At 65.8% G+C, this 115,343-nt stretch carries 96 protein-coding genes (2 of these 96 cut by a window edge); 48 read left to right on the forward strand and 48 right to left on the reverse strand.

Annotation, left to right across the window (positions count from 1 at the left end):
• The 3 genes in view from KA712_10090 to KA712_10100 are tightly spaced (at most 44 nt apart) and all read right to left on the reverse strand, a layout consistent with a single transcriptional unit that may run on beyond the window.
• Positions 1–484, reverse strand: the 5' end (the start) of a protein-coding gene (locus KA712_10090; protein ID MCG5053295.1) for a serine hydrolase. Its footprint begins 557 nt before the window's first position; 484 of the gene's 1,041 nt are visible here — the first part of the coding sequence; it begins with the start codon at positions 482–484; its stop codon lies beyond the left edge, outside the window.
• A complete protein-coding gene (locus KA712_10095; GenBank protein ID MCG5053296.1) occupies positions 481–1,731 on the reverse strand; it encodes a DUF1552 domain-containing protein in 1,251 nt (416 codons plus the stop codon). The genes KA712_10090 and KA712_10095 overlap by 4 nt, the downstream gene beginning before the upstream one ends.
• A 44-nt stretch (positions 1,732–1,775) precedes the next feature.
• Entirely contained in the window at positions 1,776–3,920 is a 2,145-nt protein-coding gene (locus KA712_10100) for a DUF1592 domain-containing protein (GenBank protein ID MCG5053297.1), read from the reverse strand.
• Between the two features lie 258 nt (positions 3,921–4,178).
• Here KA712_10100 and KA712_10105 point away from each other — a divergent pair, with 258 nt between their 5' ends.
• Together KA712_10105 and fdhD are read left to right on the forward strand one after the other, a co-directional pair.
• The gene (locus tag KA712_10105; GenBank protein MCG5053298.1) at positions 4,179–6,419 is read left to right on the forward strand and encodes a molybdopterin-dependent oxidoreductase; all 2,241 of its coding nucleotides are present in this window, start codon (positions 4,179–4,181) and stop codon (positions 6,417–6,419) included.
• A gap of 7 nt (positions 6,420–6,426) precedes the next feature.
• Complete coding sequence (fdhD, locus tag KA712_10110; GenBank protein ID MCG5053299.1) at positions 6,427–7,248, forward strand: formate dehydrogenase accessory sulfurtransferase FdhD; 822 nt, start codon at positions 6,427–6,429, stop codon at positions 7,246–7,248.
• 20 nt (positions 7,249–7,268) lie between these two features.
• Here fdhD and KA712_10115 read toward each other — a convergent pair whose 3' ends face one another.
• The 6 genes from KA712_10115 to KA712_10140 form a co-directional block, all read right to left on the reverse strand.
• The gene (locus KA712_10115; protein ID MCG5053300.1) at positions 7,269–7,805 is read right to left on the reverse strand and encodes a hypothetical protein; all 537 of its coding nucleotides are present in this window, start codon (positions 7,803–7,805) and stop codon (positions 7,269–7,271) included.
• Positions 7,802–8,482: an oxidoreductase gene (locus KA712_10120; GenBank protein MCG5053301.1), complete on the reverse strand. Its 681-nt coding sequence runs from the start codon at positions 8,480–8,482 to the stop codon at positions 7,802–7,804. The genes KA712_10115 and KA712_10120 overlap by 4 nt, the downstream gene beginning before the upstream one ends.
• A gap of 65 nt (positions 8,483–8,547) precedes the next feature.
• Positions 8,548–9,651 (reverse strand): serine/threonine protein kinase, encoded by a 1,104-nt coding sequence (locus tag KA712_10125; GenBank protein ID MCG5053302.1) that lies wholly within the window; start codon positions 9,649–9,651, stop codon positions 8,548–8,550.
• 308 nt (positions 9,652–9,959) lie between these two features.
• Positions 9,960–12,080 (reverse strand): PAS domain-containing protein, encoded by a 2,121-nt coding sequence (locus KA712_10130; protein MCG5053303.1) that lies wholly within the window; start codon positions 12,078–12,080, stop codon positions 9,960–9,962.
• On the reverse strand, positions 12,070–14,379 hold the full coding sequence (locus KA712_10135; GenBank protein ID MCG5053304.1) for a PAS domain-containing protein: 2,310 nt from the start codon (positions 14,377–14,379) through the stop codon (positions 12,070–12,072). The genes KA712_10130 and KA712_10135 overlap by 11 nt, the downstream gene beginning before the upstream one ends.
• A gap of 549 nt (positions 14,380–14,928) precedes the next feature.
• On the reverse strand, positions 14,929–15,993 hold the full coding sequence (locus KA712_10140; GenBank protein MCG5053305.1) for a hypothetical protein: 1,065 nt from the start codon (positions 15,991–15,993) through the stop codon (positions 14,929–14,931).
• 188 nt (positions 15,994–16,181) lie between these two features.
• Here KA712_10140 and KA712_10145 point away from each other — a divergent pair, with 188 nt between their 5' ends.
• From KA712_10145 to KA712_10180, 8 genes are all read left to right on the forward strand, one after another.
• Positions 16,182–17,162, forward strand: coding sequence for a hypothetical protein (locus KA712_10145; protein MCG5053306.1), 981 nt, complete (start codon positions 16,182–16,184; stop codon positions 17,160–17,162).
• Positions 17,163–17,521: 359 nt separating this feature from the next.
• Positions 17,522–18,766 (forward strand): urea ABC transporter substrate-binding protein, encoded by a 1,245-nt coding sequence (gene urtA / locus KA712_10150; protein MCG5053307.1) that lies wholly within the window; start codon positions 17,522–17,524, stop codon positions 18,764–18,766.
• 71 nt (positions 18,767–18,837) lie between these two features.
• A complete protein-coding gene (urtB, locus tag KA712_10155) occupies positions 18,838–19,761 on the forward strand; it encodes an urea ABC transporter permease subunit UrtB (GenBank protein MCG5053308.1) in 924 nt (307 codons plus the stop codon).
• Positions 19,762–19,764: 3 nt separating this feature from the next.
• A complete protein-coding gene (gene urtC / locus KA712_10160; protein ID MCG5053309.1) occupies positions 19,765–20,976 on the forward strand; it encodes an urea ABC transporter permease subunit UrtC in 1,212 nt (403 codons plus the stop codon).
• A 15-nt stretch (positions 20,977–20,991) separates the two neighbouring features.
• The gene (urtD, locus tag KA712_10165; GenBank protein MCG5053310.1) at positions 20,992–21,738 is read left to right on the forward strand and encodes an urea ABC transporter ATP-binding protein UrtD; all 747 of its coding nucleotides are present in this window, start codon (positions 20,992–20,994) and stop codon (positions 21,736–21,738) included.
• A gap of 40 nt (positions 21,739–21,778) precedes the next feature.
• Positions 21,779–22,477, forward strand: a complete 699-nt coding sequence (gene urtE / locus KA712_10170; GenBank protein MCG5053311.1) for an urea ABC transporter ATP-binding subunit UrtE — start codon at positions 21,779–21,781, stop codon at positions 22,475–22,477.
• Between the two features lie 35 nt (positions 22,478–22,512).
• Positions 22,513–23,700: an acetamidase/formamidase family protein gene (locus KA712_10175; protein ID MCG5053312.1), complete on the forward strand. Its 1,188-nt coding sequence runs from the start codon at positions 22,513–22,515 to the stop codon at positions 23,698–23,700.
• A gap of 7 nt (positions 23,701–23,707) precedes the next feature.
• A complete protein-coding gene (locus KA712_10180) occupies positions 23,708–24,001 on the forward strand; it encodes a zinc ribbon domain-containing protein (protein MCG5053313.1) in 294 nt (97 codons plus the stop codon).
• Between the two features lie 324 nt (positions 24,002–24,325).
• On the opposite strand, the gene KA712_10185 is transcribed toward KA712_10180, so the two are convergent.
• Together KA712_10185 and KA712_10190 are read right to left on the reverse strand one after the other, a co-directional pair.
• Positions 24,326–25,915, reverse strand: coding sequence for a hypothetical protein (locus tag KA712_10185; protein ID MCG5053314.1), 1,590 nt, complete (start codon positions 25,913–25,915; stop codon positions 24,326–24,328).
• Positions 25,916–25,946: 31 nt separating this feature from the next.
• Positions 25,947–26,642: a cysteine hydrolase gene (locus KA712_10190; GenBank protein MCG5053315.1), complete on the reverse strand. Its 696-nt coding sequence runs from the start codon at positions 26,640–26,642 to the stop codon at positions 25,947–25,949.
• Between the two features lie 446 nt (positions 26,643–27,088).
• On the opposite strand from KA712_10190, the gene KA712_10195 reads away from it, so the two are divergent.
• Positions 27,089–28,309 (forward strand): hypothetical protein, encoded by a 1,221-nt coding sequence (locus KA712_10195; protein MCG5053316.1) that lies wholly within the window; start codon positions 27,089–27,091, stop codon positions 28,307–28,309.
• Here KA712_10195 and ureG read toward each other — a convergent pair.
• Genes ureG through KA712_10235 form a run of 8 tightly spaced genes read right to left on the reverse strand, consistent with a single transcriptional unit; the run spans position 28,299 to position 34,532 of the window.
• Positions 28,299–28,931, reverse strand: a complete 633-nt coding sequence (gene ureG, locus KA712_10200) for an urease accessory protein UreG (GenBank protein MCG5053317.1) — start codon at positions 28,929–28,931, stop codon at positions 28,299–28,301. The two genes, KA712_10195 and ureG, sit on opposite strands and share 11 nt — an antisense overlap.
• Positions 28,932–28,974: 43 nt before the next feature.
• Positions 28,975–29,709 carry a hypothetical protein gene (locus tag KA712_10205; protein MCG5053318.1) on the reverse strand — a complete coding sequence of 245 codons (735 nt, stop codon included), beginning with the start codon at positions 29,707–29,709 and terminating at the stop codon, positions 28,975–28,977.
• Positions 29,657–30,154, reverse strand: coding sequence for an urease accessory protein UreE (ureE, locus tag KA712_10210; GenBank protein ID MCG5053319.1), 498 nt, complete (start codon positions 30,152–30,154; stop codon positions 29,657–29,659). Before ureE ends, KA712_10205 begins: the two co-directional genes overlap by 53 nt.
• A gap of 41 nt (positions 30,155–30,195) precedes the next feature.
• Positions 30,196–31,899 carry an urease subunit alpha gene (gene ureC, locus KA712_10215; GenBank protein ID MCG5053320.1) on the reverse strand — a complete coding sequence of 568 codons (1,704 nt, stop codon included), beginning with the start codon at positions 31,897–31,899 and terminating at the stop codon, positions 30,196–30,198.
• Positions 31,896–32,543, reverse strand: coding sequence for an urease subunit gamma (gene ureA, locus KA712_10220; protein MCG5053321.1), 648 nt, complete (start codon positions 32,541–32,543; stop codon positions 31,896–31,898). Before ureA ends, ureC begins: the two co-directional genes overlap by 4 nt.
• Positions 32,544–32,565: 22 nt before the next feature.
• A complete protein-coding gene (locus tag KA712_10225) occupies positions 32,566–33,444 on the reverse strand; it encodes an urease accessory protein UreD (GenBank protein ID MCG5053322.1) in 879 nt (292 codons plus the stop codon).
• 1 nt (position 33,445) lies between these two features.
• Positions 33,446–33,787 (reverse strand): cupin domain-containing protein, encoded by a 342-nt coding sequence (locus tag KA712_10230; GenBank protein ID MCG5053323.1) that lies wholly within the window; start codon positions 33,785–33,787, stop codon positions 33,446–33,448.
• Between the two features lie 49 nt (positions 33,788–33,836).
• A complete protein-coding gene (locus KA712_10235) occupies positions 33,837–34,532 on the reverse strand; it encodes a cysteine hydrolase (GenBank protein ID MCG5053324.1) in 696 nt (231 codons plus the stop codon).
• A 150-nt stretch (positions 34,533–34,682) separates the two neighbouring features.
• Between KA712_10235 and atzF the strand changes: the two genes are divergently transcribed.
• The 7 genes from atzF (at position 34,683) to KA712_10270 (ending at position 43,925) form a co-directional block, all read left to right on the forward strand.
• The gene (atzF, locus tag KA712_10240) at positions 34,683–36,500 is read left to right on the forward strand and encodes an allophanate hydrolase (protein ID MCG5053325.1); all 1,818 of its coding nucleotides are present in this window, start codon (positions 34,683–34,685) and stop codon (positions 36,498–36,500) included.
• 224 nt (positions 36,501–36,724) lie between these two features.
• Positions 36,725–38,122 carry an urea ABC transporter substrate-binding protein gene (gene urtA, locus KA712_10245; GenBank protein MCG5053326.1) on the forward strand — a complete coding sequence of 466 codons (1,398 nt, stop codon included), beginning with the start codon at positions 36,725–36,727 and terminating at the stop codon, positions 38,120–38,122.
• A gap of 819 nt (positions 38,123–38,941) precedes the next feature.
• Positions 38,942–39,844 (forward strand): urea ABC transporter permease subunit UrtB, encoded by a 903-nt coding sequence (gene urtB / locus KA712_10250; GenBank protein ID MCG5053327.1) that lies wholly within the window; start codon positions 38,942–38,944, stop codon positions 39,842–39,844.
• A 2-nt stretch (positions 39,845–39,846) separates the two neighbouring features.
• Positions 39,847–41,001, forward strand: coding sequence for an urea ABC transporter permease subunit UrtC (gene urtC, locus KA712_10255; protein ID MCG5053328.1), 1,155 nt, complete (start codon positions 39,847–39,849; stop codon positions 40,999–41,001).
• Positions 40,998–41,819, forward strand: a complete 822-nt coding sequence (gene urtD, locus KA712_10260; protein MCG5053329.1) for an urea ABC transporter ATP-binding protein UrtD — start codon at positions 40,998–41,000, stop codon at positions 41,817–41,819. The genes urtC (KA712_10255) and urtD (KA712_10260) overlap by 4 nt, the downstream gene beginning before the upstream one ends.
• Before the next feature lie 8 nt (positions 41,820–41,827).
• Positions 41,828–42,523, forward strand: a complete 696-nt coding sequence (gene urtE / locus KA712_10265) for an urea ABC transporter ATP-binding subunit UrtE (protein ID MCG5053330.1) — start codon at positions 41,828–41,830, stop codon at positions 42,521–42,523.
• 118 nt (positions 42,524–42,641) lie between these two features.
• The gene (locus KA712_10270; protein MCG5053331.1) at positions 42,642–43,925 is read left to right on the forward strand and encodes an IS4 family transposase; all 1,284 of its coding nucleotides are present in this window, start codon (positions 42,642–42,644) and stop codon (positions 43,923–43,925) included.
• Between the two features lie 16 nt (positions 43,926–43,941).
• On the opposite strand, the gene KA712_10275 is transcribed toward KA712_10270, so the two are convergent.
• From KA712_10275 to KA712_10285, 3 genes are read right to left on the reverse strand one after another with little or no spacing between them, the layout of a single operon-like run.
• The gene (locus KA712_10275; GenBank protein ID MCG5053332.1) at positions 43,942–45,123 is read right to left on the reverse strand and encodes a DUF2236 domain-containing protein; all 1,182 of its coding nucleotides are present in this window, start codon (positions 45,121–45,123) and stop codon (positions 43,942–43,944) included.
• A 53-nt stretch (positions 45,124–45,176) separates the two neighbouring features.
• A complete protein-coding gene (locus tag KA712_10280; protein ID MCG5053333.1) occupies positions 45,177–47,630 on the reverse strand; it encodes a DUF2309 domain-containing protein in 2,454 nt (817 codons plus the stop codon).
• Positions 47,631–47,632: 2 nt separating this feature from the next.
• Positions 47,633–49,261, reverse strand: a complete 1,629-nt coding sequence (locus KA712_10285; protein ID MCG5053334.1) for an NADH-quinone oxidoreductase subunit L — start codon at positions 49,259–49,261, stop codon at positions 47,633–47,635.
• Positions 49,262–49,340: 79 nt separating this feature from the next.
• Between KA712_10285 and KA712_10290 the strand changes: the two genes are divergently transcribed.
• Positions 49,341–50,294, forward strand: coding sequence for a LysR family transcriptional regulator (locus tag KA712_10290; GenBank protein ID MCG5053335.1), 954 nt, complete (start codon positions 49,341–49,343; stop codon positions 50,292–50,294).
• On the opposite strand, the gene KA712_10295 is transcribed toward KA712_10290, so the two are convergent.
• From KA712_10295 to KA712_10305, 3 genes are all read right to left on the reverse strand, one after another.
• Positions 50,240–50,779, reverse strand: a complete 540-nt coding sequence (locus KA712_10295) for a TonB family protein (protein ID MCG5053336.1) — start codon at positions 50,777–50,779, stop codon at positions 50,240–50,242. The two genes, KA712_10290 and KA712_10295, sit on opposite strands and share 55 nt — an antisense overlap.
• 39 nt (positions 50,780–50,818) lie before the next feature.
• Positions 50,819–51,745 carry a transglutaminase family protein gene (locus KA712_10300; GenBank protein MCG5053337.1) on the reverse strand — a complete coding sequence of 309 codons (927 nt, stop codon included), beginning with the start codon at positions 51,743–51,745 and terminating at the stop codon, positions 50,819–50,821.
• A gap of 96 nt (positions 51,746–51,841) precedes the next feature.
• Complete coding sequence (locus KA712_10305; GenBank protein MCG5053338.1) at positions 51,842–52,315, reverse strand: SRPBCC family protein; 474 nt, start codon at positions 52,313–52,315, stop codon at positions 51,842–51,844.
• A 150-nt stretch (positions 52,316–52,465) separates the two neighbouring features.
• Between KA712_10305 and KA712_10310 the strand changes: the two genes are divergently transcribed.
• Both KA712_10310 and KA712_10315 read left to right on the forward strand, forming a co-directional pair.
• Complete coding sequence (locus KA712_10310) at positions 52,466–53,944, forward strand: HAMP domain-containing histidine kinase (GenBank protein MCG5053339.1); 1,479 nt, start codon at positions 52,466–52,468, stop codon at positions 53,942–53,944.
• Positions 53,941–55,341, forward strand: coding sequence for a sigma-54 dependent transcriptional regulator (locus KA712_10315; protein MCG5053340.1), 1,401 nt, complete (start codon positions 53,941–53,943; stop codon positions 55,339–55,341). Before KA712_10310 ends, KA712_10315 begins: the two co-directional genes overlap by 4 nt.
• A gap of 49 nt (positions 55,342–55,390) precedes the next feature.
• Here the strand turns inward: KA712_10315 and KA712_10320 are convergent, their stop codons facing one another.
• Positions 55,391–57,802, reverse strand: a complete 2,412-nt coding sequence (locus tag KA712_10320) for a protein kinase (GenBank protein ID MCG5053341.1) — start codon at positions 57,800–57,802, stop codon at positions 55,391–55,393.
• A 228-nt stretch (positions 57,803–58,030) separates the two neighbouring features.
• Between KA712_10320 and KA712_10325 the strand changes: the two genes are divergently transcribed.
• The 16 genes from KA712_10325 to KA712_10400 all read left to right on the forward strand — a co-directional run bounded on the left by KA712_10325 (position 58,031) and on the right by KA712_10400 (position 77,987).
• Positions 58,031–59,773, forward strand: coding sequence for a serine/threonine protein kinase (locus KA712_10325; GenBank protein ID MCG5053342.1), 1,743 nt, complete (start codon positions 58,031–58,033; stop codon positions 59,771–59,773).
• A 515-nt stretch (positions 59,774–60,288) separates the two neighbouring features.
• Positions 60,289–60,642 (forward strand): hypothetical protein, encoded by a 354-nt coding sequence (locus KA712_10330; protein ID MCG5053343.1) that lies wholly within the window; start codon positions 60,289–60,291, stop codon positions 60,640–60,642.
• Positions 60,643–61,177: 535 nt separating this feature from the next.
• Complete coding sequence (locus KA712_10335) at positions 61,178–61,990, forward strand: right-handed parallel beta-helix repeat-containing protein (protein MCG5053344.1); 813 nt, start codon at positions 61,178–61,180, stop codon at positions 61,988–61,990.
• An 18-nt stretch (positions 61,991–62,008) separates the two neighbouring features.
• Complete coding sequence (locus tag KA712_10340; GenBank protein ID MCG5053345.1) at positions 62,009–63,112, forward strand: DUF4150 domain-containing protein; 1,104 nt, start codon at positions 62,009–62,011, stop codon at positions 63,110–63,112.
• A 3-nt stretch (positions 63,113–63,115) separates the two neighbouring features.
• Positions 63,116–63,685 (forward strand): hypothetical protein, encoded by a 570-nt coding sequence (locus KA712_10345; protein ID MCG5053346.1) that lies wholly within the window; start codon positions 63,116–63,118, stop codon positions 63,683–63,685.
• A 375-nt stretch (positions 63,686–64,060) separates the two neighbouring features.
• A complete protein-coding gene (locus KA712_10350) occupies positions 64,061–65,455 on the forward strand; it encodes a TolC family protein (protein ID MCG5053347.1) in 1,395 nt (464 codons plus the stop codon).
• Between the two features lie 7 nt (positions 65,456–65,462).
• Entirely contained in the window at positions 65,463–66,932 is a 1,470-nt protein-coding gene (locus KA712_10355; protein MCG5053348.1) for an efflux RND transporter periplasmic adaptor subunit, read from the forward strand.
• Positions 66,933–66,934: 2 nt separating this feature from the next.
• The gene (locus KA712_10360) at positions 66,935–70,231 is read left to right on the forward strand and encodes an efflux RND transporter permease subunit (protein ID MCG5053349.1); all 3,297 of its coding nucleotides are present in this window, start codon (positions 66,935–66,937) and stop codon (positions 70,229–70,231) included.
• A 13-nt stretch (positions 70,232–70,244) separates the two neighbouring features.
• Positions 70,245–71,207: a calcium/sodium antiporter gene (locus KA712_10365; protein ID MCG5053350.1), complete on the forward strand. Its 963-nt coding sequence runs from the start codon at positions 70,245–70,247 to the stop codon at positions 71,205–71,207.
• A gap of 112 nt (positions 71,208–71,319) precedes the next feature.
• Positions 71,320–72,615: a hemolysin family protein gene (locus KA712_10370; protein ID MCG5053351.1), complete on the forward strand. Its 1,296-nt coding sequence runs from the start codon at positions 71,320–71,322 to the stop codon at positions 72,613–72,615.
• A 144-nt stretch (positions 72,616–72,759) separates the two neighbouring features.
• Entirely contained in the window at positions 72,760–74,868 is a 2,109-nt protein-coding gene (locus tag KA712_10375) for a molybdopterin oxidoreductase family protein (protein ID MCG5053352.1), read from the forward strand.
• Positions 74,869–75,204: 336 nt separating this feature from the next.
• On the forward strand, positions 75,205–75,429 hold the full coding sequence (locus KA712_10380) for a hypothetical protein (protein MCG5053353.1): 225 nt from the start codon (positions 75,205–75,207) through the stop codon (positions 75,427–75,429).
• Positions 75,430–75,568: 139 nt separating this feature from the next.
• Positions 75,569–75,838 (forward strand): nitrite reductase small subunit NirD, encoded by a 270-nt coding sequence (gene nirD, locus KA712_10385; GenBank protein MCG5053354.1) that lies wholly within the window; start codon positions 75,569–75,571, stop codon positions 75,836–75,838.
• Between the two features lie 117 nt (positions 75,839–75,955).
• Positions 75,956–76,618, forward strand: a complete 663-nt coding sequence (locus KA712_10390; GenBank protein ID MCG5053355.1) for a MotA/TolQ/ExbB proton channel family protein — start codon at positions 75,956–75,958, stop codon at positions 76,616–76,618.
• Positions 76,618–77,040 (forward strand): biopolymer transporter ExbD, encoded by a 423-nt coding sequence (locus KA712_10395; GenBank protein ID MCG5053356.1) that lies wholly within the window; start codon positions 76,618–76,620, stop codon positions 77,038–77,040. Before KA712_10390 ends, KA712_10395 begins: the two co-directional genes overlap by 1 nt.
• Positions 77,037–77,987 carry an energy transducer TonB gene (locus KA712_10400; protein ID MCG5053357.1) on the forward strand — a complete coding sequence of 317 codons (951 nt, stop codon included), beginning with the start codon at positions 77,037–77,039 and terminating at the stop codon, positions 77,985–77,987. Before KA712_10395 ends, KA712_10400 begins: the two co-directional genes overlap by 4 nt.
• Before the next feature lie 10 nt (positions 77,988–77,997).
• Here the strand turns inward: KA712_10400 and KA712_10405 are convergent, their stop codons facing one another.
• Genes KA712_10405 through KA712_10425 form a run of 5 tightly spaced genes read right to left on the reverse strand, consistent with a single transcriptional unit; the run spans position 77,998 to position 82,848 of the window.
• Positions 77,998–78,831, reverse strand: coding sequence for a hypothetical protein (locus KA712_10405; protein MCG5053358.1), 834 nt, complete (start codon positions 78,829–78,831; stop codon positions 77,998–78,000).
• Positions 78,828–80,990, reverse strand: a complete 2,163-nt coding sequence (locus KA712_10410) for a TonB-dependent receptor (GenBank protein MCG5053359.1) — start codon at positions 80,988–80,990, stop codon at positions 78,828–78,830. The genes KA712_10405 and KA712_10410 overlap by 4 nt, the downstream gene beginning before the upstream one ends.
• A 12-nt stretch (positions 80,991–81,002) precedes the next feature.
• Positions 81,003–81,896, reverse strand: coding sequence for a hypothetical protein (locus KA712_10415; GenBank protein ID MCG5053360.1), 894 nt, complete (start codon positions 81,894–81,896; stop codon positions 81,003–81,005).
• Complete coding sequence (locus tag KA712_10420) at positions 81,893–82,291, reverse strand: hypothetical protein (GenBank protein MCG5053361.1); 399 nt, start codon at positions 82,289–82,291, stop codon at positions 81,893–81,895. Before KA712_10420 ends, KA712_10415 begins: the two co-directional genes overlap by 4 nt.
• Complete coding sequence (locus tag KA712_10425; GenBank protein ID MCG5053362.1) at positions 82,285–82,848, reverse strand: hypothetical protein; 564 nt, start codon at positions 82,846–82,848, stop codon at positions 82,285–82,287. The genes KA712_10420 and KA712_10425 overlap by 7 nt, the downstream gene beginning before the upstream one ends.
• A 322-nt stretch (positions 82,849–83,170) precedes the next feature.
• Here KA712_10425 and KA712_10430 point away from each other — a divergent pair, with 322 nt between their 5' ends.
• Positions 83,171–83,692, forward strand: coding sequence for a hypothetical protein (locus KA712_10430; GenBank protein MCG5053363.1), 522 nt, complete (start codon positions 83,171–83,173; stop codon positions 83,690–83,692).
• Here KA712_10430 and KA712_10435 read toward each other — a convergent pair.
• The 3 genes from KA712_10435 to KA712_10445 are packed head-to-tail and all read right to left on the reverse strand — an operon-like array spanning position 83,619 to position 87,552.
• Entirely contained in the window at positions 83,619–86,102 is a 2,484-nt protein-coding gene (locus KA712_10435; protein MCG5053364.1) for a hypothetical protein, read from the reverse strand. The two genes, KA712_10430 and KA712_10435, sit on opposite strands and share 74 nt — an antisense overlap.
• A gap of 42 nt (positions 86,103–86,144) precedes the next feature.
• Complete coding sequence (locus KA712_10440) at positions 86,145–86,852, reverse strand: hypothetical protein (GenBank protein MCG5053365.1); 708 nt, start codon at positions 86,850–86,852, stop codon at positions 86,145–86,147.
• Positions 86,800–87,552, reverse strand: coding sequence for a hypothetical protein (locus KA712_10445; protein ID MCG5053366.1), 753 nt, complete (start codon positions 87,550–87,552; stop codon positions 86,800–86,802). Before KA712_10445 ends, KA712_10440 begins: the two co-directional genes overlap by 53 nt.
• 92 nt (positions 87,553–87,644) lie before the next feature.
• Between KA712_10445 and KA712_10450 the strand changes: the two genes are divergently transcribed.
• From KA712_10450 to zigA, 7 genes are all read left to right on the forward strand, one after another.
• Positions 87,645–89,099 (forward strand): protein kinase, encoded by a 1,455-nt coding sequence (locus KA712_10450; GenBank protein MCG5053367.1) that lies wholly within the window; start codon positions 87,645–87,647, stop codon positions 89,097–89,099.
• Positions 89,100–89,111: 12 nt separating this feature from the next.
• Positions 89,112–89,996, forward strand: a complete 885-nt coding sequence (locus KA712_10455) for a hypothetical protein (protein MCG5053368.1) — start codon at positions 89,112–89,114, stop codon at positions 89,994–89,996.
• Between the two features lie 62 nt (positions 89,997–90,058).
• Positions 90,059–90,541 carry a peptidylprolyl isomerase gene (locus KA712_10460; protein ID MCG5053369.1) on the forward strand — a complete coding sequence of 161 codons (483 nt, stop codon included), beginning with the start codon at positions 90,059–90,061 and terminating at the stop codon, positions 90,539–90,541.
• Between the two features lie 111 nt (positions 90,542–90,652).
• Positions 90,653–93,163 carry a PAS domain S-box protein gene (locus KA712_10465; GenBank protein ID MCG5053370.1) on the forward strand — a complete coding sequence of 837 codons (2,511 nt, stop codon included), beginning with the start codon at positions 90,653–90,655 and terminating at the stop codon, positions 93,161–93,163.
• Positions 93,164–93,441: 278 nt separating this feature from the next.
• A complete protein-coding gene (locus KA712_10470) occupies positions 93,442–94,830 on the forward strand; it encodes a hypothetical protein (GenBank protein ID MCG5053371.1) in 1,389 nt (462 codons plus the stop codon).
• Positions 94,831–94,896: 66 nt separating this feature from the next.
• Positions 94,897–95,682: a hypothetical protein gene (locus KA712_10475; protein MCG5053372.1), complete on the forward strand. Its 786-nt coding sequence runs from the start codon at positions 94,897–94,899 to the stop codon at positions 95,680–95,682.
• Positions 95,683–95,760: 78 nt separating this feature from the next.
• On the forward strand, positions 95,761–96,996 hold the full coding sequence (zigA, locus tag KA712_10480; GenBank protein ID MCG5053373.1) for a zinc metallochaperone GTPase ZigA: 1,236 nt from the start codon (positions 95,761–95,763) through the stop codon (positions 96,994–96,996).
• 55 nt (positions 96,997–97,051) lie between these two features.
• On the opposite strand, the gene KA712_10485 is transcribed toward zigA, so the two are convergent.
• From KA712_10485 to KA712_10505, 5 genes are read right to left on the reverse strand one after another with little or no spacing between them, the layout of a single operon-like run.
• Positions 97,052–97,636 carry a DUF1588 domain-containing protein gene (locus KA712_10485; GenBank protein MCG5053374.1) on the reverse strand — a complete coding sequence of 195 codons (585 nt, stop codon included), beginning with the start codon at positions 97,634–97,636 and terminating at the stop codon, positions 97,052–97,054.
• Positions 97,575–98,363 (reverse strand): DUF1592 domain-containing protein, encoded by a 789-nt coding sequence (locus tag KA712_10490; protein MCG5053375.1) that lies wholly within the window; start codon positions 98,361–98,363, stop codon positions 97,575–97,577. Before KA712_10490 ends, KA712_10485 begins: the two co-directional genes overlap by 62 nt.
• Positions 98,364–98,402: 39 nt before the next feature.
• Positions 98,403–99,434, reverse strand: a complete 1,032-nt coding sequence (locus tag KA712_10495; protein MCG5053376.1) for a hypothetical protein — start codon at positions 99,432–99,434, stop codon at positions 98,403–98,405.
• A complete protein-coding gene (locus KA712_10500; GenBank protein MCG5053377.1) occupies positions 99,431–100,051 on the reverse strand; it encodes a sigma-70 family RNA polymerase sigma factor in 621 nt (206 codons plus the stop codon). The genes KA712_10495 and KA712_10500 overlap by 4 nt, the downstream gene beginning before the upstream one ends.
• A gap of 57 nt (positions 100,052–100,108) precedes the next feature.
• The gene (locus KA712_10505) at positions 100,109–101,032 is read right to left on the reverse strand and encodes a hypothetical protein (protein MCG5053378.1); all 924 of its coding nucleotides are present in this window, start codon (positions 101,030–101,032) and stop codon (positions 100,109–100,111) included.
• A 1,106-nt stretch (positions 101,033–102,138) separates the two neighbouring features.
• Between KA712_10505 and KA712_10510 the strand changes: the two genes are divergently transcribed.
• Complete coding sequence (locus tag KA712_10510; protein ID MCG5053379.1) at positions 102,139–102,759, forward strand: hypothetical protein; 621 nt, start codon at positions 102,139–102,141, stop codon at positions 102,757–102,759.
• Positions 102,760–102,886: 127 nt separating this feature from the next.
• Here the strand turns inward: KA712_10510 and KA712_10515 are convergent, their stop codons facing one another.
• From KA712_10515 to KA712_10555, 9 genes are all read right to left on the reverse strand, one after another.
• Positions 102,887–104,197, reverse strand: a complete 1,311-nt coding sequence (locus KA712_10515; GenBank protein MCG5053380.1) for a hypothetical protein — start codon at positions 104,195–104,197, stop codon at positions 102,887–102,889.
• A 54-nt stretch (positions 104,198–104,251) separates the two neighbouring features.
• Positions 104,252–105,100, reverse strand: a complete 849-nt coding sequence (locus KA712_10520) for an energy transducer TonB (protein MCG5053381.1) — start codon at positions 105,098–105,100, stop codon at positions 104,252–104,254.
• Positions 105,097–105,522: a biopolymer transporter ExbD gene (locus KA712_10525; GenBank protein MCG5053382.1), complete on the reverse strand. Its 426-nt coding sequence runs from the start codon at positions 105,520–105,522 to the stop codon at positions 105,097–105,099. The genes KA712_10520 and KA712_10525 overlap by 4 nt, the downstream gene beginning before the upstream one ends.
• A 3-nt stretch (positions 105,523–105,525) precedes the next feature.
• Positions 105,526–106,263 (reverse strand): MotA/TolQ/ExbB proton channel family protein, encoded by a 738-nt coding sequence (locus tag KA712_10530; GenBank protein ID MCG5053383.1) that lies wholly within the window; start codon positions 106,261–106,263, stop codon positions 105,526–105,528.
• 596 nt (positions 106,264–106,859) lie between these two features.
• Positions 106,860–107,489, reverse strand: a complete 630-nt coding sequence (locus KA712_10535; protein MCG5053384.1) for a hypothetical protein — start codon at positions 107,487–107,489, stop codon at positions 106,860–106,862.
• Positions 107,490–107,505: 16 nt separating this feature from the next.
• Positions 107,506–109,968, reverse strand: coding sequence for a TonB-dependent receptor (locus tag KA712_10540; protein MCG5053385.1), 2,463 nt, complete (start codon positions 109,966–109,968; stop codon positions 107,506–107,508).
• On the reverse strand, positions 109,965–111,047 hold the full coding sequence (locus KA712_10545) for a carnosine N-methyltransferase family protein (protein ID MCG5053386.1): 1,083 nt from the start codon (positions 111,045–111,047) through the stop codon (positions 109,965–109,967). Before KA712_10545 ends, KA712_10540 begins: the two co-directional genes overlap by 4 nt.
• A gap of 2 nt (positions 111,048–111,049) precedes the next feature.
• Positions 111,050–112,078 carry a WD40 repeat domain-containing protein gene (locus tag KA712_10550; GenBank protein ID MCG5053387.1) on the reverse strand — a complete coding sequence of 343 codons (1,029 nt, stop codon included), beginning with the start codon at positions 112,076–112,078 and terminating at the stop codon, positions 111,050–111,052.
• A complete protein-coding gene (locus KA712_10555; GenBank protein MCG5053388.1) occupies positions 112,075–113,427 on the reverse strand; it encodes a GTP-binding protein in 1,353 nt (450 codons plus the stop codon). Before KA712_10555 ends, KA712_10550 begins: the two co-directional genes overlap by 4 nt.
• Positions 113,428–113,542: 115 nt before the next feature.
• Here KA712_10555 and KA712_10560 point away from each other — a divergent pair, with 115 nt between their 5' ends.
• Complete coding sequence (locus KA712_10560; protein ID MCG5053389.1) at positions 113,543–114,442, forward strand: energy-coupling factor ABC transporter permease; 900 nt, start codon at positions 113,543–113,545, stop codon at positions 114,440–114,442.
• Positions 114,439–115,343: the 5' portion of an energy-coupling factor ABC transporter ATP-binding protein gene (locus KA712_10565; GenBank protein ID MCG5053390.1), read on the forward strand. It continues 397 nt past the right edge of the window; 905 of the gene's 1,302 nt are visible here — the first part of the coding sequence; its start codon is at positions 114,439–114,441; its stop codon lies off the right edge, out of view. Before KA712_10560 ends, KA712_10565 begins: the two co-directional genes overlap by 4 nt.

Genomic DNA, 115,343 nt, shown 5'->3' on the forward strand with positions numbered 1-115,343 from the left:
CGGCGCCTGGGGCATCGGGGCTGCCGAAGCCGGAGGTGCCCGCAAGCACGTGCGCCAAGGTGCTCTCGGGCGCAAGCCCTGCGGGCCAAGCCGCATCGGGGATCCACGCGCGGAGGGGCTGCTCGAGGCGTGCAGCCAGGTGTGGCTCGTGTCCTACCAGCGTGGCCGTGAGCGCCGGACCTTCGACATGCCAGAGGCTGTCTAGGGTGGCGCCCCCCGTGTGGTGTTGCCAGAGCAGTTTGCCGTTGCGAAACAGCGCCGTGGAGGTCCGCGTGCCCACCGTGTGAGACTCGAACCACGGCCCCAGGGCGGAGAGCCCGTCTGAAGAGATGCCTTCGTCGTCGGGCTTGGCCACGGGCCACGGCGCCTCGACGAACGCCGGCCGGGCGGAAGGGGGAGCCTGAGCGGCGGGGGACTGCGAACGGATACAGCCCGACGTCAGCAGACACAGGGCGATGGTGGTCCGGTGAAGGCGCAGGCTCACGCGGCCCTCGTGATGGCCAGCGGCGTCGTGCTGTCGGCGACTTTTTCAACGGGGCAGCCTGCCTGTTGAAGCAGGGTAAGCCACAAGTTGGCAAGCGGTGTGCCCTCGGGCAGACGCAGATGCGCGCCCGTCTGCAAACGCCCGCCGAGCCCACCCGCCACGAGGGTTGGCAGATCCACGAAGCTGTGCACGTGGCCGTGTCCCATACCCGAGCCGAGCACGATCGCGCTGCGATCGAGCAGCGAGGCCCCATCGGGCTCTTTGCGTGCAGCCAACGCCTTCACGATGTCTGCGTAGACCGAGACGTGGAAGGCGTCGATCTTGCCCACGCGTTCCATGGCTTCGTCCCAGTTGCGGGTGCCCACGCCGTGCGAAAGGGGGTGATGGTTTTGCGGGCCGTCGAGCACCCCGTGATAGCTGCGGGGGGAATTCCAGCGTTCGGGGTCGAAGAGCACGGTGGCCACGCGGGTCAGGTCCGTCTCGAAGGCCAGCACCACCAGATCACCCATGAGCCGCAGGTAGGCGCCCCGGTCCTCCGGGATGCCCGCGGGCTGCGGCAGGCCGATGTCGCGGCTGCGCCGTTTACGCGCCTTCGCCAGCCGCTCGAGCTGCTGCTCGATCGCAAAGACGGCTGTTTGATACTCACCGAGCTTGTGGCGATCGGCCTGGCCCAAACGACGTTCCAGGCGGCGTGCGTCCTCCGCCACGAGATCCAGCAGGCTGCCTCTTTGTCCCTCGGGCGTTCCAAACAGGCGGTTCCAGACAGCCCGTGGATTGTTTTCCGCATCGGCGGCGTGGCCGGGCGCGTACCAGGAGATCTTCTCGTAGTGCTTGGTCTCTCGGTTGTCCTTGAAGTCGTTGCAGGACAGCTCGAGCGAGGGAAAGGGCGTGGACTTTCCGAGCACACTGGCCGCCACTTGGTCCACGGTCTTGTTCGTGGGGCAGCCATCGTCGAGCCGCTCGTGTGCGGGCGACGTCGTGAGCCAACACGCGGCGGCCTGCGCGTGGGCATCGATGCCCGGCGCAAACACCCTATCCATGCCTGAGAGCACCAGCACCTGGTCCCGAACGGGGGCGAGGGCCTGCAAAGACGGTGAAAGCTCATAATCGGAGCCGGTGCGTACGGGCACCCAGGTGGAGAGCCGAACGCCGTTCGGGATGTAAATAAACGCAAGCCTCGTTGGCAAGGCACGCCCCTCTGCCTTGGCCCGTGCGGGAAGCATGGCTTCGAGGAGCGGCAGAGACATCGCGACGCCAGCGCCGCGCAGAAGGTGTCGACGAGAGAGCTGTTTCATCGGTGTGCCACGCGGGAGGTGGAAGAAGGGCCCAGGGTGCTGGTGAAACGGAAGGGTGCACTCTTCACCACTTCCCGAAGTAGGTCGTGAAAACGATAGCCGTTGCCCGCGGTCCTCTCCGCGATCTGCCGCACCACCAGGTCGTCGGTGGCCGTCAGCGGGCGGCAGGTGGCGAACGAGAGCAGGTGCTCGATGAAGCCGCGGGCGAAGGGGGCCATGTCGCGGGTCAGCAGCTGCTTGAAGTCCTCGGGGCCTTGAAAGCTGCGCCCGTCGAGGAGCTTGCCGCTGGCATCCACCGGCACGCCAGCCTCTTGCGTGACGTAACTGCCCACGCCGTCGAAGTTGGCGAGCACGAAGCCGAGCGGATCGATGCGGTCATGGCAGCTGGCACACGCCGGATCGGCCCGATGAAGCTCGAGCTGTTGCCTCACGGACAGCACCTGTCCCTCTTTTTTTGCGGCATCGAGCGGCGGAACGGCGATCTCGGGAGCGGGCGGAGGACGGTTGAAGATGGCCTCCAGCACGTAGAGCCCACGGTACACCGGGCTCGTGCGCTTGGGCATCGACGTCAAGGTGAGCACGGCGCCGCTCGTGAGCAGTCCGCCCCTGCGACGGTCCGGCGCGGGCAGGCGCAACCAGATCTCGCGCAGCTCGTCGCCCTGGCGCTTGTCGATCTCGGGTGTGAAGTGCCGACGGGCGGCGCGAAAGTGGGTCCGGAACTTCCGGAAGTAGCCGTAGTGCTTGGTCAGTTGGCGGTCCACAAAGAGGTCGGGGGCGTCCACGAACGTGGCCAGGGGCCGGTTCTCCAGCAACACGGAGTCGAAGAGCAGCGTGGCCTCGACCCCCATCTGTTCTCCAAGGCTGCGGGTGTTGCCGATGCCGTAGTAGTAGGAGGGGAAGAGCAGCTCGTCGGGATGCGCCGATGCGAGCTTGTCGAGCTGCATCCACTCCACGCCGAAGCTGTCCGACAGCGCGATCGCCCGGGGGTCGCGCAGCATGCGGGTCACCTGCGCGTCGAGCCCCTCGTCCGTCGCCAGGCGGCCCGCGCGCGCCTCGGCCAGGAGCGTGTCGTCTGGCAGGCTCGACCACAGAAACAGCGCCAGACGCGTGGCGAGCTCAGGCCCGGATAGGGCACGTACGCCCTCCTTGTCACCACGGTCTTCGGAGACCAGCAAAAACCGCGGCGAGCTCAACACCGCCTCGAGCGCCGTCCTCAGACTTTGCTCGAAGGAAAGGCCCTGGCGCAGCGCTTTGTCGCCTGCGCCAAGATAAGCCGCGTGTTCGGCAGGGGAGGCCTGACCACGAAACGCCCGCTCGATGAGCGGCAACAGCCGTCGCCTGAGCTCCTTGCGCGCGTGGGGCTTGGCGGGCGCGGCAAACAGGGCTTGCAAAGCGGGGCCGCCCGCACCGAGAAGACGATCGCTGTGGGCGATGTCGTGGGCCAGGGCGATGAACTTTTCGAGCAGCAGCGGGGAAAACGAAAGCGCTTCGCCTTGACGGGAGAAGCCATGCTTGGCGCGGCGTTCCGGGGGCAAGCTGGCCCCGGGCAGCAAAAAGTGCTTGCTGTTGTCGAAGGTGACGAGCAAGAGGCGGTCGGCGATCTTTTGCGACTTGGTGTCGAAGTAGTCGCGCTTGTAGCGCAGGCGGTTGGGAACGGGGAATACGTCGTGGGTGAGGCCCATCAGATCCCGCACGGCGTTGTTGTATTCGAGCGCGGTCAAGCGACGAAGCAGGGGCTTGCCGGGGCTGGCCCCGCCCTCGGCCATGGCCTTCAACGCCTCTTCAATCCAGGCCACCAGGGCGGCGCGTTCCGCCGGGGAGGGCGCGGGCGCGTCGTCGGGCGGCATGTCGTGGGTCTCGAGGGCGTCGCGCACGTCCTTCCACACCTGCGCGTCGGCTAGCACGTCGGCGGTGGTGCCGAAGCGGCTGAGGTCGAGCCCACCCTTGATCTTGTCGCCTTCGCCGTGGCACTTGCCGCAGTAGGTGCTCACGAGACGCTTCGTGTCGTTCTCGTACGGGCGCAGGGGCGAGGCCTGGGCCCCCGCGGGTCCGAGGGGCCCCACCGCCACCCCTGCCGCCAGGGCGGCGGCCCATAAGGGGAGGCGAAATCGTGAACCCTGGTGCTGCATCGAACAAAACATTCCGCTGCGATCCAAGATTCGTCATTGAGGAAAGTCAACGGATTCCATCTGGCGTGTAAACACCTGAGATCCAGGCCACGTCCCCGAGTTGAATGCCCCCCCGGCCGGGCGGCCGGGCCGGCGGCTTTCGTCGAGCTTGCGCCCGGTGGGCGCCTCCTGAAACGCACCTCGACGTAAACGGCGGGTGTCGCGTGCTGCGTAAAAACTGCTGCAGGCAGCCCTTACGAGCTCTCGCACCCAGGTGATACGATGTGCGCCATGTCGTTTTGGGGCGCCTGGCGCCGATTGCTGGTGAGGCTCGTTCCTTTCGGATTGTTCTCCCGTCACAAGCCGCGGCACTACCGCACCATGCTGAAGGTGCTGTGGGACAACCGGGGCCGCTGGGCGTACGCGTTGCGGATCCTGCGGCATGGGGTGTGTGACGGCTGCTCGCTCGGCCCGCGCGGGCTGAAGGACGACGTGATTCCGGGGGTGCACCTGTGCCTCACGCGCTTGTCGCTCTTGCGCCTCAACACGATGGGACCGATGCCCAAGGGGGTGCACAGCGACGTGGCCGAGCTGCGTAAGCTGTCGAACGAACAACTTCACCGGCTCGGGCGGGTGCCTTACCCGCTGTTGCGCCGCCGCGGTGAGCCCGGATTTTCGCGTGTGTCCTGGGAAGAGGCCCTCGCGTTGGTGGCCAAGGCGTGGAAGGCCGCCGACCCGGACCGCGTGGGCTTGTTTCTCACGAGCCGAGGGCTGACGAACGAGACGTACTATGCCGCCCAGAAGCTCGCGCGCATCGCGGGCACGCCGCACGTGGACACCTGTGCGCGCCTTTGCCACGCCGCCTCCAGCGTGGGCCTGAAAGACACCCTCGGTGTCGCCGCTCCTACAATGTCTTTGAAGGACTGGATCGGCGCTGATCTCATCGTGGTGATTGGCAGCAATCTGCCGAACAACCAGCCCGTTTCCACGAAGTACCTGCATGCGGCCCGCAAGGCGGGCGCGAAGATCGTCGTGGTCAACCCCTTCCGAGAGCCTGCGCTCGAGCGCTACTGGATTCCGAGCTTGCTGGGGTCGTCGCTGTGGGGATCGAAGCTCATGGACGAGTTTTTTTCGGTCCGACCCGGCGGGGACATTGCGTTCATGAGCGGCGTGCTGAAGGCGCTCGACGAGCTTCACGGATGGGACGAGGACTTCGTCGCGGCGCGCACCCGGGGAGCCGAGGCGCTGCGGGAGTCCTTGCGTGCACGAAGCTTCACGCAGCTGGCCGACGACGCGGGGCTGCCCGAACGCGAGATGAGGCGGTTCGCAGAGCTTTACCGCAACGCGCGCAAAGTGGTGTTCGTCTACTCGATGGGCCTCACGCAGTACACCTTCGGGGTCGAGAACGTCAAAATGGTGGTGAACCTGGCCCTGGCGCGTGGGATGATCGGCAAGCCGAACACCGGGGTCATGCCCATCCGCGGCCATTCCGGCGTGCAGGGCTCCGCCGAGTGCGGCGCCGACCCCGACAAGCTCCCCGGGGCCGTGGCGCTGACGGCCAAAAACGCCGCGCGCTTCGAGGCCGCCTGGAACCACCCGATCCCGCGCACGCCCGGGCTGCGTGCGGCGCACTTGCTCGATCGCGCGGGGGAAACAGGCCTCGATCTGCTTTACCTCATCGGAGGCAATCACCTCGAAACCATGCCCGATCGTGCGCACGCGGCCCGGGCGCTCGCGGCGGTGAAGCTGCGGGTGCACCAGGACATCGTGCTCAACACGTCCGCCTTGCTCGACGCCGAAGAGGCCGTGTTGGTGCTGCCGGCCCAAACCCGCTACGAACAGACGTCGGGCGGGACCAGCACCTCCACCGAACGGCGCATCCGCTTCACCCCGGAGATCCCCGGGCCGCGCATCGCAGAGGCAAAGCCCGAGTGGCAGATCCCCTGTTTGATCGGACAGGCCCTCGTGCCTTCGCGCCCCGACCTCTTCGGCTACCCGGACACGGCGGCCATTCGCCAGGAGATGGGCGCTCTCATGCCGATGTACGCAGGCATCGAGACGCTCGAAAAGGAAGGCGACTGGGTGCAATGGGGTGGACCGCAGCTCGGCACGGATCGTTTCGAGATGCCCGACGGTCGGGCCCTGTTCTCGGACGTGCCCGTGCCCCGGGTGGAGGTGCCCCCCGGGCATCTCTTGCTGGGCATGCGCAGGGGCAAGCAGTTCAATTCGATGACCTTCGGAACGACCGACCCCTTGTCCGAGGATCGAAAGCGTGACGCGCTCTTCTGCGCCGCCTCCGACCTCGCAACGCTGGGCTTGGCCTCGGGCGCACGGGTGCGGGTGGTGAGCCCCCACGGCAGCCTGCTGGCCGTGTGCTTCGCGGGACCGATACGGCCGGGACACGTCCAGGGCTACTGGCCCGAGTGCAACGTGCTGTTGGCTCGTGCCTACGATCCGGCATCCGGCGAGCCCGACTACAACACCGTCGTGAGGCTCGAGCGGGTGGAGGCCGAAGCCCGTGCTGCCTCCTGACGAGGCGCTGGCCCAAGCGTCCCGCCAGGTGTCGATCACCCGCGTGACACGGGGGGGCCCGGCCCCCGCGGAGGACGACTGGGTGGCGGTGGAGGAGCCGCTGGACGTGCGGGTGGGCGAGGCGTCGCTCGCCATGACCATGCGTACGCCCGGCCACGACGAAGAGCTCGTGGCCGGCTTGCTGTGGGCCGAGGGCCTCTTGCAGCAGCCCGAGGCGCTCGTCAGCGTTGCGGTGGAGGGGCCGGCCGACCCGTGGGTGTTGGGCGCGGGTGCGGTAGCCACGGCGGTCCTGCGCGTGGGCGGGCTCGTGGAGCCAGCGTTCACGCACGCCAAACGGGGCACCCTCACGAGCGCGGCCTGTGGGGTCTGCGGCCGCGGCGCCCTCGACGATTTGCTCGAGCGGCTGACACCCGTGGCGCCCTTCGCAGGGCCGCTCGAGCTTTTGACCGACGCCACCCTTGTGCTCACGCCCGCGCAAAGCGTGTTCCGGCGTACGGGAGGCCTGCACGCGGCGGCGGTGCTGGACCCGGAGGGGCGTCTGCTGGTGCTTCGCGAAGACGTGGGCCGCCACAACGCCGTTGACAAGGTCATCGGACGCTTCGTCTTGGACGGGGCTCTGCCGCCTTCGGGGCACGTGCTGGTCGTGAGTGGCCGCACGAGCTTCGAGTTGGTTCAGAAGGCCATTCGCGCAGGTCTGTCGGCCGTGGTGGGCGTATCGGCGCCGAGTACCTTGGCTGTCGAGCTCGCCCGCGCGTTCGGCGTGACCTTGGTGGGGTTTGCTCGTGAGGGGCGCGGCAACGTGTACAGCGACCCGGGCGGCCCGAGGTAACGACGGGTCCCCGGTGCGTGTCAGGTCAGCACGCGCTGCAGGGCTGCCAGGTCATACCCGTTGCGCGCGTCGGAGATGAGGCCCGCGAGCGTGAGTCCTCGTCCCTCGATCGGTGGCCAGGGCGGCGGTGGTTGCCGCCACAGGCCCTGCCTGTCACGCATATGCGCCCGGTCGCTTCCAAAGGTGCTCAAGTAGAGCTGCGCGTCGACGCAGGCAAATCGAGGCTGGAATGCCTCGGGCACGGCACGGGGAAAAGGGAAGGTTTTTTCCAGGTAGTGTGTGGCGGGCACCGGCATGCCGAGCCGCGAGTCCAGGTCCCAGATCGCGAAGGCGTCGGTCTTGACGGCCAGCACCACGTGATAGTCCCACAGCACGGGTTCGCCCGGAGCTCCTGCCTTTTGCTCCCAGCAGGCCACGCGTCCCGATGCACCGGTCAGCAGCACCACGAAGCGTTCGTCGGCACGGGTTGCATCCTGGTGCGCCAGCTGCCAAACGTTTTCTTCGCACCAGTACGCCTGGTAGGGGAAAAGAGCGGCTTCGCGTCCGGGTCCGCTCAAGCGACGGGCCCCACGAGTTCGGCGTGTTCCCAGACGAAGATCCCTGGGCTGTCCGCCCTGCAGGCGCGCACGGCAGCGCTTGCGACGACCTCCGCGCTCACGCCGCGAAAGCGTGTCAGCGGGCCGCGCAACAGCGGGTTGAGCAGCGGCATCATCGCCCGGGCCACGGCTTCGCCCGGGCGAGACTCCTCGCGTTTGCCCAGCAACAAGCCGGGGTGCAAGGCCACCAGGCGTTGCCAACCCATGTCCGCGAGCGCCGCTTCTACTTGCCCTTTGACCTTCAGGTAAAAGCTGCGGGCGTTCGGGTTCGCGCCCACCGATGACACGAGCACGAAAGTGGACGCGCCCTGCGCCTTGGCCCAGCGGGCGAAAGCCAGGACGGCGTCGTGATCCACCGCTCGAAACGCATCTCGAGATCCGGCCTTCGCGAGCGTCGTGCCCAGGGCGCAGATGGCTGCCTGCACGGGTCGCGGAGAGGCGGTATCTGGGCCGAGGGCGGCAAAATCGACCTCCACCTGGGTCAGCTTCGGATGCGCGGTCGGCACGTGCCGCCGCCCCACGGACACCACGCCTTCCACGCCGGTGTGCGCGAGCAAGGCCTCGAGGCAGCGCGAGCCCACGAGCCCCGAGGCGCCGGCCAGGGCCACCACGCTGCCCACGCGAGGGGAATCAGACATGGTAACGAGCCTAGCAGGCGGGGAACCCACGCCGGGCGCGCGAGACGGACGAGCCTAGAGCCGCGTCAAAGCCACAGGAACAGGCATCCCGCAGCGACGGCCAGGGCCACGGCAAAAAGCCGGGTTCCGAATCGGCTGCGGCTTTGGGTGGCGATCGCCTCGATGCAGGGAAGTCGATGAGGCTCGATCGGAACATGCTGATCGATGATCGTCGGGTCGGTGGGCAGGCCCTCCTCGGTTTTTTCGACCGGCACGGGGAAAGCCAGATGGAGCGTGAAACGCGGCGCGCGGGCTTCAGGGCAGGCCTCGAGGGCCGTCAGCATGGCTTCCGCCGTCCTGAAGCGGTGCTCAGGCTTCGTCGCCAGGGCCCTGTGTACAAGGGCCTCGAGCTCCTCTGAGAATTCCTGGTCGGGGTCGACGTCGCGAAGAAAGGGGGTGCGCCGGTGGGTCTGGTTGAACAAGACTTCCCCAAAGTCGGCCCCGTCGAAAGGCTTTTGCCCCGTCAGGAGCTCGAAGAGCAAAGCGCCCGTGGCGTAGACATCGGTGGCAATGCTGATCTCGCCCGCGCTGCTTTGTTCGGGTGCCATATAGCTGGGCGTACCCAACACCATGCCGGCCGTGAGATCGGAGAACGTGCCGATGAGCTTCGCCAAGCCGAAATCGAGCAGGCGCACGTGGTCGCGCACGCCGTGCTGGGACTCGAGCATGATGTTGTCAGGCTTGATGTCCCGATGAATGATGCCGAGGTCGTGCACGTAATCGAGCGCCGTGAGGACCTGGCGAACGATGTGCAAAGCGCGCCCAGGTTGTAGGGGCCTGTCGAGCAGCGACCGGAGGTTCTGCCCCTCGACGTAATCCATCACGAGGTAGGGCACGGGAAACAGGCTGAAGTCGATGACCGAGACGCAGTGAGGATGCTTCACGCCGAGCAGAGCCAGGGCCTCGCGCCGCAGACGTTCGCGGTGGTGGTCGTCCTCCGAGAGATCGTTGTGGAGGAACTTGATCGCCACGGGGCGTTGTAGATGGAGCGCCTCTGCAAGGTAAACGATGCCCGTGGCCCCGTCGGCGAGCGCGCTCACCACGTAGTAGCGGTCATCGAACGTGGTGCCGATGCGTGGATCGGTCAATGTGGGGCGAAGGTTCGAGACGTGATTCTCGTGCGGAGGCATGGGCTTTTTTGAAACCTCTTGGCCGATGCGCGGTGCCAGGACAGGGAGGGTGGGTGGCTGAGTCCGCCTGGAGCGTTCATTCGCGAGCTGGCGAACGCCCTTTTTGGGTTAGGGCGAGCAGGGGTTCATGACGTCAATATATTTTCGGAGTGACAGCGCGGCGTGAGCCTTGCGGCGAACACCGTCCCTGTCCCCTAGAAGATGCAGGAGGCGCGCTTGGCGGCTCAAATTTCGTTCGAGGCGCACGCCCCGGTCCATGGGCGCCGCTCTTGTCCGTAGCGAAACCGCAGCTGCGACGTCGGGGAGACTCACTCGGCCGCGATGGTTTGGCACTTGTCGCAGACGGAACTGACCGCCATGAAGCGCGTGTCGCTGCCCACCACGAAGCCCCGTGACACGGCCACCTCGACCTCGGACCAGGCGTGGTCCCAGTGGACCTTTGCGCAGATGCTGCACACCTTCACCGCCGAAGGAACCTCCGTGCGAGAGTAGGTGGGAAGGCGCATGAGCGGCGCGAAACGCGTTTCGACCACCCTGTTGGCAATGCTCAGGTGGCCTGCGCTTTTGGCGGAGATCGTCATGCGCAGCCGCCTTTCGACGCGGGGTGAATCGCATCTGAACGTGAAGGAGGCTTGCTTTTTGGTGGAGCGCACGTGCTGGTAGAGCCGCCTGTAGAGGCTCTTCGTCAGCTCGTCGCCCAAGAAGTCGAACACGTTGCGCCCCAAAACCCCGCGGCCGAACAACTCGGGCGCCCCGTTGGAATCGGCGAACAAGTCCCATTCACCATTGACCCGCGTCAGGCGGTCCCGGGCGTCTAACTCGTATTCGACGAGTTGCCACGCCGAGCCTTCTTCGCTTTCGGCAAGCTTCCCGACGAAGCTCACGAGCTCACCCCGGTTGAAGGGCTTGGCCAAGCGGGGCGCTTGCTCGGCCTCCGCAGGAAGAGAGGAAGGTGCTGCCATTCCCGTAATGAAGCCAAAGTGCTGCTGGAGATGTGGCATCTGGTTGCGCACCCAAAGGAAGAGTCCGCTCCCTCCTCCATCGGGCATGACCACGTCCGCCAAGATGACGTCGATGTCCCTGTTGAGCGAGAGCAACGTCTGCGCTTGCTTGACCGACGTGGCCGGAAGGACCCGGGCTCTCGGCCCAAGCGCAGAGGCGATCGAGCGGATGATCAGGGGCTCATCGTCCATCACGAGCAGCTTCAGCTCACGCGAGAGCTCGGGTGTCTCGGCGCCCCTTTCGAGCCGCTGCGATGCCTCTTCATCCGGCGCGTTTTGCTGAGGGGAGGGCAGCTGTACCGTGGCCGACGTGCCCTGTCCCACCTCCGAGGCGAGGGTGAGCGTGCCTCCCAGTTCCTTGACGATGCTCTCTGAGATGCTGAGCCCCAGACCGCTGCCGCTGGCCTTCGTCGAATAAAAAGATTGCCGGGCACGGGCCAGTTGCTCCTCTGACATACCGACGCCGTTGTCCTCTACGGTCACGAGCAGCTTGTCGCCCCGGAAGCGCGTGGTCACACGGATGAGGTTGTGCTCCAGTGCGCGTTCGTCCGGCATTGCCTGCGTGGCGTTCACGATCAAGTTTAGAAGCACTTGGTGCAGCCGGCCGGCATTGATGCGGCATTTGGGAATGGTGCCAAAGTCACGTTCGATGCGCACCTTGCTCTGGAGCTTGGGCTTGGCGAGGCGGAGCACGCTCTCGACCAGTTCGTTGAGGTCCAGGCTCTCCGTGGCCGTATCGACCTTGTGGAACGTTCTGAGGTCGGTCACGATCCGGGAGATGCGCGTCGCCGCCACCAGGGCATCTTGCGCCATGTCCTCCATCTCGGCCCTGGAGCTCGCGGACAGGGGCGTTCCCAAGGGGTGTTTGCGAAAAGCGCGAAGGAGGCTCTCGAGGTTCGGCATCATGAAGCCGAGGGGGTTGTTGATCTCGTGGGCGACCCCGGCGACCAGCCGGCCAAGGTCTGCGAAGCGCTCGTGAGCCTCGGCCTCGGCCTGAACCCTGCGCAGCTCTGTCACGTCTCGCATGGCCAGGAGGGCACCCGACCATCCGTTCAAGTTCACCCGAATGCGCCGCACCTCCGTGAAGCTCGTGCCCGACTTGCCTCTCACCCGCATGGCCAAGGTCGCCGCGGCGCGATCGTCACTGCGGCTCGACAGCCACTTGAGAAAGTGGGGCTTATCCTCGGGCAAGAGCCAATCGAGGAACGGGGTCTCGTCCATTTCGCGCTCGTCTGTGCAGCCGGTGAGGCTACGAAACGCGTCGTTGTGGAACGTGACCTTGTTCCCCTCGAGGCGAACCAAGGCGTCTGGAAAACCGTCGAGCAGCTTTCGGATCTGCGAGCCCTCGCCGCCCACGGGGGAAAGGAGAGGATCTCCGGGAAGGGCTTGGGAGGAGGTGGGTTCGGCGGTTTCCCCGTTAGGCTGCATGCGACATCAGGCTCACGTAGAGGGTGAAAGTCTCGCTTTCTTCCTCCAAAAGAGGAATCGCGCGCATGGATTCGAGCAGGCTGCCTCCGTCGGGCAGGGGAGCCACGAAGGAATACTCGCTGACGTTCCCTGCCCGGGCGTTCGCGAGGCGCTCCTCGAAGGCGAAGCGGTCGCCCTGCGCGAGCAGCACGCCGATCGAGGTTCCCACCAACCAGCGCCGGTCCCGCTGGAAGCGATCGGCGAACGGGTGGGTCGTGGCCACGATCTCCCCTGATCCGGTCAAGATGGCGGCCGCGATGCCGCTGGTGTCAAGGGTGCGGAGCAGCCGTTGCTTCAGGTCCACGGTGAGGCCGCTCTCGATGGTTGTGACGATGACCCCCCCTTGGCCTTCGTCACTGGCCTCGACGACGCTCACGTTGACCGAGACCGTCTGATTCGCCCGGGCTTTGCACAAGAAGGAACTCGACCTCTGGGTTTTGAGGCTCTCCGTGCACGCGCGCAAGAGGGCGTCTGCATCCAACCCGTGGTTGAGGTGTGAGAGGGGCCGTCCGATGTCGGCTTCCAAGAGGTGCATTTGCTGGCTCGCCATGGTGTTGAAGCGGCGGATGCGCAGCTTGTGGTCCATGAAGACGACGCCCACGTTGAGACCCGCCAGGAGCGTCTGAAGGTCGTAGTTCACGGTGGCGAGCTCTTCAACCTTCGCCTGAAACTCGGCATTCACGGTGTGGAGCTCTTCGTTCACACTTTGAAGTTCCTCGTTGAGGCTTTTCAGCTCCTCGTTCGAGGAGAGGAGCTCTTCGTTCGTGCTCTGAAGCTCTTCGTTCGAGGTTTCGAGATCATGAACGACGTTGCCTAGCTCTTTGTTCGAGTTCTCGAGCGCCGCCTCGAGGCCCGAGATGCGTTCCCGGATCTCTTCGGGCAAAGACGGACTGGGAGCCTTGTCGCCTGGCTTGGGCACCAGGTTCTCCGGCACGAACACCGCCATGAGCGGCGCTTTGCCCCCTTCGCGCACCACGCGACGAAACCTCAGCGTGACCCGCCTCAACCCCTCAGGCGCCTGGATGCCTACGTTTTCGTAGACCAGGTCGCTGGTGGCGCGCTCGAGCTTGTCCCAGTTTGCGGAGATCAGGATGGCGAGATCGGTGGGTACCAGCGCCCGCACGTCGAGGGTGGATTCGCCTTCGGGAATGCGCAGAAGGGGATCCAGATCGCCCTGCCGGAAGACCAGCTGCAGGTTCTCGTCCACGAGCAGGAAGGGAGGGACGAAGCCTTGCTGCAGCGCCAGGTGCGTGGCCGTGGTGAGCGGGGCAGGGTCTGTCTGGGTGCGGGCCATGGGCAAGGGACCCGGCGCGCGGCGGCTCGTTTGGTGAACGCGGAAGTTGGGTGACGGTGGTCGGGAGAGCGTCGAGGGGGCGCGCTTGCCACTCGAGCGGAAGATGCGCCAATTGTGGTCCAGTGTATCGAAGGCCACCTGATCGGAGGCGATGCTCTCGCTCGAGCCCAGCCAGAGCAGCCCGCCAGGCTTGAGAGAAAACGCGAAGGCCTCGGCAAGACGAGCCTGCACGTGATGCCGAAAGTAGATGAGCACGTTTCGGCATACGACGATGTCGATGTTCGAGAAGGGCGGGTCCCGAAGGGCGTTGTGTCGTGAAAAGAGAATGAGATCCCGCAGCGACTTCCGAACGACGAACGCGCCCTGCCCGTTGGGAACGAAATAGGTCTCGAGCACGTCGGGCGGCAGATCATGGGCGATGGTGGGGGGATAAATGCCGCGGCTGGCGGTCTCTACCGCGGTGCCGTTTACGTCCGTGGCAAAAATGCGAAACCCGGCGTGTCCTTCGACCGCCGACACCACCTTGGTGCAGCGCGATTGCCACCGTGTAAGCCTCTTCGCCCGTCGAGCAGCCCGCGATCCACACCCGCAGCGGGGCGGTTCCATTCGCCGCCACCAGCTCGCGAACGGCAGCCTGAAAGGCCGCGAGGGCAGGCGGGTCACGGAAGAACCGGGTGACCCCGATGAGCAGCTCACGCACGAGGTCCTGGCGTTCATGAGCGTCGACGGTGAGTTGCTCCGGGGCGACTTGGCCGAAGACTCGTCCTCACCCGAAGCGACCTGCACGATGTGCTCGATGATGTCTTCGGGAGCCAGGATGAGGTCTGTCAGGCCTGCCTCGATCAGGCTCGAGGGCATGCCGTCGAAGGCGCAGGTCTCTGGATCCTGCGCCACGATGAGGCCACCACGCTGGCGTACCGCTTGGGCGCCGCGGGTCCCGTCCGAGCCCGTGCCCGAGAGACGCACACCGCACGCGGCCCGAGCTCTGTCGCCAGAGAACGAAAGAGAAGGTCGATGGGCAGCCGGAGCGCGCCGTCTCGCTCCTGAACCGCGACCCGAAGCTTGCCATCGCTCACCTCCACGGTGGTTTGAGGTTCGATGACGTAGACGTGGCGAGGCGCGATGGTCAGGCCGTCTTCGGCGCGCACCACGGCGAGGTCCGTGTGTTTGCCTACGAGCTCGGCCACCATGCTGCGGTAGTCGGGCGAAAGGTGCTGAACAACCACAAACGCCAGCGGCGAGCCGATGTCGGCAGCGCCGAACATACGCGTGAGAGCCTCGAGACCTCCCCCCGCAGAGGCCCCAACACCAACGATGGAAACCGCTTTTTTGTGTGAGGACATGGCCGCTGCTCCCAGCCGAAGATTTTTCCGATAGTCGCGCAGCGGCAGAAGAAGTGCAACGTTTTCGTAGCCTCGATCGTAGCCCTTCGTTACCAGCACCTAGCCCAGAGCAACCCGGTGGAGGCTGCCCGTTTCTTCCGCGTTTCGGGTAGAGCCGGGGCCCGAGCGGGGCCTACGAGCTCGCGTCGGGAGCCACTGACCGGGACGCGCGATGCCGTCGTCGAAGCGCCCAAACGAGGGCGAAGGGCAACGTGAAGAGAGCGCTTCCCGCAGGTCCGCGACCTGCCATCTGGCAAGCGCCGCTGGAAGATGCCCGTTCGTCGTCATCCGATGCGGCTTCCCCTCCGTCGTCGTCCGCTGGCGATGGCTGCGCGCTGGGGGCTTCAGGCCCGTCCTGGTCGTCTGCGGTCGAACCCCCTGCACCGCCGCCGCCACCCGTACCCCCGGAGCCTGGGGTCGCGCCGCCCTGACCATTGCCACCGGCGGCCTCATCGGGGTCGACGGGTTCCGTTCCGTCTTCGCCACCAGCGCCCGAGGCCCCGCCCGCGCCCGAGCTCGCGTCGGGCGCGGTTCCGGCGTCGGGTGCGGGCTTGCCGTCGTCGTTGGTGGGCGCTCCTGCATCCGGTGCCTCCACGGGCGCCCCGTCGTCGTGGTAGGTGAACACCCGCAAGGGGTCGGTGGCCGACTGGTTCGACCATTTGACCGCGATCTTCTTCTTGCCAAGGATCAACACCTCATCGAGTGGCGTCCAGCTTTGGGCCTCTTCCAGAGACCAACGGTTCGGCGCCGGAGCTTTTTTGTGCGTGGGGTTCGGCGCAAAGAGCGGGTTCGAAACGGCAAAGAGCCGATCGTCGGCGACGTAGCCGATGATCTCGCCCGTGAAGGCGATCTCCGCCTCGAGCGTGAGCCGCTCGCCGTTCTTCGAGGCTTTGTCGAAGTAAATCATGTGGCTGTCCACCCGCTTGGCTCCCACCCCGATGGCGTCGAGGGTCTCGATGTTGTCCCACTTGTTGAGGCGTTGCACCTCGAGCTTGCCCGAAGGAACCGTCACGCCCTGTCGCTCGTCGAAGCCCAGGATGCGCTGGTCCGAGCTTTCGATGGGGCCGTACCAGAAATTCGCAGCTTTCTGGAGGTTCTTCGAGGCCGCAAAGTCGATCCGGGCACGGGCCGCACGGGGCGCGCCCAGCGCGATGATGCCCACTGTCACGAATGCAAGACGACGGAGATGGGACTGCATGATCTCGGGGCATCCTACCGCGACGGGCCGAGCCTGGGCATTGACGTAACTCAGCCGGGGCCGCCAGGCGAAAGGGGGGGATCCCGACTGATTCCGGGCGGTTTGCCGTCTGCTCGTCCTCGCAGGACGAGGACGCGCTGCCCCCATTTTCGGTCGAAGGCAACAGCGACGGTGTTATCTTGACCTCCTTGCTGCCGTTCAAGGGAGAGGGGACGAAACGGGCGGGCAGGGCCCGCGGCCTGTCGCGCGCCCGCCCGTTCCGGGGCGCTGCGGGCTTGGCGGGCTGTCTGTTGCTGGGCGTGCCCCTGGCGCCAGCGCACGCGTATGTCCGCAGCTTGACGAGCAAGACCCAGTTGCCCCTGTTCTGGCGGCACCCCTGTGTGCGGCTCACGCTGCTCGTCGACTCGCTACCCGGGGCGGTCAGCGCCGACCTGTTTCGGACGGCCGCCCGCGAGGCCGGGCGGGCTTGGAGCACCCCGCAGGTGGCGTGCACGAGAACCGACGTCTCGGTGGAGGATGACGAGCGCTCCCAGCGCTTCTCCGAGGCCGACGACGTCAACAGTCTCCAGTTTCTCCAGGAGTTCTGGGGACGGAACGCCCGTGATGCCAGCCAGCGCCGGCCTTACGACCCCTTCGCCCTGGCCATCACCTCCGTTTGGGCCAAGCCATCGACAGGCGAGATCACGGAGGCAGACATCGAGTTCAATGGGCTCGGGCCCCCGTGGGGCGACCTGGAAGCAGACCCCGAAGCGGGGACCGATGGCAGCAGCCATGACCTTCAAAACGTGCTCACCCACGAGCTGGGGCACGTGCTTGGCCTCGATCACACCTGCGATGCGGGGGGGCAGACGAACTGGACCGATCACCGCGGCGACCCCGTCGGTGCGTGCCCGGCTCCTCCGGAAACGGAGGGTCCCACGATGGTGGGAAGCATCCAACCGGGCGATCTGGCGCGCCGGACTTTGGAAGAGGACGAGCAATTGGCGATGTGCGATCTCTATCCTGCCGAGGGAGCGCCCAGTTGCCCGAAGCTCAGCCAGAACGCGGAGGGGGGCTGCGCCCTCGGCACGCGGCCCACGGGGCGCGGCGGAGCGCTTCCGTTCCTGAGCGCCGTTCTGTGGGCTGCTGCCTTCGCGTGGAGACGCAAGCGGAAAAAAGCCCGCTTCTGACTTGTCCCCGCAGCGAAACGCTTCGCAGGCTCCGGCCAGCCGATCGACGTTCGCACGGCGTCCGTGTTTCCGATGGAAGCGCGCGGCGTGATCCGAAACGCGATCGCAATCGGGCGCTCTAACCCAAGTCGCACCAACCGCATCGACGCTCTCGAGTCCAGGCCGTCGAAGTCGATCCGACCGGAATCGAGGCACGCGTGTTTCCAATCTCGTAGCGATTGTAAGTTCCTCGTCTCTGAATCGGACAACCGCGATACGCAGAATTCACGTTCGCGTTCGAACGTCTGAAACGGTCAGCCGGATATGAAAGAGCCCAGGCACAGGACCTATCGAAAACCCCTACATAGGATTGAGACTTCATGAACAAAAGCCTTCACGTATTCGGTCGACGTGCATTGAGTTGCGGCCTTTCTTCCCTTGCCCTCGCGTTGGCCCTGCCAACGGGCGCATACGCCGCCGATTATCCCACCGCCAAGGTCAACACGACGGGTTTGGCAGTCACGGACACCGAGGTGGTGGTGGGGCAGCTTCACAGCGCCACGGGCACCATGGCGATCAGTGAAACGGGCTCCATCCAGGCCGAACGCCTCGCCATCGACGAGATTAACGCCGCGGGGGGAATCCTCGGTCGCAAAATCAAGATCATTCAGGAGGACGGCGCGAGCGATTGGCCGAACTTCGCTGAAAAATCGAAGAAACTTCTGATTAGCGACAAGGTGGCGGCCGTGTTCGGTTGCTGGACCTCCGCCTCCCGCAAAGCCGTTCTCCCCGTTTTCGAGAAAGAAAACGGTCTGCTCTACTACCCCACCTTCTACGAAGGTCTCGAGCAGTCCAAGAACGTGTTTTACACGGGACAAGAAGCCACGCAGCAGATCCTTGCTGGTCTCGACTGGTTGGTAAAGGAGAAGAAGGCAAAGACCTTCTTCCTCATTGGTTCTGACTACATCTGGCCCCGTACCTCCAACAAGATTGCCCGCAAGCACATCGAGAACGTGCTCAAGGGGACCGTGGTGGGCGAAGAGTACTACCCCCTGGGTCACACCCAGTTCGGGTCGCTCATCAACAAGATCAAGCTGAAGAAGCCTGACGCCATCTACGCGATCGTGGTCGGCGGCAGCAACGTGTCCTTCTACAAGCAGCTCAAGGCGGCCGGTGTGACCTCGGCCAAGCAGACGCTGCTCACGATCTCCGTTACGGAGGACGAAATGCTCGGTATCGGTGGCGAAAACGTGGAGGGGTTCTATGCCGCGATGAAGTACTTCCAGTCTCTCGACAACCCCAACAACAAGGAGTTCGTCAAGAAGTTCAAGGCCAAGTACGGCAAAGACGCGGTCATCGGCGACGTGACCCAGGCTGCTTACCTCGGACCGTGGCTGTGGAAGGCCGCAGTCGAGAAGGCCGGCAGCTTCGACGTGGACAAGGTGGTTGCAGCATCGCCGAACATCGAGCTGAAAACAGCCCCCGAGGGCTACGTGAAGATTCACCCGAATCATCACCTCTGGAGCAAGCTTCGAGTTGGGCAAGCACTCGCCAACGGACAGTTCAAGGTGCTCTACGAGTCTGACCTCATCGAGCCAAATCCCTTTCCCAAGGGCTATCAATAAGTCGGTAGTGGAAGCGTTTCGGGGGTGTGAGGGGTTCGGTATCGGTTAACCAATAAGGAGACGACGATCGCATGGATTCGCTGTCAATGTCAGAGCTCTGGGCCATCTTCGTGATGCAGAGCTTTAACGGGCTGAGTTCGTTTAGTGTCTTGCTGCTGATGGCGCTCGGTTTGGCCATCATCTTCGGGCAAATGGGGGTGATTAACATGGCCCACGGTGAGTTTCTCACCATCGGTGCCTATACCACCTTCGTCCTGTCCGAGGTAAGCCAGCGGTGGATGCCCTGGATGCAAGGCTCATACTTCATCCTGGCGGTCGTCGTTTCCTTCTTCATTGCGGCTTCGGTTGGTCTGCTGGTGGAGCATCTGATGATTCGCCACCTGTACCGCCGACCGCTGGACACCTTGCTGGCCACGTGGGGGTTGAGCCTCATCATGCAGCAGGTGTTCCGGTCGGTGTTCGGTGCCAAGGAGGTGAGCGCTACGCTTCCCGATTGGCTCATGGGCTCCGTGCAGCCCACCGAATCGATCGACATTCCCATCAACGGCCTGCTCGTCATGGGCCTGACGCTCCTGATGACCGCAGGGGTCTTTGTGGGGCTGTTCAAGACGCGCTGGGGTGTGTGGGTACGCGCCACCACTCAGAACCGCGTCATGGCGGGCGCGGCGGGCATCAACACGCGCAGAATCGACAAGTATACCTTTGCGCTGGGATGCGGCTTGGCCGGGGTGGCGGGTGCAGCCTTCACGACCATCGGCTCCACAGGTCCCACCAGCGGCTCTCTCTACATCGTGGATACGTTCCTCGTGGTGGTGTTCGGTGGCGCCGAGAGCTTGGTCGGAACCATCGCTTCCGCCTTCAGCATCGCCCAGGCCCAGTCGACCTCGGAGTTCTTCCTCACGGGGTCTACCGCCAAGGTCCTGACCCTGCTGGCAGTCATTCTCATTCTCATGCTCAGGCCGCACGGTCTGTTCAGCATCCGCGTTCGGAGGTGAACGATGTCATCGGAAACCAAGACTAACGCGAGCCCCCTTGGGAAGCTGCTCGCATTCGCCCAGGCGAACCGAGAGCTGACGAGCTTCCTGGTGCTCTCGGCCCTGCTGCTCGTGCTCTTTCCCCTCACCATGGGAATCTTCCGGCTCAACCTGGTCGGAAAGTACTTGACCTACGCGTTCGTGGCTCTGGGGTTGGTGATCTGCTGGGGCTACGGAGGCATTCTCAGCCTCGGCCAGGGCGTGTTCTTCGGTCTTGGCGGCTACTGCATGGCCATGTTCCTCAAGCTCGAGGCCTCGGACCCGCAGAGCACGTCGATCCAGTCGACCCCCGGCATCCCCGACTTCATGGACTGGAACCAGCTCACGGCGCTGCCCGGGTTCTGGAAGCCGTTCCAGAGCCTGTGGGCAACCTTCATTGCGGTGCCTCTGATACCCGCGCTGCTCGCCCTGCTGGTGAGCGTGGCCATGTTCAAGCGGCGCGTGGGCGGTGTGTACTTCGCCATCATCACGCAGGCCGTGGCAGCCATCCTCTCGATTCTGATCATCGGGCAGCAGGGCTACACGGGCGGCGTCAACGGGATCACGGACCTCAAGACCCTCAAGGGCTGGGACATCCGCTCCGACAGCGCCAAGTACATCCTTTACTTCGCGAACGCCTTCTTGCTCTTGGCGGGCGTGTGGGTCAGCTCCCGCATGCTTAAGAGCAAGGTGGGTCGCCTGCTCTTGGCCATGCGCGACCGAGAGGACCGGGTTCGATTCTCGGGCTACGACGTCGCCAACTTGAAGACCTTCGCGTTCGTCTTCGCGGCCGTTCTGTCGGCCATCGGGGGGGCCATGTTCACCCTGCAGGTGGGCTTCATGTCACCCTCCTTCGTGGGAATCGTGCCCAGCATCGAGATGGTCATCTGCGCCGCGGTAGGAGGCAGGGACTCGGTTTTCGGGGCGGTGTACGGAACGCTGCTCGTGAACTTCGGGAAGACCTTCTTTTCCGAGATCTTCCCGGAGCTGTGGCTCTTCATGATCGGCGCCCTTTTCATAGGTGTCGTCATGGTGTTTCCGAACGGCCTCGCCGGTCTCAATCGCCAAAAGGTGATGGGCGCCTGGGAGGGGTTGAGGACCTTGGTCTCGAAGGTCCGCGGACGAAACAAGGGGACGCCCCTCCTGCCCGACGGCTCGGCCGTGGCGGGTGGCGCGACGCTAAAGAACGACCTGTGACCCAAGGAGACTCTGATGGATCTGGTCAATAACTTCGTGCTCTCGGTAGAGAGCCTCACGGTGTCCTTCGATGGGTTCAAGGCCGTTGACGATGTGTCCGTTTACGTTGAGCGAGACGAGGTCCGCGCGATCATCGGCCCCAACGGAGCCGGAAAAACGACGGTGCTGGACCTCATTTCGGGACGAACCCGGGCTTCGGGTGGAAGCGTGAAGTTCAAGGGTATCGAGCTGCGGGGCATGCGTGAGCACGAGATCGTGCGTGCAGGGGTGGGTCGAAAGTTCCAGACGCCCTCGGTGTTCGAGTCCCTCACCGTCTTTGAGAACCTGGAGATGTCCTACCCCAAGGGGCGTGGGGCGCTCAGCGCCTGGATGTTTCGCCGAACACCACAAGTCATCGCCAAGGTGGAGGAGGTGGCGGAGGTCATCGATCTCAAGGACAAGCTCCACGAGGAGGCAGGGCTACTCAGCCATGGTCAAAAACAGTGGCTCGAGATCGGGATGCTGCTCATCCAGGACCCGATGTTGATGATGCTGGATGAACCCGTGGCTGGCATGAGCGTGGGTGAGCGAGAGAGAACCGCCGAGCTTCTCGGCCGGATCAGCAAGGGGCGCGCTCTACTCGTGGTGGAGCACGACATGGAGTTCGTGGCCCGGATCGCCAGCCGGGTGACCGTGCTGCACCAAGGGAAGTGGTTGGCCGAAGGGAAAATGGAGACGGTGCAAAAAGATCCCAAGGTCATCGAAGTGTACCTGGGCCACTGAATTCCCTGGACCCACGCCTTAAACGGAGAACGCCAGAAACATGCAAACCGAGGTCCTGAAGGTAAACGGTCTGAAAGTGGGCTACGGGCAGAGCGAGGTCATCCCTGACCTTTCGTTCGGCGCTCATGAGAACGAGATCGTCGCGGTGATGGGGCGTAACGGCATGGGGAAAACCACGCTGTTCAAGGCTCTCATGGGCATCCTGCCCGCCCGCTCTGGTGCCGTGGTGCTGAGCGGTCGCGATGTCACAAAAAGCGATCCTTTCGAGCGCGTTGCGGCCGGCATTGCCTACGTGCCACAGGGTCGCATGATCTTCCCCACCCTCACGGTGGAGGACAACATCAAGACGGGTCTGCGTTCTGCGAAAGAGCAGGTGCCCGAGCACCTGTACGAGATCTTCCCCGTTCTCAAGGACATGCGTAAGCGGCGGGGAGGGAATCTCTCGGGGGGGCAGCAGCAGCAGCTCGCCATCGCGAGAGCCCTGGCTAGCCGCCCCAAAGTCCTGCTTTTGGACGAGCCCACGGAGGGCATTCAACCGTCCATCATCAAGGAGCTTGCGGAGGTGCTCAAGCGCATTCGTGCCGAGCAGAACCTGGTGATCGTCGTCTCCGAGCAGGTGTTGAGTTTCGCGATGTCCGTAGCTGATCGCCTGCTCATCCTCGACCGCGGCCGGGTGGTGCGCGAGAGCCGTCGTGAGGACGTTGACGTAGAGACCGTCGGAAAACTGCTTTCGATCTGAACCTGAACCCATTTACGAATCCAGGAGGGAACTACATGCCCCAGACGCTCTTCAAAGTGGACCTAACGAAGCCCATGTCGCAACAGGACCTTCCCGGTCACAACCGCTGGCACCCGGACATTCCGGCGGTGGTTTCCGTGAAGCCGGGCGATACGTTTCGTATCGAGTGCAAAGATTGGACGGATGGCCAGATCAAATACAATCCCGACCCCACGGACATCCGGGATGTGAAGCTCTCGGTTGTTCACGTGTTGAGCGGTCCCATTTACGTCGAGGGCGTAGAGCCGGGTGACATTCTGGTCGTTGACCTGCTCGATGTGGGGACATTGCCGGGCGACGAATGGGGCTTTACAGGTATTTTCGAGCGTGAAAACGGTGGTGGCTTCCTCACGGATCACTACCCGAAGGCGAGCAAGGCCGTTTGGGACATTCAGGGCATTTACGCAAGCTCGAAGCAGATTCCGGGCGTGAAGTTTGCGGGCATTCCCCACCCGGGTCTCATCGGGTGTGCGCCTTCGCATGAGCTGCTGGCGACCTGGAACAAGCGTGAAAAGGCGTTGGTGGAGAAAGGCGGCCCCCCCTGGAAGCCGAAAATCCCACCGTTGGCCGCTTTGCCGAACCCCGAAAACGCCGTGTTGGGTACGCTCAAGGGTGCAGAATTCGATCGCGTGGCTGCCGAAGGCGCTCGAACCGTTCCTCCTCGTGAGCACGGCGGCAACTGCGACATCAAGAACCTCTCGAAAGGTTCCCGGATCTACTTCCCGGTGTACGTCACGGGGGGCAAGCTCTCGATGGGTGACATTCACTTCTCACAGGGTGACGGCGAGATCTCGTTCTGCGGCGCCATCGAGCAGTCGGGTTACCTCGACCTCCACGTGGACATCATTAAGGGTGGCATGGCGAAATATGCCATGGTCAACCCGATCTTCAAGCCAGGACCCGTCGAGCCAAGATACTCCGAGTACTTGGTGTTCGAGGGCATCTCCGTCGACGAATTCACGGGAGAGCAGTACTACCTGGATCCTCACGTGTCCTACCGACGGGCATGCTTGAACGCCATCGAGTACCTCAAGAAGTTCGGCTTCACCGGCGAGCAGGCCTACCTTTTGCTCTCGTGTGCACCGGTCGAGGGGCGTTTGAGCGGCGTCGTCGACATCCCGAACGCCTGCGCCACCTTGGCGTTGCCCACGGCCATCTTCGACAAGTCCATCTTGCCAGTCTGAGGCCCGCATGCCGCTTTACGAATACGAGTGTGACGGTTGCGGTGAGTTCACCGCCATGAAGATGATGGCCGAGTCCGCGGAGCCCGCGGCGTGTCCGGAGTGCGGCAAAGACGCGGAGCGGATCCTGTCGGCAAGTTTCGTAGCAGGGGGGCCGCGCAGGCGTCCTCCGAGTGCGGAGCCCCGGCTCGTGCGTAAGGTGCACGATCCCGAACGGGCTGCGGCGAAACCAAAACGAAGCGCACCGACGCCGAAACCTAAGGTTCCCCATCACCATGGGCGCCCTTGGGTGGTCGGCCACTGAGCTTCCACTAACATACTTGGCTTAACGCTATCGCCGGCTCCCTCGCAAGGGGGGCCGGCTTTTTCGTATTCAGGGTGAACCTAAAGAGGGCCTCACGCACCTCGCTGAAGCGGGGTGATGACTTCGCAGCGATGGCCCTTGCTACGAGCGGCGCTCCGTTTCATCACCTGGTGTTGGCGTGGGCTCCCCTCGGCAGCTGGTCGAAGGCAAGGGGTAAACCAGGGTGGCAGCGGCGGCTGAGCAGGCTTGAATGGACACGCTCAAAAATAGAAAGGGGCGGCGCCACCTTGCGGCGGCCCGCCCCCTTTGCTGCCGGGTTGGTTTTCAGCCGATGGGCGCGAGGCCTTCGGGAACCTCCTCGGCGTGTGCCGGTGTGCTCACCGTACCTGCGACCGGAGAGAACCGAGCGCATCCGTAGAGCACCATGGCGACCCCCAGGTAGCTGGCGGCCACCCACGGCGTTTGGCCAAAGCCGATGGCTTCGCCGTGCATGAAGCCCAAAAAGGTGAGGGCTGCTCCGGCCAGCGCGAAGAACGAGGCCTTCACGAATTGCCTGTCGACGACGAAGGCTCCGATGGCGCCCAGCACGAGGCCACCCAAGATCGCTCCACCCCCCAGCACCGAGAGGCCTTCATAAAGAACGCCGACCTGCCCGAGTTTGTCGAGACCGACGGCGGCGGCGTTTGTGCCCGCAGCGGCGAGAGAGTTATCGATCTGGAGCTTGCCCCAGGCTGCCAGGTGCGGCGTGAGGGCCAAGATGATCGCGGGCGCGTGCGACTTCGGCGTCTCCTGGAACGCTTGCGCGCCGATCAACATGCCGATGTAGAGCAGGATGGGAGAGATGGCCACGACGGGGATCACGGCCATCATCACCGAGATGATGCCACACCAGGAAAGCAGAATCACCGTGACCCCCGTCGCGGCCGAATAACCAATGCGGCCACCCATGGCCTTCCAGCCTGGGTGACCAATGTAGACCGCGTTGATGAAGGGATTGCCCATCAGGCAGCCGATCAAGCTCACCACGCCGTCAGCCGTCAGAACCCGCGTGGTGGGGTAGCTGTCGCCCGCCACGGCGGCGCTCTCGACGTTGTCGAGGGCTTCGACGAGGTCGTAGATGCCGAAGGGAATCGCCGTTACCAGGATGACGCCCAGGAACTCGAAGCCGGAGAACACATGGCCGAACACGGGTAGCGGCACCGAGAACCCGAAGTTCGAGAAGGAATCACCCAGCTTCGCAACGCTCATGCCGCCGAGGTCGAAGCCGAGGGCGGTCGATCCCCAGGCGATCAAGGTGCCCACGCCAATGGCTACGAGGCCGGCGGGGATACCCTTGAAGTAGCGCACGCCTCCGAACCAGCTGACGAGGATGATGGCGAAGCAAATGATGCCGATGAAGGGGGTCATGAACATCTCGAGCGCCGGGCGCATGGAGATGAAGGCGATCGACACGCCCGCCAGGGTGCCCAGCAAGGCTGCGCGAGGGGTGATCTTGCGGATCACGGGTGCGACGAAGCCACCCACCATCAGCACGAAGCTCTGAATGAAGACCCAGGTCAGGCCTGCCTCCCAACCCTTTACGGGGTCGCCGGTGCTGGCGGCGATCGGCATCATGATGACGAAGACCACCACGAACATGTGGGGCACGCTGATGCCCGACGGCAGCGCGCACACGTCGTCGCGTCCTGTCTTCTTCGCCAGCTTGTAGGCCAAGCGGGCATAGTAAACCGTGCTCAGGAACATCATCAGGCCCGTGGCGGGCAGGATGCGTCCGAACACGAGCTCATCGGGCATCTTGAGGACGAAACGCAAAAGTCCGGTCAACACCAAGAGGTTGACCAGAATGTTCGTTCCGAACCCGAAGTAGGCGTTCCAATCGCCCGGGGTCCATAGTGCAGGCTTCTTTTCACTCATCGTTCACTCTTTTCTGGAGATCGTCGGATCTTCACGTCGCCGCCCTGGTTGGTTCGGCGGTGCCGAGGGCGGTCAGCACGCGCTCTGAATCTGTCACCCATCCAAAAATTCCCCCCTGGGCCTTGATCATGCGAAGGCCGACCTCATGAAACTCGGGGAAGTACGAGCCGCAACAATCCCCGGGGACGATGCAGCGGTAACCTCGGTCATTCGCCTCGCGCACCGTGGTGTGAACGCACACCTCGGTGGTCACACCGCAAACGATAAGTGTGGTAATTCCCCGGTTGAGGAGGATCGTGTGCAAGTCCGTCGCGAAAAAGGCGCCCTTGCCGGGTTTGTCGATTACGGGCTCTCCTTCCTGGGGGTAGAGCTCGGGCACGATGTCGTGACCTGCCTCGCCGCGAATGAGGATGCGTCCCATGGGGCCAGGAGCTCCGATGCGAAGGCTTGGATCTCCCCGCTCTACTTTTGCCGGAGGCGCATCACTCAGGTCAGGCCTGTGGCCTTCCCGCGTGTGGACGACCAGCACGCCGTGCGCGCGAGCTCCCCGGAGAAGCTTCTTGCAGGGCTCGATGGCGGCGCTCAGCAAGGAGACGTCGTTGCCCAAGCTTTCTCCGAAGCCACCGGGCTCCAAAAAGTCTCGCTGCATATCAATGACCACGATCGCTGTCGTCTTCCAATCGACCTCGATGGGAGTGGGCTCCGCCAAAATCACGACGCCTGCCATGGCCTTCCTTTCGTTTCACGTCACGGTAGGCGGCTATCTGTTTCGAGATCATCTCAAAGCGGTTAAATGCTGACACTTGTGCGTAGGTGTCCTCTTTTGACTGGTTAAAGAGGTGAGGACGAGCAAGGTCGATGGGCGAGGAAGATGTGTTGCACTTTTAATGTTGGCGAGACCCGACGGAAACATACGCCGATGTACGTTCGCATCCGTTCAAGTCACGAAGCCAGCGCCCTGTGTGTCGAGTCTCTCCCCAGCAGTCCGGGGCGCGGTTTTCATCTTGCCGGAGGCACTAAAGCCTCCATTCGAAGGAGCCGTGTATGATTGCGAAGCCCCATGTGACAGAGATTAACGATTCGAGCTGCCAAGTACGCCCTGGGTCGCTCGGGAACGAGCCCGGCGTCCAGCAGCGATGGCGAGCTGGAAAGAAAGCTCTGGGCACAGCCTTGATGAGCTCCGTGCTCTTCGTCGCTCAGGCGCCGCAGGCGTCCCTGGCCCTGGCCCAAGAGGAGGCCGCTCCCGTCCCGATGCCCGCGCCGATCATGAGCACCGAGCCCGCGGTTGCCCCCGTGGAGCCAGCTCTCGCGGCAGCCCCGGCCCCTGAGCCCGTGAGTGAGGCGCCGAAAGCTCCGGTGCTGAAAATTGGTGTGGGTCTGCGCACCGGCCTCAACCTCATCTTCAACGGGGCTCCCAGCGACAAGGTGTCGTTGACCCTCGATGACGGCCTCGTAGACCAGGCCAATCTGCGTCCTTACATGACGGGAGACCTCACGGAGAACGTCTCCTTCTTCTCGTCCTTCGAGATTGGTACGGCGAAGGGGCTCGGGAATTTCGCGATTCTCGACGCCATCGCGCAGGTCAAAATTCGCCCTGAGTTCCAGATCTGGTTGGGTCAGCACATCGGCGCCAACGATCGCAACAACATGAACGGTCCGTTCTTCGGAAACGGCTGGAACTTTGCCATCACGGTGCCGAGCTACCCGTTCGATGTAGGTGCTCGTGACCGCGGCGTGACCTTCTGGGGTCTCATCGGTGGCGGACGGTTGAAGTACCACGCCAGCGTTTTGGATCTGCAGAAGACGCAGGCGATCGAGAACGCGCGGTACGCAGGCCGCGTGACCTTGCACCTGCTCGAGCCAGAGGACTTCTACTACAACTCGGGTACTTACTTCGGCAAGAAGAACGTGCTCGCCATCGGTGCGGTCGTGAACTACCAGAAAGGCATCGAAGACGCCATGATGCCCATGCTCGAGAACGACTTCTTCGGCTATTCGTTCGACGTGTTCTACGAGCAGAACTTGGGGACCTCGGGCACCCTGACGCTCGAGGGCGGGTTCTGGGACTTCTCGGGCGTCGAGGCGGGTTACGCCGTGAACCAGGGCACGGTGGATCTGGGCCTGGGTGTTGTCGGCCCGAAGGACGGCAAGGCCTACATGGTGATGGCCAGTTGGCTCATGCCCGAGAAGACCGGTATCGGGTACATCCAGCCTAATGCACGGTGGCAGGCGTTCAACCCTGACGCCAGTGGCGCTTCCACCACGAACACGATTGACGTGGGCGTTGGCTACATCATCGATGGCTTCAACCATCGGTGGTACGTCAACTACCGCCACCAGGATGCCGACGTTTCCGCCGACAGCCTGCAGGTGGGCGCTCAGTTCATGATGTAAGGGTTGCGAGCCGGTCGGGCAACAGCCCCTCGCGGACGATGAAGCTGGCGATGGCCTCGACGCCGTCGCCAGCTTTCAAGTTTGTGAACAGAAAAGGTCGCTCGCCGCGCATCTTCTTGGCATCGCGGTCCATGACCTCGAGCGAGGCTCCCACGGCAGGCGCCAGGTCGGTTTTGTTGATGACGAGCAGATCGCTCTTCGTGATGCCGGGGCCGCCCTTGCGCGGGATCTTGTCACCCGCCGCCACGTCGATGACGTAGATACAGAGATCTGCCAGCTCGGGGCTGAAGGTGGCTGCAAGGTTGTCGCCGCCACTTTCCACCAGCACCAGCTCGAGGTCGGGAAAACGCTTGATGAGATCGTCGATCGCCGCCAGATTGGCCGAGGCATCTTCGCGAATGGCGGTGTGAGGGCAGCCACCCGTCTCCACGCCCACGATGCGCTCGGGGGCCAGGGCGCCGCTGCGGAGCAGGAACTGAGCATCTTCCTTCGTGTAGATGTCGTTCGTGACCGCGGCGATCTGGTAGCACGTGCGCAGGCGCTTGCAGAGGGCGTCCATCAGGGCGGTTTTTCCGGACCCAACGGGTCCTGCCACGCCCACGCGTAGGGCTGATCGGTTCATGGTGTGGTTCATCCTTTTTGGGTGTTGAGATGTCGTCTTCGTTTCAGGAGCGGAAGAGCCGGCTATACTGGGTTTCGTGCCAGGCGCTGGCCAGAGCAAGCCCTGGCGTTCCGGTGGCAATCTCGTGAGCAGGAAGGTTGATCGCAGCGCGGACGCATGAGGAGAGCGCGCCGGAGAGGCCCGCCAGGATCTTCACGCCGTCGGACTGGCCAAGCGGCACCAAGCGCACGGCGGCTCCTACCTGGGTTTCGGCCCACGCAAACGCAAACCCCAAAGCCGCCGTGGGGCAGGGAATGTCTCCGTGCCGTGCCGCCAGCGCAAACGCCGTGGCGTACGCCGTATCGCCGAGGTCGAGGGTCATCGCCTCGGGAACGCCCAGGGTCTTGAGCACCCTGAGGAGCGCCTGCCCGAGATGGGCGTCCTCGGCCCGGAGTTCGGCGGCTCCGCGGGCTGCCAGGAGAAAGGCATTCCAATGGCGAACCTCGTCGAGGTGCGACTGGTCGAACGCACGCCACAGGCGGACGAACACCGGGATGTCCAGCCGGGACACCGCGTTCGTGAGAACGCCCTCGAGCCAGCTGCGTACGTCTTCGGGTGTGCGCAGCCAGCCCTCCTCGATGGCCGTCTCGAGGCCTTGCGAATACGCAAAGGCGCCGATCGGCAGGGCCGGGCTCACGAGCTGGAGCAGCCTGAGCAGACTGGGATCTGCCAGGACGGGGGTATCGTCAACCGTGGTGTGAAGACCCATGGTCGTGAGGGTGAGGTCCTTCGTGGGCATGTGTGTGGGCGGTGTCGCCGCCATGGGCGTGGGCGCCGCCTTCGGGTTCGAAGGGCGCCGTCTCCGCACGCACGTCGGCGCCGAGCCCCCGTACCATGTCGTCGAGCACATGATCGTGCTGGTAGCGCAGCCACCCCGCACCCACCTGCAGGGGAACGTGGCGATTGCCGAGGTGGTAGGCCACGCGGGCGAGCTGCACGGGATCGGCGGCCACCACCGTGGACACGGATTCGGGCGCTGCCTTCACCACCACCACGTCGTGGTTCGACAGCTGCAACCGATCGCCGCCCCTCAGCAAGGTGCCTCGCGGCAGAAGCAAGGCGGCCTCCTTGCCGTCGTCGAGCCGCACCCGCTGGCGGCTTCGTTTGCGGGCGTCGTAGGGCAGGGTCAACGAGGTCCGGGGCGCGGCGTCCGGGGGCGGAACGCTCGCGAGGCCTTCGATCATGGGAAGCGTGGGATCGTCATCGAACATCGCGCGCGCCTTCGTCAGAAGAGAAAGTACCGTTGCGCGAGCGGAAGCTCACGCGCGGGCTCGCAGGTCAGCAGCACGCCATCGGCCCGCACCTCGTAGGTTTGTGCGTCCACTTCGATGTGCGGCAGAAGCCCGTTATGCACGAGGTCCTGCTTCTTCACGCCCCGCGTGTTCTTTACGGCCACCCAGGGCTTGCGCACCATGAGCTCCTGCCGCAACGGGCTCGCGAGGGCGCTGCCCGAGACGAAGGTCACGCTGGTGGCGGTGCGGGCTCCCCCGTAGGCTCCGAACATCATGCGGTAGTGCACGGGTTGAGGGGTGGGAATGGAGGCGTTGGCATCGCCCATGGGCGCCGCCGCGATGAGGCCCCCTTTGATGATGAGGGCAGGCTTGACCCCGAAAAACGCAGGCTTCCACAGCACGATGTCGGCCAGTTTGCCCGCCTCGATCGAGCCCACCTCGTGCGAGATGCCGTGGGCCAGCGCCGGGTTGATCGTGTACTTGGCGATGTAGCGCTTGGCACGGAAGTTGTCGTGGCCGCCCACGTCTTCGGGCAGGCTGCCCCGCTGGATGCGCATCTTGTGAGCCGTTTGCCAGCTGCGGGTGATCACCTCGCCCACGCGGCCCATGGCCTGCGAATCAGAGGACATCATGCTGAAGGCCCCAAGATCATGCAGGATGTCTTCGGCCGCGATGGTCTCCTTCCGAATGCGCGATTCGGCGAAGGCGACGTCCTCCGGAATCGAGGGGTCGAGGTGGTGACACACCATCAGCATGTCGAGGTGTTCATCGACGGTGTTGATGGTGTAAGGCCTCGTGGGGTTGGTGGAGGAAGGCAGCACGTGCGGCACCCCGCAGGCCTTGATGATGTCGGGCGCATGGCCGCCCCCGGCCCCCTCGGTATGGTACGTGTGAATCGTGCGGCCCTTGAGCGCCGCCAGGGTATCTTCCACGAAGCCCGATTCGTTCAGGGTGTCCGTGTGGATCGCCACCTGGACGTCCTCTTGCTCGGCCACCGAGAGGCAGCAGTCGATGGCTGCCGGGGTGGTGCCCCAGTCTTCGTGCAGCTTCATGCCCATGCAGCCGGCACGCACCTGTTCCACGAGGCTTTCGGGGCGGCTGGCGTTCCCCTTGGCCAAAAAGCCGAGGTTCATGGGGAAAGCGTCGGCGGCCTGAAGCATGCGGGCCACGTTCCAGGGGCCGGGCGTGCAGGTGGTGGCGTTGGTGCCGGCGGCCGGTCCGGTACCGCCGCCCAGCATCGTCGTGACGCCCGACATGAGGGCTTCCTCGATCTGTTGGGGACAGATGAAGTGAATGTGCGCATCGATGCCGCCCGGTGTGGCGATGCAGCCTTCGCCCGCCACCACCTCCGTGCCGGGGCCAATCACGATATCGATGCCCGGCTGAACGTCGGGGTTCCCTGCCTTTCCGACCTTGGCGATACGACCTTCCTTGATACCAATGTCGGCCTTTACGATGCCCCAGTGGTCCAGGATGAGCGCGTTGGTGATCACGAGGTCGACCACGTCAGGGCCGGTCCGCTGGCTTTGCCCCATGCCGTCCCGGATCACTTTGCCGCCACCGAACTTGACCTCCTCACCGCGCACGGTGTGGTCGCGCTCGACTTGGATGTGAAGCTCCGTGTCCCCCAGGCGCACGCGGTCGCCCGTGGTGGGACCGTACATGTCGACGTACGCGCGCCGATCGATGCGGCTCATGGTGCGCCTCCCTGGGTGCTGTCGAGGGGCCCCATGACCTCGCCCCGGAACCCCCAGACCTCGCGTGTACCGCCGTAGGGAACCAACACCACCTCGCGGCTTTGCCCCGGCTCGAAACGCACCGCGGTGCCGGCGGCGATGTCGAGCCGCATGCCGCGTGCGGCGGCGCGGTCGAAGACCAGGGCGGGGTTGGTCTCGGCGAAGTGGTAGTGCGAGCCCACCTGCACGGGCCGATCCCCCACATTCGAGACGCGCAGCTCGAGGGTCGGGCGTCCCTGGTTCAGTTCGAGCACCGGCTCGAGTGCCGACGGGCTGACATCACCGGGCACCAAATCACCGCGATCGGGGATGGGGTTGTGCACGGTGACCAGCTTTGTGCCATCGGGGAAGGTGGCCTCCACCTGGACCTCCGGGATGAGGTGGGCCACGCCCTCCATGACATCCTCGGCAGCGAGCAGCTGTGTTCCCAGGACCATCAACTCGGCCACGGTCTTTCCATCGCGGGCGCCCTCGAGGATGGCGGCCGTGATGTAGGCGACGGCCTCGGGGTAGTTGAGCTTGCAGCCGCGGGCCTTGCGCCGCTCGGCGAGCAGGGCGGCGGTGAAGATGAGGAGTTTGTCTTTCTCCCGGGGTGTCAGATCCAAGGGGCGCTCCTGTGTGGCGGGTTCAAGTGGCCCAGATGCGGGGGGCCGTGGCCGTTCGACCAAGCGTCGTGGGGCGAAGCGTATGCCAGGTGCGGATGAAACGCTCGCGCACCTGTGTGGCGTCATCGTCGAGTGCGCGACACACGAGGGTTCCATCCACCAAAGTGGCGCTGGTCAAGGCGCGCCCGAAGCGGCCGTGGCACACGGAGCGGGCGGCTTCCAGCCCTTCGGTGCTGGCGGGATGTACGAAGAACGTGCCCAGGGCGGCGCGTCCTGAGAGCCCCCAGGGCTCCTGAAGCTGTGGCGTGCCGCCCGCGAAGTGGCTGCGCTCTATCAGGCGAGGTTGACCGTCGACATAGAGCTCCACGTGGTTGTGAACACTGCCCCGGGCGAAGGCCTCGAGGGCGGCGGGGCGTCCCAAACACAAGATATCCCACGCGGCGGCCCGGGCTCCGCGTGCAAGGTGAAGACGCGTTTGCAAGTGCGCGTGGGCTTGGTCGAAAGCAATGGTCTCTTGCGGCAGCCACTCGAGCGTGCCCGCCTCACCGACCTGGGCTTCGACCACCTGGCGCGAGGGCTCGGCAGGGCTGCGATAGATTTTACCTGCCGCGGGCGTGGTCACGAGGGCATGGGCCTCCGGGCCCACCTCGAGTGTCAGCTCGAGGCTGTCACCTCCCACGAGGCCACCCGGAGGATGCAGGACATAGACGTGGCACACGCCCGGACCCTCGGGGAAAAAAGGCTTTTGCACCCGCAGGGGGCCTGTGTGCGCACGATGGTCCAGGCGCGTGCGTTCGCCGTCGCGGCGAAACCCTAGCGCCAAGGTGGCTTTCCAGCTGCGCACGGGGGCAGCTTCTCGCCCCTCGGGGACGGACGGAGACGGCGCGTCGAGGGCGGGCACGTCAGTCGTTCCGCGCTTCGCCTTCCACGACGAAACGCACGGGCTTTTCCCAGATCGCAAGCACGATGCAGCCGTGGGGGCTGCGCACGTCATGGCGGGTGCCCGGTGCATTGATGGTGAAGGCGCCGCGCTCGTAGGTGCCCCGCTCGTCTTCTTGTGCCCCCGACAGCACGAGCAAGTACTCCCATCCCGTGTGCTCGTGGCGAGGCACGCTGGCGCCCGGGGCGTAGCGCAGCAGCGCCGCGGCGGGCCCCCCGTCTTGGCCGCCATGGAGCCGGTGGATGGTCACACCCTCCCGAAACGGCTCCCACGCGAGCCGCTCCGGGTGCTTGCCGAGCGCCATCACGTCGGACGTGGCGAAGGGGAGGGCAGCTGCTGCGTTCACGAGCGCCTCACCCCAGCGCCTCGATGAGCGCGCTCGAAGTGCCTACGGCCCCGAAGACCCCGTTTTGCATCGTCACCATCTTGAGGGCCGCGGCGTGATTGCCCGCATCGGTGGCGGCGCAGCAGTCGCTCAAGATCAGGCATTCGTAGCCCCGGTCGTTGGCGTCGCGCATGGTCGTGTGCACGCAGACATCCGTGGTGATCCCCGTGAGGATGAGATTGTCCACGCCCCGCTGGCGCAAGATGAGATCCAGGTCGGTGGCGTAGAACGAACCCTTGCCGGGTTTGTCGATCACGGTCTCACCGGGAAGTGGCGCCAGTTCCGGGATGATGTCCCAGCCGGGCTCACCCCGTACGAGCACCCGGCCGCAGGGGCCCGGGTCGCCGATGCCGATGCCAGAGCCGCCGTGGTCCGTTTGGCGGGAGCGCCAGCGCTTGTTGGCGGGAAGGTCGGAGAGGTCGGGGCGGTGCCCCTCGCGGGTGTGAAGGATGTGGAAGCCCTGGGCGCGCATCACCTTCAAGAGCCGCTCGAGCGGCGCAATCGGCGCCCGCGTGACCGAAACGTCGTAGCCGAGCTGGGCGATGTAGCCGCCCTCTCCGCAAAAATCGGTTTGCATATCGATGACGATGAGGGCGGTGTTCTCCGGCCGCAGATCGCCGTTCCAGGGCCACTTGTAGGGGGTGGACAACACGTATCGGCTCATCGGGACCCTCTTTTGGACGCTATCACGAAAACCCTTATAGGCCTTGTGATGTTTCGCTCGTGTTGCTCATCAGGTGCTTGATCGTTAAAAGTCGCGGGGGCGGGACAATCCCTGTGCGCGATCGTTTCCAGCTTCGGCATTGTTCATGTCGTGAGCATCGAAGACGCGCTGACCATCAAGACGCTGCGGGACGGGTACCAACGAGGGCGCTTTACGGTGGCAGAGGTGATGGACCACGTCTGCGGCCTCATCGAGACCGAGCAGGAAGCCGGTGTGTTCATCGAACGCAGCACCCCCGCCGAGCTCCAGGCGGCCGTCGCCGCGTTGGGCGCCTTCGATCCGGGAAAGCCGCTCTGGGGCATCCCCTTCGTCGTCAAGGACAACATCGACGTGGCGGGCTTTGCCACCACCGCGGCCTGTGAGGCCTATGCGTACCGCCCCACCCGCAGCGCGCCCGTGGTGGAACGGCTCCTCGCCGCCGGAGCGATTTGCCTGGGCAAGGCGAATCTGGACCAGTTCGCCACCGGGCTCGTGGGCACGCGCTCGCCCTACGGGGTGCCCCGCAACCCCTTTCACCCCGACTACATCGCGGGGGGCTCGAGCTCGGGGTCCGCGGTGGCCGTGGCGCGCGGTTACGCATCTTTTTCCCTGGGCACGGACACGGCAGGCTCCGGCCGGGTGCCGGCGGCGTTCAACAACATCGTAGGCTGCAAACCCACGCGCGGCATGTTGAGTACCCGCGGGGTGGTGCCCGCTTGTGCGTCGCTCGATTGCGTTTCGGTGTTTGCGCTCACCGTCGAAGACGCCGCCCTGGTGACCGAACTTGCGGCGGGGGGGGATCCCGAGTGGTCCCTCTGTCATCCCGAGGCTTCGACATGGCGGGTGCGGCCCGTGTTCGAGCCCAGGGCCGTCAGGCTGGGTGTGCCCCGCGCGGGGCAGCTCGCGTTCTTCGGCGACCAGGCGGCGGAAAAGGCGTTCGAGGCCGCGTGCCAAACGGCAAGCGCGCTCGGCCATCTCCTGGTGCCCATTGACATGACGCCCTTCTTCTCGGCTGCCGCGTTGCTCTACAAAGGGGCTTTCGTTGCCCAGCGGCTGGAAGCATCGCGTTCCGTGCTGGATGTGGCGCCCGGCGCGCTCGACCCCACCGTACGAACCATCCTCGAAGGCGCACGCAGCGTGAATGCCGCCGACGTTTTTGCCAGTGACCGGCGTCTTCAGGCGCTTCGCCTCGAAGCCGATCGGGTGATCGGCCACGTGGATGCTTTGCTCCTGCCCACGGCACCCACGCTCTACCGGCGGGAGGAGGTGGCCGCCGATCCGGTCGGGACGAACAGCCGCCTCGGCACGTACACCAACTTCGTCAACCTTCTGGACCTCGCGGCCATGGCCGTGCCTGCGGGCTTTACGAGCGAGGGTCTGCCGTTTGGCGTGACCTTCATGGCGAAAGCCGGACATGATCACGTCCTGGCCGCGTTGGCGGCGCGCCTGCACGAAGCCACGGGCCTGCCGCTCGGGACCACGCAAACGCCTGTGCCCGTCATGCCGCCCGCAAACTTCACGAAGGCGGACGCGGGATGGAGCCCGCTCGTGGTGGTGGGGGCCCATAGACAAGGCGGGGCCTTGAACCACGAACTCGTGTCTCGGGAGGCGCTGCTCATCGAGCGAACAGCCACGGCGCCGGTCTACCGCTTGTACGCGCTCGCCGGTCCTGGCGTGCCCCGGCCCGGGTTGATTCGGGTGGCTGCGGACGGGGTGGCCATCGAAGCCGAGGTGTGGGCCATGCCGCAGCGCCACCTGGGTAGCTTCCTGTCGGGCGTCCCGGCGCCGCTCGGACTTGGGCGTGTCCAGATGAGTGATGGGCGTTCGTTGACGGGCTTTGTTTGCGAAGGCGTAGCGGCGCAGGGAGCCGAAGACGTCTCGCGTTTTGGCAGCTGGCAGCGCTACGTGGCGGCACGACACGAACCGTGAGGTCTGTTTACGAATGTTTCATGGACGCGTCATCCGCTGGTTACGTGGCGTGGGTAATGTGCCCTCGACGGTTCCGCTGTGTTTCCGAATCGAGGGTTTGGAGCAGGCAACGCGCTGAGAACCGTCATGACGGCCGGCTGCGTTGACGGCTGGGCCCACCTGGCGTGGCGAGAGTTCGCCGCACCCAGAGTGTGTCGTTCAGAAGAGGGAAGGAAACGAAAGAGATGATCACTGAAACCACAAAGCTGACCTTTGGGGCCGGGAAGTCGGGGAGCAAGGCGTCGGCATTCATGGCGGCCTGTGTCTTTGCGCTGGTAGGGTGCCAGAAGCAGGCGGAGACGCCTACACCCGCTGCCCCCCCGCCGCCCGCTGCCGAGCCCGTGGAGGACAAGACGGGGCCCATCAAGGTGGGCATTCTGCACTCGTTGTCGGGCACCATGGCCATCAGCGAAACGTCGCTCAAGGACGTGGCGCTCATGGCGATCGACGAGATCAACGAGGCTGGCGGTCTGCTCGGGCGCAAGGTTGAGCCCGTGGTGGTCGACCCGGCATCGAACTGGCCGCTCTTTGCGGAGAAGGCCCGTGAGCTCATTCAGAAAGAAAAAGTCGCCGTAACCTTCGGCTGCTGGACCTCGGTGTCGCGCAAGTCGGTGCTGCCGGTCTTCGAGGAGCTCAACGGTCTTTTGTTCTACCCGGTTCAGTACGAAGGCGAAGAGTCGTCGTTCAACGTGTTCTACACGGGCGCCGCGCCCAATCAGCAGGCGATCCCGGCCGTGGAGTACCTCATGAGCAAGCAGGGCGGCGGCGCCAAGCGCTTCGTGTTGCTCGGGACGGACTACGTCTACCCGCGCACCACCAACAAGATCTTGCGCTACTTCCTGCACGAAAAGGGCATCTCCGACGACGACATCATGGAGACCTACACGCCCTTCGGTCACAGCGACTACCAGACCATCGTGGCCGACATCAAGAAGTTCGCTTCGGCGAAGCGGACCGCCGTGGTCTCCACCATCAATGGCGACTCGAACGTGCCCTTCTACAAAGAGCTCGGGAACCAGGGCTTGAAGGCCGAGGACGTCCCTGTGGTTGCCTTCTCCGTGGGTGAAGAAGAGCTGCGCGGTGTGGACACGAAGCCTCTGGTGGGTCACCTGGCCGCCTGGAACTACTTCATGTCCATCGACACGCCCGAGAACAAGGCATTCATCGACAAGTGGATGGCCTACGTGAAGAAGAACAACCTGACGGGCGGCGACGCGCGCGTCACCAACGACCCGATGGAAGCAACTTATATCGGCATCAAGATGTGGGCCGCCGCTGTCGAGCAAGCCCAGACCACCGACGTGGACGCCGTTCGTCAGGCGATCGGCTACCAGAAGGTGAAGGCTCCTTCTGGCTTCGAGATCCAGATGGACGCCAAGAACCACCACCTGCACAAGCCCGTCTTCATCGGCGAGATCCGCGCTGACGGTCAGTTCAACGTGGTGTGGAAGACCGACGGCCCCATCCGTGCGCAGGCCTGGAGCCCCTTCATTCCTGAAAGCGCCAAGAAGGTGGCCGACTGGACCTACCCCTGGGTCTGCGGCAACTGCGAAAAGCCCAAGTTCTCTGCGATGGCCGAGTGAGGACCTTCGGGTCTCGCAGACCGTAAAGGCCGATGGGGTTCGAGCCAGGTGATGACGAAGAGAGGAGCGCTCGTGAGGGAACGACCTACAGGATTGGGATCTCTGGTGAGGCTGGTGGTGTGGGGCGTTCTGTCAGTGAGCGTGTGCCTCTGCGTCCCTGGCTCGAGCCTGGCGGCGCAGACCGACCCTGCCGAGCTCCGCAAAGCTCTGGCGGGGTTGGCAAGTCCCGACGCTGATGCCGTGGAGGCTGCGGCGGAGCGGCTGGTCCAGCAGGCGGATCCCCGCTTGCTGCCTGGGCTCGAAGCGCTCGAGCTCGACCAGCTCTACGCCGATGGCCAGGGGCAGGTGTTCATCCGGCGCAAGGACCGCGTCGCGCGCGATGCGCTGACGGCGGCTCCCGTCGAGGCCACGGGGCTCACCCCGGTCCGCATGACAAACCAGCTGAGGCGCGGCTTATTGCCCCTCCTGGCCAGGCTCAGGCTCGACGCCCCCGATCCCGCAACGAGGCGGGCGGCCGTGGACGAGCTCATCAAGCGCGGCGCCGCCGAGGACGCGGCCCTGCTGCGCGTGAGGTTGACGAAGGAATCAGAAGAGTCGATCCGCCGGGCGCTCGAAATGGCCGTTGCAAAGGCCGACCTGGGTGCCGCAGATCCCAAGCTGCGTCTGGAGGCGCTCGCGTTCCTCGAACGCAAGGGAGACCCTGCGAGCCGCGCCGACGTGGCGGCCTTGGCGCGAACGGCAGAGACCGGGGGTGACCCCGATCCCGAGGTGCGGGCCCGCGCCGTCTCGACCTTGAAGGCCATCGAGAGGCGCCAGGAGATGACCCGCTTTGGTGGTCACCTCATCCACGGGGTCAGTTTGGCGAGCGTGCTCCTGCTGGCGGCTCTCGGCCTGGCGATCACCTTCGGGCTCATGGGTGTCATCAACATGGCCCATGGCGAGATGCTCATGTTGGGTGCGTACACGACGTACGCCGTTCAGGTGGGGTTCGGCAAGCTCTTCCCCTCCGTGGCCGGCTTGTACTTGGTGGCGGCGGTGCCTCTGGCGTTCGTCGTAGCCGCCACGGTGGGCTTCATCCTGGAGCGCTCCGTGATTCGCTTTCTTTATGGCCGCCCCCTGGAAACGCTGCTTGCGACCTGGGGGATCAGTCTCATCCTCATCCAAACGGTGCGACTCATTTTCGGCGCTCAGAACGTGGCGGTGGCCTCTCCCGACTACCTGGCGGGCGGCGTGAACCTCATGGAGGGACTGGTTCTGCCCTGGAGCCGCATCGCGGTGGCCGTGTTCGCGGCCGTGGTGACGCTGGCCGTGTGGCTCATCTTGCAAAAGACGCCTCTGGGTCTTCAAGTGCGGGCCATCTCGCAAAACCGCCCGATGGCCGCTTGCCTGGGCGTGCGAACCGGGCGGGTGGACTCGCAGATCTTCGCGCTCGGCTCGGGCATCGCAGGGCTCGGGGGCGTGGCGCTGTCGCAGCTTGGCAACGTGGGCCCTGAGTTGGGGCAAACCTACGTGATCGACTCGTTCATGATCGTCGTGCTCGGGGGCGTGGGCCGCTTGATGGGCACCATCGCGTCTTCGCTCGGCCTCGGCATGATCAACAAGCTGCTCGAGCCGCTTTCGGGGGCGGTGATGGGCAAGATCGTCGTGCTCGGCATCATCATCCTGTTCATCCAGAGGCGGCCTCAAGGCATGTTCGCCCTCAAGGGCCGGGTGGAGGCATGAAGATGGGCGGCATGTTGGGCTCCCTGCGCAGCGTGGGGCTTCGTATTCACGGGCCGCGCGTTTGGCTCGCGCTCTTTGCGGCCTTGGCGGTGGCGATCGCGTTGCCTGCGGCAGGCGCCTTGCCACCGCACATGGTGCCCCTCGTGGGCAAGTTCTTCTGCTACGCGATCGCGGCCCTGGCCATGGATCTGGTCTGGGGCTTTGCAGGCATCCTGAGCCTGGGGCACGGCGTCTTTTTTGCGCTCGGTGGCTATGCCATGGGCATGAACCTCATGCGCTCGATGAAGGGTGAGGGGGTCTACAGGAGCGATCTTCCCGACTTCATGGTGTTCCTCGACTGGAAGGAACTGCCGTTTACCTGGTACGGCTTCGAGAGTTTCCCCTTCGCCGTGTTCATGGCCCTGGCCGTTCCGGGGCTCTTGGCCTTCCTCTTCGGCTTTCTCACCTTCCGCTCGAAGATCAAGGGTGTTTACTTTTCGATCGTCACCCAGGCGCTGACCTACGCGGCGATGCTCCTGTTTTTCCAGAACGCCACCGGGTTCGGTGGCAACAACGGCCTCACGGACTTCAAGCGCATCGCCGGTTTTTCCCTCCAGGACCCCGCCACCAAGGTGGGGCTCTACATCGTCTCGGCGGTGGCGTTGCTGGGCACCTACCTGCTCAGCCGTTTCCTCGTGACCAGCCGGCTTGGCCGGGTTTTGACGGCGGTTCGTGACGCCGAGTTGAAGACGCGGTTTTGCGGCTACGAGTCGACACACTACAAGCTCTTCGTCTGGACGCTCTCGGCCTGCCTCGCGGGCCTGGCGGGGGCGCTCTACGTGCCGCAAGTGGGCATCATCAATCCCAGCGAGATGCAGCCCTCGAACTCGATCGAGATGGCCATCTGGGTGGCGGTGGGGGGGCGTGGAACCCTGAGCGGCGCGGTTTTGGGGGCGTTCCTGGTCAACGGCGGGAAGAGCTGGCTCACGGGGGCCTTCCCCGAGCTTTGGCTCTTCGTACTGGGAGGGCTCTTCGTGGCGGTCACCTTGTTCTTTCCGGGAGGCGTTCACAGTTTGATTCGCAAGGCCGCGGAACGGCTGCGCCACAAGCCTCGGCCTCGCAAACAACCCGAGCCGCCCACGCCGGTTTCGGAAGCCATGCCGGGAGGTGTTTCATGAGCGAAGCGGCGAATGCGCCGGCGGCGCCCGAAAAGCGTCGGCGAAAGTCAGGCGCGCCCCCCACGTCTTCCATTCGCCCGGGGCTCGTTCTGTGGGTGAACGGCGTCAGCGTGAGCTTCGATGGCTTCAGAGCCCTCAACAACCTCACGCTCGAGCTGGAAAGAGGCGAGCTTCGGTGCATCATCGGGCCGAACGGAGCCGGAAAAACCACCCTCATGGATGTCATCACCGGAAAGACACGCCCTGACACGGGAGGCGTTTTTCTGGAAAGCTCGCTCTACGATCTCACGGAGCTGTCGGAGTGGGAGATCGCGCGCATGGGCGTGGGCCGCAAGTTTCAAAGGCCCACCGTGTTCCAGGGCCACTCGGTGCTCGAAAACCTCGAGCTGGCCTGCCAGGGTCCCAAGGGGGTGTTTCGCAACCTGTTCGGAGGCTTGACCTCGAGCCAAAAAGAGAGCATCGACGAGAGCCTCGAGCTGATTGGCCTCGAGGACCATCGCACGGTGCGGGCAGGGCTGCTCGCCCACGGCCACAAGCAGTGGCTGGAGATCGGCATGCTGCTCGTACAGAAGCCCAAGGTGCTGCTGGTCGATGAACCCGTGGCGGGCATGACTCACCAGGAAATGGAGCGAACGGCCGAGCTCTTGGTATCCCTGGCGGGGAGCCGCACGGTGGTGGTGGTCGAGCACGACATGGAGTTCGTGCGCAGCATCGCACGCAAGGTGACGGTGCTCCACGAGGGATCGGTACTGGCCGAAGGGAAGATGGAGGACGTGCAGAAGGATCCCAGGGTGATCGAGGTCTATTTGGGGACTTGAGGCCAACCATGCTTTCCGTTTCAGCAGTGAACCAGTTCTACGGCGAAAGCCACATCCTGTGGGACGCCGCCTTGGCGCTCGAAAAGGGCGCCTGCACCTGCCTCATGGGACGCAACGGCGTGGGCAAGACCACGCTGCTCAAGTGCATCATGGGCCTTTTGCCGATCCGCTCTGGCGCGATACGCCTGGCCGACCAGGAGCTCTCCCGTCGGCCCGCGGACTTCCGCGCCTCGGTGGGCGTGGGCTACGTGCCCCAGGGTCGGGAGATCTTCGGTCAGCTCTCCGTCGAAGAGAACCTGATGGTGGGCTTTTCGGCCCTTCGGCGCAAAAAGGCCGATCGCCTGGAAAAAGTCTTCGAGACCTTCCCGGTGCTCAAGCAGATGCGCACGAGGCGGGGAGGGGATCTATCCGGCGGTCAACAGCAGCAGCTGGCCATTGGGCGCGCCCTGATGTTGGACCCCCAGCTTCTGATCCTGGACGAGCCCACCGAAGGCATCCAGCCGAACGTCGTGAGCGAGATCGGGCAGGTGCTCATGCGCCTCAACGAAAAGGAGGGGCTGACCATATTGTTCGTCGAGCAGAAGCTGCCCTTCGCCCGCAAGTTCGCGCAGAACTTCGCCATCATGGAGCGGGGACGTGTGGTCTCATCGGGCAAAATATCCGAGCTTTCCGAAGAGTTGGTCGAAAAGCACCTGGTCGTCTGAGCGCGGCGGTCGCGCGGGCCGCTAGGCGCAATGCTGTTCACTTAAGAAACCTCGTAACCATCTGAAAATATTGTGCAATTCATCTTGACAAGGCCCGAGGCTGCGAGCGCCGGCCTTCATGAGCCTGCTTCGTGGACCTGGCGATCACTTTCGAGCGTTCTTCAAACTGACCAGTGGCTGTGCGGACAAGTTCGACCGGACACGGACATGGAGCGCCCGCAGCGTCTTGATGTGGCTGATGGTCCTGACGATGCCGGACCGAAAGATGAGCTATCGACGGAGCTTGCGGATCGTGGCGTACTACGGGCGCAAGGTGTTCGATTGGGCGAAGGTACCGACGTTGTCGTCCATCAGTGAAGCAAGAAAGAAGGTCTCGATCGAGACATGCCGTGGGTTGCTGCACCAGCTGGTCGAGCGGTGCGAGTCCATCATGCCGACTCCGAAAACCCCGTGGGGGAAACGTCGATTCATCGCGTTCGATGGAACGCGAGTTGTGTTGCCGCGCAGCGCGGATACAGCGAGGAAGATGGCGCGGCCGAAGCGGCCGAATGGGACGTCGGTGCACAATCCACAAGGGTTGGTGGTGATGGCTGCGGATGTGTTTCGCCGTCTTCCGTTGGATTGGTCCCTGACCGGAAAAGGCATCGGCGAGAGGACGTCCATGCAGAAGCTGGTTCACCGATTGCCGTTCAAGGCAGGCGACGTGGCCGTCATGGACAGAGGGTTTCCGAGTCGCCACCTGTTCTCAGCCTTGATTGAACATGGCGTTGACATCATTGCGAGAATGAGCGCATCGAAGGCGACGGCGTGGAAAGAGCTCAAGCCATTCTTGTCTTCAAACAAGAAGACCGCGAAAGTGACACTGACGCTTCCGGGGGCGAAAGGGAACATTGAGCTTCAGGTGCGCGTCGTCGAGCGCGACGCAAAGCCAGGCCGCCCGAGGAAAGGCACGAAGAACGAAAGGATGGTCATCGTGTCCACCTTGAGCGGAAAGGACGGATTCGATCGCAAAGACATCATCAAGCTCTACGCCTCTCGATGGGGAATCGAATCTCTCTTCAAGGAAATGAAGAGCTTCATGCAGACCGAGGACTTCCACAGCAAGAGCGTCCAAGGATGTGAACAGGAACTCATTTCCGCGATGATCTGGATAGCCCTGGCATCGTTCCTTCAAGCAGAAGCGGAGCGTACCCTTGATGGCCGACGCGTCGTTCGCGCAGACTGCCTACGAGCGGCCGGTGATCTGCTCTTTGCGATGCTTTCAGGAAAATCCATCCATGAACAGATGGACGATGACATCGCCGCCCTTCGAATGTTCGCGTACGCCCCACAACAAGACAGGCACTATCCGAGGGAGTGCAAACGTCCCTTCGGTCGCACCATCCAAAGGGGTGGTGCTTAAGTGAACAGCATTGCCGCTAGGCGGCGCCCTGGCGAAGGCTCTCGGGCGGCGCGAACGCGGCCTCCGCATCGCCCAGCACCTCGGCCACGGCCGCTGTCCAGTACGCGTTGCCCGCGCGTGCGGCCGCTTGCCGCACTCCCGGCAATCGGTTGACCCGGGCTGCGAGCGCCAGCGCGGGTTTGACGGCAAGGGTCACTCCGGCCCAGCGGTTGCGCACGACCCCCAGCTCATCCGCCAGCCGGTCCCCGATGAGGTGCCGACACAGCGCTTGCATCACGCCAGCTCGTCGCTCGGCCACCTTCTTTTCCTTGGGCGTACGGGCCATGTGCGGCCGCGAGCTGAAGAGCGCTGCCACGAGCGCGCGGGAATCGTCGTCGGGGGGAGCCTGCGCAGCCTGGATCCTCTCAGCCAGGCTCAGCGCCTTGGCATGAGTCTCGGGCAAAAGCGCGTCCTCCACGCCCATGCGCAGCCCCACCTCACGCCACAGATGGCTGATGTCGTCAGCTTCGCGCGCGCTTACGGCGTACCCCAGCTTGCGCAGACCCTCGACGAGCGCTGCCGAAAACAGAATGACCGTGGCGAGCATGTCGTGTTGATTGATGGGCTCTCCGAAGGCCTCGGGCTGCCAGCGCCCACTGCGGTCGATGAGGCGCCGCACCTGGGCATGCATGATGCGCACCTTCACCGTGATGGCGAGCCCCTGGCCGTAGCGCTCCATGCCGCCGGGCTGGCTCACCGCCTGCACAAAGCGGCTGGTCTCGGCCAGCCGTCGCGGGGTTTTTTCCTGTAGCTGCCCGGAGAACATGAGCGCCTTGTTGCCTGCCGGCGACGCGTAGCCGAGGACCAGCGACTTCATGCCAAGAACGATGCCGGCGGCGGCCCCGGACCGCAGAAGCGCGGCGGCACCCGCCTCGCGTCGCGCGCTGTCGAGCCAGGGCGGGGCTTGGTCGAGGGTGTCGAGCAAGGTGAGAAGCGCTTTGGGCGCCTCGGGCAGGGCGTCGCGTCCCTCCGCCAGCCCCTGCTCAAGCAACGCGAAGCCGCGTCCCGGAGGCTGCGTGGCAAATGCTTCCACCACCGCATCGGCGAGCGGGTCTCGACGCAGCAACGCCTCCCCCAGCCGGCGCACCTCGGGGGACGCGGGGCCCTCGGGGCCAGGCGGGCGAAAGCGGGACGGCAGAGACGGCGGGAGGGACGTCACCCCGTGTTGGATGCGCGCCGGGCCTGCGAGGTGCCAAGTCTCGGGCGGGGCCCCTACGGGTCGGTCGAAGGCATCACCCGCTTGACCTGCCGCTCGGCGCTGTCGAACTGGAACAGATAGATCCACCCGTTCGCCACCATGTTCCGGATGTGGGCATGCTTGCGCAGCACGGCCTGCAGGGCGGGCTCGGGGGCGTCGATGTAGACGGAGAGCCGCACAGGCGTGTGCACCCAGCGTGTGCCGTCGTGTAAAGACTGCATCGGCAGGCCGATGCGCAGGTCACCCGCGTTGCCCTCGAACACCCCGATGTGACCGCCCACCACGTTGTGAAGCACCTTGTTGCCGCTGCCGAAGCGCTGGTTGTCCACCGTCGATGCGTAGTACTGGAAGTTGATCCAGTGGGTCACGACCATGGGCGCCGTCATAATGAGCTCGAGGATCGCGAAGCCCTCATCGCCCTGCCAACGGTAGTCGTGTAGGAACGCCCGGCCTGCCAGGTTGACGTGTCGCAGATGCGCGCGGGGGGCCACGATGAAGGCGGCGTTGTTCGAAAGCCCCCACTCGGGGCGCACCTCGGCCCAGTCACGCGTGCGTGCCGCGACCGCCTGGTCGAGATCATGTCCGGAGAGCTCATCCAAGCCCAAGCTGCCCGCCCGCTCGGCCCGCGCCCGCACGGCCGCGCGCCCAAGCTCTGCCCTCAGCGTGCGCAGCTCCTCCGCGTGGCTCGGTGGACACGCCTCGAGTTCGAAGAGCGTGATCTCGTCGGTGGTGGTGTTGTGGAGCCCCGCAACGAAATGCGTGGTGGCCGGCAGCGGAAGGCCTCGTGCGGCCAGCCCCTGGCGCACCTCGGGCTCGTTGAGCAGAGCAGCCAGGGCGCGCGCGTTGACCTCACCCGTTTGCCCACAGCAGGCACCGCAATCGAGCCCCGCGGCATGTGGGTTGTTCACCGTTTTGCTGCCGTGGCCCACGAGGGCAATCAGGCGGGCATGGCCCTTCGTGAGGCTCATGGCGCGCAGCACGCCCGCCGCCAGCTCCGCCTTCTCCTCGGGCGTCACAGGGGCGCCCGCCACCGTGTGGGTCAACCGCGGCTTGCAGAGCGCCCGGTCTTCGAGGGTCAGCCCCACGGTGTCGGGGGCGGGCACGGGGCGGCTCCACCCGAGGCCGTCGCCGAGGAGCTTCGCTGCGTAGACGGCGCCCAGCGTTTCGACGAAGGAAAAGCTCGAAGCCGCACCGCCCTTCCAGCGCTTCCATGCTCCCTTGAAGCCCAGCTGCGCCCTGCGGGTGTCCGCCGCCGCGGCGGGAAGCCCCGTGTCCGTGACCCGCAGGCGCGGCGCGAGGAGCCCGGGCAGTTGGGGCCGCGCACGCGCAGCGCCGAGCGGCTCGTACTCGACGGGCAGACCAAAAAAGCCCGCGAACCCCAGCGTCTGCACGCGGGGCGCTTCGGCCTCGAGTGCCCGGCGCAGCACCTCCGAACGCACGTCGATGCAGAACGCCGCCTGTACCGCGGGCAGGTCTGCGGGCTCGGATGCGGGGCGGGCCGTTTCGAGCTCGGCCTTCAGTCTCTCCTGGTACGCAAGCTCCAGGGCCCGCTGGTACACCCACTCGTCGGTTTCGGCGGCCGCCACCGCGGCGTCGATCGCGGGCCAGCCCGAGACGGCCACCCGCCACTCTGCGGCGAGTGGCTTCCCGCCGTTGCGCAAGAGAACCAGCTCCCAGGCGAGACGCAGGGCGACGAGCTCCGTGAGGTGATCATCGGTTGTGCCCGCAAGCTGGGCCTGCCAGCGCAGGTACGCGCACCACGCAGCCCAGCCGTTCAGGTCGAGGAGCAGCGCCGTCAGGTAATCGGCCCTTCGCTCTAGAGGAACGTCGAGCTCGGCGAGGGCGGTGAGGATGAGGGCCTGGGCGTCGCTCGGCAGCGCCTCCGCTAGCGCGCGAAACGCTCCCAGGCCCATGAGCAAACCCGGTGAGCGGTCTTGCAGGGCGTGCCGCCGCCAGGTGGCGTAGAGGCCTCCCGTGCGGTCGGGACCTACGGGCCGTTGGCTGTCGTCGAAGAAAGCGGCGCAGAACTGACTGGTGCTCACCGTGACGAAATCGCGGAACGACATGCCGTGCACGAGGTCGCGCCGGGCGTCGATGACGTCCATGACGCGCAGGTGGCGGGGCAGCGAGGGGGTGTCCTGCTCGAGCCGTGCCAAAACCTGGGCAAGGCTGAGCGGCGACCGGATTTCGGCAAGCGCCGTGGCCAGGTGTGCACGGGAAAAGGCGCCTGCTTGCCATTGCGCCCGGTAATACGCCCTGGGCATCAAGAGACGGCTGCCCACCAGCGAAGTGAGCCGCTGCGACACCGCAGGCACCGGCTCGTGCAGAGAGCCCCAGAAGGGATTCACCGCGATGAACCGATCCAGGGGCCACGTGGGCGCGATCCGCCCGCACGCGGTGGCAACATCTTGGGTGAGATCCGAAGGCCACACGGCGGCCCTGGTCGATGAAGCGTTGGCGGGGACCATGATCAGGCTCCGATGGTTTGGGTGGTGAAGTCCCCACGTTCAGCGCTGCGGCGCGGGGGCAGCTTGGCCGGCCAGAGCCGGAAGGTGAGGCGGGTGAAGAACTCGTCGAGGTAAAACCCGGCAAAGAGCTGAGGGTAAAGAGCACGCGCCCACGGGCTCTGGGGCCGCGCCGCCATCAGAGCCGAAACGACGTAAAGGCCGAGGAAAACGGCGCCCGTGACGACGAGCCGCACGAACATACCAGGGCTCACGTCGTAGATGTTTTCCGTGCCGAGCGGCAGCTTGGCCACCAGCACATGCCAGGTGAAGTAGAGCGTCGTGACAGCCAGACCGTAGAAGGCGCCCTTGAGCCCCTGGGTCAAGCCGCCCGCACCGGCACGGGTCATCAAGGCCGCGCCGGCCAGGCTGAGCACCCAGGCCATCGCCCACGCGCTCGGCTCGTGGGTGGGGTTCACCCCGAACGCGCCGCCCACCGCGGCCACGCCCGCCGTGGCCAAAAACAGGTTCACGAACCACGGCGCAAGGCGCGGCTCCGGTGCTGCGGTCTCGAGCGCGCCCGCACGCCACAGGTCCACCGTGCTGCCGGAGGCCAGAAAAGCGTGTGCTTTGTAAAGCGAATGCGCCACCAGGTGCAGAAGGGCCAGGTGGTACGCACCCAGGCCACACTCGACCAGCATGAATCCCATCTGGGCGCAGGTGGACCAGGCAAGCCTGACCTTGATGCTCACCCGCGTGGTCATCACGAGGGCGGCCAAAGCCGCCGTGGTGGCGCCGACCCCCACCAACACGAACTGTGCAAGCTCCGCCTTCACCATCAGCGGGGCCAGGCGAATCATCAAAAAGCCGCCGATGTTCACCACGCCCGCATGCAGCAGCGCCGAGACGGGCGTGGGGGCTTCCATTACCTGAATCAGCCACCCGTGAAAAGGCAGCTGAGCACACTTGAGGCAGGCGCCGAGCGCCAGCAGCACCGCGGCCAACGCCACCGGCCACGGCAGGCTCTCCGTTTGCCGGGCCCACAGGAACACGTCGTCGAGGTGCAGGCTGCCCACCTGCCAGCCCAGAAGGCCAATGGCGCCGAATACGAGCACGTCGCCCAGGCGGCTCACCAGAAACTTCTTGTGAGCTGCTATCAGAGCTTGAGGGCGCTCGGGGTAAAACGTGAGCAATTGATGAATCGCCAAGCTGGTGGCCGTCCAGCAGAGCGCCACGACCAAGAGGTGGTTGGCCGCAACCAAGAGGCTCACCGCCGCCAGCGTCGCCAAGAACCAGCGGAGATAACGTGCCTGCCCGGGCTCTCCTGCAAGGTAGGTGCGCGAGTAGCGCACGATGACGTGGGCCAAAAAGGTGACGAGCATCAACATCCCCGTGGTGAGCCCATCCACCCTCAGCCCCTGGGACAGCGCCACGAACAGGGGTGCCGCGTCGTGGGGCAAGGGGTCGAACCCCCCCAGGACACGCTTGCCCAGCAGGACCGTCGCGAGGCCCAACGCAAGCCCCGTAGCCCATAGCCCTCGCGAAAACAGCCCGGCCCCGGTTTGGCGGGACGTCAGGAGCGCCGCCAGCGCGTACGTGACAGGTATCGCGAGCGCCACGACCGCTCCCGCCGCTTCCGTGAAGATGGGATTCATGCGGACATACCTACACGTGACGCATGCTTCTTTAAAAATTCATAATTCAGTGGGTATCGTTCTGATAAGGTGAACAAACATGGCGGGGCCGCTGAACTACCACCACCTGCAGTACTTCTGGGCCGTGGCCAAGGAAGGCAACTTGACGCGCACGGCGCAGACGCTCCGGGTGTCGCAGTCGGCTCTGTCCACGCAGATTCGGCAGCTCGAGGAGCAGCTTGGCCAATCGGTCTTTGCGCGCGAGGGGCGACGGCTCGTTTTGACGGAAGCGGGGCGCATCGCTTTCGCTCACGCCGAGGAGATCTTTGCGCACGGAGCCGAGCTGGTGGCCACGCTGGCGGAGGGGCGGCGCCGGGACCAGGTGCTGCGCGTGGGCGCCGTGGCCACCCTGTCACGCAACTTTCAAGAATCGTTCGTCAAGCCTCTGCTCGACGAGGCCGACGTGCGGCTTCGCCTGCGGTCGGGCAGCCTCGACGAGCTGTTGTCGCTGCTGGCAGGTCACAAGCTCGACCTCGTTTTGTCGAACCACGAGGTGCGTCCCGATGAGGAGATGTCCTGGCGGTGCCAGCGCATCGCTCGGCAGCAGGTCAGCTTGGTGGGCAAACCGCGGGCGCAGCCCTTTGCCTTCCCTCGCGATCTGGCAGAGGCACCGCTGCTCTTGCCTGCCCCGGGCAATGAGATCCGTACCTCCTTCGATGCTCTGTGCCGCGAGCTGAAAGTGAAGCCGCGGGTGTTGGCCGAGGTGGACGATATGGCCATGATGCGCCTCTTGGCCCGTGACACCCAGGCTGTCGCGCTGATCCCCACCGTGGTGGTGCGTGACGAGCTGCAACGGGGTGTGCTGGTCACGCACTACGTGGTCGAAGGCCTCTTCGAGAACTTCTACGCGATCACCGTCGATCGCCACTACGAACACCCCTTGCTTCGCACGCTGCTGTCGCGCCCGCAGGAGGAGATTCTGGCCATGAAAGGGGGGCGTCAGCTCTCGGAGTCGGGCGGGGCAGGGTTGACCCGCTCGAAGCGAAAGGGATAGCTCACCACCACCGTGCCGCCGCCCACGGGCGCCTCGAAGAGCCAGCGGCAGACCGCGCGCCCCACGCAGGCCTGCACGTCGAGGTCCTTGACCGAAGACGAGGCCACGCCCGAGCTCAAGACGTGCCCGCCGGGCCCCACCGTGAAGCGAACCACCACATCGCCCGCGAACGCGGGATCCGCGGCCATGCCTTGGCTTCCGCAGTAGCGAACCTCTTCGAGGTGCGCGTGCACCACTTCGGTGACGCGGTCACGCGCGAGCGTGCTGCGTGAGGCCCTCGCTTCGCCCGCGGCCGGCTGTGTGTCCCCACCGAACGGTACCCCTGCCGCGATCGCGTCGCCGAGATAGCACCGCGGCTGGGCTTCGTCCCAGTGAGGCGAGGGGGCCTTCGCCGAGGGAGCTGACGATGCGCAGGCGGCAGTGAGCCCCAAGACGCAGCAGAACGAGCGATACAAAGGGAAGGCCGGGCGGGCAACCGTGACCATGAGAACAAGATTGTACACCCGCTTGCCGAAGGGGCGTGTTCACACGAACGCGGGGCTGGCGCTTGCCACCACCACCGAGGGGGTGATAGGGGGCGGCAGAGCGCCCACGCTGGGGGCCGGGGTAGGCCGAAGACGCAGATCCAGCTTCTCGCCCTTTTCGTTCACCGGGTCGGCAAACACGGAGAACTTCGTGAGAAACGCGGGCCCGTAGAGCGTGGCGAACGCGGCGTCGGCGGCGTCGAGTCCGCTGGCGAGAAAGATGCGGCCCTTGCGGGGGGCGAGCTGTTGGGGATCGAAGATCTGCCAGCCCCCTTCCAGCCAGACTTCGGCATACGCGTGAAAGTCCATCGCCAACCCATCTTCAGGCACATCGATGTCGGGCAGATACGACACCGCGTAACGGGCCGGCATGTTGAAGGCCCGGCAGAGCGCGATCACCAGATGGGCCCGGTCGCGGCATACGCCGTACCGGTGGGCCAGGACATCCGTGGCGGACCAGTCGGGGCGCGAGGAGCCGCGGCGGTACTCGATGTTCTTGTGCACCCATTCATTGATGGCCTGCGCGCGCAAAAACCCCGTGGGAACTTTCGAGAACGTCTCCCAGGCGAAGCCGAGCAGCTTGTCGTTTTCAGCATAGCGGCTTGGCAAGGTGAAGCGCAGCACTTCGGGTGGCAGCTCGGCCGGGGGGACCTGGCGCGCTTCGGGGCGCACCTCGTCGGCGTGATGGGGGACGCAGGCCAGGGCCTCGTAGCGCAGGTTGCACTCGCCGGGGGCGATCGTGATGCGCCGGCAGCGGTTCCCAAAGAGGTCGCGGTACTCGTTGCCCACGCTCGCGCCGGTGGTCTCCAGGGCTTCGCGCACGATCATGTGCCGTGCGTGCGCCTGGGGCGCCAAGATGAACACGCTGGGGGTGGGCGTTGCGGCCCGATACCCGAGCTGACAGCCGATGCGAATTTGATACATCACGAAACCTCGGCAGGGCGCGCCGAGGTCAAGAGCCTAAGGGCGCGGGCAGCGCAGGGCAAAAAAGCGTACGTCTTTGTCCAGACCCCGGCCCGAAGGTCAGGTTCCAAACACGCCTCGCACGGCCTGCGCGCGAAAATCGAAAATGCGCGCAAGTGTGCGCTTCACCAAAAGCACGTGCGTCATGGCACCGAGCGGGCCGAAAGGCAGCTCGTAATCCACCACGTCGTCCATGCGTGTGCCACCCGCCACGGGGGTGAAGGTGTGCAGGTGGTGCCAGCGCCGATAAGGGCTCCGAAGGGCGACGTCCACGAAGGACACGCCGGGCTCGTACGCTTCGATGCGCGTGCGCCAGCGCAGGGGCACGCCGAAGAGCGAGATGCGGTAGTCGATGAGCGTGCCCACCTGCATCGGGATGGGGCTGGGGGTCAGGATCCGGAACCCGAGAAAAGGGGGGGTCAGGGCCTCGAGGTTCTCGGGCGCCGCAAAGAACGGGAACACCTCGTCCACCGGTTTCGGGATGAACTGAGTGCGTCGCAATTGATGGGCCCGTGCGGGCGTTGGCGAGGTCATGATCCTTCGATTCCCGAGCGCGCCCGTCTGCCGCAGATGACGCGGCTCCCGTGGGGCGCAACGGCCCGGTCGCCCGCCGCCGGCCGCCCCTATGGCCCCCCGGCACCAGACCCTGGCCCCCTGTGACCCCATGGGTTACACCTTATCCCCATGGGTCACTCTTCCGACGCCCGCTCGACCCGCCCTGAGGCGCCCCCCCGTCACATCTCGCGGGAGATGGCGCTCGGCTTCGGCACCGTATCCTTGGTGGCGCTGGCCACGTGCGGATTGCTGCTCCTACTGATTCGCCAGGTCTCTGCGTTGGTGACGGGCATGACGGCGGAGGAAACCGCCATTCGGCAGGGCTCTGCGTTGGCGAGGGCCGTGCGCGAGCAGTACATCCATCTGGCGCGGGCGTCTGTCGAAGGTGACGCCCGCCATCTGGAACACTTTCGGCACTGGCAAGCCGAGGTGCGTGAGGCGCTGACGAAGCTCCTGCCCTTCGTGCCGGCAGCCGAAGGGTGGCGGGTGCCTGCGCTCGGGCAGACGCTCGAGGCGCTGGGGAACGAAGTGCCGCCCGAGGGCACGCGGCAGGTGCCAGGGACGCTTGCGGCCTCGCACCCCGCCATCGCACGGCTCGCCGACGAGGCTTCGGCGCAGGCGGACGCTTTGGCGGAGGCCGTGGCGTCTCGCATGGCGCACTCCCACGTGCTGGCCACGCAGGCCACGCAGCTGGGCCTGCTTTACGGCGGGCTGGGTGCGTTCGTGATCGTGGGCCTCTCGGTGGGGTTCACGTTGCGGCTCCGGCACTCGGTGCTGAAGCCGCTCGGGGCGCTCACGGCGGCGGCACAACGCTTTGGGTCCGGCGCGTTCGAGGCGCGCGTGGGGGCCGTGGGGCGGGGGGAACTGCGTGCGCTTTCGCAGGCCTTCGATCGCATGGCCGAGGAGCTTGCCGAACGCCAACGTCGCGTGGTGCACAACGAACGCATGGCGGCCATCGGACACCTGGCCGCGGGCGTGGCGCACGAGCTGAACAACCCCATTGGCATCATTCGGGGCTACCTCAAGACGATGGAAGCCAAGGAGGATCCGGAGACCCTCGAGGAAGAGCTCCGCATTCTCGACGAAGAGGCAGGGCACTGCCAGCGCATCGCCGAGGATCTGCTGGCCTATGCCCGCCCCGCCGAGCTGCGCTGCGAGCCCCTGCGCATGAAGGCGTTCGTGGAAGAAACGCTCCGGCGCTTCGCCGAAAGCCCTGATGGTCGCGGACGCCCCGTGGTGGCGGAGCTGCAGGACGGGACCCTCTTGGCCGATCCTACCCGCTTGCGCCAGGTGCTTTTGAACCTCGTTGCGAACGCGGCGCAGGTGAGCCCACCCGGTGTGCCCGTCACCGTGAGGGGCGAGGACCAGGGTGAGACCTACCGGCTCGAGGTGATTGATCGCGGGCCCGGCATTGCCCTCGAGGATCAAGGACGCATCTTCGAGCCCTTTTTCACGAAACGTCGGGGGGGCAGCGGACTTGGGCTCTCGGTCTGTCTGGGCATCGTGCAGGCTCACGGGGGGCGCGTGCAGGTGGTGTCGCGTGAGGGCGAGGGCTCACGCTTCGAGGTCGTTTTGCCCAAGCACGCCGCTGCGGGAGGTCTGTCATGAGCGCGCGCGGTCCCGTGGTTTTGGTGGTGGATGACAAACGCAACATGGTGCGCCTGATGGCGAAAGTGCTGCGCCAAGACGCCACGGTGCGCACCGCGGAGAGCGGGGCCGATGCGCTTCGGGTGCTTGCCAGCGAGAGCGTCGACGTGGTGCTTTGTGACCTCAAGATGCCCGACATGGACGGGCTCGACGTGTTGCGTGCCTGCAAGCGCCTGCAGCCGGCGGCCGAGTTCGTGTTGATGACGGCGTTCGCCAGTGTGGGCACCGCGGTGGAGGCGTTGCGCCTGGGCGCCTACGACTATCTCACGAAGCCCTTCGAGCCCGATGCGGCGCGGGCCGTGGTGCTGCGCGCGCTTGGGCGCGTGCGCCTGGCACCTACCGAGGCGACGGACGGCGTGGAGGTCTTGCCGGGCATGATCGCACGCACCCGGAGCATGCAGGAGCTGGCCGCGCTGGTCAAACGTGTGGCCGACAGCGACGCCACCGCGTTGGTGTTGGGGGAGACGGGCACCGGAAAGGAGAGGGTGGCCCGCGCGCTTCATCAACTGGGTCCGCGCGCGGCCCGTCGCTTCGTGGCCGTCAACTGCGCGGCGATCCCCGCGGAGCTTTTGGAGACCGAGCTTTTTGGTCACGCCAAGGGCGCGTTCACCGGCGCGGTGCGGGACCGTGCGGGTCTCTTCGAGGAAGCGCACGGGGGCACGCTGTTCCTCGATGAAGTGGGTGACATGCGCCTCTCCCTGCAGGCGAAGCTCACGCGTGTGCTCGAGGACAAGGCCGTGCGGCGGGTGGGCGAGTCGCACGAGCGGAAGGTCAATGTACGCCTGGTGGCCGCCACGCACCGAAATCTCGAGGCGATGGTGAAGACCGAGGCCTTCCGCGAGGATCTCTGGTACCGCTTGAATGTGGCGCTGGTGCGCATCCCGCCACTGCGGGAACGCAAGGATGACATCGAGCTGCTTGCTCAGCATTTCCTGCGCGAGCGTGCCGAACAGACGCAGGGGCGCACGATCGAAGGGCTCACGCCCCATGCCCTCGAGGCGCTGCAGGCCTACGATTGGCCCGGTAACGTGCGGCAGCTCCGTTCGGCGATCGAACGGGCGTGCCTGGTCTGTCAGGGGCAGCGCCTCGACGCAAAAGACTTACCCCCCGAAGTGTTGGCCCACGGGGGCGCGATCGACGGACAGGGGCTGGCGGCCATGTCGTGGGCGGCCGCGCTCGAGCGGGGGCGTGCGGAGGTGGCGCGGACGTATTTGGAAGGTGTCCTTCAGCGCTTCGACGGGCAGATCGCGGAGGCCGCGGCTCACGCGGGGGTCGAACGCGAAAGCTTCTACCGGCTGCTGCGCAAGTACGACGTCGACCCCAGCGCCTTCCGCAGTGCGGGGGGCAAGCCCGAGTGACAGCTTCAGTCAGTGTGGCTTGACGGCCGTCTGCGACACGGAGTTGCCCTCAGTCCGACACGGGCCTCGTACCTGCCTCACCGTCTTTCCGCCCGCCAAGCCTGGCAAGCTCCAGTCCCCTCTTCGCTTCAGAACTCCCGGGATCTAGAACCAGTGCCGCGTCGAAGGATTTGACGGCCTCGCCAAACTCCTCCATGGCGAGGTAGGCGCGACCTGCGACCACAAATGCCGGAGCGCCCGCACCGAGGCGAGCGGCACGTTTGGCCTGAAATACGCAATCGAGAAGGTTGCCTATCTCGAAGTTGTGCTGCGCGCTTGCAAGCAGCTGCACCGCCTCGCGCTGTTGATCGCTTCCTGGTGGGTGTGCAGAAGGCTCGTGCGCAGCGCTTCCCTGGCGTGCTTTCGGGGCTCGACGCGCTATGCCTGTTTCCGGTTCCGTCGGAGGCTTGTAGGCCTGGACGGTGACTTCCTCAAGCGTTGGGGGTGGTGCGGCGACCTCCTCCGTGGATCGGGCGGCTGGTGTCGGCGGGGCCAGAACGGGGCCACCCCGCGTATCCACGGGGCGCGATCCCGAGCGCGTTCCCCAAACGCCCCCCGCGACCAGTAATGCTGCAATACCCACAGCCGGCAATCCGACACGGATGCGCCTACGCTGACCGGCCACGATGGGTGCGGTACCCGTTTCGCGACGCCGTTCCGGGCGAAGTGCTTCGAGCTGTGAGCGCCACAACGACGCCAAACGGGGCCGGGCGTCAGGCTCGCGCTCCAGGGCGCCCATAACCGCTTGGCACAGACCTAAAGGCAAGGGCCGTCTTTGGGACACATCAACGGGGAGGCCATGGACCTTCGCTTCGCAAAGCTCCTGCGCATCCCGCTGCTCGAACGGCAAGACGCCCGTCAACATCTCGTAAAGGACCGTTGCTGCCGCATAGACATCAGCGCGTCCGTCAACAGTAGATCCGGCAATGATCTGCTCGGGCGCCATGTACTGCGGCGTCCCCAGGGCGACCTCGGGGCGGGTCAGACCGTCAAAGGGGCTCTCCCCCGCCTCGTCGTCCAGAATCCGTGCCACACCGAAATCCAAGATCTTCACGCGGGTCCCGTCTCGGGTCTCGGCCAGCATAATATTGGCAGGCTTCAAATCACGATGGACTACGCCGGCCTCGTGCGCCGCCTCCAAGGCGCGGGCGATCTGGATGGCGACATCGAGGGCTTCCGGTGGCGGAAGGGATTTTTTGCTCGCGATCACCTCTTCCAGAGAGCGTCCTTCAATCAGCTCCATCACGACGTAGGCGTCCCCCTGGGGCGTCATGCCGGCATCCGTGATGTTCACGACGCGTTCGTCATTAATTCGGTTCGTGGCGTGCGCTTCACGAACGAATCGCGCCTGAAGGTCTGCGTTCCCTCGGAAGAAAGGGATCTTGATGGCTACGCGCCGGCCGATCTCCTTGTGGAGACCCTCGAAGACCAAACCCATTGCTCCCTTGGCCAGAACCTTCTTGATCTCGTACCTCTCGCCTAAAGTGGTACCGATGTAGCCTTCAGGCCTGACCAGAGGACCAACTCCACCAAGGTCTGGGGCTAGCTGGGGTTCCTTCACTGCTTCGATGAGCGACTCGCGCTGTTTGCGTTCCCGGTCCAGCTCATGGCCGAAGCGTTCCACCATGAAAGTGCGCAATTTGCGACGGTAGTCCCCAGGGGCCAGATGCGAATTGAGGTCTTGAAGAAATTCCTCCGCACTGGCGTAACGATCGATGGGGTCGTCGGCAAGCGCCAGTCGCAGAATCTCTCCGAGCTCTTCGGGGACTGAAGGTTCCACCTCGTGTGGCGGTCGAAAAGTTGTCGTCGTCGTGCGTGCGGCTCCATTGGCAATGTAGCGGCGTCCGGTGAGGCATTCCCACAAGAGCACTCCCACCGAGAACAGGTCGGAACGAGCGTCCACCGCTTTTCCCAAGAATTGTTCCGGCGCCACATAACCTGGTTTTCCGAGCTTCAGGGCGTACCCGGTCTGTTGCCCTTGCGTGGACGGGCGAATGAGCCCGAAGTCGAGAAGTTTCACGGCGCCTGTGGAAGACAGCATCACATTCGATGGCGTGACGTCCCTGTGAACCAGGCCACGCTCGTGAATGTAGAGCAGCCCCGTCAGGATCTCGATTCCGACGAACATCGTGAGGCCAAGGGGTAACGGCCGACCCTGCTCGAGTCCGCGGGCGAGTACCGCTGCCAGAGTCCGGCCCTCGATGAACTCCATCGCCAGGAACAGCTCTCGATTTATGACTCCTGTATCGAAAACGAAAACCAGGTTGTCGTGAGACAACTTGCTGGCGGTTGCTGCCTCTTCCAGAAACCGCCGCGAAAGAAACTCAGCTTCCGCGTCATCCGCACCGTACGAAACAGTCTTGATGGCGCAGATCCGGCCGGCACCCAGCCCCCGCGTGACGCCGAGGCTGACGTTTGCCATGCCCCCGCGCCCGATCGGCGCCAGAAGCAGATATCGCTCCCCGAGCGCTCTCGGCCAACTGGGCCCAGCAAAGCCGACGGGTTCGGGTCTTGAGCTCACGGAGGCTATTCTATGCGCCCTCGTTGCCGCTTTCGCAAATGGGCCAGGGCGGCGAAGTCACCGGTTTCTTTTGGAATTCTTCTCAAGTTGGCGGGCAATGGAAACGCCGCTCTGTGCTATAAAGCGCGCGTGCTCGCGGGTGCGGAAATCGGGAAGTATCACCTGGAACACCGGATTGCCCGGGGTGGTATGGCCGAGGTCTGGGCGGCGACCGTGCGCGGGCCTGGGGAGTTCGTGAAGCGAGTCGCTGTAAAGTTCATCCTGGCCCACTTCGATGACCACTCCGAAGCCGAGCGGCTCTTCTTCCGGGAAGCGCAAATTGCCGCCTCTCTGTCGCACGGCAATCTCCTTTCTGTCTTCGACTTTGACAGGGCCGCTTCTGATTTGGATCCCGCCTTGGCGGGCCGCTACTTCATCGTGATGGAGTACGTGGACGGAGCGTCTCTTTGGGATGTAATGCGGGCGTCTGAGCGACGCGGCACGCAGCTGTCCGAGTCTCAGGTGGTTCATCTGGCGGGGGAGCTTCTCAAGGGACTCAGCTACCTTCACGAACACAAGGGGCAGGGGCTCGTTCACTGCGATATCTCGCCGCAAAATGTCCTCCTCACGCGCTCCGGGCAGGTGAAGATCTCCGACTTCGGCGTGGCCAAGGCGACGGCTTCCGTTGCCACCACGTTATCGAACCAAGTTAGGGGCAAGCTGGCCTACCTGGCACCCGAGGTCCTCGCGGGCTCCTCGCACAGCCACTTGTCCGATCAGTTCGCAGTTGGCGTCGTTTTGTGGGAGGCAATTACGCTCACACCCTTGTTCCTGGGCTCTGCAGACTACGAGACTCTGGATAAGGTCCGGGCTTGCCAAGTCCCTCCGGCCCAGCTCCGCGACGGAAGCGCGCCGTCTTCAGAACTGGTGAGAGTACTCGCGAGGCTGCTCGCGCGGGATCCCAGCGCCCGATTTCCTTCGTCGGCGGATGCTCTGGCCGCTGTGCTGGAGCTCCCCACTTACACAGCCTCGCCGCTGGCGCTCTCACGGGCCGTGCGAGATCTCCAGGGGGAGGAGACCGCTCCCGTTCGCAGGCTGCCGGTGACCGCTGTGCTGCCAGCGGCGGCTCAGATGCCGCCTACCAAGCTTCTCCCGAACACGGTCTCTCCGGCCCCTGACTCGGCAACTTTCGACGACACGACGCCAGGTTCGTTCAATCGCTCCGAGCGCCCCCCATCGCGGCGGCAAAACTTTCCCTTCGTCGAGGGACACTCGGAGGCCAGTCTCGCCCGAGGGCTTGCCGAAGCCATCGCGCGCTTCGAGGCTGAAGGTGCGGGCGGCGAAGCCGTCACCTTCGAGGTGTGGATGCTGGCCGAACGGAACCGAACAGGGATCGACCCCGTTAGTCTTCGCCCCTTGCCCGATCGGTTTGCCGACATCGTGACTTGGCCACGTTTCGTGGACGTCGGGTGGAGGGTGAAGCTGGCCTATGCCTGGTACGGCACGAGACCCTGGGGGCCCGACGGATGCTGGGTGGCGGAAGACAGCTTTGCCGACGAGGCCATGATCGTCTTTCCCTCAGACCTGGGCCGCTCCCTATTTCGGGACGTGACACGCGCCACGTGGGCGCGGTGGTGGGCCGACCGGGAGGTAGATGTGCTGGTAGAAGGACCGGGCTCCGGCCGCGCGCCGGTCTCAAATCGCGCGCGGTTGTATTTGTTTCCAGGCGAGAAGCCTCCCGTCACCCACGCGGAGTGGTTATCGCTCTGGGCCGCGCGCGACCCGGAATCTGCAGGGACCGACGTGCGCCGCCGCGTGCGCGTGCCTGCAGCACCCACAATGAAGCGCACCCTTTGGGAGCGGATGTTCAACATCAAGAGCAGAAGACATTAATGTCGCTACGATACGCATCAATCACCGTCATCGTTTGGGCTCTCGCTTCGGAAGGGATGGCGTTGGCCGACTCCCCGACCGAGACCATAGGCTTGATCCCGGCCTCGATACCCGCAGACCTCACTTTGCCTTTGGGGGCGCACGAAGTGGAGGACGCGGTTGCGCAGGGTCTTGCGACTTCTGGCCGAGACGTTCTCCCTCCGTCGCGATTCGATCTAGGTCAAGCCAACCAGGTGAACGAGTCGAGTGCGGACTACTTCGTTCGTGTCAGCCTTTCCAGGGCCGGCCCACAGGCTGTACGGATCTGGATGACCCTTTTCAATAAAGGGGGGAGAAAGTTGAACCAACAAGTAGCGACTTGCCAACCGCCCGATTGCAGCCTAGGGGTCGCGCTGCGGTTGGCAGCAAAGGAGCTGATAAGGGTTGCTCTGCCTCCTTCAGAGGGAACCGCGACGCCCGACCGGGCGCAAGCAGGGGCGTCTGCGGCGTCTCCTGAGCCGCCGGTGGACCCGGTCGTGCGCCCGCTAGATCCTGTGCCCACGGCACCGGCAAAGCAGGATGCTGACCGATATCGCATTCCTGCTGCGGTCGGATTGGGTGCGGGTGCGGCCCTCATGGGGGTCGGGGCCTGGCTCGTGGCCATCGACGGAAACGGAACGGACTGCCGAATGGCGCCGAGCGGAGACGAGGCATGCTTCAAGGTTCGCGACACCATGGCAGTGGGCAGCGTTGTCGGCGCTGTGGGGCTGGGTGCGGCTCTGGCCAGCGCCTACTATCTGATGACGAGGCCCACGGCACCCACGCGGGTGGGCGCGGCCGTGTCGCTCACTCCCACGCCTCAGGGCGTGCAGGTCTGGGGGAGGTTCTGAAATGAAGGTCCTGCAATGGATGATGGTTTTCGCCTTCGTGGGTGGCTGTACAAAGGACAACCCTGCCACCTGTATCTCGGATACCGAGTGCCAGGCACAGTCCAGGTGCGATCTGTTTACGTTCAGGTGCGCAGCTCGGGTGCCGGATGGCGGCCTGGATGCCAGCGCCGATACCGTCACCGATGGGTTAGGCGATGCTGTGGGGGGTGGCGTTGACGTGGGCATGCCTGCCGAGTGTGAGACGAACGCGGGATGCATGCGGGATCCGAACAAACCTGTCTGTGCGGGAGGTAAGTGCGTTGGTTGCGGTGGGGCGGACGACTGCACGGCGCCGGCGCCGTTTTGCTCAGTGGGTGGCGCTTGTGTGGCGTGTCTCGGGCACGAGGACTGTAGGGGTGAGTCTCCCCTTTGCGTTGCTGGGGCGTGCGTCGCATGTGACGTGCCGGGAGCGCCGGAAGGTGGTTGCAGTCAGCGCGCGGAGGCTGGGCCCGTATGCGCTACGTCTGGAGCCAAAAAGGGGACATGCGTCGAGTGCGTGACGAGCAACGATTGTGGTGCGGGAACAAAGCCGATCTGCGAGCTGAACGCGTGCCGAGGGTGTGGAGCGGACAGCGAATGCGAGGCCAAGCTTGGGGCGGAGCCCGGGGTGTGTCTGGGAACGGAAGGAGGGCGATGCGCGGGGCCGGCGGATGTGGTGTACGCGGAGAACGTGCCAGGCAAATGCAACGCCGGGGGACCGGGCACGGTGGCTTCGCCGTACTGTGGCCTGGCGGAGGCGATGGCGGCGGCAAAGAGCGGAGGGAAGGCGGCGGTGGTGCTGAAGGGGCCGCAGGGGGTGGATCGGGCGAGCTACGCGGGGCCTGGCAGGCTGACGCTGGTGGGCAAGGGGGGGGCGTTGATACTGCCGGGGGCGGGTATTGGTCTGGAGGTGACGGGTGGAGACCTGACCGCGCGCAACTTCACCGTGCAAGGTGCGGGGCAAGCAGGCCTCGTGGTGCGGAGCGGGAGTGCCTTGGAGCTGGCGCAGGCGCAGGTGCTCGACAACAAGGGGGGAGGGATACTGGTGGACGGGGGCAGGCTCGTGGCGCGAAGCAGCACGGTGAGCGGCAACGGACCGGGGCAGTTTGGAGCCACGACGATTTGGGGAGGCCTTCTCTTGAACAACCCCGCGGCGGGCACACGCCTCGAGGGCGTGAGCGTCGTCAACAACAAGACCACGGGCATCTCGTGCTCGGCGGCCGTCGAGGCCACGGGCGTGCTCGCTACAGGCAATCCCGGGGTCGACATCGCTGCTCCCTGCAACTTCTCCAGCTGTGGCGCGGCGGGTCCGCAATGTGGCGCCCCGTGACCGAGGTCGAGGGACAACGTGGGGAACGACACCCTCATCAACGACCGAAGCCCCGTGACGAAGGGCAGCGATGGCACCACACCAGCGTTTCCAGACCCGTGTAAGACGAGCACACCGGCGGGTCCGGTTCCCATTCCGTACCCGAACATCGCCAAGTCAGGCGATCTGGCGAACGGGACGACATCGGTGAGGGTCAACGGGGCGTCGGTGGCGGTGAAGGGGTCGAACCTGTCGACGAGCGCGGGTGACGAGGCGGGGTCAGTGGGCGGGGTGATGTCGTCGAAGACGAAGGGCAAAGCGGAGCCGCTGATGTACTCGTTCAACGTGAAGTTCGAGGGCAAGGGGGTGGTGCGCAACTTCGATCCCTTCCTCAACAACGACAAGAACACGCCGCCGGCGCCCCTGGTTCAAGCGCAGGTGGCGACCATACCGCCCGCCCCGCCGGAGCAGGAGGAGGAGCCAGAGAGGTGTGAGTACTGTGGCAAGAACAAGCACGACTTCGCAGAGCGCTCGGGCACCAACCTGGGCAACGGAGGCGCGCTCGCTCGAAGGATTTTCGGCGACGGAGACAAGGCGGCCCACCCGTGGAATACGGGAGCGTTCTCGCTGCAAGCGCATCACCTCGTCTGCAGCGAGGCCATGGACAGTGACACCTGGTCACGCCTATGCCGGGAGTTCGGCTACGACATCAACCGCAAGGAAAACGGCGTGATGCTGCCGTACCTGATGGAGCTCGCTTGCCAGACAGCGGCGCCGCTGCACCGGAGCAACCACCAGCAAGGGCGTGCCGATGGGTTGCCGTATCCGGACAAGATAAAGGAGCTCATCGAAAAAGTGAGAGAGAGGGCCGAGGCGGGGGAGTTTTGCAGCGACCCTGGGAAGTTGGTCGAGGCGCTTGACAAGATCGCGAATGAAGTTCTCGTGGAGGTATCAGCGTTCAACTACACGATCACGAAAGACGGCGAAGACTACGCCGCTGGGAAGCGAGGGTGCGGGGGCGTGCCCAGTCTAAGTCGCACCAAAGGCCCATGCTGCCCGCACGACCGGCAGCATGGACTTGTGCAGCAGCAAACGAAGTCGACCATTCCGAAGCGAAGCGGGCCCTTGAAGATAGGAACCTGAACCATGGCAAAACCAAACTACTACGTGCTCCAGCGCGCCAACGACGACCGCTATCCCCTGTTTGAGTCTGACGACCCGAACCGAAGGCCGCTGTTTCGTGCGCAATGGGTCACGTTGCCAGCTCCGCTGGTGATTCGCCTGGGGGCACCGGTGCCCGACGACCCTGTGCTGGTCGACTACCACTCGATGCCCCAGCACGTGTTTTCGAGGCGGCTCGCGGACGCGATCTTGGCGCTAGAGCCAGAGAACGTGCAGCTCATCCCGGCGATGTTGCACTTTCGGGACAAGACTTACGAGTACGCCCAGCTTCACGCGGCGGTGGCGGTCAGTGGGGTGCTCGACATGAATCGGAGTCGGTTCTCACCTTCTGGAAGCATCCTCAAGAGCATCTCCTTGCATTACGACCGCATCGCGGAACTTCCGGAGAAGCAGAGGCTACTCATCGCATTGAAGGAGGAGGCTCGCAAGTTCATCTTCCACGAAGACGTCAAGCGCGCCATCGAAGCCACGGGGGGTGTGGGCTTTCGGTTCATCCACGTGGATGACTGGACCGACGGTTCGTCGTTCAAGTAACGGGGAGCGAATCCTTGGCCTTTCGAAAGACTACGGAAAACCGGAACGAACTTGTTGCAGGTTGAGATCGCACCCGATGCTGCCGTCGCATTCCTCTCAATGTTCGACTGGATTCGTCCGTCTGGTCACACAAGGGTGCGGTTCGACAAGAGTTCGTGTATCTGCCCGGCAGCGATCTCAAGACACCCGAGGAAGATCCCGGGCGGCAAGCCCGAGTGACAGCTTCAGTCAGTCGCTGTAACCGATGTGGTCACTCTCTGCAGGGTGTCTTCGTCGGCGACCTCGGTTTTTATCAGTAAATCCGGATGTTTGCGTGTGTCGTCGCCCCGCCTCCCGGCGTGCTGCGCCTGGCATGGCTCTTGAAGAACCGACGGCGTGTACCTTCCCTCCGTCATCACGCTGCTCGTGGCGGCCTCGCCTTGTGCCGTGGCCGCGTTGCCTTTGCCCGCGGACCCTCTGCTCGAAGAGCTCTTGCGGCAGACCCTCGAGACCGTGCCAGAACTCCATCGAGCCCGGCGCGCGGTTGACGTGGAGGAAGCGCGGGTGCCCCAGGCAGGGGCCTTGCCCGACCCCTCCGTGCAGGTGGGCATCCAGAACGATGGCTTTTCCCGCATCGAGGTGGGACGCATGCCCATGAGCTTCGTGCAGCTCATGGCTTCGCAAACGTTTCCCTGGCTTGGCAAGCGAGGCCTGCGGCAAGACGCGGCGGCCCTGGACGTGGCCCTGGCCGCCCAGGCCCACAGGCGGGTGAGGCTGTCCCTCGAGGCCGAGGTGCGTCGGGCCTATCTCGAGCTGCTCTTCGTGCGAGATCGTCTGGCCTTGCTCGACGAGCTGGAGGTGATCTGGGAGAGATCCCTCGGCGTGGCGCGGACGCGCTACGAAGGCGGGGACGGCGCCCAATCCGACGTGTTGCGCGCGCAGCTCGAGAGGACGCGCATCGCTCAACGGCGGCTCATGCTGGTGGCGCGCGAACGAACACTGGTGCAGCTGCTCAACCGCCTGCGCGGAAAGCCCCTCGCCGCACCCCTCGAAACGCGTATGAAGGTCGAAGGTTTGCCCGATCCCAAGACGCTCATGGGCGTGTTTTCGTGGGAACGTGTGTTGAAGGAAAGCCCGGATCTGGCCGCCGCCCGCATCGCGGAAGCCCGGGCCGACAAGGGCCTCGCGTTGGCAGAGAAGGCGTATTTTCCGGACCTCACCGTGTCAGCCGGGGTCATGGTGCGGGGAAGCTTGCCGCCCATGTGGGTGGCCAGCGTGGGCGGTCCTTTGCCGCTGTTTGCTTCGCGCAAACAGGGACGCGCGGTGGACGAAAGCCGCGCGGCGCGCGCGGTGGCGGCGCACAGCGTGGCCGTGGTCGAAGACCTCCTGCGCTTGCGCACGCAGGAGCGAAGGACCGCTTTCGAGGCCCAGCTCGACACCCTGGCGCTTTATGCGCACGGGCTGCTCGTGCAATCGGAAGCCACGCGCGAGAGCACTTTGTCTCAGTACAAGGTGGGGCGGGTGTCCTTCGCATCGGTTCTGGAAGCCAACGCCGGTGTCATCGCCGATCGTGAGGGCTACCTGGCCGCGCTGGCCGACAGCCACCGGCTGCTCATTGCGGAGGCTGAAATGAGCTTGTCGTCCGTTGTACCGGGGGCCGCCTCGGCACCCTCTGCAGCGATGCCGGGGGCCGATGAGGCACCCGTGGCTCCACCCTCCTCGCCGGGTCGCGGCGCGACGCCCGTTCCGGCGCTTGCCCCCGCGGGCGGCTCTTCCATGCCCACGATGTGAGTTTGTGATGAATCCCGAATTGCCCTCGAACCCTACACCCCAGGCCTCCCCCCGCCGCTTCGGCGTGCTGAGCCTCGTGTTCACGGCCGTCCTGGCGGCCGGCGCGGCCGTCGTCGTCATGCAGCTGGCATCGTCTCCGGATGGACGAGGAGGCGATGCTCATTCGCACGCAACGGAGGACGCGCTTTACCAGTGTCCCATGCACCCCGGGGTCACGCAGGCAGAGCCCGGTGACTGCCCGATCTGCGGAATGAAGCTAGTAAGGGTCGATAAAGCCAAGACGCCTGTCGACCCCATGGCCAAGATCGACCCCGACCGCCAGCAGCTGATTGGTCTCAAAACGGTCGAAGTGCAAAGCGGGCCCGTGGGAGGCGCCTGGCGCACCGTGGGCCGTGTGGCCATCGATGAGACGAGGGTGCGTCACGTGAACTTGAAGGTGCCGGGCTTCGTCGAGAAGATCTATGTGGACTTCGTCGGCAAGAAGGTGCGCAAGGGGGATCCCTTGTTCTCGATCTACAGCCCCGAGCTGCTTTCCGCCCAGGAAGAGTACCTGCTGGCGTTGCGCACGGAAGGGGCTTTGGCGAAAGCCGGGGGCGCCCGGAGCGCCGATGGCGAGGCCCTCGTGGCCGCGGCCCGGCGTAAGCTGGCCCTGTGGGACGTGCCGCCCTCCGAGATCGAGCGCATCAGCCGCATGGGGGAGCCCACCAAAACGCTGACCTTTACCTCGCCTGTTTCCGGTGTGGTGACCAACAAGGAGGTCGTGGAAGGCATGAAGCTCGACGCGGGCGCCATGCCCTACGAGATCGTGGATCTGTCGTCGGTGTGGGTGTTGGCGGACGTCTACGAAAGTGAGCTCAGCCTGGTGAAAGTAGGCATGGACGCGCGGCTTGCGCTCAACGCGTATCCGAACCGCGCGTTCAGGGGCAAGGTGGTGTTCATCGATCCGCTGCTCGACCCGAAGACGCGCACGGTGAAGGTGCGGTTGACGTTTCCGAACCCCACAGGGGATCTGCGCCCGGAGATGTTCGGTGAGGTGGTGTTGCAGGGCGATCCCCACGAAGGCTTACGCATTCCCGTGGACGCCGTGATCGATTCGGGAACCGAAAGGGTGGTTTTCCTGGCGCGGGGAGAGGGAAAGTTTGCACCCCAGGTCGTGAAGCTGGGCGAAAGCGATGGCGCCTTCGTCGAGGTCCTCGAGGGACTCGAAGCGGGTGAACGCGTGGTCACGCGGGCGAACTTTCTCATCGACTCCGAGTCACGTTTGCGCGCCTCGCTCTCGGACAGGGGCAGAGCGCCCAAGGGCTCCGAGCCGCCCGAGGCGGCGCGCGTGCTGCCGGGAGGTCTTGCGCCTCCGGCGGCGACACAGGTCCGCCCTGCCGCCCACGAGGGCCACACCCCCTCCCGGGCCCACGAGGGCCACACCCCCTCCCGGGCCCACGAGGGCCACACCCCGTCCCGGGCGCACGAGGGCCACTGAGCATGATCAAAAAGATCATCAAGTTCTCAGCCGAGAACCGCTACCTGGTGATCGCGGCGGCGATCGTGGCCTTGGGTTTTTCGTTTTGGTCGATGAGGAACCTGCCCCTCGATGCGCTTCCGGATCTCTCGGACACCCAGGTGATCGTTTACGCACAGTGGGACCGGAGCCCCGACATCATCGAAGATCAGGTGACGTATCCCATTACCACGGCTCTTTTGGGTGCCCCCAACGTCAAGGCGATTCGGGGGTTCTCCGACTTCGGTTTCAGCTACGTGTACGTGATCTTCGAGGATGGCACGGACATGTACTGGGCCCGCACCCGCGTGCTCGAGTACTTATCGAAGATCACGGCCCAGCTGCCCAAGGGTGCCAAGGTCGAGCTGGGTCCCGACGCCTCGAGCGTGGGTTGGGTCTTTCAGTACGCGCTCGTGGACGGCAGCGGCAAACACTCTTCGGACGAGCTGCGGTCCTATCAGGACTGGTTCCTTCGCTACGCCGTACAAAGCGTTCCCGGGGTCTCCGAAGTGGCCACCGTGGGGGGGCAGGTCCGGCAGTACCAGGTCACCGTGAACCCCAACCAGCTGGCGGCCTTCGAGTTGCCGCTCGAGACTGTCATCGAGGCGGTCCGTACGGGTAACAACGACGTGGGGGGACGTCTCGTGGAGCTCTCCGGGCGAGAGTACATGGTGCGGGGGCGCGGCTACGTCAAAAACATCGCCGATATCGAAAACATCGTGTTGCGCGCCGACGGCGGAACGCCGGTTCTCATCAAGGACGTGGCGACCGTGGCGCTTGGGCCCGAGCTGCGGAGGGGCGTCGCCGACTACAACGGGCGGGGCGACGTCGTCGGGGGCATCGTGGTGATGCGCGCCGGGGAGAACGCCCTTGCCGTCATCGACCGGGTCAAGGACAAGCTCGAGGCGGTGAAGTCGTCATTGCCCGAGGGCGTGGAGATTGTCACCACTTACGACCGGTCGGAGCTGATCGAGGACGCCATCGCTACGGTGAGGCACAAGCTCATCGAGGAGATGATCGTGGTGGCGATCGTGATTCTCGTCTTTTTGTGGCATTTCCCATCGTCCCTGGTCCCGATCATTACCATTCCGGTGTCGGTGGCGTTGGCCTTCATTCCAATGAAGCTCATGGGCTTGAACGCCAATTTGATGTCACTCTCCGGCATCGCGATCTCGATCGGTGTCCTGGTGGACGGCGCCATCGTGGAGGTGGAGAACGCCTACAACAAGATCTACCACTGGCGTCGGAACGGCGGACAAGGCAAGGAGGCGTTTTATCGCATCCGGCTCGAGGCGCTCATGGAGGTCGGGCCCGGGGTGTTCTTCTCCCTGCTCGTCATCGCCGTGGCGTTCATGCCGATCTTCACCCTGATCGATCAGGAGGGGCGGCTGTTTCGCCCCCTTGCCTACTCGAAGAATCTGACGATGGCCATCGCTGCTTTTTTGGCCATCACGCTGGATCCGGCGATCAGGATGCTCTTCGCGCGCATCGAGCCCTACACCTTCAAGCCCAAGCTGCTCTCGTGGTTGGCCACGCAGCTCTTTGTGGGCCGGTACCGCTCGGAAGATCGGCACCCCGTGAGCCGGCTGCTTCACCGCCTGTACGAACGGCCGTGCCGCTTTACCCTCCGCAACCCAGCTTTCACGCTGCTGATCGCCGTGCTGGTTGTGGCCACCACGGTACCGATCTACGTGAAGCTCGGGTCTGAGTTCATGCCGCCTCTGCGCGAGGGCACGATCTTGTACATGCCCTCGGCCGTCGAGCCTGGCATGTCAGTGGCGGAAGCTCAGAAGGTGCTTCAGCTCCAAGACAAGATCCTCATGACGTTTCCTGAGGTCGAACGTGTGTTCGGGAAGGCCGGTCGGGCAAATACGTCGACCGATCCAGCGCCGCTCACGATGATGGAAACCACGGTCCTCCTCAAACCCACCTCGGCGTGGCGTGCCAAACCGCGCTGGTACTCCGCGTGGGCCCCGTCGTGGTTGGCCCCGCTGTTTCGTAACTTCTGGCCCGACCGCATCAGCTACGAGGAGCTAGAAGATGAGATGAACGACGCGCTTGCGCTGCCGGGCATCTCGAACGCGTGGACCATGCCGATCAAGGGTCGCCTCGACATGCTGTCGACGGGCATTCGTACGCCTGTGGGGATCAAGGTCATGGGTGCAGACCTCACCACGATCGAACAGATCGCCCGGGAGACGGAGGCGGCCGTCGCCAAGGTTCCGGGGACCCGCAGCGCCTACGCTGAACGCGTCGCCGGGGGCTTTTTCCTTGATTTTGTGCTCAAGCGGGAGCGGCTCGCGCGGTATGGACTGTCCATCGACGATGCCAACTTGATGGTCATGACCGCCGTGGGCGGCGACAACCAGAGCGTGACGGTGGAGGGCAGGGAGCGGTACGGGATCAACGTGCGCTACGCCCGCGATTACCGCGAGGATCTTCAGGCGTTGCGTCGGGTGCTCTTGCCCTTGCCCAACGGGCAAGGCCAGATTCCCATGGAGGAGATCGCCGATGTGGTCCTGGAGAAGGGGCCTGCCATGATCCGGGACGAAAACGGACTTCTGGCGGGATACGTGTACGTGGATTTCGACACCTCGAAGGTGGATGTGGGCCACTACGTCGCGCAGGCCAAGGCAGCCGTTGCGGCCGAGGTGCGGGTGCCCACGGGCTACGCGCTGGTGTGGAGCGGCCAGTACGAAAACATGCTTCGGGTCAAAGAGCGCCTCCAGCTGATTTTGCCGCTGACGCTCGTCCTCATCTTTGGGCTTCTCTACGCCAACACGAAGTCTGCTTTCAAGACGTCCGTGGTCATGCTGGCTGTGCCTTTCTCTGCGGTAGGCGCCGTGTGGCTGTTGTGGCTTTTGGACTACAACATGTCGATTGCGGTCTGGGTGGGGCTCATCGCCCTCATGGGGCTCGACGCCGAGACGGGCGTGTTCATGCTCTTGTTCCTCGACCTCTCCTTCGACGAGGCGAAGCAGCAAGGGCGCTTGCGCGACGAACGAGATCTGGTGGAAGCCATCGTTCATGGCGCGGTCAAGCGCGTCCGGCCGAAGGCCATGACCGTGTTCTCGGCGCTCTTGGGGCTCCTGCCGATCATGTGGGCCACGGGAACGGGCGCCGACCTCATGAAACGCATTGCGGCACCGATGGTGGGTGGCTTGACCACGAGCTTTGTCATGGAGCTCTTGGTTTACCCGCCCGTGTACTTCCTGTGGCGCCGCCGGCAGCTGCGCCAGCGCTTCCGTGAGGTGCGAAGCGCCGCGGCGGACGCCTGCTAGTCTCGGGGCAATCATGATATCTGATTGGCTCTTCGTGGTCACCGGGATGGCACTTCTGCTCGCGGGCGGGGAGGCGTTGGTGCGAGGCGCCAGTGGCATCGCCCTTCTGGGGCGCGTGAGCGCCTCCGTGGTGGGTCTCACGATCGTCGCGGCGGGAACGTCGATGCCGGAGATGGTGGTCTCCGTCCAGTCCTCCCTCGAAGGGCGCCCGGGTTTGGCCCTGGGCAACGCGGTGGGCTCGAACATCTTCAACATCGGCGTCATCCTGGGTGTGACCGCCCTCGTGCAGCCCCTGCGTATTCGAGGCAACAGCGTGCGTCTCGAGTGGCCCGTCATGCTGCTTGCAGCGATGCAGGTCCACCTGCTCTCGCGCGACGGGGGCCTCGATCGGCTCGAGGGCGCCTTTTTGCTGGCGGGCATGGCGGCTTTCACGGCCTATATCGTGTGGGCGAGCCGGGTGGCAGGGATCGCTGCGGGTGAGGGAGAGGGCATGGAGACAGCCTCGTTCGGAAAGACAGGCACGAAGGCCTGGGTCCTCAACGCTTCCGCCGTGGCCCTGGGTGTAGGCCTGCTGGCCGGCGGCTCCTCGCTGCTGGTGCGAGGCGCGGTCGCCGTGGCGGCTTCGCTGGGGATCTCCGAGAGCGTCATCGGCCTGACGATCGTGGCGGCGGGCACCAGCATGCCTGAGCTCGTTACGTCCCTCGTGGCTGCGTGGCGAGGCAAGGACGACATTGCCGTGGCCAACGTCATCGGCTCGAACATCTTCAACATGCTGGGCATCCTGGGCACGGCCTCGTTGATTCAACCCCTGACGACGCCGCCCGAGATCTTGGCGCGAGACGACTTATGGATGATAGGCTTTTCGGTCGCGCTGCTGCCGCTCATGAAGAGCGGGCTGCGGATCAGCCGTGGAGAGGGCGCCGCGCTGCTCGCAGCCTTCGGCCTGTACCTGGCTATTCTGCTGGGCGCGGTGTGAGCCTCGTGGCGGGGGCCGGCGCTTGCCGAGGCAATAGCCACTATGCTTACGGGCGACGCCCCGTGCGTCGTGAACAAAGGAGTCCACTATTTTACTCGAAGTTATCGTGATCCTGGGGTTGATTGCGGCCAATGGGGTGTTTGCGGGGGCCGAAATAGCCATCGTCTCCGTCCGACGCACCCGGGTGAGCCAGCTGGTGGACGAGGGGGTTGCAGGCGCCGCCGTGCTCGCGCAGCTGCGGGCCACGCCCGAGCGCTTCTTGGCCACCGTGCAGATCGGCATCACCGTGGTGGGCACCACGGCGGCGGCCTTCGGTGGCTCGTCTTTGGCCGAGCGGCTCGCCCCGGTGCTGGTGAACGTGCCTGGCGTTGGCGCGGATGCAGAGCAGATCGCCCTCGGCATCGTGGTCGCGGGCATTTCGTACTTATCGCTCGTTTTGGGAGAGCTGGTGCCGAAGTCGCTCGCTCTGCGTACGGCGGAGCGCTACGCCCTGCTGGTTGCGCTGCCGATCCGGTGGCTTTCCACCTTGACGCGTCCCTTCGTTTGGTTGCTCACGGCAAGCAGCAACCTCATCTTGCGTCCCTTTTCCGATCGCACCAACTTTGTCGAGGCCCGCGTGTCCCTCGAAGAGCTGCAGGAGTTGGTCGAGGAGGCAGGCGAGGCGGGCACCGTGCACGAGCAGGCCAGCGAGCTCGCGTCGCGCGCCCTGGAGTTCCCGAAACTGACCTTCGCGCAGGTCATGATCCCCCGAAACCGCATGGATGCTCTGCCGCTCGACGCCGCGCCTGATCGCATTCGCCGGTTCATGCTGGAGGAGCGCCGATCGCGGGTGCCCATTTTCGCAGGGACGTTCGACAACGTCGTGGGTTACGTCAGCGCGAAAGACATCGTCAGCTTGGCCCTGGAGGGGCGAACCATCGTGCTGTCGAACTTGCTGCGCCCGCTGAAGCTCTTTCCGGAGACCGTACCGGCCATCGAGGTGCTGCGCCACATGCGCCGTGAACGGCAGCGTTTGGCCGTGGCGGTCGACGAGCACGGAGCCGTATCGGGCTTGCTGACTTTCGAAGACCTCGTCGAGGAGCTGGTGGGTGAGGTGTTCAGCGAGACTGAGGAAGACGTCGAGCCTTTGGTCAAGGAAAGCGAAGGCAGCTTTCTGGTTCGCGGCGACGCAAAGGTCCGAGACCTGAACCGCGAGCTGTCGTTGGAGTGGGAGGAGGGCGAGGGCACGACCACCGTGGGAGGCTTGGCCACGAAGCTCGCCAGCGGGATCCCGAACCGGGGGGCCCGGTTGGCTGCCGAGGACGGGTGGGTGATGGAGGTCGTGGATGCCTCGGCACGGGCGGTTCGTCGGGTTCGACTGACGCCCCCCCCCCGCAGCGAGGAAGCGAGCGAAGACGACGAGGTTTGAACGGCAAAGCCCCGCTCGCGCGGGGCTCTCGGCGCCCGGTAAAATGAAATGTCGAGTATCGATGGAAGTTGCGTGGTTTTTGCGTGTGCGTCTCGTGAGCGTCATGGCGGGTGAGGCATGTTGGAAGGGCGAGCCAATCGCCCCATGAGCCCGACCCTCTTTCGCGAGGTTAGAACGCACTGCCCCTACTGTGCCTTGCAGTGCGGGCTCACGGCGCGTGGGAGCAGCGACAACCTCCAGGTGGCGCCCGATGAGGCCTTCCCCGTCAACCGGGGGCAGATGTGCATCAAGGGCTTCTCGTCACCAGAGCTTCTCCGGCGGGAGGATCGGTTGCTGCATCCTTTGCGCAGGACGAAGGCGGGCTTTTCCCGCGTGACCTGGACGGAAGCACTTGACGCGATCGCGTCCGAACTCGAGGCACTCCGTGCGGCCTACGGTCCAGCAGCCAACGCCGTCTACGGCAGCGGGGCCCTCTCGAACGAGAAGGCTTACTTGTTGGGGAAGTTCGCCCGTGTGGCCTTGAAGACTCCGAACATCGATTACAACGGGCGCTTGTGCATGGCCTCGGCGGCGGCCGCCCAGCGCATCGCCTTCGGCGTGGACCGCGGGCTTCCCTTCCCGCTGGCCGACATCGCCGAGACAAAGCTGCTCGTGCTCTGGGGAACCAACGCGGCCGATACCTTGCCGCCCATCGCCCAGTGGCTGAATGCACAACAAAGCACCGGCGGCGAGAGGGTGGTGGTGGATCCCAGGGCCACAGCCACGAGCCGCGCGGCGAACCTTCACGTGCAGCCCGTGCCCGGAAGCGATCTCGCGCTGGCCAATGGCTTGATGCACATCCTCATCGATGAGGGCCTGGTGGACGAGACGTACGTGGCCGCGCGTACCCGCGGCTTCGACGAGGTGAGGCGCGTCGCCTTGGTCTACGACCTCGTCCGTGTCGAAAGGCTCACGGGCGTTCCCGAACGGACCATGCGGCAGCTGGCGCGCATGCTCGCGCAGGCGCCGTCCGCCATGCTGCTCTCGGGACGGGGTCCAGAGCAGCAATCGAAAGGGACCGACACGACGTTGGCTCTCGTGAACCTCATGCTCGCCCTGGGTCGGGTGGGGCGGCCGTATAGCGGATACGGCACCCTGACCGGACAAGGCAACGGGCAGGGCGGGCGAGAGCACGGCCAAAAGTCCGACCAGCTTCCGGGTTACCGCTCCATCGAAAACGCCGAGGATCGCCGGGCGGTGGCGGCAGTGTGGAACGTGGCGCCCGAGGACATACCCGGAAAGGGTCCAGGCACGGGGCCCATGCTGGCCGCCATGGGTCAGCCAGGGGGCGCCCGCTCTTTGCTGGTGTTCGGCTCGAACCTGTCCGTGGCCATGGCGGACGCGGCGGCCACACGGGCACGCCTTGCCTCTTTGGATCTGCTGGTCGTGGCCGATGCCTTCATGAACGACACCAGCGCGTTGGCTCACTTCGTTTTGCCCGTGGCGCAATGGATCGAAGAGGAGGGCACCGTGACGAACCTCGAGGGGCGCGTGATCCGAAGGCGCAAGCTCTTTGATCCCCCCGCCACGGTTTTGACCGATCTACAAATCATCGCCGGCCTGGCTGCGCGCCTTGGTCAGGGTGCACGCTTTGGCACGGACGATCCCGAAACGATCTTCGAGGAGCTGCGCCAGGCGACGGCAGGCGCCGTGGCCGATTACAGTGGAATCAGCTACGCAGGGATCGATGCGCACGAAGGCATGTTTTGGCCGTGCCCTGCGGCGCAGGGGGGGACGGGACAGTCACGGCTCTTTGCCGAGCACTTTTTTCACCCGGATGGGCGCGCCCGCTTCGTGGCGGTCGAGCACAGGGACGCGGGTGAAGAGCCCGATAGTGAGTATCCCGTTTACCTGACGACGGGACGCTACAAGGAACACTACAATTCGGGAGCCCAGACACGAGGTGTGAAGCGCCTGCAGCGCCTGTCTCCCGAAGCACGGCTCGAGGTGCATCCGCGCCTTGCGGCGCGTGTAGGCCTGCGGGACGAGGGGTGGGCCTTGGTGGAGAGCCGCCGCGGTCGCTGCGTTTTCCGCGTCGCGCTCAGCCCCGACATCCGCGACGATACGGTATTTTTGCCGTTTCATTTCGGCGATGACCAGTCGGCCAACCTCCTGACACACGCCACGACCGATCCCACGAGTGGCATGCCCGAGTTCAAACTCTGTGCGGTGCGCCTCCTGCCCGCGACGGAAGGGAGGAAGACCCTCGCGTGATGGTGCCTCGAAAACGTCTGGCACTCGTGGGCAATGGCATGACGGCAGCTCGTTTTCTCGACGAGCTGCTTGCGCGTGAGGGGAGCGCGGGGTTCGTCTGGAGGCGGGCGTCCGGGTGGGCCGCTTGGATCTGGCCTCACGTTCCGTCGAGACGGTAGAAGGGCACCAGCATCCCTTCGATCTGGCGGTGCTCGCAACGGGCAGCGATGCCTTGCTGCCGCAGCGTACGTCGCCGACCTTGACCGAGTACCGAGCCCTCGCAGAGCTTCGCTACCAGGTCCGGAAGTTCCTGGCCTTCAGTGAGCGTGCCGCCCGCGGGGCCGGCAACACCAGCTCTTGCTGGCCATCAAGGGCTTACCTCTGGATCGTGAGCCCACGGTCGGAAACCTTACCGAGCGCCTGTGTGTAGAGCCTCACACGGCGGTGGTCCTGGTAGACAAGGTCGTGGTGTGCGGGTTCGCCGTGCGTAAGACGAGCGACATCGACCGCAGGCGCGTCCTGGTGCTGCTGACGGAAGAGGGGGAGAAACTGCTGCGCGATCTCTTCCGTCGTGCATCGTGATCAGTTCCGTGTGGTGGGTCCGACGCTGAACAAGGCGCAGCGGAAGCGACGTGAGGCGGCGGGGTCACGGGCGCGCCGGGCGGTCAAGCGACCGTCGCGCAAGAACATCAAAGGCTGCGCCGCTTCCGCAGCTTCGTGAATACGGAGGCGCAGGGAAGGAAGGAAAGGAGAAGATAGACTGTACGGCCTCAGCAACTTCGATCCCTTTGGCCGGGCGTTCGTGCTGTCGCGCGGCATCCTCGGCGACCGCCAGGGTGTGCCGAAGGTGGCCTCGCCGCTTTACAAGCAGAACTTCTGTTTGGCGACGGGCGTTTGCCTCGACGATCCCAAAGTCAAGATCCCGGTTTACGCCGTACGCGAACGGGGCGGCGTGATCGAGGTCGAGGTGGGTGGCGCCGTTCGGCCTTGACCCTGGCGGTTTGTGAAGCCGCCGTCGCGCGAGGGGTCTGCCGAGATCGTGGCCCGGGGGGCTCGTGATTCGCAGTCGTATTGCAAGTGAAATGCTTTTGTGGCAGGTCAACTCACCATGGAGTTGGTCGACCGCCTCAAGCTGCTTTTGCTGGGAACCGGCGCACGTCCTGTGCTCTGGGCGCTGATTGGGCTGAGCGTCGCCAGCCTGGCGGTGATCCTGGAACGGGCCTGGGTGTTTTACCGTACCCGTAGCCCTGCCGAGCGCGTGATCGCGTTGCTCGTGGGCGGCGGCGGCACGGGGGGGGGGGCCGGCGCGCGTGCGCGCATCGAAGCGCTGGGAGGCTATGCCGCACGGATCGCAGTGGCGGGACTTGGGCAGGTGCATGCAGGGCCCTCGGGTGTCGAGCGCGCCATGCGGGTCGCCACCTTGATCGAACGAAAGCGTCTCGAGCGGCGTCTGGCGATCTTGGCGACCCTGGGCAACAACGCCCCTTTCGTGGGTCTGTTCGGAACCGTGATTGGCATCATCGAAGCCTTCGAGCACCTGGGAAGCCAGGCGGGTGGCGTTCCGGCGGGCACGTCCTCGGCCCCTGTCATGTCCGCGATCGCCGAAGCTCTCGTGGCCACGGCGGTGGGGCTCGCCGTCGCAATCCCGGCGGTGGCTGCCTACAACTTCTTTCAGCGCCTGGTGAAGAGCCGGCAGTCTGACGCCGACGTGATGGCGCAGGTGGTGACGAGCCATGCGTCCGCCCCCGGGGCTTCGGTGGAAGGGGTGTGATGGGGTCGACGCTCGAGCCGGACGAGGACGTGGTGGCGGGGATCAACATCACCCCGTTTGTCGATGTGGTCCTGGTGTTGTTGGTCGTCTTCATGGTCACGGCGCGGCTCGATGCCGTGGCGAACGTCCTTCCCCACGACCTTCCCGAGGCGCGGCAGGCCCAGCCTGACATTGCCGAGTTCATCGTCACGATCGACGCACACGACCGCGTGTGGCTTGCGGGAGAAGCGGTTTTGCCGAACGACGATCTCCGTGCGCGGGCCGAAAGCGCGCTTCACGCAACTTCCGAGCTGCGCGCGGTCATTGCGGCGTCTGCCGAAGCTCACCACGCGGCCGTCGCGGCGGTGATGGAGGCATTGCAAAGGGCCGGTGTGCGGCGCATCGGTTTCGCCGTGGCGCCTTCGTCCGAGGACACGCCGTGAGCGGCAGGGGGGCTTCGATGTGGGGCCTCTTGGCCGCCACGGGTGTGTCACTCTGCGTGCATGCAGGCCTGGGGGCGAGCGCAAAGCCCCGGCGTCTCTGGGTGGAGCCAGCGATGCCCTCGTGCCGTGTGGGCGACCGCATCCAGTTGTCCGCCCAGGCGCGTTCGCTGTGGGGGCACATCAGACTGCGCGCGCAGGATCTCGAGGTCTCGCTGAAAGGCAAGCCGGGGGGGGTCGTGCCGCAGGCCGGAGCCCAGCTTCGGTGTGAACGCCCCGGGGTGCAGCCCGTGCACCTGCGATGGCAACACCTGGAGGCCGAGCTGCGGGTCCAGGTCCATCCGGCCCTGAGGCCCATCGAGCTGCCATCGGCGCCCGCCGGCAGCACGAGCGGGTCCGCGCCCGGACCCGTGCCCGCACCCGCACCCGTTCCCGCACCCCCGCCGGCGCAGGTCCGTGCTTCACGTCGCGGGCGCGAAAGGGCTGCTCCCGCGCGCGTCGCCGCGCCACGTCTGCCTGCGCCGGGGCCTCGGGCGTCGGCGGCGCCGGGGCCTGCAGCAACGGACACGAAGGAAGACGGGGCCGGTGCGGGACTTGGCAGCGGGCCTGAGGGCGAGGGGCCGGGCGAGGGGTTCGGAGCTCCCGGAGGAGGGCAAGGCACAAACGCCGCACGTTTTGTCACCAGCCCCAGCTTGCGGACCGCAGACCCTTGCGCGGGTCACTTCCCCGAAGGCGCTGAGGTCAATGCGGGCTCCGTCACGGTCGACGTGCTCGTCGAGGCAGACGGGCGGGTGTCGCAGACGCAGGTGCTTGCGGAGCGGCCAGGCGGCCAAGGCTTTGCGGAGGCGGCGCGTACCTGCTTGTTGCGGACGCAGCTCGAACCGGGACGCCAGGATGGGCACACCCCCGTGCGCTCCCGCGTCCGGATGAAGATCGCCTTCGTACGTTGAAGACGCGCGATCACCGGACTTGGGGTCCTGTGACCTCACCCACGAACGCCCCGTTCGCGCGAGCCCCGATGAACCAGGCGCGATGCACCTGGCTTTCGGGCGTAATCTGCCAGCGCCCCGAAGGCGCTTTCTTCACGAGGGAATCGAACTCGGCCTGGTCGAACCACACCGAGGGGCGAACGGCGATCACGACAGCTGTTCCGTCCTCGAACGCGCCGACGAGCGGCAGGCCGTCCACGCGACGGTTCGTGCCCACGGCAGCAATGTCGAGCCCACCCTCGAAGGCGATCTGCGCACCGTCCTTGCTGGCCGTCCCGTGCGCCCAGGCATGGTGGCCGCGCAAGCACGGGTCGTCGATGAGCGGCCCCCCGGGCGGGTCGAGGCGCAGCGAGAAGGAGCCCACCGCCCCCGCGAGTCCGTTTTGATCACCGAGGGGCGTAGCCGCTGGCGCCAAGGCGTCCAGGGCCACCTGCCCCAACCATTCCCCTCGCACCTCGCCGCCGCGAAAGTGGGTATCGCCTGGGTGTGCATGCGCGCGGGGCCACAGCAGGGTCGAGAGCCGCTCCGCCACGCCGCGCACGCGCGCGGCCTGCTGAAGATGGCTGGCTCCGGCGAAGAAATAGACCGGGCCTACGGCGATGCAGGCTTCTTCGATCGTCACCTCCCACCCGGTGTGGGTCACGAAGCGGCCGTGGGGCGCGCCCTGTGCGACGGAGGCCGACGACAGGGCGAGCGTGAACGTGATGGGACGCCCCCCGGTGCCTGGTTCGCAGGCGGATGCAAAGAGCGCCAGAGCCGACAGGGCGATCCTTCCTCCGTTTTGCTTCCCTACTTTTTGCTTCATGGGGTCTGCACGACGGCAAGAGTGAAAAACAGGGCCCGCGGAGCGCCTGCCGAAAAGTGTTGCTGGGGCAGCAAGGACGCGGGCGCCTCGGGGCCGCGGAAGTTCGAGGCGTAGTTGTACACGGCTTCGCGGTTGCGGCGATCGAAGAGGTTCGTGATCTCGAGCCCCACCTGTACCGGCCCGGCCGCCACGCGGGCGGCGAGGTCGAGGACCGTGAGGGCCGGCGAGGCCTGCGCGAAAGGCAGCGGGCGTGGTCCCACGTAGGTGAAGCCCAGCGCCCCCGAGGCCACGAAGCGACGTCCCTGCAAGCGCAAGGGGCGCTCCCAACTTCCGTCGAGTCGTGCCACCCAGCGCGGCACGTAGGGCAAACGCACGCCTTTGGTAAAGGCCCAGCCCTGCGCCTCGGGGGGCGGCAGGTACGCCTCGGCGTAGGTCACCGAGCCCAGCAAATCGAACCCTCGCGCATCCTCGGCGCGCAGCGCGAGTGTGGAGCCGAAGCGGTTCGAAGCGCCGACCAGGATGTTCCGCCCCGCGCCCTCGTCGAAGAGCAAGTCCCTGTCGAGATGTGTGAAGTAGGTCAAAAGGCGCGCTTCCATCTCGGCGGTGGCTGCGAAGGGGCGCTGCCACACGAGGCCAGCTTCTGCCGCCTGCACGCGCGCAAAAGGCGCTACTTCCCCTGCGGACAGCGCCTGTGCGTAGCTCGAGCGGGTGCCCACGCCCGCGGCGAGCAGGGCAGAGAGCCCGCGGCCGAGTGACAGATCGAGTCCGAGCTTGGGTTGTACCGCGTGACCGTACGCCTCCGTGGTTTCGCTGGTGAGGCGCGAGCCCACGCGATCGCTGGCGGGGCGGTTTTGGTCCGTGACCGCGAAGAAAAAGCCATCCACCCGCAGGCCCCCGGAGACATTCAACCTGCGCAGCGGGGACAGGCGAAGCCCCGCATACCCGCCGATGTTGCTCACCGCGAGCGTGTCGTTGGCGTCGACACGATAAGGAATGCCTCCCACGGTCCGCAGCCGCCGCACGATCGAAACCCCGTCGTCGAAGCGTGCGAGATAGCCCACCTCGAAGTCCCGCACCCACTGCGTGTGAAGAGGGGCGAAGCGGTAGCTTCCCCGGGAGCCGATGGTGAGCGCCCCGTACCTCTGCTCGACGCCATCGCCGCGCTGAGGTAGGCCCGCGCTGCCGACGTCGGTGGTAAAGCCCGTGAAGTTCTGGCGCAGGCGCAGGTCTCGCAAGGTGAGGAACGCGGTGGCTGTCGTGATCGAGCCCGATCCCTGGCTGGTGGCGCTGAGCACGAGCCCGTGTCGCGCCCCCGCACCCCCTTGGTTGGTGTCGTACACGCAGAAGAACTGCTCGTCGCGGGAAGACCCGCACGGCAGGCGGCGGGCTTCGTAGTCGTCACGACGGATCACGCCTGCCGTGTCGAAGCGATTTCCATAAGACGTGGCCAGGACGGCCAGGCGCGTGGTGGGGCTCAGGTTCCACTCGTGCCTCGCCATCATGCGCGCGGCCGCGAATGCGCGGTTCGGCCCGAAGCCGTCACCGTCTTCGAACTCGACGCCCACAAAAGTTCCCGGGCCGTGTCCACCCGGCCCCCACAAAAGCGTGAGCTGCCGCCGATCGAACGAACCGTAGCCGGCGCGCGCGCTCACCCCCCGTTGCGCCAAGCCGAGCTCGAAGCGGGCGCTGCCCGCCACGGCGAAGTCACCTTGCCGCGGATCGAAGGGCCCTTCGATGACTTGCAAGGAGGACACCAGACGCGCGATCAAGAAGTGCGTGTCCGCGTACCCGTGGCCGTGAGGATTCGACACTTCGTTGATCGGCACGCCGTCGATCGTGAACTCGAGATCTTGACCCTCCCCGGCGTCGAAGCCTCGCAAGAAGATGGACGACGCGTGAAACTGCCCGCCATGGGTCGTGAGCAGAAGGCCTGGGGCCAAGGTGAGCAGGGACTCTGCCGACCGCCGCGGGACCTCGGCCAGCTTGCCGATCGGCAGTTTGAAGTCGCCTCCCGCCTGACGGGGAACGGGCGGCACACCGCGAACGGTCACCTCGATGACCGGTGGGAGCCCGGGAGCCGGCGAGGCTGGGTCCGCGGCCCACGCCAGCGCCCCCGGCCACAGGGCCAGGCCCAGAGTGAAAAAAAGACGCACGGGCACGATGCGCGAAGCTCACAGGCGGCTGACCGTGCACAGGCCAAGCCCATTGACGTGAGCCTGAGACGCTGCCGAGGCCAGCATGAAAGCTGCGAGGTGGGGCGCAGCGAGGGGCACGCTGCCCGGATTGTACGCAAGCGGGGCTCCTGCCGTGTCTGTGACGGCAAGGCCGTTCGGACCCCGGGGGTTGGCCAGGGACTGAAGGCCGAGCTCCTCGAAGGTGATGTGCGTGTCGTCTCCCGCGGCGCCCGCCATGGCGTCGAAGCGCAGGTTGGCCCGCTCCCCCCCCAGGGTGTCCCAGAACAGGTGGTCGACGTGCACCGTGATTTCGCCCTCGGTTGTCGTGTTGGGGCGGACGACGAAGCCATCCGTGCCGTCGAGACCGTTGGTGCAGTTGGCGTTGCGGGTGGGGTTACGAAGCCCCCACGCGAAGCTGTAGGCTTCTTCGCCTCGGCGCGCGTTCCCTTCGATCCAGTAGTTGAATCCCCCTTGCGCCATGCGCGCGATGTCGTCTGTGGCCACGTCGTTGAGCGGGCGGGCGTCCAGCGGGGGGGGCACGACCTTGAAGCCAAAGCGGTCCCAGCGGCGCGCGGCCAGGGCCTCGAAGGCGATCATGACGGGATCTCCCTTGTGGAGATCGGCCACCACGGCGCGGGGATCGGCGTTTGCCCGCTCCCCGTCGGACGTCGCCAGCGTGGGCTCGGCGAGCGCGATGAGAAACTTCGTGAAGCGAACGCTCCACCCATCGATGAAGGCGATGGTGGCGTCGTTTTTGACGAAGGGATAGCCCTGCTTCGCAGCGCCTTCACCGCTCACCCGAATGACGAGGTCTCCGGTGTCCTCTGCGCTGCCGCACGCAGACACCGCCGCAAGCAAAGCCACGAAAGGCAAGAGGGGGTCGTGTCTCATATCTCACCAGGTAAAGCGCCGCGAAGACCCGCGTTCCGGGGATCCAGGCCCAGCACCGCCATGTCCTGCGGTCGTCCCGCGAGGGCGTGACGTTTACGGATGCGGAAAGGAGTCCTCAAGTCGATGTCGACCAGCTCGGCGCGGCGCGGATCCAGGACGTACGCGCGCTCGGGCGCCACACCCATGCGCGGAGAGGAGGACTCCGCGCACGCGAAGGGGGGCACGACTCCCGTCACCCTGCCGAGCGGTTCACCCGAGCGCGATAGGACCTGCAGGGAGCCCGATGAGGTCAGCACCACGACGAACGCTCCCGCCGCTGGGTCGAGAACGAGCGCGCAGCTTCCCGCAGGCAGAGCCCAGGCCTCGCTCGTGCCCCCGGGGGCCACGTTCACCATTTCGGGCGCGGGCGCCCTCGTGCGTGCGCGCGAGCGCCCCGGGGGTGAGGGGGTGAACGAACATATCCATCGTGTGCGCCGCGCGCGGCGCGAGCACGAACGTGAACGAAGACGCGCCGGGTTCGGACAGCGCGAAGCCGCTCGGACAAGCAAGCGCCATCCTTGCGTCCAGCTGCCACACCCGACAGCACGCTGTCACAGCCCGGCACCGGCATGACGGTGGGTGCGGCGGTCGACGGTGCCGTGGGGATGAACGTGGCCGCACCGGGGCCGCCGACCTGCAAGAGGCCGTCAGGAAGCGGCAGCGTGAGCCCCTCGCCGGCCACAGGCACGACGGCTTGCGGCTGCCGTTGGTCCCAAAGCCAGCGGTGCGGTGCTGGGGAGGCAAAGCTCGCGAGCACATGCGCCCCGTTGCTCTTCACCTCCGTCGGCGAAGAGCTTCCGAGGGTGGCGTCCAACAGCCGGGGCGTGTCCTTGTAGACGTGGACGTGATTGACGTGATCGATGATGGCCACCCCGGCACTCACCAGACGTATACCCGTTGCCGTCGACAGCACGGCGTGGTCGCCCGTGAACGAAGCCTGGACTCCGCCGACCGAGGGGAGCGTGTGCTGCCAAACGACGGCTTCGTCTTCAACGCATCGAAGAGCAAAAGTTGCCCGGCCTCGGCGTCGGTCATCAGCACCCGGACACGCCGCCAGGAGAAGTGCCGTGGCGTCACATCGTCGTTCGCGGGTCCGCTCCCGCACGCGCTGGCTAAGCGACGAGCACAGCGGCGCAGAGCGCGAGCAGACGGGAGGGATGTGGCGCGAAGAGGTTTCATCACGATGTGACCAGGGTCGTCTAGCAATAGTGCAAAGCATGTGCAATAGATTGCTGATGGTGAAACGTGCCCGGATCGGGATCGCCCTGGCAGGAATGTGCGCGGCCTCGTGCGGGCAGGAGCCGAGCTCCTGCGTGCCCTCGGGCGCGGAGCTCATTGGCGTGGCCTCGGTCGCGCACGCGTGCCTTCACACCCAAGAAGGTCCTTTCGCCACGGTGGTGTCCGTCGGGGAGGGAACCGCCGAAGTTCCTGAACTCCGCAACACGCACACGTTCTACACGATCGGGCTCGGCGCTTCGGCGGCCGGCCCGTTCGAGGGCGTCGTGCGGCTTCGCCCGCGCACGTCGGGGGTCTACGCGCTTTACGTCGACGCGGCCGTGCCCATCGCGGTGCGGGCCTCTTCGGGAGCGTGGCTCTGTCCGCTTCAACGCTACGCGGACGACGCGTGCCCGCTCATCGCCGAGGCTCACTCCTTCCGCCTCGAGCGGCTGCAGGACTACCTCGTCAGCCTTGGACCTGCCTCAGCGCCGGCCGTGAGGCTCGTGCTCGAAGAGATTGCGCCGACCTCGGACGACTGAAACGGCAAGTCAACGCAGGCTGTCCCAGTCGCCCCCGGGCCACATGGTCTTGCCCCAGTCGATGAGACGGGTGAGCTGGGCCTCGTCGGCGCCTGCCTGCCTGAAAGCGCGGGATCATCGTGAACCAGCAATCGGCGTAGCGCTGCTCGTGATGAGCCGCCGCGAGGCTCTTGTTGGTAACCAGCTTGGGGACGTAAGACGCCGGCTCGAGGTTCGCGTCTTCCGTGGCAGTCATGCTTCCCGTGGGGGCGCGCTGCCAAGTGGACGCGTCGAAACGCTCGAAGAGATCCATCGTTGCCCGCAAGAGGGCGGTGAGCACGCTGCGCCTTTCTTCGACGGGTAGCGCCTCGAAGACCTTGCCTTGTCCCGTGCCCGACGCCCAGCGTACGGGGTGCATTTGGCGAAACCCCCAGGTCGCGGACGACGGTGTCTGGTGCTGGAAACGCTGAAGCATCTCGGCGATGGTGCCCGCCAGGCGGACCGGGTGCGCCGGCCCTCCGTAGCTGTGCAGATCGGCGATGTGGTTGGCTTGGTAGTTCCAGTCGACGGGTGAGAGCGTGGGCTCTGCGAAGCCTCGTCCGGCGTTCAAGACGACTTGAAGTTCGTACCACGCCGTCGAGAAGTACTTCCCCACGAGCTCGCTTTGATACGAAAAGTGTGTGTTGTCATGGGCCGCGCGATGGGGCGCCAGCTCGAACACGTTGCGGGCCTGGGTGAGCCACGAGCGCGGCTCGGCGGTCGGGCCCCGGAGCTCCTGGGCGCGGCCTTCGAGACCGAAGCCGTGTACGAGCTCCCACTGCTTCACCGAGGACCAGTGGCGCAGCGAACGGTTGGCCACCTCGCGATCGACCGAGCGAACGGACGGCCCTTCGTAGACGAGCAGGTTCATGCCCGAAACCGCCATGCTGAGCGCGCCTTCGTAGGTCTCCTCGAAGTCCACGAGGTCGATCAAGCGCCCCCCGGCATGGGAATGAACACGCCCCGCGAAAAAGTCGAGCTTGGTCAGGCCACCTCTCAGGTCGCCCGCGGCCAGCTTGGCGCGTGCGTCTTCATACGCGGCGAAGGGCGCCGTAGTCCCGATCTCGTAGCCGGGGCGCTCGAAGCGGGAGCCAAAGACGTCGAGCGGATGCACTTCGGGCAGCCAGTCGTTCCAGTCGGGCAGCTGGAGGGCCACGGGCAGCGTGCGGTGGTTCACGTCGCCACCCGGGGACAGCGCTGCCGCGAGCAGCGCGGTTGTGGGTTCGCCCTCGGCGAGGTTGCCCAGCGTGCTCACATCCTCCTCGGCCACCGCGTCGACGCCCGCACCGGCCGCCCACACGAACACGGGCTCGTCATCGAGGCCGGGTCCCGGCTGGTAGGGGGGGTTCCAGGGGCGGCCCCAGCGCGTGGGCGAAACGCCGCTGGCGCGCGCAAGCTCCCGGCCGCGGTCGCGCACGTAACTGGCGATGAGTTGTCCCTCGCGTGCAGACAAGCCGTGGAACTGGCTGCGCGCTTCGATCGACCAGTTCGAGAAGTTGAAATACGCCAAGTCGCGGCCGTCCTGGGCGTGGCAATCAGCGCAGCTGGCCAGGAGCTTTTTGTTGGGCGCCAGCGGGCTTTCCACCAGGATGCGGGCCTCGAAGAGCGCCTTGCCCTCTGCGATGCTGTCCGGGCTATCGTGGGGGGGCCGCCAGGAGGCCGGATCGTCGTGCGCGAAGACGCTCGCAGGTACGAGCGGCTGGTTCGCCTCGTCGAGGAAGTTCACCTCGAGCACGCGCCACCCGCTGGTCTGCCCATCGGTGGCCTCGAAACGAAAGCGCAGCTCGTTGTCGCCCGCGCGGGGGCCGGGGGCGCCGAGCGCGTCGATGTCCAAGCGCAGCCTCACCGTGTGGTACGCCCCGCTGAGACAGCCGTAGGCGGCCTCGTGCGCCGCGCAAGTGACGTTGGCATTCACGAGCCCCACGAAAGGCCCGCCATTGAGGCTGACGCTGGCTTTGGGACCCCGCTGGGGCTGCACGCTGGCGTCCTCGAAGGCGGCCCGGTGGGTCCGGAGCGCCAGGCGCGTCGCGCGCCCCTCGGGCAGAGGAAGCGCGATTGTCTGGGTGTACCCGGGTGCCCCCAGAACCTCGACAGGCAAGACCACGGTGGCGATGCCGGTGCCCCCCGCGATGCCCCCGGTGCCCCCGCTTCGCCCGCCTCCGACGCCGCCGCCCGCAGGCTCGCCTCCGCCCGCGCCTCCGCGCCCCGCCGTGGGTTCTGACGGCCCTTCGCCTCCTTGCCCCCCACACGATGCCATTTCCTCGCAGGGGGCCTCGGCTGCGCCCGTGTGGCCCTGGCAGGCGGCCAGAAGGCCCACCGCCGCGTGAAAGCAAACGCTAAGCGAGACCAGCGACGGGGGCAGCCGCAAACCAACACGCGGAGCAAGGCGCATCGTCACAGCTTGCCACGAAACGGGCCCGCGTTGCGGGCGTCGTCAGCGGACCCACAGCTCCACTTCGCAGGCCCCCTCGAGTCCCTCCCACGAAGGGAACCCCGTGCCGGAGAGACTCCCGCTCCAGGGACGCTTCGCGCCGACGGCATAAAAGAAAAGGGGCGACTTGACGGAGCCGTCGATGAACGACGATTCTCCACCCCCGCCCACCGTACTTCTCTCGAGCCCGCCCCAGGCGTTGCTCTGGGCCTCGATCGCGATGGGTTTGTACCCGTTCACGTTCTCGAGGCGGGTGGGATTGCTGAGCTGGCTCCAAACGTTGCGCCTCGGCAAACCCGGCCAGACCAGCCTGAACTCCAGGCGCTCGCCGCGGCGAAAGTGCTCGAGCGACGAGAGCACGGAGTACTTCGGGGCAAAGGGGTCCTTGCGGTGGGCCTCCTGCGCCTCCTTGTCGTCGTCGAAGTAGGCCTGGACGCGGTCGGTGCAGGCGCCCTCCTTCGTTTTCGGCAGAACGTGCCGGAACACCCGTGTCCATCCTCTACCGTCGCGATCTGTGCCCTGGGAGCGCAAGTCGCAGTACACCACCCAGGGCTTGCCCTCGAAGTCGATCTCGTAGAGTCCACTTGGGGCCTTGGCCCGGCTTTGCGCGATCTCCAGGCAGGTGCGCGGCGCGCGCTCGATCGGCGAGCAGTCGCCATCAGAGGCGGCGGTCGCGCCGATCGGGCAGCAACCGTCCTGGGCGCCGGCCACCTTGGCCTGCGGAGCGGTAAACGCAGGTACTTCCGCACGTCGTGGGAACACGCACGTCGTTCGTACACGCGTCTCCGTCGTCGCAAGCCGCTTCGTCCGTGTGAGGTTGGTGACAGGAGAGCGGAGGGGGGGGAGGAGGCATGACGACCGGAGGCTCGTCACCGCCTGCGTCGGGCGGCGGGGGCTTGACCTCCGGAGGCGGATCACTGGCGTCCGGGGGCGGTTCGACCCCGCCGGCGTCCGGGGGCGGGGGAGCGGGCGGGGGAGGCGCCGGGGGCGCGGGTGTTTCTCGGCAGTCGGCCTCCGTGCACCGGAGCCTTAGCGTGATGCGCGTTTCGCCCTCCCGCCTTTGGGTCAGCTGTGTCTCTGCCGTGGCAACCACGCCCCGCTGGCTCGAGGCGGTGAGGAAGAGCTGAATCGGATAACGAGCCTCGTCCGTAAACGTGAGCCCAAGTGTCAAGGGAAGCGTGGAGTTCGCTCCGTTGATCTCGAACCTGTGGGTTCTTGCCTTGCCGCCCGCGTCCTCAGCCTTCACGTCGATGGCGGTCAACTGCAAGGTTGCGTCGCCTTCAGCCACCAACGTGACGTGCACGCCTTCGTCCTGGCACGACGTCGCCGCAGCGAGCGAAATCACAACTAGCCCCATGCGGGCAGGAGATGACCAAAATGACCACGATCCCCGTTCTTTTCGTGCAGACATCGAGCTCATTGGTAGTGGTTGCATGTGGTATGAATGGTAAGCTAACGCTAAACGAACCGTCGGGCGTTTCGCCAGCTTCAATGGCGTGAAACATGGACCGCGAGAAATCAAGCCAGGTTGTTCGGCTGGGCGACGACGCTGAACTTTCGTCAAGCCCGCAGCCTTGCGTCGCCCGCGGCGAGCCCGCGCTTCTCGCGGGGGACATGGTGGCCAACAAGTACGAGGTCTTGCGCCTCGTGGCGGTGGGCGGCATGGGAGCCGTCTACGCCGTTCGTCACTTGGATCTCGGAAAAGACGTCGCGCTCAAAATCATGGGGGCGGGCAGTGGCCACAAGGCCCATGATGTCGAGCGTTTTCGGCGCGAGGCCAAGGCCGCCGCGCGCATGTCCTCGGAGCGCATCGTGCGCGTGTACGACGTCGACCGTACTGCCGAAGGCCTCTCGTACCTCGTGATGGACCTCTTGGACGGGCAGCCGCTGTCGCGGGCGCTCGAGCAAGGCCTCGTCTTTTCCGAGCTGCGCGCCGCTTCCTACGTGATGCAGCTGTGCGAAGCCCTCGAAGAAGCGCATCGGCACGGCGTCATCCATCGCGACGTCAAGCCCGCGAACCTCATGGCCTGCGGGGAAACCTTCGGCCCTCCTGGGTCGGGGCAGGAGTCCGCGCCGGTGCGTCTCAAGCTGCTCGACTTCGGCGCGGCGAAGTTCAAGGACGAGGGTGGCACCCCGCCGCCCGAGGCCCCCTCCGAACCCGGGTCTTTCTCCGGTGCGCAGGGGATGGTCAACGGAGGCTTCACCGTATTCAACGACGCCATGGTCCCGGGAACGCCCGCGTACATGTCACCCGAACAGTACATGCGCCCTTCCGAGGTGACGGCCGCTGCCGACATTTGGGCTGCGGGGATCGTCCTCTTCGAGCTGGTCAGGGGCCGCCCACCTTTCGAGGCCCGCGACGTGGGAGCGCTGGCCGAGGCGATCGTGCTCGACCCACCTCCGCTTCACGAGATCGCCGACACGAAGCTGCGGGCGGTGATCGCACGCTGCCTGGAAAAAGAGCCAGGTGCTCGCTTCTCATCGGCCACGGAGCTACGCGGAGCGCTGGCCGCCCTGTGGGAAGAGACCCGTGAGCCCGCCGCACCCACGCCCACGCCCATCGAAGTCCCCGTGAAGCTCGGGACGAAGGGCCGTGGCCGGCGGCGGGCTCTCGTCGCGGCCCTGGTCACCGCGGTGGGTGCGACAGCCTTTTGGCTGGCGTCGCGTGCCCCCGTTTCTTCGCCCACCGCCACCGTCGAACTGCGGCCGGAGCCTCCCGCAGCGTCTCCCGCGCTGCGTGCGGAAGAAGCGCCCCGCGCGGTGGACCCTGCCACGGAAGCGGCATCTTCCTCCGAAGACGTGGCCGCTGCGGAGGAGCCCCTGGCACCAGGCTCAATCCCAACCGCCGAAGGCGTGCGCCCGGCGCCGAAGACGCTGGTGAAGGAGGGCCGCACCCGCGGGTCCGAGGACACGCGCGCTTCCCAGAGGCAAGGGCCGAGCCCCCTGCCCTTGTTCTAAGCCCTGACGGTCATGAACGTTCCCAAGTTGCTCGTCGTCGCGCTCGTGTGTGTGCCCCTCGTGAGGCGGGGCGTTGCGTGTGCCCAGGAGGGCGCGGTCTCCCCGGAAAAAGCGGAGGCGCCCGCGTCCGTGCGCTCGTGCTACGAGCTGCCCTTGCTGCGCTGTTTGGGCCCGGAGGCCCGCGCCGCCTACGTGAAGGGCAAAGCGTCCTTCGGCGCGCAGAGGTACCTCGAGGCCTTGCAGGGCTTTGAGGAGGCTTACCGTCTTCAGCCCGATCCCCGGTTGAAATGGAACCGCGCCGCGACCCTCGTGGAACTCGGGGATCACGTTCAAGCGGCGCGCGAGCTCGACAGCCTGGTCGAGGCTGATGCCGCGTTGCCGGCCCACGAGTCGCTGCGGGCCGATGCCCTGCGCGCGCTCGAGGGCCTCGAAAAGTACGTGCGGACGCTCAAACCCGTGGTCAGCCCCCCAGGAGCTTCGGTGCATGTCGATGGCGCCTTCGTGGGAACGGCGCCCCTCGAGCGCCCGATCCGTTTGGATCAAACCCGCCCGCATGTCCTGGTCGTCAGGGCCCCTGGCTACGACGAGCACGTGTTCGATTTGGCGATCTCGGATCCCTTGCCAGAGCAGATTGCCCTGGTTCCGTCGGGCGCGGTGCCCGGCCCGGGCGTGCCGGGGCTCCCCGCGATGGCGATCGCTCCTCCGGTCGAGCGAGCGGCACCGGGTGAGCCCGAGGCGGCCGGTGTGACCGAAGCGCGGGCCTCCTCATCCTCGCGCGCCCTTGTCTGGGGCGGGGTGGGCCTCCTCACGCTCCTGGCGGCTGCCGGCGCCTTTGTACTGCTCAGCCGGGACGCGGAACCCACCGAGCCCGATCTTGGCCGTGTCACGCTCTTCTGAGCGGCTCGAATCGACGACGACGTGCTCCTGACATCCGGCCTTCGCCTGTTACAGTAGGCCTCATGAAGGTTGCCGCCCAGAAGGTCGTTACGATCACCTACACACTGAAGGACGAAAAGGGCGAGGTGCTCGACACCTCCGAGGGGCGGGAGCCCATGGCCTACCTGCACGGGGCCGCCAACATCGTGCCCGGGCTGGAAGCCGCGCTCGAGGGCAAGGAAGCGGGCGAGAGCCTGGAGGTCACGTTGCCGCCCGAGCAGGGCTACGGCGTGCGCGACGAACAGGCCATCCGGAACGTGGCCACCCGAAAGTTGTCTCCCGACCGCAAGGTGGCGGTGGGCGAGCGCTACCGGGTCTCGACGCCCGAGGGGGGCCGCATCGTGACCGTGCTCTCCGTCAAAGGCGACTACGCCACCATCGATGCCAACCATCCGCTTGCGGGGATCACCCTGCATTTTGCGGTGTCGGTGGTCGACGTGCGAGACGCCAGCGCCGAGGAAGTTGCCCACGGCCACGTGCACACGCCCGGCGCACATCACCACTAAACGCGCAACGCGGTTCAGGACGTGCTTGGGTCCTGACGCCTCCGTTTCGTCGTTGCGGCCCGCGCAGGGGCCCGCATCTGTGTGATAGTGTTTCACGCAAGGTGGCAGACGATGAAGCCGACGGCTGCGATTTTGGAGCAAGAGCTGAAGGACGCCCGGGCCCGGGAAGACGAGTACCGGGTGCGTCTGGCCCGCCATCGTGAACTGTCACGCAAGCTGCGCGCGCAGTCCGACGCTTTGCGGGCAGCGCTGCGAACCGCAGACGAAGGGCCGCTCGACCTCGACCGCCTGCTCGAGGCGGTGGGGCGGCTCTCGAGCCAAGCGCTGGGTGTGCCACGAACCAGTGTGTGGCTCTTCGACGAGCGGCACCAGAACCTGGTGTGCCGCTGGCAGCTGCCCGAGCGCGACGAAGGGCCCCGCCTCGCGATCGCCGTGGCCAGCGCCCCGCGCTACGTGAACGCGATCAGGGGCACGGGGGTGAACGCGGTGGCGGTGGCAGACGTCTTCGCCGATGCGCGGACCGCTGAGCTGCACGACTATCTTCGACGCCACGATGTGGGCGCCCTGCTCGACATCCCGATCGTGGGGCCGGGGGCCGTTCACGGCGTGGTCTGCCACGAACACCAGGGCGGGACGCGGGACTGGCACGAAGCGGAGATCGACTTTGCCACCGACGTGGGCGCTTTGGTTGCCCTGTTGCTCGAAGCCGAGCGGCGAAGAGACGCCGAACGGATGGCCCGCGGCACCGAGGCGAAGTACCAGAACCTGGTCGAAAAACTGCCGGTGGTGGTCTATTCGTTCGACTACAACACGGCAGAGCTCGATTACCTGAGCCCGCGCATGCAAGACCTTGCGGGGCATCCTCCCGAGCACTATCTGGCGGCAAACGGCGTGGAGCGCTGGAGCGCCACGATGGCCCCTGAAGATCGGCCCTTGGTGCAGCGTCGTTTTTCCCCGCGCCACGGCGAGGTGCCCGAACCCGAGCTGGTTTATCGCATCAACCACCCCGAAAAAGGGCGCCGCTGGATCCGGGATACCTGTGCTCTGATTCGGGACGCGCGGGGAAAGCCCTTTGCGGTCCAGGGAACCTTGGCCGACATCACCGAGCTACGGCAGGCCGAGCTGTGGCGAGCCGAGGCGGAGCGCCGGTACCAGGCGCTGCTCGAAAACGTCGACGTGCTGGGCATGGTGATGGCGCCCGATGGGCGCCTGCAGTTCGTGAACGACGGCTTCGTACGTGCCACTGGTTTTTCTCGTGAAGAGGCGCTGGGGGCGGATGCCTTTACGCTGCTCTTGCCTGCCGAAAGCGTTGCTTCGTTCCGCGACCCCTTCGTCGCGGCGTTGTCACAGGGGCAGGTGCAACCCCGCATGGAGGTGCAGATCCGGAGCGCGGCGGGGCGCCTCGTGCGGGTGCTGTGGACCCATACCCTGCTGCGCGACCCCGATGGTGAGGTGAGCGGGGTCTGTAGCTTGGGGGTGGACATCACCTTGCGCGTGGCCGAAGAAAACGCGGCCCTGGAAGAGCAGAAGATGGAGAGCCTCGGGCGCCTGGCTGCGAGCGTGGCGCACGACTTCAACAACCTCCTCACGGTCATCAGCGCGGAGGTCGAATTGCTCGACCCAGGGGCGGAGGCCACGCAGGCCCGGACGCAGATCCTCGAGGCGGTGGGGCAGGCGCGTTCGCTGACGCGTGCGCTGCTGGCGTATGCCCGTCGAGAGACGATCGCGCCCACGCTCGTGAGCGTGGATGAGCTCATCACGAACAGCGCGGTTTTGTTCGAGCGTATGGTGGGCCGCGGCGTGACCTTGACCCTGGTGGCGGGGGCGAAGGGGGCCGAGGTGGTGATGGATCCGTCGCAGCTTCGTCAGCTCATCGCAAACCTGGTGGTGAACGCGGCTGACGCCACCCGGGGCCATGGCAATCAGGTTCGTCTTTCCACCGCCGTGGTCTTGATGGAAGCCGATCAGGCCCGCGCGAAGGGGCTCGCGTCCGAAGGCGACTTCGTCATCTTGCGCGTGGCTGACGATGGGCCCGGCGTCACCACGGAGGTCGCCGACAGGATCTTCGATCCCTTCTTCACGACCAAGCCCGACGGTACGGGGTTGGGCTTGGCGATGTGTGATTCGATCGTGCGGCGGGCGGCAGGACGTATCGAGGTCAGCAATACGCCGGGTCAGGGGGCGGTCTTTTCGGTGTACCTGCCCATCGCGCGGTGGGCTGAGTCCCGCAAGGCGCAGGCTCCCAAGGTCCCTCCCGCGACGGCCCTGGTCCCGGCGGGAAGGCGCGTCGTGCTGGTGGTCGAGGACGTGGAGCCGGTGCGCAATCTCGTGGTGAGGATTCTGTCTGAAGAGGGACTCGACGTGCTCGAGGCGCCCGATCTCGCCACCGCGAGCCAGCGGCTGCGCGAGCAGAAAATCGACCTCATCCTGGCCGACGGGCGTTTGCCGGACGGCGACGGCGCGGCGTGGGCGGCGGCGTGCCTTTCCGGAGGCCGCGTGAGCGGCGTGGTGGTCATGGTGAGTGGCCCCTCGATCGTGAGCTTCGCTGGGCCCTACGCCGTGTTGCCCAAGCCGTTCCGCCTCCCTGCGCTCGTCGAGACCGTCAAGCGCGTTCTGGCGTAAGCGCCAATCGTCCCGCCGCTGCGGCCGTCTCCTTGCGCTGCGCACGGCAGCGGAAGCCCCCGGGGCACCGCCTTCTTCTGACGCTCTCGCGATCTTTGCTGATTTTCCCCAAACCCGTGGGTGCCCCGGGGAGGGTGAAGATATTCCCTTGGTCATTTATATGCAAGTGGATTGCAGATCCAGTTCAGGTGTTGTAGCTCTGTCGACACACTTGGGTGAGGCGGTCCTGTTCGTGGGGCCGCGATGGGATCATGCAAACGAAGGAAGAAGGATCGAAGATGCGAAGCCAATTGCCGAAGCTCCTGGCCCTTTGCCTGCCGCTCTTTGCGGGGGCGCTGGGCGCCTGCAGCGACGATGACGATTTCGAGGTCGTGCCCGACGCCGCGCCTGCCGATGCATTCGCGCCGGCACCGACGCCGGCCGATGCCGGTGGCTGTGTGGGCGCCGCGTGCACGCCGGACGCCGGGGTCGTGCCCGATGCTCTTGCCGCAGACGCGGGGGCAGTCAACGATGCCGGGGCCGGGGTATCCCAGGGGCGGTTGCTCGTGGCGGACGGGGATCCTGAAAAGCCCCGCTTTTGGGTGGTCGATCTCGACGACGGAAGCACGGTGGCCAGCTTTGCCGCTCTGGGTAGCGCGCGGGTGTACAGCACCGAATCGGGGTCTGGCTACGCATGGGTGAACCAGCGGGTCCCCGGCTTGGTCGAGATCGTGGCGTCCGGGATCAGTGTGCAAGAGGGCATGCTCACCAAGGTCAGCCCCTGGGTGCTGGATACGCGCCTCGAGGGCCCGCTGCCCACTCACTGGGTCTCGCATGACCACTGGATCGTGTCGTTCAACGACGGCGACGGCAGTTTTGACTACGTGCTCGAGAGCAGCCTTGGCACCACGCGGCCGCTCATGAGGCGGGCCACCACGGGCAAGGCGCACCACGGGGTGGCGCTCATCTCCCAGGGCAACGTGTTCGCCTCGCTGCCGAATCCCGATCCGGCCGCCACGAGCACCTTGCCGGTGGGCGTGACCATTCGCAAGCTTGCCACGCCCGACGTCGTCTTCGAGCAAAGCGACGCTTGTCCTGCCTTGCACGGCGAAGGAAGCAACGATGAGGTCGTGGCGTTCGGCTGCGGCGATGGCGTGTTGATCGCCGAGCGCAAAGAAGGCAAGTTCGCCTTCCGCAAGCTGCCGAACCCGGCAGATACGCCGATGGGGCGCCGCGTGGGGACCGTGAAAGCCAAGGACGGCGTGCCGCGCCTGGTGGGCAACTGGGGCAATGGGTTCGCACTCATCCCGTACCGCGACGCCACGCCGGTGTGGACCGCCGTCGATCTCGGCGCCGCGAACCGCGGCTTCGATGTGGACGAATCGGGACAGCGCCTCGTGGTGTTGGCGGGTGATGGCACCTTGCGGATGTACAACCCGATCACAGGGGCCGCGCTCGGGCCCCCGCTGGCTGTCATGGATGCCTGGCCCACGATGGGGCTGCCACCGGGCACGCCCACCCCGGGAATGGGCCTCGGCAAGGACAAGGCTTTCATCACGGATCCGCGCGTGGGCACCGTGGTGGAAGTGGATCTCGCCACCTGGCAGAAGGGACGCACCTTCACCGTGGGGGGCCAGCCCTACAGCGTCGCGGCGTTCGGTCGCTGGATGCCGTCTCCTCAACCCTGAACCCCGCAGCGGAACGCCCGAGGGCCGCCACAGGAGCGGCTCTCGGGGCGTCGTTTGGAGTCTCACGTGAAACGATTCCCTTTGGCAGCCCTCGTGCTCGGCTGTGGGGTAAGCGCCGCTTGTACCGATGACGAGACCGTTTTGCCCTCGCATTGCGGGATAGCGTTCGAGAACGCCGCCCATGCCTGTCTTCACGGTCGCGCAGGTCCCTTCGTTGCGCTCACGTCGGCTTTGTCAGGTGCGCCCGCAAGGCTCGAGCAGCTGCACACGCTTTATACGGTGGGGCTCGCGCCGATGCAGGACTCTCACTTCGGCGGTCGGGTGAGTTTTCGCCCGAAAAGCGCTGGTCTGTGGGGGTTCTTTCTCGATCCCGCAGCGCCGTTTTCGGCGGAGACTCCCGAAGGCAAACCTTTGCCCTGGGAGCTGACGACCACGGCCACCCACTGTGCCTCCTTTGCGACGGCCCACGTGCTTCGTCTGGAGGCGGAGCAGGAGATCCATCTCGTCGTGCAGCACGCCGAGGCGCCCTTCGTGCGGGTCCTTCCGGAGCGCCTCGGGGGTGCATGGCCGCAGGCGCTCGAAACGGTCGGTTGTGGCGCGGTGCTCGTGGACGGGGGCCGTGCGCCCACGGACGGGGGCAGCGATGCACATGTCAATGCGCCTGTGCTTGCGCCCGTGCCGGACCTTGCCCCTGCGCCTGATGGGGCAGCAGGGGACGCAGGCAGGTCGGAGCCTGACGCTGCGCAGCCTTTCGCCGATGCTGCGTCTGCTCCCATGTGCCGGACCGAAGGCCCCTGCACCCGCGACGACGAGTGCTGCGCGTTCTGTCATGACCAGGACCACTGCCACTAGGGCCTCTGCGTCGACGCGTCGTCCAGCCGTTTTTCGCGTCGACGGACCCGGACGCGGGGGCTAATCTCGCAGGCTTTCATGGCGCATACGGGATCCTCCTCTTTCGACCCTTTGCCTGTCACGGTGCTGTCCGGGTTTTTGGGTGCGGGCAAAACCACGCTGCTCAACCACGTGCTCGCGAACCGCGAGGGCCTGCGCGTTGCGGTCATCGTCAACGACATGAGCGAGGTGAACATCGATGCGGCTTTGGTGAAGGGGCAGGCGTCGTTGCGGCGCACGGACGAAAAGCTCATCGAGCTTTCGAATGGCTGTATCTGCTGCACGCTGCGCGAAGACCTCCTCATCGAGGTGGCCGCGCTGGCGCGGGAGAACCGCTTCGACTACTTGCTCATCGAATCCACGGGGATCTCCGAGCCCCTGCCGGTGGCCGAGACCTTTACCTTCGCTGACGAGCAGGGCCAAAGCCTCTTCGATCTGGCCCGTCTCGACACGCTGGTGACGGTGGTGGACGCCTGGCGCTTCATGGCCGATTGGAAAGGCGAAGAAGACCTGCGCGCTCGCGAACCTGCGCTCGAGGATGAGGACGAGCGCACGGTGGCCGACCTTCTCGTGCAGCAAGTCGAGTTTGCCAACGTGCTCGTCATCAACAAGACGGATCTGGTCTCGCCAGAGGAGCTCGATCGCCTCGAGGGGCTCTTGAAGCGCCTCAACCCCACGGCGCGCATCCTGCGCACACGTCACGGTCACGTGGCTCTGCGCGAGGTGCTGGGCACGGGGCGCTTCGATTTCGAGGCGGCCGAGCAGGCGCCCGGTTGGCTCCAAGAGCTGCGGGGCACCCACACGCCCGAAACAGAGACCTACGGGATTGGCAGCTTCGTGTACCGCGCGCGTTCGCCGTTTCATCCCGAACGGTTCTGGCGCTTGCTGCATGAACGGCCTGCGCTGTGGGCCGACATCCTGCGCTCGAAGGGCTTCTTCTGGTTGGCGTCCCGCAGGGATCTCGTGGGCAGTTGGTCCCAGGCCGGGGGCAGCGCGATCTGTGAAGGGGCGGGGCTGTGGTACGCGGCGCTGCCGAAGGAAGAGTGGCCCGAGGATGCGGAAGAGCGCGAAGAGCTCGAGGCCGCGTGGCAAGAGCCTTACGGTGATCGCCGGCAGGAGCTGGTGTTCATCGGCGTCGATCTCGATGAACCCGGCATCCGCGCCGCCCTGGACGCCTGTCTCGTGACACAGGCGGAGCTTGATGTGCCCGAGGAGAGCTTCGCCGATCCCTTTCCGTCCTGGCTCGCCTGCGACGATCCCTCCCACGAACACTGAGGGACCCGCGGGGCGCGGTTGCGACAGACCGAGGCGATCGCGACGCCAGCCGCCCTCAGCTTCCGAAGCGCTCTTCGAGCACGGCGGCGATCAAAAACCGAATCTGTCCGTCGTGGGCCCTGAGGGTTTCGGCGAGGTGTTTGGCCTTGTCCCAAACGTGGTCCGTAGGCATGTCTTCGGGAGCGTGTGAGTACGTGAGCCAACGCTGGGCGTAACAGGCCTGCGATTCGAGGTGCGTGGAGAGGAGCTGGCCGAGCTCAGCCAGGCTGGCAAACGGCAACACGCCATCCGGGTTACCCGGCGGGGGCGAAAAATCGCCTGTGTAGGAGTAACGGAGCACGCCGCTCGTGTCGAAGGGCTCGCCGTAGACGTCTTTCGGCTGCAAGCGGCCCACCACATCAAACGGGTCGAGGGCAAAGCCGACCGGGTCGAAGTGGGCGTGACAGGGCCGGCAGAACTCTTGACGGTTCAGCTCGCGCTGAAAATGCGAACGATAACTTTCGCCGGGCATGGGCACGGAGCTCTGAAATAGTTCCTTCACGCCTTCGAGGGGCGCGGGCCGCAAACACATGACCTTGTCAAAGAACCACGCCCCCCGGGCGGACGGCACGAGGCGGGCGCGCCCCGTGAGCGCAATCACGCCTGGCTCGGCCAAAAGGCCTGCTGCGTAGGGAGCCAAGCTCGCGGGGCCCTGTTCGGCGGTGCTCTGCCATGCGGGTGCCAGGGTCACATGGTCGCTCCGAGGTCCACAGCCTCTGGAAGTTGCGATCGCCGCGCAACGTGACGTCGACGAGGAAGTCGAGGGCATCACGGGCCATGAGCGCCAGGCGATCGTGGTCGTACCCCGGAAACAGCACGGGATCCTTTTCGGGATACGCATCGAGGCCCAGCCACGTTCGGTAAAACGAGCTCACCCCCAAAACGGCCCGGTTGTTCTCCAGCATGTGAAGCGCCACGCAGTAGAGGTCACCGGAGGTTTCGACGAGCGGCAGGTAGGTTTGGATCGCCTCGGTTGCGAGGGCGAGCTTTTGTTGGTCTTGCTGCTCGGGCGCGGTCCAAAGCAGGAACGCCACGTTCTCCATCGCGATCAGACCCGCGATGCCACCAAGCGGATTGCCCTTGCCCCAGCGCTCGCAGGCGAAAGGAATCCCCTGGATCGCCACCGCAGGAGGAGGCGCGGCCACGGAATCCGGCGCGAGTCCACCGCCCTGTCCGCCTGAGTTCACCTGGGTCGTGCTTCCGCCGTCGACGTGCGGGCCCACGTCATAAGCCACACCACACGCACAGAGGAAGAACAACGCACCCCACGCCGCCGAGCGAGACCACACGTTCATCGAAGACTCCTTGTCAATAACCGGCGCGTCCATACTTCCCCCTTGTCCGGGGCCGTCTCCGCCTTACGGACGCTATGGTGAGGTCGCTGGGTTCTCGATGTTGGCAAGATGTCCTCGCACGTTGGGCGCATGGGGGGAGCGAGGGAAGGCGTGAAGGAAGCTCTGCATGAGCTGGCGTGCTTCTCGGTGATGGTGGCACTGCAGGGCGGCCATGGCTGCGCCGTAGTGCGCGCGTTCGCGATGAGGGCGCGACAACCCTGGAGCCTCGAGCGCCTTCGAGAAGGCCTTCGCCGCTTCAGCGCAGTTCGTAAAGAAGGCCAGCTCGCCCCGCAGTACGTGCAAAGCCGGAGACGCCGCCCGGGTGGTGTGGAGAAGTTGGCGGGCTTCCTCGAGGCGCCGGGCGTCGATGAGCGCCGTCGCCAAGGCCAGCTCCGCCTCGTCGCGAAACGCCGCGCTGGGATGCGCCGCCAGGTAGCCCTGCAGTTGCGCGATGGCGGCGGCGTTTTCGCCCCTTCGCAGCGTTTGCAGAGCCTGCGTCACCAAAGCGGCCTCCTTCTGCACGAATGAAGGCTCCGGCGCGCTCAAAGGGGCTGGCGCGACCTCGGGCTCCCTCGGCTCCTCCTCCGGACGCCACGCGTGGCGTGTGACGGCGGCCTTGCGTGCGGGCCGAGGTGCAGCCGCAGGCGGAAGGGCTTGTACGAGAGGTTCGTCGGCCCGCAAGGCCAGCGCTTCTGGGGGGCTGGGTGTCGCGCGGGCCAGACGAAGCGGGCGCACGGGCGGGAGCGGGGGCGTTTTCGTGAGGTTCAGAGTCCGCACGTGAGGTCGAAGCCAACGGACCGAGATGACGGTCGTGGCCGCGCCCACCGTGGCGCCCAGCACGAGCAACAGCGCCACCGTGCCGAAACGAAGCCCGAGGGTGCCAGGACGGCGCCTGCGGGTGCGCGCCTTCGCCCGCACCGCGCGCTGGATGCGGGCCAAGGTCACGTCGGACAGCGGCGTCTCCTCGGCGAGCGCCTGGACCAGGCTTGCGAGCGGCGTGTCCCCCCTCGTCTTCAAGCGAGCGGGAGCTTGCCGGAACGAATCGTCGTCGCGGCGATCGGTCATTTGACACCTTTCGACAGGGCCGGCTTGGCTTGCCGGGGCATAGGCAAAAGCGCGGCTTCGTGGCGCTCCGCCAGGTTTTCCAGCGTGCGCCGCGCCCGGTGAACGCGCACCCACACGTTGGCCACCGAGGTCCCCGTCAACGCCGCAATCGACGCGCCGTCGAGCTCCTCGATCTCGTAAAGCACGAAGGCGGTGCGCTGGGCGTCGGGCACCTGCTCGAGCAGGCCGTAAAGCAGGGCCCGCGCTTGTTGCCTCTGCAGTTGTCTTTCGGGGTTCGGCTGGTCATCCACGGGATCGTGCTCGCTGCGTTCACCACCCCAGAGTTTGCCCAACCAACGCCGCACCCGTTGGCGGCGCCGGAGCGCCTGGACCACCCTCACGGTGATGCCGTGCAGGTAGGCGCCGATCTCGGCGCGCTGGGGGTCGTAGGCGTCGAGCCGCCGCAGAAAGACCGTGAAGACCTCCTGTGTGACGTCCTCGACGTCGATCTCGGGCCCCCCTAGCCGCCGCGCCCACAGGGACACCTGCGCGGCATGGCTGCGGTAAACCTCGGAAAAGTCCGGCGGGCACCCGTTGTCGGGGGCACCTGGGGCTTGGTGGGGCTCACGAGGGGGCATGCGTCCTTCCGTCTTGTCGCGGGCGCGCCCTGCCTTACAGCCAAACGTCGGAAAGGGTCAAAGGTCCCACGCCACGGTCACCCGAAGCCAAAGGTCTGCCCGGGGCAACGGGGGGCTTCGCTCGGGCGTGCTCGGCAGCCACACGCGCTCCTCCCGCGCCCAGACCACCAGGTCGAGATCGGCCACCACGGACAGCGGTGCCCCCAGGGGCAGCATGCCCACCAGCGCCAACTTCCCTGCCGGCACCCAGGCCGCATCGCTACGGGTTTCGGTACCGCTGCGCCCCTCGAGACGCGTGTGCGCCACCAGCACGCCCGCATCCACGCCCCACGCGCCAGAGCCCACCGATTTACGGCTGGCCACCCCCAGTCCCCCGCCGAAGCGACTCCAGGAGACCTGCGTGTTTTCGATCGCGAGGCGCCGCCCGGGCACACCAAAAACCTCACCCTTCAAGGCGAAGGTGGGGCCCACGAAGCGCAGCACATCTGCCACGAAGCCAATGCCGGTGCTTCCCTGCTCGAAGGCAGCCCCCGCCACGCCCACGAGGCCCGCGGCCCATCGCATCCGGGGGCCTGGCGGCGGAGACTTCGCGGGGGTGGCGATCGCCGTCAGCACGGGGGCCGCGGCAGGTTCCGGGCGCGGCGCCGGGAGTGCCACCGCGACTTCGTCGAGCGGCGCGCCCAAGCCACCGGCCACGGCCCACGTCGAGGCAAACACCGCAACCACCTGAGCGCGGTCTTCGCAGGCGAAGGGCTCGGCCCACCGTTTGGCGGCCAGCAGCACCCCCTCGGCCCCCCGCAGCTCGACGGCCATACCTCCGGACGCTTCGAGCGCCACCTGCACGTGGCGTACGTGACCGTCGTCGAAGCTTGCCAGCAAGGACTGCGCCCGCTCGGCCAAGCCGCAATCGCCGGGGCCCGTCACGGTGACGGGCAGGTTGGTTGCGAACGACAACGACAGAAGGAGGGTGACGGCGTTCATGGGGTGGGCGCCCTGGGGCGGCGCGGCCAGGATAACACCATGCCACCGTCAGTCTTGTTCTCGAGGTAGCACGGAAGGCTGGGCATCTTCCGCTCGGCACATTCGACAAGCAGTTGGGGAAGGCCGCTGGAGGTCATCGACTCTGAGTTGGCCGTCCAACCCACGCCCTGAGTGCACTCCCACAACCGCCAATACTGTCCAGAAACATGGGTGGGCCCACGGCCAGCTGTGCTGGCCTCCGCATCGGAGCCGTCTTCTTCCCCCCCCAAATGATCATTCCTGATTCGATGGCCGCGACTTGAAAGGCGCATCTGCGACGCTCTGCGCGAGCCATTGCGGCTACCATGAGAAATAGCTCGAACGCGACTGCCGCTTTGACTAGCGCTAGCGGAAACGAGGACGCCTCGGCAAATGTCGCGGACATTCACGCCTGTGCCATAGCAGGGGCCATCGCAGCTCCCATATGACCTCCTCGGGTTCCCGCGAAGCAAACGCTGCGAGCCAGAAAGGACGGGAACCAAAGAAAGGGCTTGACTGTTAGCGTCGCGTCGAAGACATTTTGGCTATGAAATTTGGCGCTCCGCTCAAAAAAATTCTCCTCGTCTCGCTTGCCTGGGCCGCCCTGGGTACATCCGGCCTAGCCCGTGCGGCTGACGGTTGGATCGGCCCCATCTCCGACGAGTACTACCGCAATTTCAACTCATGCGGCTCAACGCGTGCCGTGGGTGGAATGCAGTGCATGGGCAGGTACTGCGACAACGTGTATCTGTTTTGCAAAGACTTGCCGGCTGGAGTCACGCTGGACCTTGCGCGCCGATTCCGGACCAGCTGGTTCTCGGAAGAGAACACTTACTGGCGGGACTGCGGATCAAACGCCGTTATTACAGGCCTGGGATGCGCCAAAAGCTACTGCGACAACATGCAGCTTGAGTGCACGCCTTTGGCCACGGGCCGGAGGACGGGAAGCGTTTGGGGGCAGTCGTTCTTCTCCGAAGAAAACCCCGCACAGTACTTCAGTGGCAGGTTCGCTTTCAAACTTTACGCAAAAGGTAAGTACTCGGACAACCTTTCTGCAGATACTCAAGCCGTCCAGCCTTAAGGGCCCAATGGCATCGAGCATCGCCAAAGGATTGCAGCGACTTGTCATCGCCATCGCCGGGGTGGCTTTCGCGATCGGGCTTTGGTCGATGCTGGGTTCGCCTCGGGATATGGAGAAGGTGGCTGAGGTTCCCGTGGATACGTCTCCACGAGGTGTAGCGGTCGCATTAAATGAACCATACTCCTCAGGCAAATCCCGTGGAGGCGAGGCCGAGCTTCGGCAGGTGATGCTCGCGCTCGCCTCTGCGGTCATCGAGCGCGAGAATGTACGCGACACGGCATCGAAGGATGGCGATCATAAGACGCCCCACACTGAATCATTAGATAAGCTCCTTTCAGAGGCTCCGCGGTCCGAGGTTCGAGAGCAAGATGTGGACTCGAGGTTGCGAAAGCACCTCGAGGACATCGCGGGCGCTGACGTGCTTTCGGTGAAGTGCGTGGAGGCTTTTTGCAAAGTCGAGTTTGTGGTGCCTTCGGGCGAAGAGGCCGTACGCGGCTCGGTTAGTGCTTTACAAGCGGTCTCGCGGGTGGAGTCATCTTTGATGCTCGATTTTGTACAGGTGGGATCCCGACAGCTCGGCGTCTGTTATTTCCCGCCCCCTGGTGAAGCGCTTCCCTTTCCGGGCTAACCCGGCGAGGGCGCTGGCGAGCTGTGGCGGCCGCCGCATGAACGAAGGCGCGGCAAACCGTGTTGGCCACGCGCTGCCTACAGGCGTGGCCCTTCGGCAAATGGGTGTTGACCCCCAATCCCCAAGCCTATTGCTGAAAGCACATGAGGGGGTTGGCGAGGTCACAGCGCAAACGCAGCTCGTCTTCGCGCCACGTGCCGTCGTCCACGGGTTGAATGCGCCCGAGCTCTGCGCTGTCGCTCACCGTCCAATCGGCGCACGTGCCCACGACCGCACCCACTTGGTTCGGGGCGGCGCTTCCTGACCAAGCCGTTCTTTGGTTCGGCGATACCAAGTCCCCATCGGCAGAGATCACGAGCGAAGCCGTCCACGTGCCTGCCAGCACGGCGGCGGCATCGGGACCGAGGGGCACGCCGTCTGGGCGCGTCCACACGGGCCCCGTGGATGTCAAACGTGCCGAAGCCGCTTCCTCGCGGGTGGACACCAGCGAGACGAACGTGCCCGCTAAGCCGGCGGCCGCCGCTTCTTTTTGGCAAAGCGCATCGAAAGCCGCGCGGCCCGCCGCAGAGGGTTTGATGGCCTCCTCTGTCAGAAACGCCACCCTCCCCGTGGGCGCCGTGGTGACGAGCGGCCCCGTGTGGTTCGCTTGAAAACAAGCCAGGCGCACCGGCTGTCCGCAGCCATCGTTTTGAAACGAGCTCCAGTTGCGCCCCACCCAGTTCGAGGCGCCGTGCCGGAGTGTTCCCGATACGCTGGCGAAGTTGCCACAGGGATCTTTATCGGGTGCATTGCCTCCTTGCGCGTTGGTGAGAACCAGCGTTTCCGGGGGCAAGATCGCACCGTATTCGTCGTAAAGCAGGGGCGTGCGGGGCCCCAGCTCCACGAGCTCGTCGATGGCTGGCGTAAAGGCGTGCCCGTCTCTGCGTACCCAGGCGGCGCAGGTCTCGAAGCGTTCGTGTGCGGGCACCTTGCCATCGGAAAGGTAGGCCCAAAAGGTTCCTCCGAGCCCCGCGGCTGCAGCGGCAGCCTGGCAATGCGTATCGGCGGCAGCCACGCTTCCGAGCTGCCCGGGAATCACGGTCTTCGACGACACGAAAACCAGGTTTTGCCCCGGCCCCCCTTCGCCACACACCGATACGAGCAAAGCGGCATCGGCGGACGCATCGGACCCTGCGGCGTCCGGCTCCGGCAGCAGCGCCCCGGCGTCGCTCCCCACGGCCGAGTCACCCCCTGCGCCGGGACCGGAGGCTGCGTCGCCTCCGCCCGAGGCCACAGCCCCATCGAAGCGAGGGCGGCGGGTGGAATCGTCCTCGCACGCGCACAGCCACAGGGCGCAGGCCAAGGTGGCGAGCCCCACGCAAGGCCCCAGGCGCTCGGGGCCCTCCGCCGACCGAGGCCCTCGCCGTTTCAACGCAAGCGGTTTCCAAGACGACGTCATCGCGCCATCTTCGCCGCCCTCCCGCGGGCGAGCAAGCGAGGAGCACGGCGACGTTCAGCGAATGAAGAGCACCCGGATGGGACCCGAGAGGGCACGCACCGGCTGGCCATTGACGTCTGTGGCCGGAAGGAAGCGCGCCTTTTGGGCGCAGGCCAGGGCGGCTTGTCCGAAGCCAGAGCCTGGATCGGCACGAAGGTGGGCAGATTCCACGCGGCCATCGGGGCGCACCGTCACGTGCAAGATCACCGCTTGTTCGTCGATGCCAAGCGCGTCGGCTTCCGCAGGCCAGGGGCAGTCCCATTCGCCTGCGGGCAACCGCACGGGCTGCGATAGGTCTCGCGTTCCCGTCCCCGTGCCGCCCACCACGCCGCCGATCGTGGCCGGGCCCGTGACGGGCTGCGTGCCCCGTCCGGCCCCCGCCGTGGCGCCCCCCACAACCTGCGTAGTTTCACCGCTGGCGATCGTGAAGGCGGACAGATCCAGCACCTTCTGCGCGGGCGCCTCCTGCGTGACCACGGCTGCCGCTCGTGCAGGTGCGGGCGCAGGGGCTTGCGGCGCGGCCGCTGGCCGGGACCGAGCGTTTGCACGCGGCCGCGGGGCCACCGCAGGGGGGGCGGGCTGGGGCGCCTCGGGCAGCGGGGGTGCGGGGGGCGGCGGCGCGAACAGCTCCACCGTCATGGGCCGCGCGGGCGCCGGCTCTCTTGGCAGCGTGGGGGAGGGCGTGGCGGCCAAGGCGGCGCCCAAGCCAGCGGCACCCAGGCAGCAGAGCGCCAGCGCGGTGATGATCGTGCGTACACGTCCGGCTTTCGGCAGCTCGAACACGGCCGAGGCCACATTCACCTTGGCCCCGCCGAAATCGTCCCGCGACAGCCAGGGGCGCTTGCGTGAACGCCTCCGCTTCACGGCGCGGGGGCCCCTTGCGGCGGCTGCGTGGCGAAGGCCACGCGCGAAAGGCCCGCCTGGCGAAGCACGTCGAGCGTGGCGATCACCTGCGCGTGCGGCACCTGACCGTCCGCCTGAATCACGGCGCGCACATCTGGATCGCTGGCCAGCGCCTCTTTGGCTTTGGCGCGCAGCCCGTCGTCTCCCGCGACCGGCTGACCGTTGACCTCGATCCCGCCCTTGGCAGGAATGGTCACCGCGAAAATGACTTGCACGTCCTCGGCCTGGCTCGCGCTTGGCAGATCCAGAGGCATCGAGGGCGTGACGAGGATTTTGGCCGTGACGATGAAGATCACCAGCAACACCAACATGATGTCCACCAGAGGCGTCATGTTGATGCCTTCGATGATGCCGCCCGGGCGGCCCTGTATGGTTCCGGCCATGGCTCAGGCTCCGGGGGAGACCAAGACCCTCATGGCCTCGAGCTTTCGCTGCGGCGCGGGGGCTTCGCCGTTGGCGAGGTTCGTTGTGGTCGCCTCTTCGGGGGCGTCGGCGAGCAGATAGGCCAAAAGCACGCTGGTCACGGCTTCCGTGCCGGACAGCAGCCCAGCGATGCGGCGTTGGAAGTAGTTGTAACCTGCCACGGCCGGCAGCGCGACGCCGATGCCCACGGCGGTGGCGATGAGCGCTTCGGCGATGCCCGCCATGACGGCAGAAGAGACGGCTTGCCCCTGGCCCGCGCTGCCCACGCCCAGCTGCTCGAACGCGGCGATCACACCGATGACGGTGCCGAACAGACCCACGAAGGGCGCGTTGTTGCCCAGCGTGCCCATGAAGGCGAGGCGCGCTTCGAGCCTCTCCCTCTCTACCGCCGAGGCGCCTTGCATGGCCTTTTCCGCGGAAGCGGGGCCAAGCCGCGCCACACGCAGCCCGGCCAGCGCCACCGCGGCGGCCACGCTGCCGTCTTCCTCGAGCCGCTTGCGCGCGCCTGCCAGGTCACGCGCGGCAAGCTGCGTTTCCAGATCCCGCGCCAGCGCGGCGAGGTTGGCGCCGCGCCCCCGGAAAAACATGAAGCGCTCGATCGCCACGAACGTGCAGGCCAGCGCGAGCGCCAGCAGAAACCACAGAATCCAGGCAGCGCCTGACTGGAGAAAAAACGCCTTGAGGGTGTCGACCAGAGTCATGAACGGTTCCTTGATGGGGTTCCGGTTCGGGCTCTGGGCGCTTGGGCCTCGGGCCTCTCTCGGCGCGCACGCGCCGCGGGTGACGTACAGAATACTGAGATCGAATCTCAAAATCAAGATGAGCGGATGCGCGCAGGTGGTAATCTAAAGAGATGGATCGGGCAGCCAGGGCTCGTGCGCGTCGAGAGGCGTGGCAGGGGGGGAGCGTGAGCCCCGAAAAAAAACGAGAATTCGAGTGGGCGTACTGGCAAAGTGCCAGCCCAGAGGCGCGTCTTTGCGCCGTTTGGTCGATGGCGCAGCAGTGGTGGCAGCGGCACAACCCCGATGGACCTCCCCTCAGACTTGATCGATCTGCTGGCGGCCTTCGCCGAAGCGGGCGTTGACTACCTGCTGGTGGGTGGTCAAGCGGTCGCCCTTCACGGGGCTCCCCGGTTCACAAAGGACGCCGACCTGTGGCTTCGTGATTCGCCTCGAAACATCGAGTGCAAAGGCCTGGGCGCGCCTTTTTCGCCAAGGTCACGGCCAGCTACTGAAAAGAACGGGCGGGAGCCGCGTCAGCTCCCGCCCTCGTGCGCCATGTGGCGCTTGCCCGCGCGTCAGGGTGTGACGGTGACGGCGAAGTCCACGTCCACGTCGGAGGAGCCACCGATGGCGGCAAGGCCACCCGCGCGCACCGTCTCGGCCAGCATGGCCACCTTCACCGCGGCGTTGTTGACCGGAGGCAAGTGGCGCAAGACCAGCTTGAGTGAACCCATGCCTGGCGTGGCGGTGATGGTGTTGGCCAAGCCGATCGGCAATCCGTCGGCGTCCATGTCCGCGTAGCTATGCGCAAGCGGCGCGGTGGGCTGGGTCGAGGCCGGGCCATTGACCGCGGTGCCCAGCAAAAATATCTGGTGCTCGTCGCCTTCGTCGCTGACCTCGGCGGTGATGTCTTCGGCCGGCGTCTCGAGGCGGTTCTCGAACGTGACGGCCAGCGCATACGTGCCCGCCTTCAGCATGACGGGATCGATGATGGGTGGGTTGCCGCCCTCACCGTCCGCATCGTTGAACCTGGCCACCACGGCAGTGCCACCGGCTGCGGGCGTGAACGTGAGGGTGACCGTGGTGATCACCTCTTCTTCATTGCCTCCGCCGTGATCGTCGTCGTGGCTGTCGCCGCAGCCGGTGCCCATGAGCGCAAGACCCAGGAAGGCTGCACAGAGTGTCTTCATTTCGCTTCGTCGCATGTGTTTAGGCTCCATTTCATTCGTGTCGTGGTTCGTTGGTGTCGAACATCAAGGTGATGCGTAAAGTGATCTGCCGACCTGGTTGATCGACGAAGTAGCGCAGCAGACTCGCGTATTCGCGGTAACGGCTGGCAATAACGTTGGTGCCCTGCAAGGCGATGTGCACGGGCCGATCGGCCACCCGCAGCCTGACAGACAAGGACGCATCGGCGAGCGCATACCCGGCAGGAGGCGGAGCAAGATCGGCCGCCGGATCGAACCGGTTTTGCCGTCGCACGTAGGTGCCTCCCACGGCGAAAGAAAAGGCGGGAAGCGTGGCCGTGGCCTCTCGGCTGATCGTGGCCGTGCCCCGCACCCGGTCGGGCGGCACGAAGACCAGGTACGTATCGTCACTCACGTTGCGTCCCCGAATCATCGCCCCTTGCAGGTCGAGGGCCAGCCAGCGTAGCGGTGAAGCGCTCACGTACCCATCGGCGCCGTAGAAGGTGGCGTTCACCGCACGCGTCGTGAAGCGAGGGAAGGTCCCCCTGATGGTGACGTCGAAAACGGGGCTGCCATCGGCGTTGAGAGAGGGAGCAAAGTAGATGTAGTCCGCCACGTAGTTTCCGTATGCGGAAAGCTCTGCCGAGACCCTTTCCCCCAGGTAATTGGCCGTAAGCGAGGCACCGTACGTGGTTTCGGCGCCGAGGTCCGGGTCACCGAGTCCCAACACGGGGAACGAAGGTGCGGTTCCGTTGATGTACTGTTCGTCGGGATTGGGGGGGCGGGACGCCGTGGAAAGATCCAGCTTCAGTGCCCATCTGTCGCGCGGGCGCCAGAGGCCGCCCAACGAGGCTGACAGGGTGTGAAACACGGAGGCGCACGAGACCGGATCGGTCTCGGCGTCGAAGGGACCACAGCCCGTCTCGGGAAGTTGTCCCGAGCGCACGAGCCGCAGAAAATCGCGGCGGAGAAGCGAGGCGCTTCGCGCGAGAAGGTCGTAGCGCACGCCCGCTTCGAGCTCGAAGTCGTGCCCCCACAGCCGCTCGCTTGCGTACACGCCTGCGGCTCCGGCTTGGTGATCGGGCACGAGCGGCAGACCCGTGTACGCGTGGTTTTGCACCATACCCGTAAGCCCCATGGCACCGCTCACGTGAAGGTGATCGCTGATGTGAACGGGGTTGTGCTCGAGCACGGCTTCGGCGTCGTGGGTCCACAAGCGGAACGCAAACTGAGGCACCGTGGTGGCACTTCTCACGATGTCGAATTCCTTGCGCTCATCGTGCTGGAGGGCATAGGTGACGGTCAGCTTGCCCACCCGGGGCAAGGTCCATTTCGCGCGGCCCAAAAGCAGATCGTGGGCCACCGCCTGGTAAGGCCGAGAGATCTGCCAATCGGCCCGGTAAAGTTCGACCCCGATGGGGCGTTGGCGCGTAAGCTGCGCGAGAAAATCCGCGGCCGACTCCATACGAAAGCAGGAACACACGCCGAGGTCGGCGTCGTAGTGACGGTACGAGAGCTTGTAGCTGGTCTCGCCCGTTCGGTAGCTGAGTCCGGCGCCGGCTGACCACTCTGCCGCAGCGGTGTTGTCGAGCGGGTAGTCCGGCGTGGACACTGCCGCCAGACGTTTTGCGCTGCCTTCGAGCTGAAGGGACAGCCCTGGGATTGCCACGGGTTGCGTCTGAACGCGGCCCATGAACGCACCGCCCAGTCCGTTGTGGCTCCCGAGCATGTGGGCCTCACCGCGCGTGCCCGGGCGGTTGGGCATCTCGGGAGGATCCAGCAACAACGCGCCACCGATGGCATCGGGGCCATGGCGCACGCCCGAGGCCCCCTTGACGATCGCGATGCGGTCGGCAACGAAGGGGTCCATCTCGGGGGCATGATCGATGCCCCAGTCCTGGGCCCGATGGCGCACCCCATCGACCAAAATCGGCAAACGCCGCCCGAACTGTCCCCTGACCATCGGCTTGGCCATGCCGCTGCCCGAGCGCACCTCGGCCACACCCGGCACGTCCGCCACCGCTTGCGAGAGCGACTGTCCGCGCTTGGCCTCGAGCCGCGCACCAGACAGCACCGCCACGGCCCGCGTGTCGGGCGTCTCGACGGGCTTGACCTCGATCACCGTGGTTTCGAAGATGGGTTCGAGCTGAACTTCCACGGACAATTGCCGTCCCAGCCGGATCTGCGCGCGATGCCGCTGGTATCCGGCGAGCCAGACCTCGAGCAGGGGCCGCGTCTCGCACAGGCTTGCCGCCTCGAGGTGTCCGCGCGCGTCCGTGGTCCCAAGCTGGCGCCCATCGAGCCAGACGAGGGCCTCGCCGAGCGGCTCGTGAACGAGCGCGTCGAACACGTGCAGATCGAGTGTGCTCTGGCAGTGCTCTGCGCGGGCAGCGGCGGGGCCAAGGAGCAAGGCAAGCCACGCAACCAGGACCAACAGGGCTCGTCTGGGCAAGCGGTGAGGCGGCGAGGGCGCCCGACGGGCGAGGGAAGAGGTCATCGCGAATACGGGACGCCAGGGCCCGCGTGCGCGACGGGACGGGCGAAGAAGCGCGCCTCTGAGACGGCCGAGAACGCAAGGTTGTGAAAGCGGCACTCGTGCAGGGATCCCGCAAGCGCGTGGTGAGCGCCCTCGAACCACCGCGGTTCGGACACACGGAAGCTCTGCAGGCGAAACTCGTCGAGCAGGTCGTCGGCGGCCAGATGATCCACGGCGTCGGGCGCGTGATACCCAAGCGGACCCACGTGCACGAAGCGGCCCCCGGGGCCGAGCACGCGCTTCACTTCCGGGATCAGCTTCGCCGGTGGCACCACGTCGGTGAAGTAGACGGACAACACCAGGTCGACGCTTTTGTCTGCGTGGGGCAGCCTGGTGGCGTCGGCGATGACGCTCATGGCTGTCCGCCCGGGCTCGGGGGGACGAAAGCGGGCCTCGAAGCCCTGTACTTGATCCAGCGCGCGGTAAGCATTGCGAGTGGCTATCGCATACGCTTTGAAGTTGCCTTCGCGCAAGAGGGCCCGGGCGATCGCCAGCGGCGCGGAGAGCTCGACGGCGTGTACCGCGAAGCCCTGGGCGGCCAGTTCGTCCGCCATGCGGCCGAGCCCCGCGCCCAGCACGAGGGCGCGCCCGACTCGGTGCGTCCCGAGCGCGTCGCCAACGGCTTCGCGCATGCGCGCGAGCTCCGCCTCGGCCTCGGGCTCGTGGCTCCAGTCCCGGCGCACCAGCGTGAGCAGCTCCTCGGCGCCGTAAGCGGCCTCGTCCGACCTTGTCTGGCTCACCGCGCGCAAGACGGTGTCCGCCGTCAGCACCTCGAGCAACCGCGCCCGCACGCGCTCGAGCACGCCGGCGTTGGTGGCGAACGCCTCGGCGAGCTTCTCCATGACCGCTGCGCGTTCCGGCCGGCGCCGGGCCGCCGTGGCGGCTAACTGCCCCTGCTGGCGCCACCGCGCCAGCGTGCGTTCGAGCGCGAGCGCCTGAAGCGAAAGCCGTTCGTGCGCCCGCTCGAGGTAAACGGGGATCCCCGCAACCGCGAGGGGCGGGGGTGGCAAAACCAGGGCGGCGGGGCGTGCGCACGGCATGGTCAGGCTTGCAGGGACCACGCCGCCACGTGGCCCTCGGCGTCGCAGGCCACGAGCCGTAGCTGTGCGTCGTCGGGGTCGAGCGCCCAGGTGAGCGCCTCGATGCGGGCGGGCAAACGATGGCGTCGCACGGGGGTGGTCGTTTCGTCGGGGAACCACACCAAGATCTCCCCGGTCCTGTCCCCGCTGGCCAGCACCTTGACCAGGGGCGAGAAGCAAAGGTGCGTAACCGGCGTGCGATGGGCCTCGAGCACGAGCGGCATCGTGCCTTCGGGACCCTTGCCGTCGAACTGCCACACGGTGATCTGCATGCCGCCGCCGGTGGCCAGCAGGGCGCTGTCGTGGCTCCAGGCGATGGTGCTGGGCTTTTGGGGATAGCCCGACATCATCGAGTCGCGCCCCGTGGCCAGACGCCAGAAGTGCACGCTGTTGTCCTGGCAGCCGCACGCCACGACCTTGCCGTTCGGGCTCCAGGCGACGTTGAGCATCGACCCCTTCCAGTCGAGCTTGCGGGTCCTGCGACCGCTCTTCGGCTCGAAGAGGCGCACACCCCCGTAGCAGGCGGCGCCCAAGGTCTGACCGTCGGGCGCCCAGGCGAGGCCCGCCACCGTGCTCTCGACCTCGGGGAGCTCTTGGTGCCCGCGCCCATCGAGGGCGTGAATCCGCGCCCGCCGACCCACTGAAGAGGCCAGCTTCGAGCCCTTGGGGTTCCATGCCACGTGCTGCGCCCAGGTGTCGCCCGGTGGGACCACCTCCTCCGTGGTGCCGCTGGCCATGTCGCAAAGCTTCACCGCGCCGTCCTCGCCCGCGCTGGCCAAAAGCGGCAAGCGCGGGTTCCACGACAGCGCGGTGAGGGCGTCACCGTGGACCTTCAGACTCTGGTCCAGCTCTCCCGTCCCGGCGCGGACCAGCTGCACGTGGCCATCGTCGAGACCGAGCGCGAGCCAACGGCCGTCCGCCGAGGCGTCGAGGGCGCGCGGGTATCCAGAGATCTGGGTGCGCCAGGTGGCGTCCACGTCGCGGGCCCTCATGCCAGACAGGCCTCAAAGCCGCGCGTGAGCGCCTCGCGATCCAGGTTTCGTCCGATGAACACCACCTGGCTCGAGCGGGGTGTGTTGCCCCAGGGGCGATCGGGCAGCCCATCGACAAGCATGTGCACGCCCTGGAACACGAAGCGGCGATCGTCGTCGTTCATCGCCACGATGCCCTTCATGCGAAAGATGTCCGCACCCTGCTTGCGCAACACCCCCGACATCCAGGCGTTGAAGCGCTCAGGATCCACGGCGCGGTCGAAGCTGAGCCCAACCGACGTCACCGTTTCATCGTGCGTGTGACCTTCCGCATAGGCTTGTGCTGCAAGCGGCAGAAGCTGGCCCTGCGGACCCGTGAGCGTGGCCTCGAATTCCTCCGGCAGGTGTTCGGTGAAGAGGGCGTAAAGACCTTCGTGCGGCGCCTCCATCGTGAAGCGCTTTGGGCCCGCGCCGGCGAGGTCGAGCGTGTATTGCCCCTCACCGGCGATGACACGCCCGCCGGGCGTCACCGGTTGCCCCTCCCGCGCGAACACCCGGAAGGCCCGTTCGGCGGCTTTCGCGAGCGTGGCCTCAGTGGCGTCGTCCACCGGAAGGGCCACGAGCGAAAGGCTCGGATCGGGGCCCTCGTGCAGCGTCAGGGTGGCTTGGGACGGAAGCGCGTAGATCCCGCCCCACTCGAAGGGATATTCGGGCTCGAGGAAGGTGGGCTTGTGCTCGAGGGCGCGGGCGAGGTCGAAGCCACCCACGTCGAGCACCTCGGCGAGGGGAACGTTGGCCATCTGTGCGCGCCGAATGCGGGCCAGAGCGTTCATGCCGCGCAGCTGCCGCTCGAGCGCGTCGACTTCGGCCGGCGAGACCAGGTCCGTTTTGTTCAGCACCAGAATGTCGGCGAAGGCCACCTGCTCTTTGGCCTCGGCGGCTTCGTCGATGTGAAGGCTGAGGTGCTTGGCGTCGACCAGCGTGATGATGCCATCCAGGCGGAAGTCGGCCTTGATGTCCTCGTCCATGAAAAAGGTCTGGGCCACGGGGCCCGGGTCGGCGAGGCCCGTGGTCTCGACGAGCACGCGATCGAACTTGTCCCGGCGCTTCATCAGGTTGCCGAGCACGCGGATGAGGTCGCCCCGCACCGTGCAGCAGATGCAGCCGTTGTTCATCTCGAAGATCTCCTCGTCGGCGTTGATGACGAGGTCTTGATCGACGCCGATCTCTCCGAATTCGTTTTCGATGACGGCGATGCGCTGGCCGTGGTTCTCCGTGAGGATGCGGTTGAGCAGGGTGGTTTTGCCCGAACCCAGGAACCCGGTGAGCACGGTAACCGGTATTTTCAGGTTTTCGTTGGTGGAAGACATGGCGTCGTGTCCTTGTGCGAGCGGAGGATATTGAATGCGTCGGGTGAATGCAATAGAGTTGCGAAAACCATGAACACGCAGACGCAGCGCCCAAAGAAATGCCAGGAGGTCGTTGATGCACCTCGCTGAAGGGGTTTTGCCACCCACGCACGCGCTGGCCTGTGCGGCCGCCGCCGCGCCCTTCGTGTGGGCCGGTGCGCGGCAGATCAAGAGCGTGGGGACGCACCGGGTGGCGATGACCACGGCCCTCCTCTTTGCTGTGACGCTGTTTCCGGTGCCCGTGCCGATCGCTGGCATGTCGTCTCATATGTGCGCAGCGCCCGTGCTCGCGCTTTTGCTCGGGGCCTCGGCGCTCGTGGTGCCCACCACCTTGGTGCTCATCATACAGGCCTTGTTTTTCGCGCATGGCGGGCTCAGCACCCTGGGCGCCAACGTGCTGACCTTGGGGGTGGCAGGCCCGTGTGCGGCGGTGGGCATCGCGCGGGTCCTGCGGGCGTTGCGGGCGCCGGTTCCCGCCGCCGTGTTTGCCGCGTGCTTCGGTGCCGATCTGGTGGTGTACGGCGTGGACGGTCTGCTGCTTGCCGCCGCGCTCGCCGAACCGGGTGCGTTCGTGTCGATGACCCGGTCGTTGCTGCTGGCGATGGCACCGGCGCAACTGCCCCTGGCGCTGCTCGAAGGGGCGCTGAGCGTGGCCCTCGTCAAGGCCCTCACGCAGCGCGAGGGGGCGCGGCTGCCCGTGTGGCTTCGCCCCTCGGCGCCTCGCTTGGGCCCCACTGCCGTGGCGGGCCTCGTGCTGGCTTTGGTGGCCACGCCGCCTCTGCCGGCGCGTGCCTCGTCTTTCGCCGGGCTCGATGAGCAGGTGTTCGAGACGGCGGCGCGGCAGGCCGGGCGCACGCCACAGCCCCTCCTGGACCTCGAGGGAGGAGAGCTTGGTCGGGCCCTGTTCGGCAGCGCGATGCTTGCGGCGGGGTTCGTGTTGGGTCGGGGCTGGAGGCGCCTGGAGCGCCGGTCTTGAGCGGTCTTCGCACCCACAGGCAGGTGGTCTTCGCCACGAGCGTGTTGGTCCTGGCGCTGGGGTTGAACCTCGTCACGGCGCCCGGGCTCCTGCGGGGCGCGCTCTTGCTGGTAGCGCTCGGTTTGTGCGCGTTCGGTCGGCTGCCCCTGCGCGCCGCGTGGCCCTTGGCGGCGAGCGGCGTGGCGGGCGGTCTGGCAGTGGCGGGGGCCTTTGCGCTGGATTTGTCGGTCCCCAGGGTTTTCGACGTGGCATCCCGGACCTTCGTGGGTGTCGCTTTGGGCGTGTGGTTCGCCCACACGGTCACATGGCCCGCTTTGCGCGACGCCGCTCGGGCCGCAAAGGCCCCCACAGCCTGGCTCGACCTCATCGATACGGCGCAGCTTCACATGGCCGTGCTGGGCCAAAGCCTCGAGCGGCGCTGGCGCGCGGGGGTGGTGAGGGGGGGCTTTTCGGGACCGCGGCGGCAGCTTGGCAACACGGGCCTCTTGTTGGCGGGCACCGTGGTGGGGGCCCTCGATCGCGCCCACCGGCTGGAGGAGGCGGCGGCCCTCCGCGGTGCAGGTTCCCAAGGTGCCTCCGATCACCCCAAGGCCTTTGCGTTACGGGGTGTGCGTCTCGGAGACCTGCAAGCCCCACGCCTGCACGTGCCCTCCCTCGACATTGGCACCGGGACCTGGGTGCTGGTTGCAGGCGCCAGCGGGGCCGGCAAGTCCACCCTCCTGAGGACGCTCGCGGGCCTCGAGGCGCCCGAGGAGGGGGCCGTCTGGCGATTTGGCCGGCCCGTCGTGGGGCGGGTGCCTCCGCAGCGGGTCGACGGGCGCGTGGCCCTGGTGTTTCAAGATCCCGAGGACCAGTTTTTTGCCTCGGAGGTCGGCGCCGATCTGGCGTGGGGGCTACGCCA

The sequence above is a fragment of the Myxococcales bacterium genome, from assembly GCA_022184915.1.
GTDB lineage: Bacteria > Myxococcota_A > Polyangia > Fen-1088 > Fen-1088 > JAGTJU01.

What these genes read in the sequence shown, in the direction of transcription:
- KA712_10095 (MCG5053296.1), bottom strand. Translation starts at nt 1,731, where the DNA reads ATGTCTCTGCCGCTCCTCGAAGCCATGCTTCCCGCACGGGCCAAGGCA.
- KA712_10100 (MCG5053297.1), bottom strand. Translation starts at nt 3,920, where the DNA reads ATGTTTTGTTCGATGCAGCACCAGGGTTCACGATTTCGCCTCCCCTTA.
- KA712_10105 (MCG5053298.1), top strand. Translation starts at nt 4,179, where the DNA reads ATGTCGTTTTGGGGCGCCTGGCGCCGATTGCTGGTGAGGCTCGTTCCT.
- KA712_10120 (MCG5053301.1), bottom strand. Translation starts at nt 8,482, where the DNA reads ATGTCTGATTCCCCTCGCGTGGGCAGCGTGGTGGCCCTGGCCGGCGCC.
- KA712_10125 (MCG5053302.1), bottom strand. Translation starts at nt 9,651, where the DNA reads ATGCCTCCGCACGAGAATCACGTCTCGAACCTTCGCCCCACATTGACC.
- KA712_10130 (MCG5053303.1), bottom strand. Translation starts at nt 12,080, where the DNA reads ATGCAGCCTAACGGGGAAACCGCCGAACCCACCTCCTCCCAAGCCCTT.
- KA712_10140 (MCG5053305.1), bottom strand. Translation starts at nt 15,993, where the DNA reads ATGCAGTCCCATCTCCGTCGTCTTGCATTCGTGACAGTGGGCATCATC.
- urtA (MCG5053307.1), top strand. Translation starts at nt 17,522, where the DNA reads ATGAACAAAAGCCTTCACGTATTCGGTCGACGTGCATTGAGTTGCGGC.
- urtB (MCG5053308.1), top strand. Translation starts at nt 18,838, where the DNA reads ATGGATTCGCTGTCAATGTCAGAGCTCTGGGCCATCTTCGTGATGCAG.
- urtC (MCG5053309.1), top strand. Translation starts at nt 19,765, where the DNA reads ATGTCATCGGAAACCAAGACTAACGCGAGCCCCCTTGGGAAGCTGCTC.
- urtD (MCG5053310.1), top strand. Translation starts at nt 20,992, where the DNA reads ATGGATCTGGTCAATAACTTCGTGCTCTCGGTAGAGAGCCTCACGGTG.
- urtE (MCG5053311.1), top strand. Translation starts at nt 21,779, where the DNA reads ATGCAAACCGAGGTCCTGAAGGTAAACGGTCTGAAAGTGGGCTACGGG.
- KA712_10175 (MCG5053312.1), top strand. Translation starts at nt 22,513, where the DNA reads ATGCCCCAGACGCTCTTCAAAGTGGACCTAACGAAGCCCATGTCGCAA.
- KA712_10180 (MCG5053313.1), top strand. Translation starts at nt 23,708, where the DNA reads ATGCCGCTTTACGAATACGAGTGTGACGGTTGCGGTGAGTTCACCGCC.
- KA712_10185 (MCG5053314.1), bottom strand. Translation starts at nt 25,915, where the DNA reads ATGAGTGAAAAGAAGCCTGCACTATGGACCCCGGGCGATTGGAACGCC.
- KA712_10190 (MCG5053315.1), bottom strand. Translation starts at nt 26,642, where the DNA reads ATGGCAGGCGTCGTGATTTTGGCGGAGCCCACTCCCATCGAGGTCGAT.
- KA712_10195 (MCG5053316.1), top strand. Translation starts at nt 27,089, where the DNA reads ATGAGCTCCGTGCTCTTCGTCGCTCAGGCGCCGCAGGCGTCCCTGGCC.
- ureG (MCG5053317.1), bottom strand. Translation starts at nt 28,931, where the DNA reads ATGAACCGATCAGCCCTACGCGTGGGCGTGGCAGGACCCGTTGGGTCC.
- KA712_10205 (MCG5053318.1), bottom strand. Translation starts at nt 29,709, where the DNA reads ATGCCCACGAAGGACCTCACCCTCACGACCATGGGTCTTCACACCACG.
- ureE (MCG5053319.1), bottom strand. Translation starts at nt 30,154, where the DNA reads ATGATCGAAGGCCTCGCGAGCGTTCCGCCCCCGGACGCCGCGCCCCGG.
- ureC (MCG5053320.1), bottom strand. Translation starts at nt 31,899, where the DNA reads ATGAGCCGCATCGATCGGCGCGCGTACGTCGACATGTACGGTCCCACC.
- KA712_10230 (MCG5053323.1), bottom strand. Translation starts at nt 33,787, where the DNA reads ATGGCGCTCGGCAAGCACCCGGAGCGGCTCGCGTGGGAGCCGTTTCGG.
- KA712_10235 (MCG5053324.1), bottom strand. Translation starts at nt 34,532, where the DNA reads ATGAGCCGATACGTGTTGTCCACCCCCTACAAGTGGCCCTGGAACGGC.
- urtA (MCG5053326.1), top strand. Translation starts at nt 36,725, where the DNA reads ATGATCACTGAAACCACAAAGCTGACCTTTGGGGCCGGGAAGTCGGGG.
- urtB (MCG5053327.1), top strand. Translation starts at nt 38,942, where the DNA reads ATGACCCGCTTTGGTGGTCACCTCATCCACGGGGTCAGTTTGGCGAGC.
- urtC (MCG5053328.1), top strand. Translation starts at nt 39,847, where the DNA reads ATGGGCGGCATGTTGGGCTCCCTGCGCAGCGTGGGGCTTCGTATTCAC.
- urtD (MCG5053329.1), top strand. Translation starts at nt 40,998, where the DNA reads ATGAGCGAAGCGGCGAATGCGCCGGCGGCGCCCGAAAAGCGTCGGCGA.
- urtE (MCG5053330.1), top strand. Translation starts at nt 41,828, where the DNA reads ATGCTTTCCGTTTCAGCAGTGAACCAGTTCTACGGCGAAAGCCACATC.
- KA712_10270 (MCG5053331.1), top strand. Translation starts at nt 42,642, where the DNA reads ATGAGCCTGCTTCGTGGACCTGGCGATCACTTTCGAGCGTTCTTCAAA.
- KA712_10280 (MCG5053333.1), bottom strand. Translation starts at nt 47,630, where the DNA reads ATGGTCCCCGCCAACGCTTCATCGACCAGGGCCGCCGTGTGGCCTTCG.
- KA712_10285 (MCG5053334.1), bottom strand. Translation starts at nt 49,261, where the DNA reads ATGAATCCCATCTTCACGGAAGCGGCGGGAGCGGTCGTGGCGCTCGCG.
- KA712_10290 (MCG5053335.1), top strand. Translation starts at nt 49,341, where the DNA reads ATGGCGGGGCCGCTGAACTACCACCACCTGCAGTACTTCTGGGCCGTG.
- KA712_10295 (MCG5053336.1), bottom strand. Translation starts at nt 50,779, where the DNA reads ATGGTCACGGTTGCCCGCCCGGCCTTCCCTTTGTATCGCTCGTTCTGC.
- KA712_10305 (MCG5053338.1), bottom strand. Translation starts at nt 52,315, where the DNA reads ATGACCTCGCCAACGCCCGCACGGGCCCATCAATTGCGACGCACTCAG.
- KA712_10310 (MCG5053339.1), top strand. Translation starts at nt 52,466, where the DNA reads ATGGGTCACTCTTCCGACGCCCGCTCGACCCGCCCTGAGGCGCCCCCC.
- KA712_10315 (MCG5053340.1), top strand. Translation starts at nt 53,941, where the DNA reads ATGAGCGCGCGCGGTCCCGTGGTTTTGGTGGTGGATGACAAACGCAAC.
- KA712_10320 (MCG5053341.1), bottom strand. Translation starts at nt 57,802, where the DNA reads ATGGCAAACGTCAGCCTCGGCGTCACGCGGGGGCTGGGTGCCGGCCGG.
- KA712_10345 (MCG5053346.1), top strand. Translation starts at nt 63,116, where the DNA reads ATGGCAAAACCAAACTACTACGTGCTCCAGCGCGCCAACGACGACCGC.
- KA712_10355 (MCG5053348.1), top strand. Translation starts at nt 65,463, where the DNA reads ATGAATCCCGAATTGCCCTCGAACCCTACACCCCAGGCCTCCCCCCGC.
- KA712_10360 (MCG5053349.1), top strand. Translation starts at nt 66,935, where the DNA reads ATGATCAAAAAGATCATCAAGTTCTCAGCCGAGAACCGCTACCTGGTG.
- KA712_10365 (MCG5053350.1), top strand. Translation starts at nt 70,245, where the DNA reads ATGATATCTGATTGGCTCTTCGTGGTCACCGGGATGGCACTTCTGCTC.
- KA712_10375 (MCG5053352.1), top strand. Translation starts at nt 72,760, where the DNA reads ATGAGCCCGACCCTCTTTCGCGAGGTTAGAACGCACTGCCCCTACTGT.
- KA712_10390 (MCG5053355.1), top strand. Translation starts at nt 75,956, where the DNA reads ATGGAGTTGGTCGACCGCCTCAAGCTGCTTTTGCTGGGAACCGGCGCA.
- KA712_10395 (MCG5053356.1), top strand. Translation starts at nt 76,618, where the DNA reads ATGGGGTCGACGCTCGAGCCGGACGAGGACGTGGTGGCGGGGATCAAC.
- KA712_10405 (MCG5053358.1), bottom strand. Translation starts at nt 78,831, where the DNA reads ATGAAGCAAAAAGTAGGGAAGCAAAACGGAGGAAGGATCGCCCTGTCG.
- KA712_10415 (MCG5053360.1), bottom strand. Translation starts at nt 81,896, where the DNA reads ATGAGACACGACCCCCTCTTGCCTTTCGTGGCTTTGCTTGCGGCGGTG.
- KA712_10420 (MCG5053361.1), bottom strand. Translation starts at nt 82,291, where the DNA reads ATGGTGAACGTGGCCCCCGGGGGCACGAGCGAGGCCTGGGCTCTGCCT.
- KA712_10430 (MCG5053363.1), top strand. Translation starts at nt 83,171, where the DNA reads ATGGTGAAACGTGCCCGGATCGGGATCGCCCTGGCAGGAATGTGCGCG.
- KA712_10435 (MCG5053364.1), bottom strand. Translation starts at nt 86,102, where the DNA reads ATGCGCCTTGCTCCGCGTGTTGGTTTGCGGCTGCCCCCGTCGCTGGTC.
- KA712_10445 (MCG5053366.1), bottom strand. Translation starts at nt 87,552, where the DNA reads ATGTCTGCACGAAAAGAACGGGGATCGTGGTCATTTTGGTCATCTCCT.
- KA712_10450 (MCG5053367.1), top strand. Translation starts at nt 87,645, where the DNA reads ATGGACCGCGAGAAATCAAGCCAGGTTGTTCGGCTGGGCGACGACGCT.
- KA712_10455 (MCG5053368.1), top strand. Translation starts at nt 89,112, where the DNA reads ATGAACGTTCCCAAGTTGCTCGTCGTCGCGCTCGTGTGTGTGCCCCTC.
- KA712_10460 (MCG5053369.1), top strand. Translation starts at nt 90,059, where the DNA reads ATGAAGGTTGCCGCCCAGAAGGTCGTTACGATCACCTACACACTGAAG.
- KA712_10465 (MCG5053370.1), top strand. Translation starts at nt 90,653, where the DNA reads ATGAAGCCGACGGCTGCGATTTTGGAGCAAGAGCTGAAGGACGCCCGG.
- KA712_10470 (MCG5053371.1), top strand. Translation starts at nt 93,442, where the DNA reads ATGCGAAGCCAATTGCCGAAGCTCCTGGCCCTTTGCCTGCCGCTCTTT.
- zigA (MCG5053373.1), top strand. Translation starts at nt 95,761, where the DNA reads ATGGCGCATACGGGATCCTCCTCTTTCGACCCTTTGCCTGTCACGGTG.
- KA712_10490 (MCG5053375.1), bottom strand. Translation starts at nt 98,363, where the DNA reads ATGGACGCGCCGGTTATTGACAAGGAGTCTTCGATGAACGTGTGGTCT.
- KA712_10495 (MCG5053376.1), bottom strand. Translation starts at nt 99,434, where the DNA reads ATGACCGATCGCCGCGACGACGATTCGTTCCGGCAAGCTCCCGCTCGC.
- KA712_10500 (MCG5053377.1), bottom strand. Translation starts at nt 100,051, where the DNA reads ATGCCCCCTCGTGAGCCCCACCAAGCCCCAGGTGCCCCCGACAACGGG.
- KA712_10505 (MCG5053378.1), bottom strand. Translation starts at nt 101,032, where the DNA reads ATGAACGCCGTCACCCTCCTTCTGTCGTTGTCGTTCGCAACCAACCTG.
- KA712_10510 (MCG5053379.1), top strand. Translation starts at nt 102,139, where the DNA reads ATGGCATCGAGCATCGCCAAAGGATTGCAGCGACTTGTCATCGCCATC.
- KA712_10515 (MCG5053380.1), bottom strand. Translation starts at nt 104,197, where the DNA reads ATGACGTCGTCTTGGAAACCGCTTGCGTTGAAACGGCGAGGGCCTCGG.
- KA712_10525 (MCG5053382.1), bottom strand. Translation starts at nt 105,522, where the DNA reads ATGGCCGGAACCATACAGGGCCGCCCGGGCGGCATCATCGAAGGCATC.
- KA712_10530 (MCG5053383.1), bottom strand. Translation starts at nt 106,263, where the DNA reads ATGACTCTGGTCGACACCCTCAAGGCGTTTTTTCTCCAGTCAGGCGCT.
- KA712_10535 (MCG5053384.1), bottom strand. Translation starts at nt 107,489, where the DNA reads ATGCGACGAAGCGAAATGAAGACACTCTGTGCAGCCTTCCTGGGTCTT.
- KA712_10540 (MCG5053385.1), bottom strand. Translation starts at nt 109,968, where the DNA reads ATGACCTCTTCCCTCGCCCGTCGGGCGCCCTCGCCGCCTCACCGCTTG.
- KA712_10545 (MCG5053386.1), bottom strand. Translation starts at nt 111,047, where the DNA reads ATGCCGTGCGCACGCCCCGCCGCCCTGGTTTTGCCACCCCCGCCCCTC.
- KA712_10550 (MCG5053387.1), bottom strand. Translation starts at nt 112,078, where the DNA reads ATGAGGGCCCGCGACGTGGACGCCACCTGGCGCACCCAGATCTCTGGA.
- KA712_10555 (MCG5053388.1), bottom strand. Translation starts at nt 113,427, where the DNA reads ATGTCTTCCACCAACGAAAACCTGAAAATACCGGTTACCGTGCTCACC.
- KA712_10560 (MCG5053389.1), top strand. Translation starts at nt 113,543, where the DNA reads ATGCACCTCGCTGAAGGGGTTTTGCCACCCACGCACGCGCTGGCCTGT.